The sequence below is a fragment of the Gammaproteobacteria bacterium genome, from assembly GCA_030680605.1.
Taxonomy (GTDB): domain Bacteria; phylum Pseudomonadota; class Gammaproteobacteria; order SURF-13; family SURF-13; genus JAQBXX01.
This window is the reverse complement of record JAUXUQ010000002.1, coordinates 286,227-385,765: the sequence shown is the minus strand read 5'-3', so window position 1 is coordinate 385,765 and position 99,539 is coordinate 286,227. Positions and strand designations below refer to the sequence as shown.

95 protein-coding genes and 5 tRNA genes (1 of these 100 only partly in view) are annotated in these 99,539 nt (G+C 59.6%); 43 read left to right on the top strand and 57 right to left on the bottom strand.

Annotated elements, in window-relative coordinates; translation table 11 throughout:
• From Q8L89_03365 to Q8L89_03350, 4 genes are all read right to left on the bottom strand, one after another.
• The coding region (locus Q8L89_03365; protein MDP1708087.1) for a GTP-binding protein at positions 1-140 on the bottom strand (140 nt) is incomplete at its 3' end.
• A gap of 70 nt (positions 141-210) precedes the next feature.
• Positions 211-286, bottom strand: a tRNA-Thr gene (locus Q8L89_03360).
• A gap of 97 nt (positions 287-383) precedes the next feature.
• Positions 384-457: transfer RNA gene (locus Q8L89_03355), tRNA-Gly, on the bottom strand.
• 121 nt (positions 458-578) lie between these two features.
• Positions 579-663 (bottom strand) — tRNA-Tyr (locus Q8L89_03350).
• Positions 664-897: 234 nt separating this feature from the next.
• Here Q8L89_03350 and Q8L89_03345 point away from each other — a divergent pair.
• Entirely contained in the window at positions 898-2,241 is a 1,344-nt protein-coding gene (locus Q8L89_03345) for a UDP-glucose/GDP-mannose dehydrogenase family protein (GenBank protein MDP1708086.1), read from the top strand.
• A complete protein-coding gene (locus Q8L89_03340; GenBank protein MDP1708085.1) occupies positions 2,238-3,245 on the top strand; it encodes an NAD-dependent epimerase in 1,008 nt (335 codons plus the stop codon). Before Q8L89_03345 ends, Q8L89_03340 begins: the two co-directional genes overlap by 4 nt.
• Here Q8L89_03340 and rlmJ read toward each other — a convergent pair.
• From rlmJ to Q8L89_03310, 6 genes are all read right to left on the bottom strand, one after another.
• Complete coding sequence (gene rlmJ, locus Q8L89_03335) at positions 3,233-4,066, bottom strand: 23S rRNA (adenine(2030)-N(6))-methyltransferase RlmJ (protein MDP1708084.1); 834 nt, start codon at positions 4,064-4,066, stop codon at positions 3,233-3,235. The genes Q8L89_03340 and rlmJ overlap by 13 nt on opposite strands.
• A 150-nt stretch (positions 4,067-4,216) precedes the next feature.
• A complete protein-coding gene (locus tag Q8L89_03330) occupies positions 4,217-4,516 on the bottom strand; it encodes a type II toxin-antitoxin system RelE/ParE family toxin (protein MDP1708083.1) in 300 nt (99 codons plus the stop codon).
• Positions 4,513-4,800: a YlcI/YnfO family protein gene (locus Q8L89_03325; protein MDP1708082.1), complete on the bottom strand. Its 288-nt coding sequence runs from the start codon at positions 4,798-4,800 to the stop codon at positions 4,513-4,515. The genes Q8L89_03330 and Q8L89_03325 overlap by 4 nt, the downstream gene beginning before the upstream one ends.
• Positions 4,801-5,361: 561 nt before the next feature.
• Positions 5,362-5,595 (bottom strand): DeoR family transcriptional regulator, encoded by a 234-nt coding sequence (locus Q8L89_03320; GenBank protein MDP1708081.1) that lies wholly within the window; start codon positions 5,593-5,595, stop codon positions 5,362-5,364.
• 33 nt (positions 5,596-5,628) lie between these two features.
• Positions 5,629-7,914, bottom strand: a complete 2,286-nt coding sequence (gene ptsP / locus Q8L89_03315) for a phosphoenolpyruvate--protein phosphotransferase (protein ID MDP1708080.1) — start codon at positions 7,912-7,914, stop codon at positions 5,629-5,631.
• Positions 7,915-7,918: 4 nt separating this feature from the next.
• Complete coding sequence (locus Q8L89_03310) at positions 7,919-8,425, bottom strand: RNA pyrophosphohydrolase (GenBank protein ID MDP1708079.1); 507 nt, start codon at positions 8,423-8,425, stop codon at positions 7,919-7,921.
• Between the two features lie 148 nt (positions 8,426-8,573).
• Here Q8L89_03310 and Q8L89_03305 point away from each other — a divergent pair, with 148 nt between their 5' ends.
• Positions 8,574-9,227, top strand: coding sequence for an HAD family hydrolase (locus Q8L89_03305; protein MDP1708078.1), 654 nt, complete (start codon positions 8,574-8,576; stop codon positions 9,225-9,227).
• Between the two features lie 253 nt (positions 9,228-9,480).
• Here the strand turns inward: Q8L89_03305 and metE are convergent, their stop codons facing one another.
• Positions 9,481-11,829, bottom strand: coding sequence for a 5-methyltetrahydropteroyltriglutamate--homocysteine S-methyltransferase (gene metE / locus Q8L89_03300; GenBank protein MDP1708077.1), 2,349 nt, complete (start codon positions 11,827-11,829; stop codon positions 9,481-9,483).
• Positions 11,830-11,949: 120 nt separating this feature from the next.
• Here metE and Q8L89_03295 point away from each other — a divergent pair, with 120 nt between their 5' ends.
• Positions 11,950-12,864, top strand: coding sequence for a LysR family transcriptional regulator (locus Q8L89_03295; GenBank protein MDP1708076.1), 915 nt, complete (start codon positions 11,950-11,952; stop codon positions 12,862-12,864).
• On the opposite strand, the gene Q8L89_03290 is transcribed toward Q8L89_03295, so the two are convergent.
• Together Q8L89_03290 and Q8L89_03285 are read right to left on the bottom strand one after the other, a co-directional pair.
• Positions 12,865-13,458: a DUF938 domain-containing protein gene (locus tag Q8L89_03290; GenBank protein ID MDP1708075.1), complete on the bottom strand. Its 594-nt coding sequence runs from the start codon at positions 13,456-13,458 to the stop codon at positions 12,865-12,867. It lies immediately after the preceding gene.
• Between the two features lie 11 nt (positions 13,459-13,469).
• Positions 13,470-13,543: transfer RNA gene (locus Q8L89_03285), tRNA-Arg, on the bottom strand.
• 273 nt (positions 13,544-13,816) lie between these two features.
• Here Q8L89_03285 and Q8L89_03280 point away from each other — a divergent pair.
• From Q8L89_03280 to Q8L89_03230, 11 genes are all read left to right on the top strand, one after another.
• The gene (locus tag Q8L89_03280; protein MDP1708074.1) at positions 13,817-16,528 is read left to right on the top strand and encodes a cation-transporting P-type ATPase; all 2,712 of its coding nucleotides are present in this window, start codon (positions 13,817-13,819) and stop codon (positions 16,526-16,528) included.
• 41 nt (positions 16,529-16,569) lie between these two features.
• Positions 16,570-18,228 carry a cation:proton antiporter gene (locus Q8L89_03275; GenBank protein ID MDP1708073.1) on the top strand — a complete coding sequence of 553 codons (1,659 nt, stop codon included), beginning with the start codon at positions 16,570-16,572 and terminating at the stop codon, positions 18,226-18,228.
• Positions 18,225-19,112: a universal stress protein gene (locus Q8L89_03270; protein MDP1708072.1), complete on the top strand. Its 888-nt coding sequence runs from the start codon at positions 18,225-18,227 to the stop codon at positions 19,110-19,112. Before Q8L89_03275 ends, Q8L89_03270 begins: the two co-directional genes overlap by 4 nt.
• A gap of 192 nt (positions 19,113-19,304) precedes the next feature.
• Positions 19,305-20,069: a transporter substrate-binding domain-containing protein gene (locus Q8L89_03265; protein ID MDP1708071.1), complete on the top strand. Its 765-nt coding sequence runs from the start codon at positions 19,305-19,307 to the stop codon at positions 20,067-20,069.
• Between the two features lie 14 nt (positions 20,070-20,083).
• Positions 20,084-20,737: an amino acid ABC transporter permease gene (locus Q8L89_03260; protein ID MDP1708070.1), complete on the top strand. Its 654-nt coding sequence runs from the start codon at positions 20,084-20,086 to the stop codon at positions 20,735-20,737.
• Positions 20,738-20,768: 31 nt separating this feature from the next.
• The gene (locus Q8L89_03255; GenBank protein ID MDP1708069.1) at positions 20,769-21,491 is read left to right on the top strand and encodes an amino acid ABC transporter ATP-binding protein; all 723 of its coding nucleotides are present in this window, start codon (positions 20,769-20,771) and stop codon (positions 21,489-21,491) included.
• Between the two features lie 11 nt (positions 21,492-21,502).
• Positions 21,503-22,177, top strand: coding sequence for an amino acid ABC transporter permease (locus Q8L89_03250; GenBank protein ID MDP1708068.1), 675 nt, complete (start codon positions 21,503-21,505; stop codon positions 22,175-22,177).
• 113 nt (positions 22,178-22,290) lie between these two features.
• A complete protein-coding gene (locus Q8L89_03245; GenBank protein ID MDP1708067.1) occupies positions 22,291-23,022 on the top strand; it encodes a TVP38/TMEM64 family protein in 732 nt (243 codons plus the stop codon).
• Complete coding sequence (locus tag Q8L89_03240; protein ID MDP1708066.1) at positions 23,010-25,262, top strand: hypothetical protein; 2,253 nt, start codon at positions 23,010-23,012, stop codon at positions 25,260-25,262. Before Q8L89_03245 ends, Q8L89_03240 begins: the two co-directional genes overlap by 13 nt.
• Positions 25,259-26,548 carry a glycosyltransferase gene (locus tag Q8L89_03235; protein ID MDP1708065.1) on the top strand — a complete coding sequence of 430 codons (1,290 nt, stop codon included), beginning with the start codon at positions 25,259-25,261 and terminating at the stop codon, positions 26,546-26,548. Before Q8L89_03240 ends, Q8L89_03235 begins: the two co-directional genes overlap by 4 nt.
• Positions 26,545-28,950 carry an endonuclease/exonuclease/phosphatase family protein gene (locus Q8L89_03230; protein MDP1708064.1) on the top strand — a complete coding sequence of 802 codons (2,406 nt, stop codon included), beginning with the start codon at positions 26,545-26,547 and terminating at the stop codon, positions 28,948-28,950. Before Q8L89_03235 ends, Q8L89_03230 begins: the two co-directional genes overlap by 4 nt.
• A 97-nt stretch (positions 28,951-29,047) precedes the next feature.
• On the opposite strand, the gene Q8L89_03225 is transcribed toward Q8L89_03230, so the two are convergent.
• Together Q8L89_03225 and Q8L89_03220 are read right to left on the bottom strand one after the other, a co-directional pair.
• Positions 29,048-30,013 carry a manganese-dependent inorganic pyrophosphatase gene (locus tag Q8L89_03225; protein MDP1708063.1) on the bottom strand — a complete coding sequence of 322 codons (966 nt, stop codon included), beginning with the start codon at positions 30,011-30,013 and terminating at the stop codon, positions 29,048-29,050.
• Between the two features lie 247 nt (positions 30,014-30,260).
• Positions 30,261-30,336: transfer RNA gene (locus Q8L89_03220), tRNA-Ala, on the bottom strand.
• Positions 30,337-30,429: 93 nt separating this feature from the next.
• Here Q8L89_03220 and Q8L89_03215 point away from each other — a divergent pair.
• The 4 genes from Q8L89_03215 to asd are packed head-to-tail and all read left to right on the top strand — an operon-like array spanning position 30,430 to position 33,150.
• Positions 30,430-31,110 carry a TIGR04283 family arsenosugar biosynthesis glycosyltransferase gene (locus Q8L89_03215; GenBank protein MDP1708062.1) on the top strand — a complete coding sequence of 227 codons (681 nt, stop codon included), beginning with the start codon at positions 30,430-30,432 and terminating at the stop codon, positions 31,108-31,110.
• Positions 31,111-31,115: 5 nt separating this feature from the next.
• Entirely contained in the window at positions 31,116-31,754 is a 639-nt protein-coding gene (locus Q8L89_03210) for a TIGR04282 family arsenosugar biosynthesis glycosyltransferase (GenBank protein ID MDP1708061.1), read from the top strand.
• Positions 31,751-32,287 carry a molybdopterin adenylyltransferase gene (mog, locus tag Q8L89_03205; protein ID MDP1708060.1) on the top strand — a complete coding sequence of 179 codons (537 nt, stop codon included), beginning with the start codon at positions 31,751-31,753 and terminating at the stop codon, positions 32,285-32,287. Before Q8L89_03210 ends, mog begins: the two co-directional genes overlap by 4 nt.
• 5 nt (positions 32,288-32,292) lie before the next feature.
• Entirely contained in the window at positions 32,293-33,150 is an 858-nt protein-coding gene (gene asd, locus Q8L89_03200) for an archaetidylserine decarboxylase (protein MDP1708059.1), read from the top strand.
• An 11-nt stretch (positions 33,151-33,161) separates the two neighbouring features.
• On the opposite strand, the gene Q8L89_03195 is transcribed toward asd, so the two are convergent.
• The 5 genes from Q8L89_03195 to rpoE all read right to left on the bottom strand — a co-directional run bounded on the left by Q8L89_03195 (position 33,162) and on the right by rpoE (position 37,271).
• The gene (locus Q8L89_03195) at positions 33,162-34,595 is read right to left on the bottom strand and encodes a DegQ family serine endoprotease (protein ID MDP1708058.1); all 1,434 of its coding nucleotides are present in this window, start codon (positions 34,593-34,595) and stop codon (positions 33,162-33,164) included.
• An 83-nt stretch (positions 34,596-34,678) separates the two neighbouring features.
• A complete protein-coding gene (locus Q8L89_03190; GenBank protein MDP1708057.1) occupies positions 34,679-35,134 on the bottom strand; it encodes a SoxR reducing system RseC family protein in 456 nt (151 codons plus the stop codon).
• Complete coding sequence (locus tag Q8L89_03185) at positions 35,131-36,111, bottom strand: MucB/RseB C-terminal domain-containing protein (GenBank protein ID MDP1708056.1); 981 nt, start codon at positions 36,109-36,111, stop codon at positions 35,131-35,133. Before Q8L89_03185 ends, Q8L89_03190 begins: the two co-directional genes overlap by 4 nt.
• Before the next feature lie 11 nt (positions 36,112-36,122).
• Entirely contained in the window at positions 36,123-36,674 is a 552-nt protein-coding gene (locus Q8L89_03180; protein ID MDP1708055.1) for a sigma-E factor negative regulatory protein, read from the bottom strand.
• Between the two features lie 18 nt (positions 36,675-36,692).
• Positions 36,693-37,271 carry an RNA polymerase sigma factor RpoE gene (gene rpoE, locus Q8L89_03175; protein ID MDP1708054.1) on the bottom strand — a complete coding sequence of 193 codons (579 nt, stop codon included), beginning with the start codon at positions 37,269-37,271 and terminating at the stop codon, positions 36,693-36,695.
• Between the two features lie 172 nt (positions 37,272-37,443).
• Here rpoE and nadB point away from each other — a divergent pair, with 172 nt between their 5' ends.
• Positions 37,444-39,087, top strand: a complete 1,644-nt coding sequence (gene nadB / locus Q8L89_03170) for an L-aspartate oxidase (GenBank protein MDP1708053.1) — start codon at positions 37,444-37,446, stop codon at positions 39,085-39,087.
• Here nadB and Q8L89_03165 read toward each other — a convergent pair.
• Positions 39,029-39,490, bottom strand: a complete 462-nt coding sequence (locus Q8L89_03165; GenBank protein MDP1708052.1) for a hypothetical protein — start codon at positions 39,488-39,490, stop codon at positions 39,029-39,031. The genes nadB and Q8L89_03165 overlap by 59 nt on opposite strands.
• Positions 39,491-39,504: 14 nt before the next feature.
• On the opposite strand from Q8L89_03165, the gene Q8L89_03160 reads away from it, so the two are divergent.
• Complete coding sequence (locus Q8L89_03160) at positions 39,505-40,515, top strand: folate-binding protein (GenBank protein MDP1708051.1); 1,011 nt, start codon at positions 39,505-39,507, stop codon at positions 40,513-40,515.
• A gap of 57 nt (positions 40,516-40,572) precedes the next feature.
• Positions 40,573-41,409: an HDOD domain-containing protein gene (locus tag Q8L89_03155; protein MDP1708050.1), complete on the top strand. Its 837-nt coding sequence runs from the start codon at positions 40,573-40,575 to the stop codon at positions 41,407-41,409.
• Positions 41,410-41,412: 3 nt separating this feature from the next.
• On the opposite strand, the gene lysS is transcribed toward Q8L89_03155, so the two are convergent.
• Positions 41,413-42,921, bottom strand: a complete 1,509-nt coding sequence (lysS, locus tag Q8L89_03150; protein ID MDP1708049.1) for a lysine--tRNA ligase — start codon at positions 42,919-42,921, stop codon at positions 41,413-41,415.
• A 96-nt stretch (positions 42,922-43,017) separates the two neighbouring features.
• Positions 43,018-44,116, bottom strand: a protein-coding gene (gene prfB, locus Q8L89_03145) for a peptide chain release factor 2 (GenBank protein MDP1708048.1) whose coding sequence is annotated in 2 segments (ribosomal slippage) — positions 43,018-44,040 and positions 44,042-44,116 — 1,098 coding nt in all. Because the reading frame shifts where the segments join, the coding sequence is not laid out codon by codon here.
• A 59-nt stretch (positions 44,117-44,175) separates the two neighbouring features.
• Here prfB and Q8L89_03140 point away from each other — a divergent pair.
• The gene (locus Q8L89_03140) at positions 44,176-44,967 is read left to right on the top strand and encodes a YdcF family protein (protein MDP1708047.1); all 792 of its coding nucleotides are present in this window, start codon (positions 44,176-44,178) and stop codon (positions 44,965-44,967) included.
• Positions 44,968-45,190: 223 nt separating this feature from the next.
• Here Q8L89_03140 and Q8L89_03135 read toward each other — a convergent pair whose 3' ends face one another.
• Together Q8L89_03135 and Q8L89_03130 are read right to left on the bottom strand one after the other, a co-directional pair.
• On the bottom strand, positions 45,191-45,853 hold the full coding sequence (locus Q8L89_03135; protein MDP1708046.1) for a nucleotidyltransferase family protein: 663 nt from the start codon (positions 45,851-45,853) through the stop codon (positions 45,191-45,193).
• Positions 45,850-46,851 carry a phosphotransferase gene (locus tag Q8L89_03130; protein ID MDP1708045.1) on the bottom strand — a complete coding sequence of 334 codons (1,002 nt, stop codon included), beginning with the start codon at positions 46,849-46,851 and terminating at the stop codon, positions 45,850-45,852. The genes Q8L89_03135 and Q8L89_03130 overlap by 4 nt, the downstream gene beginning before the upstream one ends.
• Positions 46,852-46,943: 92 nt before the next feature.
• On the opposite strand from Q8L89_03130, the gene Q8L89_03125 reads away from it, so the two are divergent.
• The 4 genes from Q8L89_03125 to rsmA all read left to right on the top strand — a co-directional run bounded on the left by Q8L89_03125 (position 46,944) and on the right by rsmA (position 52,405).
• Positions 46,944-49,190, top strand: a complete 2,247-nt coding sequence (locus Q8L89_03125; GenBank protein MDP1708044.1) for an LPS-assembly protein LptD — start codon at positions 46,944-46,946, stop codon at positions 49,188-49,190.
• Positions 49,191-49,203: 13 nt separating this feature from the next.
• Positions 49,204-50,502 carry a peptidylprolyl isomerase gene (locus Q8L89_03120; GenBank protein ID MDP1708043.1) on the top strand — a complete coding sequence of 433 codons (1,299 nt, stop codon included), beginning with the start codon at positions 49,204-49,206 and terminating at the stop codon, positions 50,500-50,502.
• 108 nt (positions 50,503-50,610) lie between these two features.
• The gene (gene pdxA / locus Q8L89_03115; GenBank protein ID MDP1708042.1) at positions 50,611-51,603 is read left to right on the top strand and encodes a 4-hydroxythreonine-4-phosphate dehydrogenase PdxA; all 993 of its coding nucleotides are present in this window, start codon (positions 50,611-50,613) and stop codon (positions 51,601-51,603) included.
• On the top strand, positions 51,596-52,405 hold the full coding sequence (rsmA, locus tag Q8L89_03110; protein ID MDP1708041.1) for a 16S rRNA (adenine(1518)-N(6)/adenine(1519)-N(6))-dimethyltransferase RsmA: 810 nt from the start codon (positions 51,596-51,598) through the stop codon (positions 52,403-52,405). The genes pdxA and rsmA overlap by 8 nt, the downstream gene beginning before the upstream one ends.
• 7 nt (positions 52,406-52,412) lie before the next feature.
• Here the strand turns inward: rsmA and Q8L89_03105 are convergent, their stop codons facing one another.
• Genes Q8L89_03105 through pgl form a run of 4 tightly spaced genes read right to left on the bottom strand, consistent with a single transcriptional unit; the run spans position 52,413 to position 55,248 of the window.
• Positions 52,413-53,018 carry a class I SAM-dependent methyltransferase gene (locus Q8L89_03105; protein MDP1708040.1) on the bottom strand — a complete coding sequence of 202 codons (606 nt, stop codon included), beginning with the start codon at positions 53,016-53,018 and terminating at the stop codon, positions 52,413-52,415.
• Positions 53,019-53,052: 34 nt separating this feature from the next.
• Positions 53,053-53,436: a Co2+/Mg2+ efflux protein ApaG gene (apaG, locus tag Q8L89_03100; protein ID MDP1708039.1), complete on the bottom strand. Its 384-nt coding sequence runs from the start codon at positions 53,434-53,436 to the stop codon at positions 53,053-53,055.
• Between the two features lie 46 nt (positions 53,437-53,482).
• On the bottom strand, positions 53,483-54,523 hold the full coding sequence (locus Q8L89_03095) for a glucokinase (protein ID MDP1708038.1): 1,041 nt from the start codon (positions 54,521-54,523) through the stop codon (positions 53,483-53,485).
• Entirely contained in the window at positions 54,475-55,248 is a 774-nt protein-coding gene (gene pgl, locus Q8L89_03090) for a 6-phosphogluconolactonase (GenBank protein MDP1708037.1), read from the bottom strand. The genes Q8L89_03095 and pgl overlap by 49 nt, the downstream gene beginning before the upstream one ends.
• Before the next feature lie 91 nt (positions 55,249-55,339).
• Between pgl and Q8L89_03085 the strand changes: the two genes are divergently transcribed.
• Positions 55,340-55,885 carry a redoxin domain-containing protein gene (locus Q8L89_03085; protein MDP1708036.1) on the top strand — a complete coding sequence of 182 codons (546 nt, stop codon included), beginning with the start codon at positions 55,340-55,342 and terminating at the stop codon, positions 55,883-55,885.
• Between the two features lie 7 nt (positions 55,886-55,892).
• Positions 55,893-56,645 carry a DUF3047 domain-containing protein gene (locus Q8L89_03080; protein MDP1708035.1) on the top strand — a complete coding sequence of 251 codons (753 nt, stop codon included), beginning with the start codon at positions 55,893-55,895 and terminating at the stop codon, positions 56,643-56,645.
• A 19-nt stretch (positions 56,646-56,664) separates the two neighbouring features.
• Here Q8L89_03080 and Q8L89_03075 read toward each other — a convergent pair whose 3' ends face one another.
• From Q8L89_03075 to Q8L89_03060, 4 genes are read right to left on the bottom strand one after another with little or no spacing between them, the layout of a single operon-like run.
• The gene (locus Q8L89_03075) at positions 56,665-57,786 is read right to left on the bottom strand and encodes a methyltransferase domain-containing protein (protein MDP1708034.1); all 1,122 of its coding nucleotides are present in this window, start codon (positions 57,784-57,786) and stop codon (positions 56,665-56,667) included.
• Positions 57,783-58,775 carry an arsenosugar biosynthesis radical SAM protein ArsS gene (gene arsS, locus Q8L89_03070; GenBank protein MDP1708033.1) on the bottom strand — a complete coding sequence of 331 codons (993 nt, stop codon included), beginning with the start codon at positions 58,773-58,775 and terminating at the stop codon, positions 57,783-57,785. Before arsS ends, Q8L89_03075 begins: the two co-directional genes overlap by 4 nt.
• A gap of 7 nt (positions 58,776-58,782) precedes the next feature.
• A complete protein-coding gene (locus tag Q8L89_03065; protein MDP1708032.1) occupies positions 58,783-59,865 on the bottom strand; it encodes an inorganic phosphate transporter in 1,083 nt (360 codons plus the stop codon).
• A 16-nt stretch (positions 59,866-59,881) separates the two neighbouring features.
• On the bottom strand, positions 59,882-60,616 hold the full coding sequence (locus Q8L89_03060) for a TVP38/TMEM64 family protein (protein ID MDP1708031.1): 735 nt from the start codon (positions 60,614-60,616) through the stop codon (positions 59,882-59,884).
• Between the two features lie 186 nt (positions 60,617-60,802).
• Here Q8L89_03060 and Q8L89_03055 point away from each other — a divergent pair, with 186 nt between their 5' ends.
• Genes Q8L89_03055 through Q8L89_03040 form a run of 4 tightly spaced genes read left to right on the top strand, consistent with a single transcriptional unit; the run spans position 60,803 to position 64,239 of the window.
• Positions 60,803-62,233: an FAD-dependent oxidoreductase gene (locus Q8L89_03055; protein ID MDP1708030.1), complete on the top strand. Its 1,431-nt coding sequence runs from the start codon at positions 60,803-60,805 to the stop codon at positions 62,231-62,233.
• Positions 62,234-62,289: 56 nt separating this feature from the next.
• On the top strand, positions 62,290-62,580 hold the full coding sequence (locus tag Q8L89_03050; GenBank protein MDP1708029.1) for a hypothetical protein: 291 nt from the start codon (positions 62,290-62,292) through the stop codon (positions 62,578-62,580).
• Position 62,581: 1 nt separating this feature from the next.
• Entirely contained in the window at positions 62,582-63,436 is an 855-nt protein-coding gene (locus tag Q8L89_03045) for a DUF692 domain-containing protein (protein ID MDP1708028.1), read from the top strand.
• 2 nt (positions 63,437-63,438) lie between these two features.
• Positions 63,439-64,239: a DNA-binding domain-containing protein gene (locus tag Q8L89_03040; GenBank protein MDP1708027.1), complete on the top strand. Its 801-nt coding sequence runs from the start codon at positions 63,439-63,441 to the stop codon at positions 64,237-64,239.
• A 58-nt stretch (positions 64,240-64,297) separates the two neighbouring features.
• Here Q8L89_03040 and Q8L89_03035 read toward each other — a convergent pair whose 3' ends face one another.
• The 4 genes from Q8L89_03035 to Q8L89_03020 form a co-directional block, all read right to left on the bottom strand.
• Positions 64,298-64,471 (bottom strand): rubredoxin, encoded by a 174-nt coding sequence (locus Q8L89_03035; GenBank protein MDP1708026.1) that lies wholly within the window; start codon positions 64,469-64,471, stop codon positions 64,298-64,300.
• Between the two features lie 24 nt (positions 64,472-64,495).
• On the bottom strand, positions 64,496-64,972 hold the full coding sequence (locus tag Q8L89_03030) for a rubrerythrin family protein (GenBank protein MDP1708025.1): 477 nt from the start codon (positions 64,970-64,972) through the stop codon (positions 64,496-64,498).
• 146 nt (positions 64,973-65,118) lie between these two features.
• On the bottom strand, positions 65,119-66,060 hold the full coding sequence (locus Q8L89_03025) for a hydrogen peroxide-inducible genes activator (GenBank protein ID MDP1708024.1): 942 nt from the start codon (positions 66,058-66,060) through the stop codon (positions 65,119-65,121).
• Positions 66,057-66,599 carry a C40 family peptidase gene (locus Q8L89_03020; GenBank protein MDP1708023.1) on the bottom strand — a complete coding sequence of 181 codons (543 nt, stop codon included), beginning with the start codon at positions 66,597-66,599 and terminating at the stop codon, positions 66,057-66,059. The genes Q8L89_03025 and Q8L89_03020 overlap by 4 nt, the downstream gene beginning before the upstream one ends.
• Before the next feature lie 212 nt (positions 66,600-66,811).
• On the opposite strand from Q8L89_03020, the gene mrcB reads away from it, so the two are divergent.
• Both mrcB and Q8L89_03010 read left to right on the top strand, forming a co-directional pair.
• Positions 66,812-69,061, top strand: coding sequence for a penicillin-binding protein 1B (gene mrcB, locus Q8L89_03015; GenBank protein ID MDP1708022.1), 2,250 nt, complete (start codon positions 66,812-66,814; stop codon positions 69,059-69,061).
• Positions 69,062-69,078: 17 nt separating this feature from the next.
• Positions 69,079-69,636: a tetratricopeptide repeat protein gene (locus tag Q8L89_03010; protein ID MDP1708021.1), complete on the top strand. Its 558-nt coding sequence runs from the start codon at positions 69,079-69,081 to the stop codon at positions 69,634-69,636.
• A gap of 1 nt (position 69,637) precedes the next feature.
• On the opposite strand, the gene pyrF is transcribed toward Q8L89_03010, so the two are convergent.
• The 14 genes from pyrF to mtnA all read right to left on the bottom strand — a co-directional run bounded on the left by pyrF (position 69,638) and on the right by mtnA (position 85,384).
• The gene (pyrF, locus tag Q8L89_03005) at positions 69,638-70,339 is read right to left on the bottom strand and encodes an orotidine-5'-phosphate decarboxylase (GenBank protein ID MDP1708020.1); all 702 of its coding nucleotides are present in this window, start codon (positions 70,337-70,339) and stop codon (positions 69,638-69,640) included.
• A gap of 2 nt (positions 70,340-70,341) precedes the next feature.
• Positions 70,342-71,496, bottom strand: a complete 1,155-nt coding sequence (gene lapB, locus Q8L89_03000) for a lipopolysaccharide assembly protein LapB (protein ID MDP1708019.1) — start codon at positions 71,494-71,496, stop codon at positions 70,342-70,344.
• Positions 71,496-71,789, bottom strand: coding sequence for a LapA family protein (locus Q8L89_02995; GenBank protein MDP1708018.1), 294 nt, complete (start codon positions 71,787-71,789; stop codon positions 71,496-71,498). The genes lapB and Q8L89_02995 overlap by 1 nt, the downstream gene beginning before the upstream one ends.
• 112 nt (positions 71,790-71,901) lie before the next feature.
• Positions 71,902-72,189 carry an integration host factor subunit beta gene (locus tag Q8L89_02990; GenBank protein MDP1708017.1) on the bottom strand — a complete coding sequence of 96 codons (288 nt, stop codon included), beginning with the start codon at positions 72,187-72,189 and terminating at the stop codon, positions 71,902-71,904.
• A gap of 25 nt (positions 72,190-72,214) precedes the next feature.
• Positions 72,215-73,891, bottom strand: a complete 1,677-nt coding sequence (rpsA, locus tag Q8L89_02985; protein MDP1708016.1) for a 30S ribosomal protein S1 — start codon at positions 73,889-73,891, stop codon at positions 72,215-72,217.
• Between the two features lie 143 nt (positions 73,892-74,034).
• Complete coding sequence (gene cmk, locus Q8L89_02980) at positions 74,035-74,721, bottom strand: (d)CMP kinase (protein ID MDP1708015.1); 687 nt, start codon at positions 74,719-74,721, stop codon at positions 74,035-74,037.
• Positions 74,718-76,040, bottom strand: coding sequence for a 3-phosphoshikimate 1-carboxyvinyltransferase (aroA, locus tag Q8L89_02975; GenBank protein MDP1708014.1), 1,323 nt, complete (start codon positions 76,038-76,040; stop codon positions 74,718-74,720). Before aroA ends, cmk begins: the two co-directional genes overlap by 4 nt.
• A gap of 4 nt (positions 76,041-76,044) precedes the next feature.
• On the bottom strand, positions 76,045-76,902 hold the full coding sequence (locus Q8L89_02970) for a prephenate dehydrogenase/arogenate dehydrogenase family protein (protein ID MDP1708013.1): 858 nt from the start codon (positions 76,900-76,902) through the stop codon (positions 76,045-76,047).
• A 97-nt stretch (positions 76,903-76,999) separates the two neighbouring features.
• Positions 77,000-78,124, bottom strand: a complete 1,125-nt coding sequence (hisC, locus tag Q8L89_02965) for a histidinol-phosphate transaminase (GenBank protein MDP1708012.1) — start codon at positions 78,122-78,124, stop codon at positions 77,000-77,002.
• A gap of 11 nt (positions 78,125-78,135) precedes the next feature.
• Positions 78,136-79,215: a prephenate dehydratase gene (pheA, locus tag Q8L89_02960; GenBank protein MDP1708011.1), complete on the bottom strand. Its 1,080-nt coding sequence runs from the start codon at positions 79,213-79,215 to the stop codon at positions 78,136-78,138.
• 105 nt (positions 79,216-79,320) lie between these two features.
• Positions 79,321-80,484 carry a phosphoglycerate dehydrogenase gene (locus tag Q8L89_02955; protein MDP1708010.1) on the bottom strand — a complete coding sequence of 388 codons (1,164 nt, stop codon included), beginning with the start codon at positions 80,482-80,484 and terminating at the stop codon, positions 79,321-79,323.
• 15 nt (positions 80,485-80,499) lie between these two features.
• The gene (gene serC, locus Q8L89_02950) at positions 80,500-81,582 is read right to left on the bottom strand and encodes a 3-phosphoserine/phosphohydroxythreonine transaminase (GenBank protein MDP1708009.1); all 1,083 of its coding nucleotides are present in this window, start codon (positions 81,580-81,582) and stop codon (positions 80,500-80,502) included.
• A gap of 24 nt (positions 81,583-81,606) precedes the next feature.
• The gene (gyrA, locus tag Q8L89_02945; GenBank protein MDP1708008.1) at positions 81,607-84,165 is read right to left on the bottom strand and encodes a DNA gyrase subunit A; all 2,559 of its coding nucleotides are present in this window, start codon (positions 84,163-84,165) and stop codon (positions 81,607-81,609) included.
• 127 nt (positions 84,166-84,292) lie between these two features.
• Positions 84,293-85,384: an S-methyl-5-thioribose-1-phosphate isomerase gene (gene mtnA / locus Q8L89_02940; GenBank protein MDP1708007.1), complete on the bottom strand. Its 1,092-nt coding sequence runs from the start codon at positions 85,382-85,384 to the stop codon at positions 84,293-84,295.
• A 311-nt stretch (positions 85,385-85,695) separates the two neighbouring features.
• On the opposite strand from mtnA, the gene Q8L89_02935 reads away from it, so the two are divergent.
• From Q8L89_02935 to Q8L89_02910, 6 genes are all read left to right on the top strand, one after another.
• Positions 85,696-86,358: an OmpA family protein gene (locus Q8L89_02935; protein ID MDP1708006.1), complete on the top strand. Its 663-nt coding sequence runs from the start codon at positions 85,696-85,698 to the stop codon at positions 86,356-86,358.
• Between the two features lie 85 nt (positions 86,359-86,443).
• Complete coding sequence (locus Q8L89_02930; GenBank protein ID MDP1708005.1) at positions 86,444-87,763, top strand: TRZ/ATZ family hydrolase; 1,320 nt, start codon at positions 86,444-86,446, stop codon at positions 87,761-87,763.
• 147 nt (positions 87,764-87,910) lie between these two features.
• Positions 87,911-88,624, top strand: a complete 714-nt coding sequence (ubiG, locus tag Q8L89_02925) for a bifunctional 2-polyprenyl-6-hydroxyphenol methylase/3-demethylubiquinol 3-O-methyltransferase UbiG (protein MDP1708004.1) — start codon at positions 87,911-87,913, stop codon at positions 88,622-88,624.
• Positions 88,584-89,285, top strand: a complete 702-nt coding sequence (gene gph / locus Q8L89_02920; GenBank protein MDP1708003.1) for a phosphoglycolate phosphatase — start codon at positions 88,584-88,586, stop codon at positions 89,283-89,285. Before ubiG ends, gph begins: the two co-directional genes overlap by 41 nt.
• Positions 89,278-90,570 (top strand): DNA recombination protein RmuC, encoded by a 1,293-nt coding sequence (gene rmuC / locus Q8L89_02915; protein ID MDP1708002.1) that lies wholly within the window; start codon positions 89,278-89,280, stop codon positions 90,568-90,570. The genes gph and rmuC overlap by 8 nt, the downstream gene beginning before the upstream one ends.
• A gap of 30 nt (positions 90,571-90,600) precedes the next feature.
• Positions 90,601-91,509, top strand: coding sequence for a restriction endonuclease (locus tag Q8L89_02910; GenBank protein ID MDP1708001.1), 909 nt, complete (start codon positions 90,601-90,603; stop codon positions 91,507-91,509).
• 142 nt (positions 91,510-91,651) lie between these two features.
• On the opposite strand, the gene Q8L89_02905 is transcribed toward Q8L89_02910, so the two are convergent.
• The 5 genes from Q8L89_02905 to Q8L89_02885 form a co-directional block, all read right to left on the bottom strand.
• Positions 91,652-93,205 (bottom strand): 2-isopropylmalate synthase, encoded by a 1,554-nt coding sequence (locus Q8L89_02905; protein MDP1708000.1) that lies wholly within the window; start codon positions 93,203-93,205, stop codon positions 91,652-91,654.
• Positions 93,206-93,504: 299 nt separating this feature from the next.
• Positions 93,505-94,341, bottom strand: a complete 837-nt coding sequence (pssA, locus tag Q8L89_02900) for a CDP-diacylglycerol--serine O-phosphatidyltransferase (GenBank protein MDP1707999.1) — start codon at positions 94,339-94,341, stop codon at positions 93,505-93,507.
• 16 nt (positions 94,342-94,357) lie between these two features.
• Positions 94,358-95,374, bottom strand: a complete 1,017-nt coding sequence (gene ilvC / locus Q8L89_02895) for a ketol-acid reductoisomerase (GenBank protein ID MDP1707998.1) — start codon at positions 95,372-95,374, stop codon at positions 94,358-94,360.
• 80 nt (positions 95,375-95,454) lie between these two features.
• The gene (gene ilvN / locus Q8L89_02890) at positions 95,455-95,946 is read right to left on the bottom strand and encodes an acetolactate synthase small subunit (protein MDP1707997.1); all 492 of its coding nucleotides are present in this window, start codon (positions 95,944-95,946) and stop codon (positions 95,455-95,457) included.
• 5 nt (positions 95,947-95,951) lie between these two features.
• Positions 95,952-97,664, bottom strand: a complete 1,713-nt coding sequence (locus Q8L89_02885) for an acetolactate synthase 3 large subunit (GenBank protein MDP1707996.1) — start codon at positions 97,662-97,664, stop codon at positions 95,952-95,954.
• A 170-nt stretch (positions 97,665-97,834) separates the two neighbouring features.
• On the opposite strand from Q8L89_02885, the gene Q8L89_02880 reads away from it, so the two are divergent.
• On the top strand, positions 97,835-98,179 hold the full coding sequence (locus Q8L89_02880) for a phenylpyruvate tautomerase MIF-related protein (GenBank protein ID MDP1707995.1): 345 nt from the start codon (positions 97,835-97,837) through the stop codon (positions 98,177-98,179).
• Positions 98,180-98,251: 72 nt separating this feature from the next.
• On the opposite strand, the gene fsa is transcribed toward Q8L89_02880, so the two are convergent.
• Positions 98,252-98,899: a fructose-6-phosphate aldolase gene (fsa, locus tag Q8L89_02875; GenBank protein ID MDP1707994.1), complete on the bottom strand. Its 648-nt coding sequence runs from the start codon at positions 98,897-98,899 to the stop codon at positions 98,252-98,254.
• Positions 98,900-99,020: 121 nt separating this feature from the next.
• On the opposite strand from fsa, the gene icd reads away from it, so the two are divergent.
• On the top strand, positions 99,021-99,539 hold the start of the coding sequence (icd, locus tag Q8L89_02870; GenBank protein ID MDP1707993.1) for an NADP-dependent isocitrate dehydrogenase. 738 nt of this gene lie beyond the right edge of the window; only the first 519 of its 1,257 coding nucleotides appear in the window; the start codon lies at positions 99,021-99,023; its stop codon lies off the right edge, out of view.

Below are 99,539 nucleotides of genomic sequence, written 5' to 3'. Positions count from 1 at the left end.
TAGCCCTTGAACTCGCCGCCAAACTTCTCCGCCATCACCTTGGTCAGCGCCGCCGTCAGCGTCGTCTTGCCATGGTCCACGTGACCGATCGTCCCAACATTCAAATGGGGCTTCGTACGCTCGAATTTTTCTTTGGACATGGTCCCCTCTCCTCAAACTATGCCGAACTCAATTCAAACCAACCGTTGCTTGCTATGCCACACCGCACTATGGAGCCCATAATCGGAATCGAACCGATGACCTCTTCCTTACCAAGGAAGTGCTCTACCGACTGAGCTATATGGGCAAATCAGTAGCCAGTCGCTAGTGGCGAGTCAAACCCATAACAGCCGCCATTCACCACCCTCGCCACTTGCCACTACCAACTCGCCACTGCCTCTGACTGGAGCGGGTGATGGGAATCGAACCCACGCTATCAGCTTGGAAGGCTGAAGTTCTACCATTGAACTACACCCGCCTAGTAGCACTTATCGGGCAGACAACGGGTACCCGCCATCCTTAACGCCCGCTCTTCCAGGTTAAGGTAATACTCCTCCCCACCTCGCCGACCTTACGCACTGTATAGTGGCCCCCGGTCTTGGTGGAGGGGGGAGGATTCGAACCTCCGAAGGCAGAGCCGTCAGATTTACAGTCTGATCCCTTTGACCGCTCGGGAACCCCTCCGCAAACGTAAGCCCGACATTGTGCTTAATATACAGCGCTGTGTCAACAGCTATGGCGGCTTACCCGCCTTGTGTTTCATAATATGAACAGGCACTTAAGGTAAAACCTGCCGACAGAGTGCCAGCACGGCACGCGCCACAGCGGGTACAAAAGCAGCGACAAAACCAGCGCAACTTGCTAAGGTTGGCGCGGCCTTGCGCTACAAAACGTCAGCTACCCAGGAATCCAGCCACAATGAACATCAGCATCTACGGTTGCGGCTATGTCGGCCTCGTCAGTGCTGCCTGTCTGGCAGAGGCAGGCAATGACGTCCTCTGCATGGACACCGACGAGCGCAAGATTGCAGCCTTGCAGCAAGGGGTGCTACCCATCTACGAGCTCGGGCTGGAGAGTCTGGCACATAAAAATATACGGGCCGGACGCCTTAGTTTTACTGTCGACGCCCAGGCCACCGTCACGCACGGACTGCTGCAATTCATCGCCGTGGGCACGCCGCCTGACGAGGACGGCTCGGCCGATCTGCGTCACGTACTTGCAGTCGCCCGCAGTATCGGCCAGCACATGAACGAGTCCCGCATCATTGTCGACAAGTCCACCGTACCGGTGGGCACTGCCGACCTGGTGCGCACGGAGATCCAGGCACAACTCCAGCAGCGTGGCATACGCATCGAGTTCGATGTGGTTTCAAACCCCGAGTTTCTCAAGGAAGGCGCGGCAATTGAAGACTTCATGAAGCCCGACCGCATCATCATCGGCGCTGATAATGCCCGTGCCGCCGACAGCTTACGCACGCTGTACGCACCCTTCAACCGCAACCACGAACGCGTCATGGTCATGGACGTACGTTCGGCAGAGTTGACCAAGTATGCCGCCAACGCCATGCTTGCCACCAAGATCAGCTTCATGAACGAGCTCGCCAATATCGCCGAACGTGTGGGCGCAGACATCGAGCAGGTGCGTCTCGGCATCGGCTCGGATCCGCGTATCGGCTACCACTTCATCTACCCCGGCTGCGGTTACGGCGGCTCGTGCTTTCCCAAGGACGTACAGGCGCTGGAACAGACGGCGAAACAGGCGGGCCACGAACCGCATCTGCTGCATGCCGTGGAGGCAGTCAACCGGCAGCAAAAACGGGTACTGTTTGGAAAAATCAGCAATCACTTCAAAGGTGACCTAAAAGACAAGACCTTTGCACTCTGGGGCCTCGCCTTCAAACCCAACACCGACGACATGCGCGATGCGCCGAGCCGCGCACTGATAGAGCAATTATGGAGCCAGGGTGCGCGGGTGCAGGCCTTCGACCCGGTGGCCATGCAGGAGGCGCGGCGCATTTATGGCGAACGACCGGATTTTGTGCTGTGCGACAGCGCGGAAGCGGCACTGCAAGGTGCGGACGCACTGGTGATCGTCACTGAGTGGCGCGAATTCCGCAGCCCGGATTTTGCAGACCTCAAGGCCACGCTCACCCAGCCGGTGATTTTCGATGGCCGCAACCTGTACGACCCCGCACAAATGCAGGCGGCGGGCATCCATTATTACGGTATCGGGCGCGGCTCCCACCACGCAGTCAGCGCATGAAGATACTGGTCACCGGCACGGCCGGCTTTATTGGCGCCGCCCTCACCCTGAGACTGCTTGAACGTGGTGACGAGGTGATCGGCGCAGATAACCTCAACGACTACTACGATGTTGCCCTGAAACGCGCCCGCCTCGCGCGCTTTGAGCAGCACCCGCGCTACACCCACGTCCTCGCCGACCTGCAGGATCGTACCGCAATCACACGCACGTTTGAGCAGCACCGGCCGCAACGCGTGGTACATCTCGCCGCACAGGCAGGCGTGCGCTACTCCCTGCAGAATCCACACGCCTATGTGGATTCCAATCTGGCAGGCACCCTGAATATTCTGGAAGGCTGCCGCCACCATGGCGTGGAACATCTGGTATACGCCTCCAGCAGCTCAGTGTACGGCTCCAACACCCGCATGCCGTTTTCGGTGCACGACAATGTCGATCATCCGCTGAGCCTGTATGGCGCCACCAAGAAGGCCAACGAGTTGATGGCGCACAGCTACAGCCACCTCTATCATCTCCCTGCCACCGGATTGCGCTTTTTCACTGTCTACGGCCCGTGGGGCAGACCTGACATGGCTCTGTTTATTTTTACTCGCAGAATTCTCGCCGGCGAACCCATCGACGTCTTCAACCAAGGCAAGCATCAGCGCGACTTCACCTATATCGACGACGCCGTTGAAGGCGTGGTGCGCACACTGGACAAAATCCCCACTGCCAATCCGGCGTGGAATGCCGACGCGCCAGACCCGGCCACCAGCGCTGCGCCCTACCGCTTGTACAACATCGGACACAACCAGCCGGTGGCGCTGATGCACTTCATTGAGGTGCTGGAGAAAAATCTGGGCAAAAAGGCCACGCTCAACCTGCTGCCGCTACAGGCAGGTGACGTGCCGGCCACCTATGCAGATGTCGATGACTTGATGCGCGATGTCGGCTACAAGGCCGCGACCTCCATCGAGACCGGCATCGCACGCTTTGTGGAGTGGTATAAAACGTATTACGCAGCATAATCCCCGCGCAGGTCAATATCTCGCACCTCCGGCCTCCCCTCTGCACCTGCCAGCCGCTCGGCCAATGGCGGCAGAATTTCACGCAGCGCATCCATAACGCCCCAGGGTGCGTTGACCAAAACCATCCCGCTGCCGTTCAGACGGTTCTCCACGTCATCGGGATGCAACATGAATTCCAGCGCCTGGGCCTCTATATCAAGCATGCGCAGTGCTTGATATAGTTTATTTGCCACCGTGCGTGACTTGACGGGATACCATGCCAGATAAATACCGTTACGCCAATGTCTGGCCCCGTGCCTGAGCGCCGCGACCACATTATCGAATTCATTCGCTGTTTCAAAAGGCGGATCAATCAACACCACCCCCCTGTTCTCCCTGGGCGGCACAAAAGCCTTGAGCGCACTCCATGCATCTGCGTGATGCACTCCGATATTGCTCGCGCCCGAAAAGTTCGTCTTGAGATTCAGGTATTCACCCGGCTGCTGCTCCATAAAGACAGCCCTATCCTGCGGGCGCAGATATTCCCGAATAATAAACGGTGAACCCGGATAGTATTTGATGCCGCCCTGGCCATTTATTTTTTCGACAACCGTGAAATAACCGGTCAAGACCGGCCACTGTTCCCGCTCTGCCCAAACCACGCCGATCCCAGCCTCAAACTCGCCCGGTCTTTCCAGCGTATAGGCGCCGCTACCGGCATGCGTATCCAACACGAAAAACGGCGTGTCTTTTTTGTGCAGCGCACGCAACACCAGCGTCAGCACGACATGCTTGAACACATCGGCGGCGTTGCCTGCGTGGTAATTATGGCGGTAGTTCAAAGCTTGTCTGGCGTCACTGAACTGGGAAATTTTTTATTATCGCATATCGAGACATCTATTCATCCCCACGCGCGTGGGGATGAATAGATGGGGAGCCTTTCCTTGATGGCGATGAATTTAAGCGGTGGCAGGAGATTGGCCATGGGAAGTTTAAAAGAAATCTTCTTCGCGCTGATGACGTATGGCCAGCACAGTCACAGTCTGGCTGTCCTCAATTTCAAACAACGCGACATAGCCATTTGCACCAAAGCTGATAATCAACTCACGCAACAGGGGATGCTCCGGCGATACCTTGCGGCAACTGAATGGAAAAGTGCGCAAGAATTCGATGCCCTTGGCAATGGCCGAGCGGGCGCGCCTGGCGGCTTTCACATCCCGCTCCGCGAGAAAATCGAACAAACGTTGCAAGTCCTTCGCGGCAGCAGGCGCAAACCGAACCGTGTAACTCACTTGCGTGCAGCCGCCTTGCGCGAACGCGCCAGTGTTTTATCGAGCCCCGCCAGCACCTCGTCTGCCGAAACATACCTGCCTGTCCGGCGCGCCCCATCCCGCGCCGCCAGCCCTCGCGCGACAAATTCCTGTTGCATTGTCCGCCGCTGGATATTGAATTGAATCGCCTCCAGCACAAAACCGGAAAGCGTCTCTCCTTCCATCAGTGCCGCCTCGGCAGCAGCGCGCACCTCCTCGTTCACCCGCAGCGGCGGAATAGTGGATGTTTTAGTCACGGTTTTCATCCTTCACTCCTTTCTGCATTACAGATGCAATACAGTATCGCCTGAGCCAGTTTTGAATGCAAATCGCTTCAATCCGCGCCCGCTCAATTGAGAGTGCAGTAGTGGGGTCAGCACAGTAGTGGCAGTAGTGGGGTCAGATACCGTCTTGAAAAGCAACCCTCGGCATAGCCACAGTCGCATCAAACGGCCTACACGATTTAATCACACCATAAATGAGGTGCGCCAGCTTACGCATTACCGCTCCTACCACGGCCTTGGGAGCCAACCCCGTTAGACTCAGCCGATCCCCGAATACTTTGAGCACCGGATTGTGCCGCCTGGCGACCAGGCCCGGCATGTATAACGCACGGCGTAAATCTGCATGCCCGGTGCTGCCCAAGTTTTTAGTGTAATACAACGTGTGCCCAGCCTCATGTGATGCGATGGCTGCCAAAGCATCCGTGACTTTCTCATCTGACGATGCCGACCAGCGCTTTGTGGCATGCGCAAAAAAAGATCACGCCTTGACATCACGGTTGCCGGCGGGGAAAGCGTTATGTCAAGACGTGACCCCTTGTCGCACTACAGCCCCGGCAGTTCGTGACGCGGGGCATGGGGATCGGCATCAGTGAAACGATAACCGTGTCTTGCCCTATCCCACACAATAGGTGCGTACAAACGCTCGCGCAGGTATTCGAGGTCGCGCTTGAAGGTGGCGAGACTGACACCGAGCGACTTGAGAAACTTTTGCACCGGAACGACGGGGTGTTCCTGGAGCATTTGCTCGATTTTGTAGAAACGTTCGCTACGGTCCAATTATCCTCCTCGATGGCCACCGGGCGCTGCATGCTACGGCTCAGTGTGGCGGTAATCCGGTACGGAGCCCGCCAGCACCCGCATGCCCATCTGCCCCAGCACATTGTGGATATGCGTGCGAATGCCGGAGGCGCTCTCCATTTCGAGCACTTGTTCCAGTACCTGTCGCGCGGCCGCGCGCGTGGTGTTCCGCACCACCCATTTGATGCGCAGCAGGCTGGCCTCGCTCATGCTCAGGCTGTCCATGCCCATGCCGATCAGCAGCAGGGCCGCCGCCGGATCGCCTGCCATTTCACCGCACACGCTTACGCGCCGGTTATGGCGGTGCGCGCCTTGCGTTATCTGCATCAGGGCACGCAGCACCGACGGGTGCAGCTCATCATACAGGCCGGCCACGCGGGCATTATTGCGGTCCACGGCCAGCAGGTATTGCGTCAGGTCGTTGCTGCCTACGGAAATAAAGTCCACCCGGGCCGCAATGCGCTCGGTTTCATATACCGCAGACGGAACTTCTATCATGACGCCGATTTTGGGGAAGGCGATGTCTGCACCACCCTCGACCAGCTCCGCATGGGCGCGCCTGATCAGGGTCAGCGCATCATCCACTTCGGCCAGCGTGCTTACCATGGGCAGCAGCAGATGAAGGTTGTTCAGGCCCTGGCTGGCACGCAGCATGGCACGCAACTGCACCAGAAATATTTCGGGATGATCCAGCGATATGCGGATGCCCCGCCAGCCCAGGAAGGGGTTGTCTTCCTCGATCGGAAAATACGGCAGCGCCTTGTCGCCGCCTACATCGAGTGTGCGCAGGATAACGGGGCGCGGCGCAAATGACTCCAGCACCCGGCGGTATATGAGGCGTTGCTCCTCCTCACCCGGAAAACGTTCCCGCATCATGAACGGATACTCGGTGCGGTAGAGACCCACACCCTCGGCAACACCGCCGTATACAGGTGCGTTGGCGTCTGCCAACAGGCCGGTGTTCATGTACAGCGGTATGTGGTGGCCGTCGAGTGTTTCAGCCGGCAAATCACGCAATTCCGCCAGCTCAACGGCAAGCTGCGACTCCTCAACCTCAAGCCGCAGAAATTCATCTCGCAGCGCCGGCGGCGGATCAAGGTATACCCGGCCATGGTGGCCATCGACTACGATCTCACGGCCGTCTATACGGCTGACTGCAAGATCACGCGCACCCATCACCGCCGGCACACCCAGGGCATGCGCCAGAATCGCCACGTGCGACGAACGCGAGCCGCGCACAGACACCACACCCGCAAGCTGCGAATGTGGCACTTCTGCAATCATGGCGGCGGAAACTTCTTCGCTTACGATAACCGTGCGCTCCGGGTACTCGCGCGGCTCCTGCATACCACTTTGCAGATAGCCGAGGATGCGCAACCCAAGATCGCGCACATCGCTGGCACGCTCGCTCAGGTAGACATCCCCCATCGCATTAAAGGCGCGCACATGCTCGTTGATAGTGTCGCGCAACGCACCGGCGGCCCAATTACCATGCTCAATGCGATCGACGGTCTTGCCCACCAGGCTTTCACCCGCGAGCATGTGCAGATAGACCTCGAACAGCGCAAGATCCTCCGTCGGCAGCGTTGCGCGCAGCCTTACGCTGAGCGCCTCAATGTCGGCAACCACCCGGGCGACCGCACTGCGAAACACGGCAACCTCTGCTGCAATATCCTCTACCTTGCGGTCAGGTATCGCGTCCAGATCGGCGGGGGGGTAAATCACCAGGGCACGTCCGACTGCAATTCCGGGCGCACCGGGGAGGCCTTCTATCTGGTGTATGCCCGGATGCCGCCCCTCAAGACCGTTGATGCCGCCACTCGCCTCGGCATGCGCGATGCCGCCCGCAAGCTGCGCCGCGATGGTCACGAGCAAGGTGACTTCGTTTTCGTCGAATTTGCGCGCCGCATGCTGGCGCACTACCAGCACGCCCAGCACCCGGCGATGATGGATGATCGGCACGCCCAGAAAACCGTGGTAGCGCTCTTCGCCGGTTTCGGCGATAAAGCGGTAACGCGGATGGTCGGGGGCATTGTCGAGATTGAGCGGTTCTTCCCGCGCGCTCACCACGCCGATCAGACCTTCCTCAAGCGCAAGCCGTACCGCGCCCACCGCTTCGGGGTTAAGGCCGTCGCTGGCCATCAGGACATGTTCCTTGCGGTGGAAATCGGTGAGGTACACCGAGCAGACGTCCGCGCCCATGGCCTGCTTTACACGGGTGACGATGATGGACAGCGCCTGCTCCAGATTCTTCGCCGCATTGACTTCCTGTACGATGCGCCGCAGGGTTTCGAGCATGGCGCTACCGTTGCGTGGAGACGGGTTGGAGGGTGTTGGGCTCCTGCAGTAAAAGCGGTTCCAGTTCGCGCAGCGCCTGGGTATAGACTTCGCGCTTGAACTGTATCACTTCCGTCAAAGGCGCCCAGTAATCCACCCAGCGCCAGTGGTCAAATTCCGGCTTGCGGGTCAAATCGAGGCGCACCCGTGTATCTTCCGTCAGCAGGCGCAACATGAACCATATCTGTTTCTGGCCTATGTAGAGCGGAGTACGCTCACGCCGCACAAGATGAGACGGCAGATCGTAGCGCAGCCAGCCGCGCGTGTTGCCGATGATGCGTACATCGTCTACGCCAAGCCCGACCTCTTCCTCAAGCTCGCGATACATGGCCTGCTCGGGCGTTTCGTCATGATGGATGCCGCCCTGCGGGAATTGCCAGGCGTTCTGGCCGATACGCCGCGCCCACAGCAGCCTGCTCTCGTGGTTGGTCAGAATGATCCCGACGTTGGGCCGATAGCCATCCGAATCCATAGCTTGCATGGCATCACCAAAAACGTGTCCAATTTGCATTGTTCCATAAATAGCACATTTAGCAAAAGGGTTCAGCGCATTTTTCCGACGGCGCCTGCGCACGGCAACCATATCGTGTAGCATGGCCGCAACTAAAGGAGGAAGTGTTTTGGGTCTCGCCATCTTTGATCTGGACAATACCTTGCTCGCAGGCGACAGCGACTACCTGTGGGGAGAGTTTCTGGTGGAACACGGCATTGTCGATGCCGAGCACTACCAGCGGGAAAACCTGCGCTACTACCGGGAGTATCAGGCCGGTACGCTCGACATCCTGGACTTTCTTGCATTTCAGCTGCACCCCCTCGCAACGCACGACATGGCGACGCTGCAGCGCTGGCGCGAGCAGTTCATGCACGAGAAAATTGAGCCCGTCATTCTGCCCGGGGCATGCGCGCTGATCGAGCATCACCGCCGCCAGAAGCACACCCTGCTGATCATCACGGCCACCAACAGCTTCATCACCGGCCCCATAGCCGCGCGGCTCGGCGTGGACACCCTGCTTGCAACCGAGCCCGAACTGAAACAGGGCCGCTATACCGGCGCAGTGGCAGGCGTGCCGTGCTTCCGTGAGGGCAAGGTGACCCGGCTTGAAGCGTGGCTGCGCGAACACAGCCTCACGCTGGAGGAAAGCTGGTTTTACAGCGACTCGCACAACGACATCCCGCTGCTGGAACGCGTAACCTACCCCACTGCGGTAGACCCCGACGCGCAACTCGCCGCGCATGCGCGGGCAAACGGCTGGCCTGCTATCAGCCTGCGTTAGCTGGCCTGCAAAAACAAAAAGGCCGCGCCTTGGCGGCACGGCCTGAAGAGCATAAAAAACCTCAGCAGCCGTAGGTCGAATCAAGCGTAGCGGATCCGACACGACCCTGTCGGCTCCGCCTGACGGCTTGAGCCGACCTACATACTACCTGCTTCCTCGCTGTCAGTGTTGCAACCGCTCATGATGCAGTACCCTTCGCTTCGCTCTTCCCTGTGCATCACCCTACGGGCCGCCTGACGGCGGTGCCGTTTGGCTATCCTGCCAAACGGTCGCGCAGGGTCTTCGCGGCCGACACCATGTTGGCCAGCGCCGTCTCCACTTCCGGCCAGTCGCGGGTCTTCAGGCCGCAGTCGGGGTTGATCCACAAGCGGTCTGCCGGCACTACCCTGGCGGCCTTTTCCATCAGCCGCACGATCTCGTCACTGGTCGGCACGCGTGGCGAGTGGATATCGTACACACCGGGGCCGATCTCGTTGGGATAAGAGAAATTCACAAAGGCATCGAGCAGTTCCATATCGGAGCGCGAGGTTTCGATGGTGATCACGTCGGCATCCAGCGCGGCAATGGAGTCGATGATGTCATTGAATTCCGCATAGCACATATGGGTATGGATCTGCGTGTCGTCCCGCACCGCACCCGCCGTCACGCGAAATGCGTGCGCGGCCCAGCGCAGGTACTCCGCCCAGTCGGCATGGCGCAAGGGCAAGCCTTCGCGCAGCGCGGGTTCGTCGATCTGCACCACCTTGATGCCGGCCTTTTCCAGATCCAGCACTTCGTCGCGCAGGGCAAAGGCGATTTGCAATGCTGTCGCACTGCGCGGCTGGTCGTCACGCACGAATGACCATTGCAGCATGGTGATGGGCCCGGACAGCATGCCCTTCATCGGTTTCGCGGTCAGCGACTGCGCGTAGGTCGTCCATTCCACCGTCATGGGCTGCGGGCGCGACACGTCACCGAAGATGATGGGCGGTTTCACGCAACGCGAGCCGTAGCTCTGCACCCAGCCGTTTTCGCTGAAGGCATAGCCGTCGAGCAATTCGCCGAAATACTCCACCATGTCATTACGCTCGGCCTCGCCATGCACCAAAACGTCAAGCCCGATCTCCTCCTGCTTGCGCACCGCAAGCGCGATCTCCTGCCGCATGCGTTCGTTATACTCGGCTTCACCGATACGCCCGGCCTTGAAGTCACGGCGCGCGATGCGAATTGCCTGGGTCTGCGGAAATGAACCGATGGTCGTGGTCGGCAGCAGCGGCAACTTCAGCTTTTCGCGTTGCTGACGCGCACGCTCAGCGTAGACTGCATGGCGCTGGTCTGCATTCGTGGCGAGCTCCGCAACGCGCTCCTTCACCGCAGGCCGGTGAATACGCTTGGAGGTGGCACGTGATTGCACGGCAGCCCGGCTCGCGTCCAGCAGCGTACCTATGCCTGAGCGCCCGTGATCAACGCCATCACGCACGGCCACCACCTCGGCGACTTTCTGGGTAGCGTAGGCCAGCCATGACTTGAACTCCTCATCCAGCTTGGTTTCCAGCGCCAGATCCACCGGGGTGTGCAGCAGCGAGCATGACGGCGCAATCCACAGCCGATCGCCCAAGCGCTCCTTCACGCCCTCCAGCATGACCAGCACCTTTTCAATGTCCGTGCGCCAGATGTTGCGCCCGTCTACCACACCGAGTGACAGTATCTTGGAGTCAGGGAGCTGATTTAACACCGCGCCAAGCTGCTGCGGAGCACGCACCAGATCAATATGCAGTCCGTCCACCGGCAAGCCACAGGCAACACCGGTATTGTCGGCCAGCGCACCGAAGTATGTCGCCAGCAGCAACTTGACCCCACTCCCCTGAAGCTGCTGGTAGGCCACGCCAAAGGCATCTTTCCACTCTTGCGGCAGATCAAGCACCAGAATCGGCTCGTCAATCTGCACCCACTCCACTCCCTCGGATTTAAGGCGGGCGAGAATCTCGCCATAGACCGGCAGCAACTTGTCTAGCAGGGCAAGCTTGTCAAACGCCGCGCCCCTGGTCTTGCCCAGCCAGAGATAGGTCAGTGGGCCCACCAGCACGGGCTTGGCGCATAGGCCCTGCGCCTTGGCCTCGGCCAGTTCGTCAAACAGCTTGCTGGAGGCCAGGCGAAACGCCTGGTCGGCGCTGAATTCAGGGACAATATAATGGTAATTGGTGTCAAACCACTTGGTCATTTCACAGGCGTAGGTGTCGGCACTGCCGGCCTTGTCACCCGGTGCGCGGCCGCGCGCCATGCGAAAATAGGTCTTGAGGTCCACCTCGCCTGTCACCGCGGTCGCTCCCGGCATCCTGCCTCCCGCGACACTAGTACTTCCATGTACGTCGCCGAAACGCTGCGGCACCACGCCCAGCAGTACCGACATGTCGAGCACATGGTCATACCAGGTGAAATCTCCCACCGGCACCAGATCCAGCCCGGCATCGACCTGTAACCGCCAATGCCGCGCGCGCAGTTCGCGACCTGTCGCCCGCAGGCCGGTCTCATCCAGGTCGCCCTTCCAATAACTCTCCACGGCACGCTTCATCTCGCGCCGGGCGCCGATACGGGGAAACCCCAGGTTGTGCGCAATACTCATTGACTGCTCCTTGAATTCTCTAACCTGCCTATTTGGATAACGCTAGTGTAGCGCTACTTCACATATGAATAAATTTAAATATTCTCAAATCAACATTGAAAATAATTTATGATAAGTGCCATGCTGGAATTGCGACACCTGCGTGCCCTTGTACTGCTCAACGAGTGTGGCACGCTGTCTGTCACCGCCGAGCGCCTGCACCTCACCCCGTCGGCCCTGTCGCATCAGCTCAAGGTCATGGAAACCCATTACGGCCCTATCTTCCTGCGTAAAAGCCGCCCACTCAGGTTTACCCCTGCCGGCGAACGTCTGTTGCATCTGGCCAGCCGGGTACTGGGCGAAGTCCGCCAGGCCGAGCATGACATTACTGCCCTCACCCATGGCAATACGGGCCGGCTCAACATCGCCATCGAGTGCCACAGTTGCTTCGAGTGGCTGATGCCCGGCATCAATGCCTTCCGCGAACAATGGCCGGCGGTTGAAATCGACCTTTCCGCCGGCTTCAACTTCGATTCCCTGCCTGCACTCGCGCGGGGAGATGTGGATCTCGTGATCACATCCGACGTCAAGAAAACCACCGGCGTCAGCTTTACCCCCCTGTTCCACTACCAGGCCCTGCTGGTGATGGCACCCGACCACCCCCTGATTAGCCGCGCATGGATCAGGCCAAGTGACCTGGCGGGCGAGACTCTCATTACCTATCCCGTGCCACGGCAGCGGCTCGATATTTTCAAACGCTTCCTGCATCCAGCCGGCATCAAACCTGCCGCACAACGTACTACCGAACTCACACTGATGATGGTGCAACTCGTCGCCAGCGGCCGTGGCGTGGCGGCTCTGCCGAACTGGGTAGCGGCAGACTACCTCAAACACCACTATGTGGCGGCCCGACCCTTGGGCCGCCAGGGCTTGTGGGGTACGTTGTACTGTGCCCTGCGTAGCGGGCAAAAGAGCATGCCTTATATGCAGGGCTTCATTGATACAGCACGCGAGGTCTCGTTTCGCACGCTGAACGGCATACAACAGGCGCGGTGATCAACCCTCCTTGCGCCACACCAGGGTACGGTTGTTTGCCGGCATTGGGTAATCCCTGAACAGTTGCAGCCTCTGCCTTTGCGCCAGCATATTCAGCATCTCAAAATCACGCACACCGCTTAACGGATCACGTGCCTTGAGCCACTGATCGAAGCGCGTATTGCTCTCGCTGGTATAATTACCGTTGTAGTTGAACGGGCCGTACAAAGCGAACACTCCACCCGGTTTCAAGATCGTGCCGATGCCCGCGAACATCCGCTCCACCTGCGGCCATGCCATGATGTGCGCCGTGTTGGCGCTGAAAACGGCATCCGTTTCCATGGCGGGCCAGTGCGCACTCGCCACATCGAGTTCCAGCGGCACCGGTGTGTTGTGCAGCGCCGCTTCCTCCAGCCACAGGCGCATCCCGGCCAGATGCTCTGCCCTATCGCTCGCCTGCCAGACAAGATGCGGCAACCGGTCTGCGAAAAACACCGCGTGCTGCCCGGTACCGCTGCCGATTTCCAGCACATGACCTGCCGCGGTGAACACCTCGCGCAACACGGCAAGAATGGGCTGCCTGTTCTCGTCACACGATGGCGAATAGGGTTTCATGTCAAGTAAAGTGCCCCGGAGACGATTTGAACGTCTGACCTTCCCCTTAGGAGGGGGATGCTCTATCCAGCTGAGCTACCGGGGCGGTGACGGGTGAATGGCCGGGCTCGGCCGCTGGAACCCGGCTTCATGTCGGCGGGTAATCTATTCTAGCAAGTAATCGCAGTCGCGGCCCAGCCTCCCGGCCAGCTACGCTGCCGCAATCTCCAGATGGCCTGGCCGACAGGCCCGCATTCGGTATTACACGCTTGATGATTTTGCCTATATCTGTCATGGTCTGAACATAACCGATCATCATGGCGGCACGGCTGGCCTGATCGCCGTACGGGCCTGATTACTGTGCAGCGGAGTTTCTGAAATGACCCCAGTGCAGCCCCCAGCGCCCGCGCATGCACCTGTCTGGCACTCCCAGCCCTTGGCCGAGGCCCTGTTGGCCCTGTCTACCCAAGCCAGCACCGGTCTCGGCTGGCAGGAGGCCGCCCGGCGGCTCGCCCAATACGGCCACAACAGCCTGCCTGCGCCAAAGCGACGCGGACCCTGGCTGCGTTTTGTTTTGCAGTTCCACAACCCCTTGATCTATGTACTGCTGGTTGCCGGCACCATCACCTTCGCGCTCAAAGACTATGTCGATGCGGGCGTGATTTTCGGCGTGGTACTCATTAACGCCGTCATCGGTTTTGTTCAGGAAGGCAAGGCGGAAAAGGCGCTGGAAGCAGTAGGCGCCATGCTCGCCCGCCACGCCACGGTGCTGCGCGAGGGTGAGCGGCACCAGATCGACGCCGCCCTGCTGGTGCCGGGCGATATCGTGCTGCTGGAATCCGGCGTCCGGGTGCCAGCCGACCTGCGCCTGGTGCGCGTGAAAAACCTGCGTGTCAACGAGGCCGCACTCACCGGTGAATCAGTACCGGTAGACAAGAGTACGGAACCGGTCGCCAACGATTCGTCTATCGGGGATCGCGCCTGCATGGCCTACTCCGGCACGGTGACCAGTTTTGGCCAGGCCCATGGCCTGGTGGTTGGCACCGGGCAGGCGACCGAGATCGGCCGTATCGGTACGCTGGTCGGCGAGGTGCGGACGCTGGCCACGCCGCTCACCCGCCGCCTCGACCAGTTCGCCCGCCAGATCACGCTGTTCATTCTGGCAGTGGGGTTGCTTACGTTTCTCTATGGGCATTTCGTGCGTGAGATGCCACTGCTGGAAATCTTTCTGGCGGTGGTGGGGCTGGCGGTGGCGGCCATCCCGGAGGGCTTGCCGGCGATCGTCACCATCGTGCTGGCCATCGGCACCCGGGTCATGGCCCACAACCACGCCATCGTGCGACGTCTGCCGGCCGTCGAAACCCTCGGCTCGGTCACAGTAATCTGTTCGGACAAGACCGGCACCCTGACCAGGAACGAGATGACCGCCGTGCGGGTCATGCTACCCACCCGCACCCTGGAAGTGAGCGGCACCGGCTATGCACCCGAAGGCGGCTTTCACTCCGATGGCCTGGCCACGGACGCCGCGCAGGATGACGCATTACAAGGGCTGGCGCGCTGCGCCCTGCTGTGCAACGACGCGCACCTCAAGCACGTGGCGGAAAGCGGCTGGCATCTGGTGGGCGATCCCACCGAAGGGGCTCTGCTGACGCTGGCCCGCAAGGCCGGGCTGGAGCCCCTGGCAGCTTCCGCCGCCACGCCACGGGTCGACGAGATTCCTTTCGAGTCGGAGCACCGATTCATGGCCACGCTGCATCACGACCATGCGGGTCACACCTTCGTGCTGCTCAAAGGAGCGCCCGAGCGCGTACTCGATTTGTGTCTTCAGGACGGCAGCGGCCAGCCGCTCGATCGCGCCGCCTGGGAAGCGCGCATGGAAGACGCCGCCGCCGCCGGACAGCGTGTGCTGGCGTTGGCATACTGCGATATGCCTGCCGGCACCACGGCGCTGTCGATGGCCGATATCACCCGGCGCTTCACCTTGCTGGGGCTGACCGGCCTCATCGATCCGCCGCGCGAGGAAGCCATCGCAGCAGTGGCTGAATGCCAGCGCGCCGGGCTGCGCGTGAAGATGATTACCGGTGATCACGCCGTCACCGCAGCGGCCATCGGCCGGCAACTGGGCCTGAACGCGGATCGAGCGCTCGCCGGCGATGCCGTGGCGGCGCTGGACGACGCGGCGCTGCGGCGCTGCGCCCTCGAGACCGACGTGTTCGCCCGCGCCAGCCCTGAGCACAAGCTGCGTCTGGTGGCCGCCCTGCAAGCCCAGGGCGAACTGGTCGCCATGACCGGTGACGGCGTCAACGATGCCCCGGCGCTCAAGGCCGCCGACATCGGCGTGGCCATGGGACACAAGGGCACCGATGCCGCGCGCGAGGCCGCCGATCTGGTGCTCACCGATGACAATTTCGCCACCATCGCGCGCGCCGTGCGCGAGGGCCGCGTGGTGTTCGACAATATCAAGAAATCGCTGCTCTTCATCCTGCCCACCAACGGCGGGCAGGCGGGCGTGATCCTGCTGGCGGTGTTCGCCGGTCTGGCGCTGCCGGTCACCGCGGGCCAGATTCTGTGGGTGAACATGGTCACGGCGGTGACACTGGCGCTGGCGCTGGCCTTCGAGCCAGGCGAGCCGGGCGTCATGCGCCGTCCGCCGCGCCGCCCCTCGGAACCCTTGATCACACGTCTGCTGGCAGCACGTATCGCCTATGTGAGCCTGCTGATGATCGCGGTGACCTTCACCGTGTTCGAATGGGAACTGGCACGCGGCAGCAGCCTGGAGGTGGCACGCACGGCAGCGGTAAACATGCTGGTGGTCGGCGAACTGGTATATCTGTTCAATGTGCGCCACTTCACCGCCACGGCCTTCACCCGGGACATCCTCACCGCCAACCCGGTGGCCTTCTGGATGAGCGTGCTGTTGATCGCGTTCCAGCTCCTGTTCACCTACACGCCGCCGATGCAGCAGGTGTTCCACACCGCAGCACTGGACACCACGTCCTGGCTGATCATCCTGGCGCTGGGACTGGGCAAGTTCCTCGCGGTTGAAGCGGAAAAGGCCGTGCTGCGGCGCTTGCGTGTTGAGCACATGTGAATGAATACATGTGAGTCTCGCTGCTCAAGTACACTCTGACCATGCACGAACCCTTTGCCGAGATGGCCCTGCTACTCCTTATCGCCGCCATCGCCGGCGCGCTGGCGGTGCGGCTGCGCCAGCCGGTGCTGATCGCCTACATCGTGGTGGGTATCGGCGTGGGTCCGGCCGGGCTGGAACTGGTGCAGGCCCACGATCAGATCAATCTGCTGGCCCAGATCGGCGTGGCCATATTGTTGTTCCTGGTGGGGCTCAAGCTCGATCTGCAGCACGTGCGCAACATCGGTCCGGTGGCACTCGCCACCGGACTGGGGCAGCTGGCCTTCACCATTTCCGTCGGCTTCGTGCTGGTGCTGGCGCTGGGCCGCGACTGGCTCACGGCACTTTACGTGGCGGTGGCGCTCACCTTCTCCAGCACCATCATCATCATCAAGCTGCTCTCCGACAAGCGGGAGCTGGATTCCCTGCATGGGCGCATCGCGGTGGGCTTCCTGATCGTGCAGGACATCGCCGTGGTGCTGGCGATGATGGCGATGAGTGCACTGCGGGCCGGCGGGGAATCCGAAGCCACATGGTTTACAGCGGCCCTGTCCATCGGCGCGCGTGTGCTGGCGGCTGCGCTACTGCTCTATGCGCTGATGCGCTATATACTGCCGCCGCTCACCCGCCTGATGGCGCGCTCGCAGGAACTCCTGCTCATCTTCGCCATCGCCTGGGGCACGGCGTTGGCCGCGCTGGGCGAATGGGCCGGGTTTTCCAAGGAGGCCGGCGCTTTTCTGGCGGGGTTCTCGCTGGCCTCAACCCATTTCCGTGATGCCGTGGGTGCACGGCTCACCGGCATCCGCGACTTCATGCTGCTGTTTTTTTTCATCGACCTGGGCACCAAACTGGACTTTACCACCCTCGGCGGCGAACTATGGCCAGCGGTGGTGCTGGCGCTGTTCGTGCTGGTCGGCAATCCGCTCATCGTCATGGCCATCATGGGCTACATGGGCTACCGCAAGCGCACCGGCTTCCTGGCCGGGCTGACGGTGGCGCAGATCAGCGAGTTTTCCATCATCTTTATCGCCATGGGCATCTCGCTCGGGCATGTGGGCATGGATGCGCTGGGGCTGACAACACTGGTGGGCGTAGTCACCATCGCCCTGTCGACGTACCTGATCCTCTATTCCCAGCCGCTCTATGAACGTCTCGGCCCGTGGCTCAACGTCTTCGAACGCCGCCGCCCGCACCGCGAGCTGGCCGTCGAGCGCCAGCCGCAATCCGAAGCGCCGCCGCGTGTTATCGTTTTCGGCCTCGGGCGTTACGGCGAGCATCTGCTCGCCCGGCTCACGCAACACGGCGTGGCAGCCATGGGTGTTGATTTCGACCCCGAAACCGTGCGGCGACTGCGCCAGCGCGGCTTTTCCGTGCGTTTTGGCGACGGCGAGGACGCGGCGTTTGTGGAGACACTGCCCCTGGCGGCAGCGGCGTGGATCGTCACCACCCTGCCGAGCTGGGACACCAACCGGGCCCTGCTGCACGCGCTGAAGGCGCTGGGGGTGGCCGGCTGCATCGCTGGCGTGGTGCGTGATGAAATCCATGGCCATGCGCTGCACGCTGCCGGCGTAGCCCAGGTCATCAACCCCTTCCTCGATGCTGCCGAGCACACCGCACGGATGATCACCGACACACTCAGCCCACCGGAGGTCACCCCATGAGCCGCCTGCACACCCTGCTTGCCGCCACCGACCTTTCCGCGCCATCGCGCCACGCCGCGCTGCGGGCGGCCCTGCTGGCCCGCGAGACCGGCGCCCGGCTTGAACTCCTGCACGTACTGGAAAGCAGCGCGCTCCATGAATTGCAACGGCTGTTCGGCGAGGGCGGCGCTGCGCTGCAGGAACGTCTGCGGACGCAGGCGCGCGAGGCGCTGGCACAACTGGCCGCCGATGTCGGTGAACCCCTGGGTCTGAGCGCTGGACAGCATCTGGTGGAAGGGGCGGTGCTGGAAAGCATCACCGCGCAGGCGAATCTCCTGGATGCGAGTCTCCTGATTCTGGGGGCGCACGGGGCAGGCTTCATGCGTCACTGGCTGCTGGGGGCAAACGCCGAGCGCTTGTTGCGCAAGACCCTGCGCCCCATCCTTGCAGTAAAGCAGCGACCTCACGAAGCTTATCGCAGCGTGCTGGTGCCGGTGGATTTCTCGCCCTGGTCGCAGGGCGCCATCCGTCTGGCGCAGGCGGTCGCTCCGCAGGCCGAACTCATCCTGCTGCACGCCTACGAGGTGCCCTTCGAGGGCCAGATGCGCTTTGCGAGCGTGGAGGAAACAGTGATCCAGCACCATCGCGTCACGATCCGCCAGCAAGCGCTCACCCGCCTCCATCAAACTGCGGCCGATACCCTGACCCCTGCTGACAACTGGTACTCCGTCGTGGTACACGGTGACGCCGCGCCCCGTATTCTGGAGCACGAAGAAGAAGTGGGCGCCGATCTCATCGTGCTCGGCAAGCATGGCGCCGGAATGATCGAGGAACTCCTGCTCGGCAGCGTGACCAAGCACGTGCTGGCCCAGGCGCGATGCGACGTACTGGTTGCCTGCCGCTGAATTTTCATTGATACCGAAACCACAGCATCATTATCACCGCCAGTAACCGCGCCTTACGGAATTCGATTAACTCGACAAGGGCACAACGAAACAAAAACTGATTTCCCGCAGAAATTAAATACCAGCCATAATAAAGTTCAGTTACAGCCCGGTTTTTATAATTGAAGAATCTTACTAAATTGGAATGATTATATGAATAAAAAACACCTGTTAAGTGGGCTAGTTTGCATATTTGGCCTTGCCATTTCTGGCTGCCCCAGCAAAGAAGCGCCCGAAGCATCTAATGTTGTGAATGTTGCCGTATCGCCATCATCTCCGCCCATGCTTTTTGATGACAATGGCAAACTTAGCGGAGCAGACTTGGAAATCTTCGAGGGATATTGCAAGGTAAAGGGTTGCACCCTAAAGATCACATCCTATGACTGGCAGGGTATGCTTGGGGCCGTTTCCAGTGGCCAGGCTGATGTAGCCTTCTCAGGCATCTCCATTACCGATAAACGCAAGCAGGCAATGGATTTCTCGCAACCTTACTATGACAACTCATGGCATTTGGTCAGCTTAAAAAGTCGCAATCTTAAGCTTGATGAACTAGATCAACTGAAGCAGTACTCACTTGGTTACCCGCGGGGGATGGCCTATAACGATCTTATAAAAAATGACCTTGAGCCCAGGGGCTATTATTCACTCAGCAAGGTCAAGCTCTATCCCTCGTACGGCGAGGTAATTACTGACTTGCAGAATGGCAATCTTGATATAGCTTTTATTGAGGAGCCTGTGCTCGCTAACTATCAATTCAAACTAAAATTGCCAATCGAGAGTATCTATATTTTTACGGGTTTTGATAAGCTGGGTTTTGCTTTTGCCAAAGGCTCTGCGATGCGTGACGATTTTGACAGGCACCTTACCAAACTTGGTCCTGACAAGCTCAAGGAAATACTTGATAAGTGGATGAAATAAGTGGCACAGCTTTCATGAGCCTCACGGAAATCGTCCTGCAGTTGGCGCAAGGGGCTGGTTACACCGTCATAGTCACGCTGGCATGCTGTGCCACTGGGATGGCTGTGGGGTTGACAGTTGCCGGTTTACGCAGGCTGAATTGGTTTGGACTGGCGCCACTTCTTGATGTCTTTACATATCTGTTCCGTGGCATTCCAGTGTTGGTGCTGCTTTTCATGGTGTATTTTGGCTTGCCTGGTATTGGCCTGAAGGTTCCGCCGTTATTGGCCATGATGCTCAGTTTGGGGTTGATAGCTGGAGCATATCTCGCTGAGGTCTTCAGGGGGGCGCTGGACTCAATTGATGCCTCAGAAATTCTTGCGGCTGAGGCTATGGGAATGAGTCGACTGCAGGTACTGGTCTATATCGAGCTGCCGCAAATGCTGCGCTTCTCAGTACCGGGTATGGTCAATGAATTTACCACGGTACTGAAGTACTCTCCGTTTGCCTATACGGTCGGAGTGCCCGAGATTACCAAACAGGCTATGACCCTGGCGGCAACCACCTTGAGAGGTGTTGAAGTTTATCTTGCGGTGGGATTACTGTACTTTGCCATCTACCGTATTTTTCTCGCTGGTGTTCAATTCATTGCGAGACGTTACCGCGTTCCAGGCATGGCGTTGAAATGAGCCGCCTTGAATCCAAGTGGACAATCCTCGCATGGCGTTGATTGAAATTCGCAATCTGGTAAAAGTGTTTGGTAGTCAACCAGTACTGTCTGGCGTTAACCTTGACGTATGCGAAGGTGACGTGAAGGTAATCATGGGGCCATCGGGCTGCGGCAAATCCACTTTACTGCGTTGCCTGAATCGGCTGGTTGACCCGACATCTGGCACGATACATTTTCGCGGCGAAGAAATTACTCAGCCTGGTGTTGATGTCCGCATGCTGCGGCAAAACATTGGCTTTGTCTTTCAGCAGTTTGCGCTCTATCGCCATCTCACAGTACTTGACAATGTCACACTTGGGTTGCGTAAGCTTCGCGGCATGTCTCGAGCCGACGCCGAATGCAAGGCACTATTCGAGCTGGATCGCCTGGACATGCATTCTCATCGCGATAAATATCCTGCGCAAATATCAGGTGGGCAGAAACAGCGTGCTGCTCTGGCAAGGGCCCTGGCAATGGATCCAGCCGTAGTTGTGCTCGATGAGCCCACCTCAGCACTTGATCCAATCATGCTGCGTGAGGTTGGAGATCTGATTAACAAACTTAACAGTGAAGGCGTAACCATGCTGTGTGTGACTCACGACCTCCAGCTTGCGCGCCATATTTCCAGCCGCGTTTCATTTCTTGACAGGGGTATTATTAGATCCGAGGAGACCATTGAACATCTTTCCAACGAACATCCCGACGCACAAATTCGCGAGTTTTTTGGTCTCTAGGTCATAACCCAATGGATGGATGGGCTGCATTTCAGAATGACCTGCTAGAGCAAATGCCGCTGATTCTTGCCGGCCTGGGCAAGACTCTAGCACTTACGGGCATTGTTAGCGTTACCGGCCTGTTACTTGGCATTGTGGTCTTCTATTTCACGTTGAGCAAAAACCCCCTTATCCGCCATTTAATCAATGGATATGTCTCATTTTTCATTGGAATTCCACTGATTGTACTGCTGTTCCTGATGTACTATGGCTTGCCACAGTGGGGGGTAACCATGTCTCCTTTTGTGGTGGCAATTATTGGGTTTTCACTCAATATCGCCGCCTATAATGCAGCTTATCTCACCACAGCATTTCATGGCCTCGATGCCAGCGAGCTCGAGGCCGCAAGAGCGCAGGGCTTTAATCCCCGCCAGATATTCGGGTTGATTACCTTGCCGCAAGTATTGCGACTATCGATACCTGCGTTAACCAATCAAGTCATTCGCAACCTGAAAGATAGCTCTGTAGCATTTCTTGTCCAGTACACCGAGTTTTTTGCCAGAATTCAAGAGCTCGCCTCAACCAACTTTCAGTTTTTCAAGGCCTACTTGTTTGCGGCTTTAATCTATCTCGCGCTGGTTTCAATAATCGTAGTAGCTGCACGCATTATTGAGAGGCGTGTAGTGATTCCAGGTACGTATCGTTAGTCCGGCAACCATAATCCGCACCCTGCACCTGGCCGTATGCCAAAACCGTCAACTAACTCAGGGAGTTGGCCAACCAGTTACAGCAGGCATGAGGTATTAGACTGAGGAATACCATGATCCGGGGAGCATCGCCAGTCTGGAGCATCGCCGTCAGCGTCCTGTTTGTGGCCGCTGTCGTCGGTGCGCTGATTTATTTCGACACCCATCAGCAGGTGCTCCAGTTGCTGGCATGGCTGGACGCGCAGGGCGCGTGGGCGCCGCTGCTGTTTATTCTCATCATGGCGCTGGTGGTGGTACTGCTGCTGCCGGGGGTGCTGTTCACCACCGGGGCCGGGTTCGTGTTCGGCGTGGTGGAAGGTACGGTGTACGTGGTGCTCGGCACCACCCTGGGCGCGACGCTCGCCTTCCTGATTGCGCGGCACCTGTTCGGTGAGCGTGCCACGGGGTTTATCCTGATGCACGCCAGGCTGCAACTGGTGAGCGAGGAACTGACGCCGCAGGGCTGGAAGATCATCCTGCTCACCCGGCTGGTGCCGTTCTTTCCCTTCAAGCTCTCCAATTACTTCTTCGGGCTGACGCGCTTTTCGCTGCGCGGTTTTACCTTCGGGACCTTCGCCGGTATCATCCCGTTCTCGCTGCACAATGTATATCTCGGCTCGATCGCCGCCGACATCGCCACCCTGGGCGCACGCAGCGCGGAACGCACGCCGCTGCAATGGACTCTCTACGGCGCCGGTTTTCTCGTGACCATCGCCCTGTTGATCTATATTAGCCGTCTGGCACGCCGGGCCTTGGCAAAATACACAGCGCAAGAGGAAACAGGAGACAGCTCATGCCGTGGCTGAAATGGCTGCCGTGGCGATTTTTGATTCGCCGATTGGCGCGCGCCCACGGCTTCCTCGACCCGATGAGCGTGCTCTCGCGTCTGCACCGCTTCGCCCAGCCGTCCGAGGTAGGCGAGCCGGTGGAACTGCTGCGTGCCGGAGTGGTGTTCCACGCCCGTGGCCTTATCAACAGCCGGGTGATTCAGCACAACCTGGACTGGGTGTGGCCCTACTGGGTCGAACGCCAGTTCGACCCCGGCGACGACGCCTTCATCCCGCGCGCGTTTTCCATCACCCATGTCAATCTCACCCACCGCAACTGGACCGCCGTCGGCTGGCCCGATTGCCCGGAGCTGCCCATTGTTGACCCGCGCGGTTTGCTCACGCCGCTGTTCGACGGCTGGTCGCTGGAAGGCTGGATCAAGACCGACGACGGGCGCTGGTTGTTGCCCTCGCGCACCAATGCCGAGCAGCGCCTCGACCTGCGCGACGGGGTGGTCGTCATCACGACAAGCCGCGAGATGGGGCTTGAGCTGACCAGCCGCGCTTCGGTCGAATTGGCATCCGGTCAGCCGGTCTGCCGGCTGGCACTGACTGCCAAGGCGGACAGCGCGGGCTGGCTGGTGCTGGCGCTGCGGCCCTATAACCCGGAAGGGATCAGCTTCATCCATGATGTGGCCCTGTCACCCGAACGCAGTGCCTGGAACATCGAGGGCCAGCGCGCCGTCGAGTTCGACGCCCCGGCGGAACGGCATCATGTCTCGGACTACCGGGCCGGCGATGTATACATCCATCTGCAGGATCTTGAGGATCAGCAGCGCGGCGCGTGCGAGGTGGGCATGTCCACGGCGGCGGCGCTGTTCAGGCTGGAACCCGGCCAGCCGCGCACCATCGGGGTCAGCGTGCCGCTGGGGGATGCCCACAAGACTGCGCAGGTTGCCGAGACTACCTGGGAGGAAAGCCTGCGCGGTCACTGCCAACTATCTGTTCCCGATGCGCATTTTCAGTGCCTGTACGATGCGGCATTGCGCACGCTGATTCTGCACTCGCCCGATGACGTGTATCCCGGCCCGTATACCTACAAGCGGTTCTGGTTCCGCGATGCCGCGTTCATCATTCATGGCCTGTTGTGCGCCGGTTTAAGCGGGCGTGCCGAGCGCGCGCTGGATCGCTTTCCGTCGCGCCAGACCGCGCGCGGCTATTTTCATTCCCAGGAGGGGGAGTGGGACGCCAACGGCGAGGCGCTGTGGATCATGCGCCGCTACTGCGAACTCACCGGTCGCGCACCCAAACCGGCGTGGCGGGAGGCCATCGTGCAGGGCGCGCACTGGATTCTGCGCAAGCGTCTGCCGGATGAGCCAGTCAGCCCCCACGCCGGTCTGTTGCCGGCGGGCTTTTCCGCCGAGCACCTCGGCCCCAATGACTATTATTACTGGGACGATTTCTGGAGCATCGCCGGACTGCATTCGGCGGCGGCGCTGTGCGGCCTCACGGACGAGGAGGCCTTGCGCGCGGAGTTTACGCATGCCGCCGGGGAATTTCAGCAGGCCGTCGAACGCAGTCTCGCCGGGGTAGCCAAGCGCCTCGGCCGGCCCGCCATGCCGGCCTCGCCCTACCGCAGGCTGGATGCCGGGGCCATCGGCTCGCTGGCCGTGGGCTACCCGGCGCAACTCTGTGCGCCGGATGACTCGCGCCTGCTCGATACGGTCGAGTTCCTGCTGGAGCACTGCCTGGTTGAGGGCGGGTTTTTCCAGGACATGATTCACTCCGGCATCAACCCTTACCTGACCCTGCACCTGGCTCAGGTGCTGCTGCGCGCAGGCGACCCCCGCTACCTGGCGCTGATGGACGCGGTCGCGGCGCTGGCCTCGCCCACCGGCCAGTGGCCCGAGGCGATACACCCGCGCACCCGCGGCGGCTGCATGGGTGACGGCCAGCATGTGTGGGCGGCGGCGGAGTGGGTGCTGATGCTGCGCCATTGTTTCGTGCGTGAGGAGGATGAAAGTCTGATCCTGTGCCAGGGCGTGCCGGCGCGCTGGCTCGCGGGCGCGGCGCTGCTGACGTTCGGCCCCGCGCCGACGGCCTTCGGCCCGGTCTCGATCAGCGTCGAGCGCAATGCAGACACCGGGCGCGTGACCGTCGCCTGGCACGGCGCCTGGCATGGCGCGGCGCCGGCCATCGAGGTGCGTCTGCCCGGCTTCCGGCCCGTCGCCGCCCAGCCGGGCGCGGCATCCGTGGAGCTGGTGCAGGAAAAGATATGAATATTGTCATGCTGACCAATACCTACACGCCGCACGTGGGCGGGGTGGCGCGCTCGGTGGAGGCTTTCACCGCCGAGTACCGGCGCTGCGGCCACCGCGTACTGGTGGTGGCGCCGGCGTTCGACGACATGCCGCGGGACGAAGCCGATGTGGTGCGCATCCCGGCCATCCAGAACTTCAACGGCAGCGACTTCTCCGCCGTGCTGCCGGTATCGGGCCTGCTCACCGAGGCCCTTGATGCCTTCCGGCCCGACATTGTGCATTCCCATCATCCTTATCTCCTCGGTATGACGGCGCTGCGCGTGGCACGCTACCGCGAGTTGCCGCTGGTCTTCACCCATCACACCCTGTACGAGCAGTACACCCACTACGTGCCGGGCGACTCGCCGGCCTTGCGGCGCTTCGTGATCGAGCTGGCCACCCGCTACGCCAACCTGTGCGACCAGGTGTTCGCCCCCAGCGAAAGCATTGCTACCTTGCTGCGCGAGCGCGGGGTCGAGGCGCCCATCGCGGTGGTGCCCACCGGCGTGAACCTGGAGCGTTTCGCGCAAGGGGATGCAGCGGGCTTCCGCAGGAGGATGGGCATTCCCGATGACGTCTTCGTGGTGGGACACCTGGGGCGGCTGGCGCCGGAGAAGAATCTGGTGTTTCTGGCCGAGGCGGTGGCCGCCTTTCTCAAGACGGAGCCCCGCGCCCATTTCCTGCTGGTGGGCAAGGGTCCGTCGGAGGCGGACATCCGGGCGATATTCGAGCGCGTGGGCCTGAGCGCGCGCCTGCACGTGGCGGGTATCCTCGATCCTGCGCAATTGGCCGCTGCCTACCACGCCATGGACGTCTTCGCCTTCGCCTCCAGGAGCGAGACCCAGGGCATGGTGCTGACCGAAGCCATGGCTGCGGGCATGCCGGTGGTGGGTCTGGATGCACCCGGCGTGCGGGAAGTGGTCAAGGACAGGCACAATGGACGGCTGCTCCATGAGGAAAGCATCGAAGCCTTCCGCGTGGCGCTGCAATGGGTCGCGCAACTGCCCGAGGAAGGACGCCGGCAACTCAAGCAGAGCGCCGTTGCGACCGCCGAAGACTTCTCCATGCCGCGCTCGGCGGCCACGGCCCTGGGCTGCTACGAGGCATTGCGCGCGCGGGTCCTGGTCGAGCGCACGGAAGAAGACGCGCAGTGGGAACACGTGCTGCATCTCATCGAGGCCGAATGGGCCATCCTCAAGGGGTTGGCGGGCGCCGCCGTCGCCGCATTCGGCGGGCCGGAAGCGCAGGATCAGGGCCTTAAGTGATCGGCCGTATCGAGGCCTTTGTGCGGCGCTTGCGCCGCGGGTTCAGCCGCAGTGAATGGCTGGCGCGCCTGCTGCGGCTGCCGCTGTCGAGGGGCACCGAGACCGCCCCCGGCCTGGTCATGCTGCAGATCGACGGACTTTCGCAGCGCGAGCTCGAGCGCGCGCTGGAACGGGGCGAGATGCCTTTTCTGCACCGGCTCATCAAGCGCGAACACTACCGGCTGCACCGCCAGTACGCAGGCGTGCCTGCCACGACGGCCGCCTTTCAGGGCGAGCTGTTTTACGGCGTCAAGGGCGCCGTGCCGGGCTTCAACTTCATGGAGCGCGCCTCGGGACGCTTGGTGCGCATGTTCGAACCGGCGGCCGCCGCGCGCGTCGAGCGCGAGCTTGAAACCAACGGCGGCGAGCCGTTGCTCCAGGGCGGGAGTTGCTACGTTGACAACTACACCGGCGGCGCGGCGGAAGCTCACTTCTGCCCGGCCGCCACCGGCTGGGGGCCGGCCCTGCGCGCGGCCAACCCGCTGGTGGTGGCTTTTCTCATTTTCAGCAACGCCTACAGTTTCCTGCGCGTCGCCGTGCTCCTGGTGCTGGAACTGGCGCTCGCGCTGCATGACTTCGTGCGCGGACTGATCGCCGGCCAGGATATTCTCAAGGAGCTGAAATTTGTCCCGACCCGGGTGGTGATCGCCATCCTGCTGCGCGAGCTCGCCACCATCGGGGCGAAGATGGATGTGGCGCGCGGGCTGCCGGTCATCCATTTGAATTTTCTCGGCTATGACGAACAGGCCCACCGGCGCGGGCCGTCCTCACGCTTCGCCCACTGGACCCTGAAGGGGATTGATGACGCCATCGCCCGCATCTGGCGCGCGGCGCACCGTTCAGCCCGCCGTCACTATGATGTCTGGGTCTACTCCGATCACGGACAGGAGCGCACGCAACCCTATGACAAGGCACATGGCCGGAGCTTCGCCGAGGCCGTAGCCGACGTCTTCGCCCGTCACCAAGGCGAGCCGATCCGCTACCGGTCCAGCGGGCAATGGGGGATGCAGTTGCAACGGGTGCGGCAACTCGGCGGCAAGCGCATCCAGCGGTTGTTGCCGGTGCACGCCAGCCGGGAGGAAGAACCGGAAATTCCGCAGTTGACCGTGGCGCCGCTGGGGCCGGTGGCGATGATTTATTATGAGCGGGAATTGGCGGCGGCGGAGCGCGCTCAGCTTGCCCGCGCGCTGGTGGAACAGGCCAAGGCGCCGCTGGTGCTGATCAAGAACGGTTCGGGGCGCGCCCGCGCCTGGAGCGACGCCGGGGAATTCGCCCTGCCGGAGGATGCTGCCGAGATCCTTGGAACCGGCCATCCGTTTCTCGATGAGGCAACGCAAGACCTCATCGCCCTGTGCCACCATCCCGACGCCGGTGATTTCATCGCCTGCGGCTGGCGTGCGGGGAGCCAAGCTTACAGCTTCGCCATCGAGAATGGCGCCCACGGCGGGGCGGGACCCGGTGAGACCAACGCCTTTGCGTTGCTGCCGCGGGACATCCCGCTAGCCTCGAACGGGCGTGATTATCTCAGGCCCTCCGATCTGCGCCGTGCGGCGTTGCAATTCCTCGGCCGGAGCGAGATCAAGTCCCCGAAGGCGCCGAGGCGGGACACCGCGCAGACCCTGCGCGTCATGACCTACAATGTCCACAGTTGCATCGGCATGGATGGCAAACTCGCGCCCGAGCGTATCGCGCGCGTGATTGCCCACTACGCGCCGGACATCGTGGCCTTGCAGGAGCTGGACGTGGGGCGGGCGCGCACCGAGGGCGCTGACCAGGCCCACCTGATCGCACGCTGCCTGGAGATGGATTTTCACTTCCACCCGGCGCTGCATCTCGAGGAGGAGCGCTACGGCGATGCCATTCTGACCCATCTACCCATGCGCCTGGTCAAGGCGGGTGCGCTGCCGGGGCTGCCCGGCCAGTTCTTTCTTGAACCGCGCGGGGCGTTGTGGGTGGCGATTGATGTACACGGGACGGAAATCCAGGTGCTGAACACTCACCTGGGTCTGCTGCCGCGCGAACGCAAGGCGCAGGTCGAGGTGCTGCTGGGCCCGGAATGGCTGGCGCATACGGAGTGCCGCGGGCCAGTGATCTTGTGCGGCGATTTCAATGCGCTGCCGACATCAAAGGTATGCCGTCGTTTTCGCAACCGACTCAACGACGCGCAGATCGAGCTTAAGCGCCACCGCCCCAGGGGCACGTTTTTTGGACGTTTCCCTGCCGCCCGCATTGATCACGTGTTCGTGGACGCCGGCTTCGAGGTGACCGACATCGAGGTCCCGGACTCGGAGCTGGCGCGCGTAGCCTCCGACCATCTGCCACTGATCGTCGAAATCAAGATCAATCGCACTACATCCTTGTAAACGAAGTGCACAAGCATCTCGCGCAGCACGACAGGATTGTCGATCGTCACGAACAACCCGCATCGATCCTTTGCGCTTCGGACACTCCTGTACAGAGTCAGCGCGGATTCGTATGCTGCTGGTGCAACTCCTCCTCGGCAGCGAACACCGCCTCGAGACGCGGAACAACCTGCTTCTTTCTCGACATGCAGCCGGGCAGGTGGATCATACCGTCCTCGGCAGTGCCAAATGCCTGCTCGAACAGATCGACGCGGTCGCCGACGACCCAAAGGTCACTCGCTTCCGCCTCCACGTCAGTGATCATCAGTATCACCTGTGCTAGTCCCTGCGTCTCGCGCACGGCGTGCATCTCACTCAGGATGTCTTGTATCCGGCCTGCAAACGCACCGGGGCGCAACACCTCCACCTGTGCGATCCCGACACGATGGCCACCGAACTGAAACTCCTTGAAGTCGTCTCTGACAATTTTGACGGGACTCTTGCCCTCGACGGCGGTGGTCTTGATCTGGCGCAGTTGCTGGCCGAACGAGTGCAGCTCGATGCCCGCGAACGGTTGCAGGCGTGAGGCCATCGCATGATCCTTATCGCTCGTCGTCGGCGAGCGGAATAATACGGTATCCGAGAGGATCGCGGCGATCATGACACCCGCCATCGCCCGCGTCGGCATGACGCCGTGAGCGAAATACTGTTCTCCGATGAGGGTCGCCGTCGCACCCACGGGCTCGCAGTGGAACACGATGGGCTTCGGCAATCGAAGGTCTCCGATGCGGTGGTGCTCCCATATCTCTAGAATGTTGGCCCGCTCGATGTTCGGGAGCGCCTGACCCGTCTCGTTGTGATCCACAAGGATGAGATCGAGCCCGGCTGCATCGATAACGAGCTCCGGTACGGGTACGTCGAAATATCTCAATACGAACGCCGTCTCCGCGTCGATCTCGCCCGCACGCGCAGGCCGTACCGCCAAGTGCCCGAGGCAGTTCCTAAGATGCGCGTAGGCAATCGCAGAGCAGATGCTATCAGCATCGGGGCTCCGATGACCGATCACGTAAGTGGATTTCTCCATGCCTTCCTTACCGTGAAACTCGTGAAGCGAAACCACATTCCCCTCTCTCTCGCAGGCGGGAGAGGTCAGCGCTGAGGTGACAGAATCATAAGGCACTACCGTTTCACCAAGCTGACCGGAGCGTAGATTCACGGCACTACCGAGGCCTGTTTGTTTCCCCCGCCTGGAAGTATATCTGCGCCATCCGTATTTGCATGCATAACCGTTCCGAAGTGGCACGGGTGCGCCTCGATAATCGGGCGCGGAATGGTGGAGCGGAGGAGGATCGAACTCCCGACCTCTGCATTGCGAACGCAGCGCTCTCCCAGCTGAGCTACCGCCCCATTGAAACGTGCGCATTGTACCATTGCCCACCCGGCTATTCCATCGTGCACCATTTCCTGGTATGCGCTGAAATCTTCAAGTACCCTAAACCCATGAGCGACATACGCCTCAGCATTATCGTACCCACGCTCAACGAAGCCGGTGGCATTGTTGCGACGTTACAGCCACTGCAACCGCTGCGCCGCCGTGGGCATGAAGTCATTCTGGCGGATGGCGGCAGCACCGATACTACCGTCCTGCTGGCCGAACCGTGGGTAGATCAGACAACGCACAGCCACTGCGGGCGCGCCCTGCAAATGAATACCGGGGCCCAGGCGGCGCACGGTCAAATACTGCTCTTCCTGCATGCCGACACGCAACTGCCGCCCGATGCAGACCGCTTGCTGCTTGAGGCCTTGCGAACACACCGCTGGGGGCGATTTGACGTGCGCCTCTCCGGCACCCGCATCGGACTGCGTATCATCGAGTGGCTGATGAACTGGCGCTCGCGCCTCAGCGGCATCGCGACCGGTGATCAGGCTATTTTCGTCCGCCGTGACGCATTTCAGCAGGTCGGAGGTTTTCCCGCTATCCCGCTGATGGAGGATATTGCCCTCTCGCGCGCCCTGAAAAAACTGGATCGCCCACGGTGTCTGCGTACCCGCGTGACCACCTCCAGCCGGCGCTGGGAACAACAAGGGTTGATACGCACCGTGCTGCTCATGTGGCGGCTGCGTCTTGCCTATTGGCTGGGGGCAGATCCGGCCCGGCTCGCCAAACAGTACCGCGCATAATCCACATGCAATTCCCTGAGGCCGTCATTCTGGTGTTTGCCAAGGCACCGATTGCGGGTGAGGTAAAGACTCGCCTGATTCCGGCCCTCGGTACAGCCGCTGCTACTGATTTGCATGCCCAACTGGTACGCCACACACTCACCACAGTGGTATACGCCGACATCTGCCCGGTACAGCTTTGGTGCGCCCCGGACACAACGCATCCGTTCTTTGCCGAATGTCAGCGCAATTTCGCTGTCACGCTACACACACAGCAAGGCAGCGATCTCGGCGCGCGCATGGTGCATGCCTTCGATGCCGCCTTGCAGGAGTACCGACGGGCCGTGATTATTGGCAGCGACTGCCCCCTGCTCACCGCACACGACATCACCACCACGCTGTCCGCTCTGCGCGACGGCTATAACGCCGTGCTTGGCCCGGCGCAGGACGGCGGCTATGTCCTGCTCGGGCTCAAACAGGCTCCGCCCGCATTGTTCGACAATATCCCCTGGGGCACAGCGAATGTACTTGTCCTTACACGTGAGCGTCTCCAGCAGTTACAATGGCGTGTTACTGAACTGGCGCCGCACTGGGATGTGGACAGGCCCGAGGATCTCGCCCATCCTTTTATGCAGAAACTGTTGCTTGAGATTAGCCCTGAATGACTACCACACCTGCACGGATAGGCATCATCACCGTCTCAGATCGTGCCAGCACCGGTATTTATGCCGATCGTAGCGGTCCCGCCATCCGCGCTGCGCTGGAAAAAATTATCGCTACGCCGTGGCAGGCCTATGCCTGCATTATTCCCGATGAACAGGACGTCGTCGAAGGAACACTGAAGGATTTATGTGATACCCAGGGTTGCTGCCTTGTCGTCACCACCGGCGGCACCGGCCCTGCGCCGCGCGACATCACACCCGAGGCCACGGCAGCCGTGTGCGACAAGATTCTTGATGGCTTCGGCGAGCAGATGCGTGCCGTGTCGCTCAAGGTCGTGCCGACCGCCATACTCTCACGCCAGATCGCAGGCATCCGCGGCAAGAGCCTCATTATCAATTTGCCCGGCAAGCCAGCCGCCATCGATGACTGTCTGCACGCCGTATTCCCCGCCGTACCTTACTGCATTGACTTGATTGGCGGGCCGTATCTGGAGACCCGCCCCGACGTGCTCACCGCCTTCCGCCCCAAGAAATAACGCCCATGACCCTGAGTGATTTCATCAAAACCCTGCCGCAATACCTGGCACCACAGCACCCGCTGTCGAAACTCATGCACTTTCTTACACGCGCACGCCTGCGGGCATGGAAAGAGTGGCAGATTCGCTGGTTCGTCCGGCGTTACGGCGTGGACATGAGCATCGCCGCGCAGCCTGACCCATTGGCCTACGCTGACTTCAACAGCTTCTTTACCCGCGCACTAAGGCCGGATGCACGCCCTGTCGCAAACGGTGCGGACGATATCGCCTGCCCGGTAGACGGCGTGGTGAGCCAGATCGGCAGCATTGAGGGCGGGCGTATTTTCCAGGCCAAGGGACACACGTTCGGGCTGCGGGATTTACTGGGCGGTTCCGACATACGCGCCGCACCGTTTCATAACGGACAATTCGCCACGCTCTACCTCTCACCCAAAGACTACCACCGCATACACATGCCACTCAGTGGGAAACTACGCGAGATGACCTATGTCCCCGGTCGATTGTTTAGCGTAAACACACGCACTACGTCTGTCGTCCCGGATTTATTTGCGCGTAACGAGCGTGTCATTGCGATCTTCGACACCGACGCCGGGCCGATGGCGCTGGTGTTGGTGGGTGCGCTGTTTGTCGCCAGCATTGAAACCGTGTGGTCGGGAGCCGTAACGCCGCCGTTCGGTAAAGCCATACAACAGTGGAATTACAAGGACATTCACCTCGCGCGTGGCGCGGAGATGGGACGCTTCAACATGGGCTCAACCGTGATCGTTCTGTTCGGCGCTGACAATGCTGTTTGGCGCCCCGGACTCGGCGCCGGGACACCGGTACAGATGGGGGAAGTGCTGGGCAATATCCAAAACCAGTAGCAGTGGGACGCTTACTTCTCTATCTTCAATGCCAGCCATAGCGTACTTTTATTACGCTGCACCAGCACACGTACCGCCTTGCCCTCCGGCAATGCGCGCACAATTTTATTAAAGCTTGCGGCATCTGCCACAGTTTCACTGTTGATCCGCAGGATTACATCCCCACGACGTACACCACCCTTGAGCGCGGGACCATCATCCACCTGCTGCACCAGTACGCCACCTTTGATTTCAAGCTGTTTGCGTTGCTCGGGGCTCATCTCAACAACCACCATACCTAGCTTGTTGTCAGTGATGGATTTTGGCTCGCGCATACCCAGCTTGAGATCTTCTTCCTGTGGCAGCTCACCCACCTTGATCTTGAGCATGACCTGCTTGCCGTTGCGCAACACCTTGGTATCGGCAGATTCGCCCACCCTGCTACGCCCCACCAGGCGAGGCAAATTGGAGGACTCTTCCACCACCTTACCACTGAACTCCAGCACGATGTCACCAACCTGCACACCTGCCTTCTCTGCCGGCCCACCCGGCAACACTTTCGCCACCAACGCGCCCTGCGGCTTGCTCATGCCAAACGACTCGGCGAGCTCCTGCGTAACATCCTGGATGATGACACCGAGCCAGCCCCGGGTAACCTGGCCCTTGGACTTGAGCTGCTCTGTCACCTCCATCGCCACGTCCATGGGAATGGCGAAAGACAGCCCCATGAAGCCTCCGGTGCGGCTGAAGATTTGCGAATTGATGCCTATGACCTCGCCATCCAGGTTGAACAGCGGACCACCTGAGTTACCAGGGTTGATTGCCACATCAGTCTGGATAAAGGGCACGTAGCTTTCAGACGGCAAATTACGCCCGACGGCGCTGATAATTCCGGCAGTAGCAGAGTGATCAAATCCGAATGGGGAGCCGATGGCAAACACCCACTCACCTACCTTCAGGTTATCGGAATCACCGATCTTGACTACCGGCAGGTTGTCTGCCTCGATCTTGAGCAACGCGATGTCGCTACGCTCATCGGTACCCACTACCTCGGCCGTGAGCTCACGCCTGTCGCTCAGCTTCACCACGATCTTATCAGCATTCTTGATCACATGATTATTGGTCAGCACATAGCCCTGCGGCGAGATAATAAAGCCCGAGCCCAGCGACTGGGAGTTGAATGCTTCCGGGCCGCCACCATCGCCATCCCCAAAGAAATGGCGGAAGAAATCATCAAACTGCGGTGAATCTGGGAAGGGATTTTCCATGCGCGGCGGCATCTTGCCGCGTGGGTGCTGTATCTTTTGTGTTGTACTGATGTTTACCACCGCCGGGCTGTTCCTTTCCACCAAGACGGTGAAATCAGGCAGGTCGCGCGCCTGTACAGCACCGAACGGGACGATCAACAGGGCGGCATAAAGGAGCGAGCATACGGCAATGTGTCTGACAGCGAAAAAGTGTTTCATGATATCTCCAGCAACCAGGATGTAATCTATGGGTATCCGTAAAGGGGGCTGTGAGGTCAGGCAGCCCGGAGGCTATACCAGCGTTACTGTGACCCTGTGCGGCGCAGTACTACCGGCTGATAGCGCACATCATCTCCGATGCGCCGGGCGAAGACCCTGACGCCAGCAAGCCCCGCAGCCAGGCCTGCAAGTGCGGGCAGTACAATCCATGTTTCATCCTGCTCTAAGCGCAGCAGGGCGCTTATATACTCGCCCGCGAATGCGCCCAGCAACAGTGCCAGCAGCGGCAACGCATACAGTACCAGCGAGCCCCTGATCAAGGCATCCTCTGCCAGCCCCAGTACCACTTCATCGCCTACTGTCACAGGCAGGGTATTCATGGCCTTGATCCGTGTGCGGCGCGATCCCAGTAGCCTGGCCAGTACGGCACTGCCGCAGCCCTTGCTCAATGAGCAGGCCCCACAGGTTGATTTGCGTTCGGTCTCCACCCAGACAAATCCGGGCTGCAGGGCGACCACACGTGCCTGCTCCTCCATCATGGCTGCGCCACTGGCACATACCTGATTGACTCGCCAATCAACTGTACGGTGGTACGTGGTACTTCACCCACAACGGTAATCTGATGGTTGTCCACTACCGTACCGTAGGCATTGACTGCGCCACGATGGGTAACACCTGAAAAACTGTCTGAGTCCGCCAGCTTTTCTATAAACACAGAAACCAGCGCCAGCCCATCACTGAATACCAAGTGCTCCACCGGCATGGGTCTGCCCGGCATAATCTGCTTCTCATGCTCGGCAAGCGTAAAACCTTCTGGCAACTGCGCAACACTCCAGCCCACGTCGACAGTCAGGTGAGGCGCCTTCTTGTGTGCGTCACTATGCCAGCCAGCGTGCTCAACATCACAGGGTTCCTGTAACTCAGCGGGCGGAGTGTCACTGATGCCGAGACTGGTAAACAGAATCTGCTCGACCAGTTTGCCGCGTTCGTTTACAAGATCTGACTTTAGCAACAGGCCTGTGGCACTATCCACGCCAAGGCGGTAACCATAGCGGTATTGGTCTTTAGGTATTACGGCAACCATATAAGCAGACCGATTGGCAATGCGATCTTCACCCGTAAGCGTAAAATCGTAATAGCTGGCAAGCCGATCAACGTCCATGGTGAGTGCGCCATTGAAAGGTCTGCGCGCGTGGGCATTGCCCACCACATTGCGGTTATCAGACAGGATGCAGACGTTCCCATGTTCACCGCGCATCACTTCACGCGCGGTACCGCTCAGGGAAATCAGGCGCTCGCGTTCGCCCTTGACGTCCGCACCATGCAGGATACGCAGCGTCATAAGACGCCCTTCGTGCATGTAAACAAAGGTGCCGTCGTAATTCAGGGTGCGGGTCGCCTGCACCATTTTCTCCAGCAGTGTGCGCGCCTCTTTCGCGCCATCTGCTGCCCAGAGCGGGCTCAACGGCATCAGTAATAACAGGCCCGCGCTACAAGTCCTGGCCAGTTGACGCATCAGCAACACGATCACTTGTCCGCGTCATACGCCACGATCCGCGCGTGGGGCAGCATACCTTGCAGGCCGGCGGACGTAGAGTATTCATTGTGATTGGTCAGATAGTGATTGAGCCGTGATTCAAATGCCGGCTGGGCTGACTCCCAGCGCGCGCCCTGCAGCGGGGTACCCACGGGCGAGGCGGCTATTGAGGGTGGTGACCAGGCTGCGAGTTGGGAGGTATCGGTACCGGGGGAGATAAATACAAATGTTTGTACACTGAAAATGGCCAGGGCGGCGACTGATGCGGCGAGGGCGAAGCCTGCGAGCGGTTTGATTATCCGCCGGGAGTGCCAGCCACGCATACTATGTGTCTTGTCTGACAGGGGCATGATACTGTCGTTCCGGCTGCGGTTGAGTTGAACAGCATGGTTGTGCAAGACATCGCTGATGAGGTGGTACCGCCCCCAGCAGCCTTTTAGTCCGGCGTCGCACTCAAGTTCGTCCAAAACTCTCTTCATGTCAGAGCCATGCAGCTCGCCATCTACCAACGCCGATATCTGTTCTGCTCTATCCGTTGTCATGACCTACCTTTCGCCATTTCAATGGCTCAATAAGGGTTTCAGTTTGCTGTCTATCGCCTCGCGCGCCCGAAAGATCCGGGAGCGTACGGTGCCTACCGGGCAGCCCATGGCCTGTGCAATATCTTCATAACTCAGACCCTCCAGCTCGCGCAGGGTGATCGCAGTACGCAGCTCTTCTGGCAACTGCTCAATGGCGCTGAACACTGTCTTTTCAATCTCGTCCCGCAATAACAGGTTCTCGGGAGTGGCTACTACAACCAATGCCGACTCCAACCCAGCCTGCTCCGCATCCTCCAGCTCGATACCGCTCCCGGAGGGTCTGCGTTTCTGGGCCATCAGATAATTCTTGGCCGTGTTATCAGCGATGCGGTAGAGCCAAGTATAGAATGCACTCTCCCCGCGAAAACCCGGCAATGCGCGATACGCCTTCAGAAACACCTCCTGCGCCACATCCTGCGCCTCACTGAGGTCACGGACGTAACGCGACACCTGGCGCACGATCTTGTGCTGGTACTTCAGCACCAGGATATCAAATGCCCCCTTGTCTCCTCTCTGAACGCGCTCAATCAGCTCCCGATCAATAGTATGCTCGCCCATCCGGGCCTTCCCCTTGCTTGGCTGCGCGGCACTCCCTTGCCATTTCAATAGACCCCATTGTTCATATATAGTTCGTAAGCCGCGACAGCGTTATGGATTACACTATGCGCCACGCCCTATTTCCGCATGACGTCGCGAATTATGACCTGAAAATGCCTGTGCGCCAACGACCATGACCGATCACACACACAGCGCAGACGTTCTCATCATCGGCAGCGGTATAGCTGGACTCAGTCTAGCTTTGCGTCTGGCACCTCACGCACGCGTCCATATCGTCACCAAAGGTCCGCTGACGGAGGGTGCCACCTACTACGCACAAGGCGGCATTTCGGCCGTGCTCGACAAGCGCGACTCCATCGCCTCGCACATCGAAGACACCCTGAGTACAGGCGTGGGGCTGTGCGACCCTGATATAGTCCGCTTCACGGTAGAGCGCGGCAGGTCCTGCATCCAGTGGCTGGTTGATCAGGGTGTGGCCTTCACCCGCGAGACACTGGTCGACGGCACACATGATTACCATCTCACCCGCGAAGGTGGTCACAGTCACCGCCGCATCATCCATGCCGCCGATGCCACCGGACGCGCCGTGGCATCTACACTGGAACAACTGGTACGCCAACACCCCAATATTTCCCTGTTTGAGCAACACATCGCCGTCGACCTGATCACGGCCGCCAAGCTGGGACGCACTCGCCAGCGCTGCCTGGGGGCCTATGTGCTCAATCGCGGAAGTGACCAGGTGGAAACGTTCCGCGCACGCTTTGTGGTACTCGCGACCGGCGGCGTAGGCAAGGTCTATCTCTATACCAGCAACCCGGATGTGGCCACTGGCGACGGCATTGCCATGGCTTGGCGCGCCGGGTGCCGTGTCGCCAATATGGAGTTCGTGCAGTTTCACCCCACCTGCCTCTACCACCCCAAGGCCAAGTCGTTCCTGATCACCGAGGCAGTGCGTGGCGAAGGCGGGCGGCTGTTGCTGCCGGATGGCACCCCCTTCATGACACAGTTCGACCCGCGCGCTGAGCTCGCACCGCGCGACATCGTGGCACGCGCCATCGACCACGAGATGAAACGCCTTGGCGCACCATGCGTCTACCTCGACATCAGCCACCAGCCTGCAGACTTCGTCCGTTCACACTTCCCGACAGTGTATGCACGCTGCCTGGAGTTTGGCTTCGACATGACCAAAGGGCCGGTACCGGTGGTGCCTGCCGCGCACTATACCTGTGGCGGTGTTGTCACGGATCAGGCGGGACAGAGCGATATCGCCGGTCTCTACGCCATCGGCGAAACTGCCCACACCGGCCTGCATGGCGCCAACCGCATGGCCAGCAACTCGCTGCTGGAGTGCATCGTATTTGCTGCGGCAGCCAGCGAACACATCCTGCAACAGCTGGCCCATGCGCCTCTGCCGGACGATCTCCCACCCTGGGATGAAAGCCGTGTCACAGACTCCGACGAAGAAGTGGTAGTAGCGCACAACTGGGAGGAGTTACGCCGCTTCATGTGGGATTATGTCGGCATTGTGCGCACCACCAAGCGCCTGCAACGCGCGCAACGCCGGGTCGATCTGCTGACCCGTGAAATATCCGAGTACTATGCCAACTTCCGGGTCAGCAATGACCTGATCGAGTTGCGTAACCTTACGCTGGTGGCCGACCTCATCATCCGCTCAGCACTGGCGCGCAAGGAGAGTCGTGGCCTGCACTACACACTGTCTCACCCCGAGTCTGACCAGACTCATCCACCCGCCAGCACTATTCTGGTGCCAGAGGGCTATGCGACGCGGCGAGCAGCCACACACGCAAGCGCCTGAAGCTGTCGGCATCGAGCATATCGGCCAGTATCACCACCCGGCGTCGACGCCAACGTTCTCCATTGCGGGCAAAATTCAGCACCACCAGTTGTGGGTGCAGGTAGCTACCCGGCAGCAGGCGCCCCATCATGGCATTGCCTGCGGCATCGCGTAACGCCCATTCCCCCTCTACCTCATGAATCAACTCCACGATTGCGCTCCGTCTCAAAAACGCAATGCTGATGCTCCATCCCAAGCTGACGAGCGTCGCCAGCCACAGCACCAGCATGGCTGGCCAAGGCAGCGGCAACATGAGTACCAGTACCAGTGCACCGGCATGGGCCAGCATCAGCAGTATCACCAAGCGACGCGACGGACGCAATGTGAACCTGAGCGCAGCAGATGCAGGGGCCATAGGTTTCATGCCAGAATGATAATATGACAGCTCTCGAAAATGACGAATTTCCTGTCGACCACGCACATACGCATCGTGCCATGCCGGAACACACGGTGTATGTCGACCTCACACACCTCGGATTGATTGCGGTGGAGGGAGTGGATGCCGCCCGCTTCTTGCAGGGCCAGTTGAGCAACGACATTGATGCTGTGACCGAGACACGCAGTCAGCTCAACGCCTGGTGTAATGCCAGGGGCCGTGTGCTGGCGTTGGTGCGTGTATATCTGCGCTCAACCACCTATTATCTGCAACTGCCACGTGATCATCTGGAAGCCACACTCGACCGCCTGCGCATGTATGTTCTGCGGTCACGGGTAACCCTCACCGACGCCAGTGACGTGCTGCTGCAAACCGGAATCGCTGGTGCCGATGCGCCAGCGCTGCTGGCACATTGGCTGGATATCTCCCTTCCTGCAAAGGCCAACGGCGTGGCCAGTACACAACTGGCAAACGCGGCCGTCAGCGTGCTCGCCTTACCCGGCACCCAACCCCGCTTTGTCATCATCGCCACTGCTGCCGCCACACGAGACCTGCGACACCAATGTGCCACTACGGCTACAGCGGCCAGTGCCGACACCTGGTCACTGCTCGACATCCGCGCCGGGCTACCCGCCATACATGGCGCCACGCAGGACATGTTCGTGCCACAGATGATCAACCTTGATCTCATAGATGCGCTAAGCTTTACCAAGGGCTGCTATCCAGGCCAGGAGATCGTCGCTCGCAGCCACCATCTGGGCGCGGTAAAGAGACGCATGCACTACGCCCGTGCGTCTGGCAATACCCCCCCTGTACCGGGCAGCGCGCTATACGCCATTGACAGCGGCGATAAAATCGGCCATGTCATTACCGCCGTCATCGGACCAGAGGGGGACACGGAGTTGCTCGCCGTGCTACCCACAACCGATACCGTCTGTCAGCGCGTCCGCCTTGATGGCGCGGATGGACCATTGCTGCACATTATGCAGTTGCCTTATTTGCTACCGGAGTAAGCACTCTTCAGGAAGACGCAGCCGTATTGTTAATCCACAACGAGGAGATAGGTCATTATGTTAGAAGAAAAATTCCTGTCCGAGTTGCTAGACGATATCTACCACAACCGGCTCATTCTGCCGACCCTCCCGGAGGTCGCGCTCAAGGTGCGAAAAGTGATAGATGACCCCAATGCCACTGCCGCGCAGATTGCCAAGGTTGTCGCCACAGACGTGGCGCTGTCGGTGCGCCTAATTCATGTAGCGAACAGCCCGCTGCTACGTGGGCGCACCGTGGTAGACAATCTGCAAACTGCCATAGCGCGCCTGGGTAATGTACTGGTACGTAATCTGGTAACCGGGCTGGTCATGGAGCAACTGCATCAGGCGCGCACACCGCTACTGAAGGCACGCCTCACTGTGTTGTGGCAGCATAGCACCCAGGTAGCGGCCATTAGCCACGTGCTCGCGACGCACTTCACCAAACTCAAACCCGACGAGGCCATGTTGGGAGGTCTGATACACGATATTGGTGCACTGCCCATACTCGCTCGCGCAGAAAAAGTACCTGAACTGATGGCCGACAAGGAAGCGCTTGACCGGATTATTGTCCACCTGCACACGCAGGTAGGCAAGGCGATACTGCAGGCATGGAATTTCCCGTCCGAGCTAGTCTCGGTAGTTGCCGAACATGAAGATACTGACCGCGATAAGGCACCCGAAGCCGATTATACCGACGTGGTACTAGTGGCAAACCTGCAAAGCTATATTAACAGCACGCATCCTCACAGCAATGCCGACTGGGAACACATCCCCGCACTTGCCAAGTTGGGCCTCAGCCCGGAGGTAAGCATTGTAACGATGGAAGAGACCGCAGAAGACGTGCAGGAGGTACAGCGGCTGCTGACGTCCTGACGATCATGCCTCCGGGCGCATGTGCGGAAACAACAGCACATCGCGGATGGAAAGCGAGTCGGTGAGCAGCATCACCAAGCGGTCGATACCAATACCCTCCCCCGCCGTGGGTGGCATGCCGTATTCGAGCGCGCGGATGTAATCGGCATCGTAGTGCATGGCCTCGTCGTCACCCGCGTCTTTCTCCGCCACTTGTTTGCGAAAGCGTTCGGCCTGGTCTTCTGCGTCATTCAACTCGGAAAAGCCATTGGCGATCTCACGCCCGCCTATAAACAGCTCGAAACGGTCGGTCACAAACGGGTCTGCGGTATTGCAACGCGCCAGCGGCGACACTTCGGTCGGGAATGCGGTGATGAAGGTGGGGTTCTGCAAGTGATGCTCCACGGTTTTTTCAAAGATTTCAAGTTGCACCTTACCCAGCCCGTAATTGTCCTTGAGCGGAATATGCAGTGTCGTGGCCACCAGGCGTGAGGCCTCAAGCGAATCCAGGTCTGCCTCACGCAAGTGGGGGTTGTAATGCAGAATGGCATCTTTCACCGTGCGGCGCGCAAATGGCTTGCTGAAATCGAAACCCTGCCCCTGGCAGGTAATGCTCATCGTGCCCAGCACATCATGCAGCAGCTTGCGCAACATGACCTCCGTGAGATCCATAAGGTCATTGTGATCCGCATAGGCCTGATAGAATTCCAGCATAGTGAATTCCGGGTTGTGACGCGTGGACAACCCCTCATTGCGGAAGCTGCGGTTGATCTCGAACACGCGCTCGAAACCACCCACCACCAGACGCTTCAGGTAAAGCTCAGGCGCGACACGCAGAAACATGTCCATACCGAGCGCGTTGTGGTGGGTCTTGAACGGACGTGCCGTCGCACCGCCCGGTATCACATGCATCATCGGCGTTTCTACTTCGAGAAAATTGTGTTCAGCGAGAAACCCCCGCATGAAATTAATGATGCGCGTGCGCATCACAAAAACCTTGCGCACCTCCTCATTCATGATCAGATCAAGATAGCGCTGACGGTAACGTATTTCGTGATCCACCAAGCCGTGGAATTTTTCCGGTAGCGGGCGCAGCGCCTTGGTAAGAAGACAGATGCCCTCCACACGCACCGACAGCTCGCCGGTCTTGGTCTTGAATAACGTTCCCTCAGCGCCGAGGATGTCGCCGATATCCCACTTCTTGAAGTCTTCTTCGTAGCGCTCGGCGGAAATGGCATCACGCTGCACAAACAACTGGATACGTCCCGACATATCCTGTATCTCGGCAAAGCTGGCCTTGCCCATGACGCGCTTGGCCATCATGCGTCCGGCCACTTTTACCCGTACCGGCTCACCCTCCAGCGCGGCATTGTCGAGCGCACCATACTTTTCATGCACTCCGGCGGCAAGACTGTCGCGCCGAAAGTTGTTGGGAAAGGGGTTGCCTTGCGCACGCAACACCACCAGCTTGGCGCGCCGCTGCGCGATCTGCGCATTTTCATCTGAAGCAATGTTGTTAGTTTCGTCGCTCATATTAAAGACAGATGCAAGAGAAAAGGTACAAGCTTGAGGGCAAAAGCACCTGTACTGTTTCTCTTGTATCTTTTGCCTTGTATCTTTCCCTGGATTTTACAACTTCTGCTTCAGGCTGGCCTCAATAAAGTCGTCCAGATCACCGTCCAGCACGGCTTGGGTATTGGCCTTCTCTATCCCCGTGCGCAGATCCTTGATGCGCGACTGATCCAGCACATAGGAACGTATCTGGCTACCCCATCCGATGTCTGACTTGGAGTCTTCCAGCACCTGCTTTTCCATATTGCGCTTCTGCATTTCGAGCTCATACAACTTTGCCTTCAGCTGGCTCATCGCAGTTGCGCGGTTTTTGTGCTGGGAGCGATCACTCTGGCACTGTACCACAGTGTTGGTCGGCAGGTGCGTGATGCGTATGGCGGATTCAGTGCGGTTCACATGTTGACCGCCTGCACCGCTGGCACGGTAGGTATCGACCTTGAGGTCGGCAGGATTGATGTCAATCTCAATGCTGTCATCCACCTCCGGCGTCACAAATACCGACGCAAATGAGGTATGACGGCGGTTACCCGAATCGAACGGTGACTTGCGTACCAGCCGGTGCACGCCGGTTTCGGTGCGCAGCCAGCCATAGGCGTATTCGCCCTCGACCCTGACGCTGGCGCCCTTGATACCAGCCACCTCGCCCGGCGCCAAGTCGATCACTTCGGTAGCAAAGCCGCGCTGCTCGGCCCAGCGCAGGTACATGCGCAACAACATATTGGCCCAGTCCTGCGCCTCGGTGCCCCCGGAGCCAGCCTGAATATCAAGAAAGGCGTTGTTGGGATCCATCGGGTGGGAGAACATGCGGCGGAACTCGAGTCGCGCCAGTTGCCGCTCTGATTTATCAAGATCGCTGATGACGGCATCGACCGTAGCCGCATCATTTTCTTCTTCCGCCATCTCCAGCAAGCCGCGCGCCTCGGACAGGCTGCTGCCCAGTGAGGACAACACACCCACCACCTGACTCAACTGCGCACGTTCGCGGCCCAGCTCCTGCGCGCGCTCGGCCTTGCTCCACACGGCAGGGTCGCCCAGCTCGCGTTCGACCTCGATCAGGCGTTCGCGTTTGTGGTCGAAGTCAAAGATACCCCCTCAGGGTCTGGTAGCGCCCTTGCAGTTCCTTGATACGGGTAAAAACGGGGTTAAGCTCAAGCATGACCTTGTCTGGGTTATCTGCCACAATGCGGCTGATTTTAACACACGCAGTGGGGTCGTATGGAGATACTGATCACCCGCAGCATTGAGAGCCTGATACTCCCACCCGGTGGCGTGGTTCTGCTGTTAGTCATCGGACTGCTGTTGATACGTCACCATTGGCACAGTGCGGCCACTGTGATCGGACTGGCGCTGCTGGCCTTGTATACACTGAGCCTGCCGGTCACCGCAGATAAGCTGCTGCGCTCACTGGAAGCCTATCCGGCATTGCAGCCGCAGGATACAAAGGGCAGCCCGGCGCAGGCCATTGTCGTGCTGGGTGCCGGACGCTATCCGGGCGCACCCGAATATGGCGGCGATACCGTCTCGGCCGGCGGGCTGGAGCGTCTGCGCTACGCTGCACACCTGCACAGGCTCACCAACCTGCCGCTGGTGGTCTCCGGCGGCTCCCCCCTGGGCGAAGCCCTCCCAGAAGCGGCCTTAATGCAACAGTCACTGGCCAATGATTTTCACATCACGGATGTGTGGGTCGAGGCCCAGGGTCGCACTACGGCAGAAAATGCCTTTTTTACCCAGGCCTTGCTGGATGAGAAAGGTATTCATCACGTGTATCTTGTCACCCACGCCTGGCACATGCCACGCGCCGCAGACATTTTCAGGCAGGCCGGATTGGCCATAACGCCAGCCCCTGCGATGTTTGCAACTACGCGCAGCCACGGCGCCTTGCTCCATTGGCTGCCCAGCGCCATCGCCCTGCAGGCCTCTAGCCTGGCACTGCGTGAAAAGCTGGGGCTGCTGTGGTATCGAATGCGTCACCGGGCCAGCACTGCGGCCAGCTCCACCGCAAGATAATCTGCCGCCTGCTATACCCTTGTGGCGTAACGGCAAAACGCAGCGGCACTTCCACACGACGTGCAGCGCGTCGAGAATGTCGCCGCAAAATGCATGGCGAGTGATTCAATGCTGATTGCATCGGGTTACATCACCCGCAACGCGTTCACCACTGGCGCGGTCTGTGCAGCATGGCTGAAGCCATGCGCTGCTAACAGCAAGCAGATGCGACATACGCCGGCAACTACTGCCGCAGCTGTTGATCCAGCAGGTGCAAGCGATCCGGCGTACCTATATCCAGCCAGCGACCAGGGTAATACTCACCGCTCACAGCATTGTCGCGCACCGCCTCACGCAACAAGGGCGCGAGCGGGAATGCGCCGGGTTCACAGCCTGCAAACAAACGCGGATGATAGACGCCTATACCGCTGTAAGTAAGCCTGGATCCGGCATCATCGATGACCCTGCCGTCACACAATGTGAAATCGCCTGCTGCATGGTGCGGCGGGTTATCCACCAGCACCAGATGCGCCAACCCTGTCAGTACATCAGGCAGACGTGTCAATGGGTAGTCGGTCCAGATGTCGGCATTCACCACCACAAAAGGTGCCTCGCCCAACAGTGGCAAGGCATGGTAGATGCCGCCGCCGGTTTCCAGCGGCTGTTCGCCCTCGGCTGAATAATGAATTAACGCGCCATAGCGGGCGCCATCACCCAGCGCCTGCTCAATACTGCGCCCAAAGCGGGCATGGTTGATCACCAGCTCACGTATACCTGCACCCACCAGCGCCTTGATGTGATATTCGATCAGCATCTGCCCCCCCGCCTGCAGCAACGGCTTGGGGGTGTGATCCGTGAGCGGGCGCATGCGTGTACCCTGACCCGCAGCCAGTATCATCGCCTTCATGGTGCCTGCTCATGTATGCGCGGCAACACCTGCTCGCACAACAGCGTGTGCAATGGGGCGAGCTCGGCGTAGCGCCCGCTCACCCCCACCATATAGCCCAGTGAGCGCGGAATATCCTTGAGGTAGCCCGGCTTGCCGTCGCGGATGTTGAGGCGGGCAAAGATACCGACCGCCTTTAGATGCCGCTGCACACCCATCCAGTCAAACCAGCGCAGAAAACGGGTCGCATCGACGCCTCGCAGCAACCCCGACGCCGTCAACCGGGCATGATAACCCAGCGCCCAGGCCTCTACCTGTGGTCGCGGCCACGCGATATAGCAGTCACGCAGAAGCGACACCAGATCATAGGTAATCGGCCCGTATACCGCATCCTGGAAGTCCAATATGCCGGGATTGTTGACTGCCGTCACCATCAGATTGCGCGAATGATAGTCGCGGTGGACACACACTTGCGGCTGCTCCAGCGCAGAGGCCACAAGCAACCCGCAGGTTTGCGCATGTAATGCCGCCTGGGATTGACTCAAGGTCAGCATCAGATGGCGATCCAGAAACCAGTCCCGGAACAAGGCCATCTCCCGCAACAGCAGCGCCTCATCGTACAGCGACAACTGCGCAGCCTCGTTGTCACAGTGCGACTGCAGTCGCCACAGGGCCTCCAGCGCATCGCCATACAGGCCATCCACACTATCGGCATTGAGCGCATCAAGATAGCAGCAAGTGCCCAGATCGCTGAGCAACAGAAAACCACGCTCCATGTCCTGCGCCAGGACTGCTGGCACATGCAGACCCAGCCCCAGAAAGCGGCGAGCTATAGCCACAAAAGGACGGCAGTCCTCGTGCCCTGGAGGTGCATCCATCACGATATATGTCTGCTCGCCTTGGCGCACGCGGAAGTAACGCCGGAAGCTGGCATCGCTGGAAGCAGGCGCAAGCTCATAGCGGGCGGGCCCCAGCGCACTGCCCAACCAGCGCGCCAGCTCATCAAGGCGCTCAGTCATGGGCGGATTGCGGATTGAACATAAGGATTGAACCAGGGGCCATTCTGTGCGATTTTAGGCAAAGTCATACTATAACCAACAAGAGTCGCCTTGTGTTGCGCAAGCTACTACCGCGCTTTCTCCAGTTACCCATACTGGCCAGCCTGCTCCTAGGCCTGCCGCTAACCACGCACGCAGGCAACGGCGCAGACTTTGACCTGTGCAGCGAGCCTGGGTTGGCACACAACTTGCGCGAGCCGCTTACACCGGCCGGTGACGACGCCACCTATCTGGATGCCGACACCTCCGAGGCACTGCAAAACGAAATCTTCAATTTCCGGGGAGACGTATTGGTGCGCCGCTCTGGCCGGGAACTGGCAGCCGACAACGTCATCTACAACCGCACCCAGGATAGTCTGCAGGCCTCGGGTAATATACGCCTGCGGCAAAACGGCCTGAGCCTGCTGGGCGATACTGCCCACTACAATCTCGGCAACGACACCGGCGAAATCAACACGGTGACTGATTTCTGGCTACCCGAGAGGCATGGTCGCGGCAGTGCCGACAGCGTTGTCTTTGAAAATCGCGACCATCAACGCATCAAGGGTGGCCTCTACACAACCTGCAATACCGGCAATGATGACTGGTACCTGCACTCCTCCGACATCAGGCTCGACCAGGCTGAGGGCGTAGGCACCGCGCGCAATGTATGGATTGAGTTCAAGGGCCTGCCGATATTCTATTCACCCTACCTCAGCTTCCCGCTGAACGACAGGCGCAAGTCGGGTTTTCTGGCACCCAGTTTCGGCAGCGCCACTGAGACCGGCACCGACATCCGCATTCCTTACTATTTCAATATTGCACCCAAGTACGATGCCACCCTGACGGCCCGGAGCATCAGCAAGCGCGGTCTGCATCTGCTGGGGGAGTTCCGTTACCTCACCCCCCAAAGCCACGGCCAGCTTGATCTGGGCTACCTGCCGGATGACAACCTTCAGAACCGCGACCGCATACTGCTTGGATATCGCCATAGCGGTAGCTTCGCTCCGCGCTGGAGCGCCGACGTCAACTTTAACTATGTGTCGGACGATAATTACTTTGAGCAATTAGGTGACACACTGAGCCTCGCCAGCACCACGCACCTTGAACGTCGCGCTGAAACCACCTACCGGGCAGATGACTGGAACGTGACTGGGCGGCTACAAGGCTATCAAACGGTCGACGAAACAATTCCGGCCGCCGAGCGCCCCTATCAGCGTCTGCCGCAACTGCTGTTCGGCTCGATATTGCCGCAACAACCTTGGGGCACGACTACCACATTCAATGGCGAGTACGTGCATTTCGACCGGGCAGACAGTCTCACAGCGCAGCGCATCGACCTGCAACCCACGGTAACGTTACCCCACGCATTTGATGCAGGGTACCTGCTGCCCACGTTCGGTCTGCGACATACCCAGTACCTGTTGAACAACAAGGCGCCCAGCACATCGTATGATACAAGCCGGACATTACCCTTCTTCAGCTTCGACAGCGGGGTATTTTTCGAGCGCGACGCGACCTTTGACGAACGCCGATTCACCCAAACCCTCGAGCCACGCCTGTACTATCTATATGTACCCTATCAGGATCAGTCCGACATCCCGGTTTTCGACAGTGGCGATACCAGCTTCACCTTCGCCAACCTGTTCCAGGCCAACCGCTTCAGCGGCGCCGACCGCGTGGGCGACGCCAACCAGGTTACGCTTGCGCTCAGCTCACGATTGCTGGATGCCGACAGCGGTCAGGAAAGACTGCGTGCAAGTTTGGGGCAAATTTACTATTTCAGCGATCGCAGAGTAACCCTGCTCCCGAGTGATCCCGCCGAGACTACGACAAACTCCGATATAGTCGCTGAACTCAGCAGCAGGGAATTTGTCAAAAACTGGAGTGCAACGGCCAACCTGCTCTGGAACCGGCAGCAGGGCGAGATCAGCACGGGAACCCTGGGTCTGCGCTACCGTTCGGATGATAAACACCTGATTAACCTGTCCTACCGCTATCAGCAGGAGTCACTGGAACAGACCGACGTTTCTGCGGTCTGGCCGATCAGCTGGAACCAGCAACGTCACTGGAACGCCGTGGCACGCTGGAACTACTCACTGTCAGACAGCCGCACGCTCGAATCACTCGCCGGCATTGAGTACGACACCTGCTGCTGGAGAGTGCGCGTCACTACACGCCGCTTCATCAACAACACCGCAGGCGACAGCAATACCGCATTGTTCCTTCAACTGGAACTGAAAGGATTGACCAGCTTTGGTGACCAGGAATACCGCAAGGGACTGGAAGGCTTGCTGGATTCCTCCACCTTCGCCCACTGACAACATAGCCACGATGAAACTACATTACTATTTTCTTGCCGCCCTGCTACTCCCATTTCCCGCATTGCAGGCTGCTGAGCGCGTTATCCCGCTGGACAGAATTCTTGTCGTGGTCAACAACAACGTCATCACCCAGAGCGAGCTCAACACTGAACTGCGTACCATCGTACAGCAGCTGCAGCAGAAGAATATCGATATTCCCCCACAGGATGTTCTGCAGAAACAGGTACTGGAGCGTCTTATCATCCGTCGCCTGCAACTGCAGCTTGCTGAAAGCACCGGCATTCGTGTTGATGATGACACGCTTACGCGCGCGCTTGACACCATAGCAAAACAGAACAATCTGTCGCTCAGCGAGTTTCGCAACATACTCACGCGTGATGGTTTCGATTTTGCCGTATTTCGGGAAAATATCCGTCACGAGATCATCATCAATCGCCTGCGTCAACGACAGGTGGACAGCCGCATCAACGTCACCGACCAGGAAATCAACGACCACATTGCGGCGCGCGGGGCACAGCAGACAGCCAGCGCCAGCAATGAATACCGCGTGAGCCAGATTCTCATCGCCCTGCCGGAAGCTGCTTCTCCAGAAACTGTAAAAGCGGCACAAACTCGTGCGCAGCTGGTACTGGATCGCTTGCGTGCAGGCGAGGACTTCGGCCAACTGGCCATTGCCAGTTCCGACGACCCGCAGGCGTTAGAGGGCGGCGACCTTGGCTGGCGTACCGCAGCACAACTACCCAGTCTGTTTGCAGATGTTGTACCACAGTTGAAGCCAGACGAAACCAGCAACCTCATACGCTCGGCCAGCGGGTTTCATATCGTGAAACTGCTGGAGGTGCGTGGAGAGACACAGCATGTGGTGCGCCAGACCCAGGCACGTCATATCCTGCTGCGCACCAACGAACTTACATCAGATCAGGATGCACAAAATCGACTGGAGCAGCTCCGCCAGCGCATTGTGGGTGGGGATGACTTTGGCGATCTGGCGCGTGCCAATTCGGATGACGCGACTACCGCAACCAATGGAGGGGCGTTAGGTTGGGCCAATCCGGGTGATTTTGACCCTCGCTTTGAAGAAGCCATGAATGCCCTGAAACCCGGCGAGACCAGCGCGCCCTTCCAAAGCTCCTTCGGCTGGCATATTGTGCAGGTCATGGAGCGTCGCGATCACGACAACACCCGGGAGTTCCAGCGCAACCAGGCGCGGGAAGCCATCCGTCAGCGCAAGATCGAAGAACAGACCCAAATATGGCTACGTGGACTGCGCGACGAAGCCTATGTTGAATACAAGGCCGAGGATCTGTAAATCAAGCAAGCGCATCGCCAACCAGCCTGATGCGGAAGCGAAACGCAGGACTGCTCTGGCGTCACTACCGACAACTACAGCAGCACCCCGAGTACATACCGGAGTTACATGATACCCCGCCTTGCCCTCACGCCCGGTGAGCCCGCCGGCATTGGACCCGACCTCTGTGTCCAGATCGCGCAGCGGGACTTCCCTGCCATGGTGGTTGCCGTGGCGGATCCCGTCTTGCTCACCGCGCGCGCTCAAGCCCTCGGCCTCCCACTCAGACTCGAAGTCTACGCGCCAACACAAGCGGCGCAACCGCACACAGCCGGCACGCTCAAGGTCATGTCTGTCCCGCTGGCCAAGCCGGTCCGCTGCGGGCAACTCGATCCGGCCAATGCCGGCTACGTGCTGGAGACATTGCATCATGCAGTCCAAGCCTGCCTCGCGGGAGAATTTGACGCATTAGTCACCGGACCAGTACACAAGGCCCTGATCAACGATGCCGGTATTTCTTTCGCCGGCCACACCGAATTTCTGGCCGAGCTGACCCAGAGCCCACAACCAGTAATGATGCTCGCGGTACCGGGGCTGCGTGTGGCACTGGCTACCACCCACCTGCCGCTGAGGGAGGTCAGCCGGGCACTTACGCAGCCACGCCTCGAAGCCGTGTTACGTGTACTGCATCACGACCTGAAGGCTCGTTTTGGCATTCTGCACCCGCATATTCTGGTATGCGGCCTCAACCCCCATGCCGGTGAAGCCGGACACCTGGGGCATGAAGAGATTGAGGTCATTGAGCCTGTCATTGCCAGGCTGCGCGCCGAAGGCATGCACTTGCGGGGACCGCTGCCCGCAGACACCGTGTTTGTACCTGCCACCCTGGCGCCTGCAGACGCCGTGCTGGCCATGTACCATGACCAGGGCCTGCCGGTACTCAAACATCTCGGTTTTGGCTCCGCCGTCAACATTACGCTGGGGCTACCTATCATCCGCACCTCAGTCGATCATGGCACGGCGCTGGAACTCGCAGGCAGCGGCAAGGCCGACAGTGGCAGCCTGCTGGCAGCGATACAGGCGGCCCTCGCACTTGCAGCGCGCAACGCCCGTCATGACTAGCATGGGATCGGGGGTTGCGCGCAAACGCTTTGGCCAGCACTTTCTGCACGACCGTACCGTCATCCAGCGCATAATTTCTGCCCTGCAGCCTCAGCCAGGTGAGGCGCTGGTCGAGATAGGCCCCGGGCGCGGGGCACTGACCCACGACTTGTTGCGCACTGTAGGCACGCTGGACGTCATTGAGCTTGACCGGGATCTGATCGCACCACTGCAACATGCGTGCGCGGAGATGGGAAATCTGCGCATTCATAACCAGGATGCCTTGCGCTTTGATTTTTGCAGCCTGATGCAGGGCAACTCACGGCTGCGCATCATTGGCAACCTGCCCTACAACATATCCACACCACTGCTGTTTCACCTGCTGGCGCAGGCGCATTGCATCCGCGACATGCACTTCATGTTGCAACATGAAGTAGTGGAGCGCATGATTGCCGCGCCAGGCGGGCGCACCTATGGGCGCCTGTCCGTCATGATTCAGTACCGCTGCACAGTACAGAAATTATTTCATGTCGGACCGGGTGCGTTTACCCCGCCCCCAAAGGTGGACTCCGCCGTCATCCGCATGGTGCCCCATCCCACACCGCCGGTCGCCGTCAGTGACGAGTCTATATTCGGGCAGGTGGTACGCGCCGCCTTCGGCCAGCGGCGCAAGACCCTGCGCAACACACTGAAGGAATTGCTGACCGCAGACGAAATTCAGGCGTTAGGCATTAATCCCGGCGTGCGCGCCGAGCAGCTTACCCTGCATGACTTCGCCGGGCTCGGCAATGCCGTTGCAGAAAAGCAGCGCGAGGCCGTATAGGTCCCGGTCATATTTTTTGCAGCTCTATGCGTCGGAACCAGCCACCGTTGAGCGCTACATCACACACAACCTGCAGTGACGGTACTGTAGCCAACACTTGTTCAAATACCACATCCATACGTGTTGCGATCCTGCCCAGCAGCGGGCTCAGCATGCGACGCAGCGGGGCACGCTGTCCGGGGCGCAGAAATTTATCGAGAATGAAAATTCTGCCACCCGGCTTGAGCACGCGTGCCGCCTCCCTTAATGCGCGCTCCGCATCCGGTACCACGGCCACAATCAGGTGCATGACAACCGCATCGAATGATGCGTCAGCATAAGGCAAGGCCATGACGTCTGCCTGTTGCAGCTCAATCTGTCTATCACACTGCTGTGCACGTGCCCGCGCACGCCTCAGCATCGCTGGAGTGATGTCCAGGCCCGCATAACTTCCACCCTGTGGCAGGTACGGAATATCCAGCCCACTGCCAATGCCCGCAATCAGTATTCGCTTGCCATGCACACCCGTCGGCATCGCTGCCAGTGCGGCCAGACTGTCCTGCCGCCAGTTCTGGCTGGCCGCCGCAACCACCCAATCATATATCGGGGCCAGCAAGGTATAAGCGTAGCGCAGCACGACGAGAGGGTGGTGTCTGAGACGAGAGATACTAATGCAAGGTATAGGGTACGGACAGGGTAAACGGCGGAATGGCCGCGTCGAATCGGGTACCGTCATCGGCCAGCATTTGATAGCTACCCTGCATACTGCCAAAGGACGTTTCAAGCAGTGTGCCGCTGGTATATTGAAAGCCCTCGCCCGGCAGCAGGTAAGGTTGCTCGCCCACCACGCCCTCGCCCCGCACCTCCTGCGTCTTGCCGTTGGCGTCGGTGATGACCCAGTGGCGGGTCAACAGCCTGGCAGCGATGCTGCCAAGATTCTGAATCGTGATGGTATAGGCAAACACAAACCGCTGCTTTTCAGGCATCGACTGTTCGCTGATGTAGGTTGTCTCTACATCAACCCTGATTTTGTGTTGGGCCACCTCTGTCATAATGGCATTTCACCGCAATCCACCGGTGCGCGCAAGCCCGCCCGCATCACAGTCGGCTACCTGCCAGAGTAGCGCCCATAAGACCTACTTTGGTATTGAGTACGACTTGCACCGGCATGGCAGCAACCACCGGCGTCATGACCCCCTTGTCGAGAAAGGCCTGCATAAAGCCTCCCGTGCGTATCCGCTCGATAATTCTGGGGGCGATACCGCCTGCGACATACACCCCGCCACGTGGCTGCGTAATCAGCGCCAGACTGCCCGTCCACGCACCGTACAGCGTGATAAAGAAATCCAGCGCCGCACTGGCCAGCGGATCGTCCTCCGCCAATGCCCTCCGTGTAATGCTTGCCGCCACATCTTCCTCATCGTGAATGGCTTGCTGCTGGGTGGCAGACACATTGCCTGACTGGCGGGTGGCAAGAAATTCGTAGCAGTTTACCAGGCCGTTGCCTGACAGCACCCGATCGTAAAATCCACGGCCACCCTGCTGCATCAGATATTGCGAGAATTCTGCCTGCAGCGCATCACTGGGGGCAAACTCGGCATGACCGGCCTCGGCCGGGAACACCGCGTAATGATCCTGTTGCCAGATCAACTGCGCCGTGCCAAACCCGGTGCCCGCGCCCACTACCAGACGCGGCGCATGCTGCTGCGGATCTCCCGGGTGCAACACTGCAACATCCGCTGCAGTCAGAGCCTCGATACCGTAACCTGCCGCCTGAAAATCATTGATCAGACTCACCTTTGGAATCCCCGACGCCTGTGCCAGTGCTGTCGAATCAAGCTGCCATGGCAAGTTGGTCACGCGCACGGTCTGGCGGGCGACATCGCCTTGTACCGGACCAGCCACACCAAAACAGGCGGCGTCTACCACTGGGATACCGGCACTCAGCAGGAATTCACGCACCATGGGCAACAGATCTGGATAGGCCGCACTGACAAAGCGTTGCTCCGCCAGCGTACGGGACGTTGCGCCAGAAAACTCCGTCACCTGCAACCAGGTCTTGGTGCCGCCGATGTCGCCTGCCAGCACTTTCATGGCGGTGCCGGCATCCTCGCCGCCGCGGCTTGGTCCAGATACCATTCCAGTTCGCCCTGCGACTGTATTCTCTGCACCGGCAGCGGTGCTACAGCTGGCGGATCGTCGCGCAACACACGCTGCAGAATTTCTGCCTTGTTCGAACCTGCCGCCAACAGCAGGATATGGCGCGCCTGGTTGATCACGGCCAAGGTGATGCTGATACGCCAGGCGTGCATGCTGTCAGCATACACAGCAGTTACTGGGCGCCGCTCGGAAAGCGCACTGCCTGTCGCGGGAAACAGGGAGGCAATGTGTCCATCCGGCCCGACACCCAGCAGCACCAGATCAAACTGTGGCACGTTGTTGCATACGGGCAGACTGGATGCCAGCACGGCCGCATAGGCCGCCGCGCACTGCCGCACATAGGCCAGATCGGCGCTGATGCGGTGAATCTGTGCTGGCGGAATCGGCACATGCATCAGCAACGCCGTATTGGCCATGCGGAAATTACTGTCAGGATGATCGGGCGGCACACAGCGCTCATCCCCAAAATAGACATGCACCCGTGACCAGTCAATGGTGGGTACATACGGCGCACGCGCCAGCCGCTCATACAGATGGCGTGGCGTGGCGCCACCGGACAGCGCAATATGGAATACTCCACGCTGGGCAATGGACTCTGCCGCAATCTCTGCAATGCGTCCGACCGCCGCGTCACTCAGAGCATCAAGATCAGCAAACAGGTGTATCGGAACATGCCTATCAGCGCAGGGGGTGTGTGCAGGCATGAGATGTGACCGGGATTTTATATTTTTGTGATTATATAGCGTGCTATCGCGTATAGAGTACATCAAGACTTGCCACTACTGTGAGGACTCTATGACACTGCTGCCGCGCTATCATCGATTACCGGCCTGCGTATTCACCACGCTGGCGTATGTCCTGCTGCTGCAAATACCCACTATCGCCCCTGCACAGGAGGCGTGGGCTGCACCGGAAATCAACAGCCCGACCTGGCTCAACAGCAAACCCCTGCGCCTGGCAGAACTGCGGGGCAAGGTGGTATTGGTGGAGTTCTGGACCTATGGCTGCTCCAACTGCCGCAATGTCGAACCCTACATCAAGCAATGGCATGAGCGGTATGCGCCCCAGGGTGCCGTTATCATCGGGGTACACACACCCGAGTTTGCGCATGAGGGAAAGATCGCGAATGTCACACGCTATGTCAACGAACATGAGATACGCCATGCCATTGCCATCGACAACGATTTCGCCATCTGGAAACGCTATCGTAACCGGTTCTGGCCCACGCTTTATCTGATCGACAAGCAGGGCGTGGTGCGCTATACCCATATCGGTGAGGGCAACTATGATAAAACGGAGCATCAGATTCGGGCGTTGCTTGCCGAACCCTGGGCTGGCTAGATACCTCATGCACACATGCCATAGCCCACGCTACCCCGTCTGGGGGCTGATACTGTCGGTGCTGCTGCTGGGCGCGGCAGGCCTTACCCAGGGCGGCGAGCCCATGACGGACGGGGCATTCTCTGCCGCCAGCCCCGGCGGGGCCATACCCCAGCCGTGGCAACCCCTGACATTTCCCAAAATCGACCGCCATACGCACTACCGGCTGGTAAATGATGGCGGTGTAACTGTGGTCGAGGCACAGAGCGAAGCTGCGGCCTCGGGCCTCACCCGTAGCGTTCAGATTGATCCCGCAAAATATCCTCTGCTGCGCTGGCGCTGGAAAATAGAACATGTGATTGAGGCCGGTGACGTCACTTCCAAACAGGGTGACGACTACGCCGCACGCATCTACGTCACCTTTGCCTACGAACCTGACAAGGTCAGCCTGGGTCGCAGACTCAAATATCAGGCTGCACGAATTTTATACGGCGATGTTCCCATAGGCGCCATCAATTACATCTGGGACAACAAGAGTCCGGTCGGGGCAATCCTCGACAACAGTTATACCGACTCCGTGAAGATGATTGTGGTGCAAAGCGGCAATGAGCAGTCCGGCCTATGGGTCACGGAGGAGCGCAACATCTACCAGGATTACAAACGTGCCTTCGGCGAAGAACCGCCCATGATTTCAGGCATTGCCATCATGACCGACACCGATAATACGGGCGCCAGTACCGCCGCCTTTTACGGCGATATCAGCTTTGCCGCACCCGAATAGCAACCTCTTGTAACCTGCATCAGCAGCAAGCCTGTGCCGACGGCTGCGTATGGCGCCCCTCCTTGGTAGCGGCCACCGGGCGGCGCGTACCGACAGGCGCACACCACGGTACGGGTTCGCTCGCCAGCTGTGGTGCAATACCGATAAAATGCTCCCGGTAAGGCCCCTCTGCCGTTAACAGCCTGTAGGTGCGCTCACATACCGCCATCCGCTCGCCGCGCAGGTAGATGTGGCCCTCATCATCGGTGACCGAGGCATAGGGCCCACGGTAAATCACAGCGTGCCCATAATCGAGACAGGCCGTACCCGCGCCTTTCACAGCGGTAAGCGTCACGGAACGGAATTCGATGCCATCAACAACCTGCCACGGGGCGGCATCCCATTTGTCATACTGCACGGCAAGAAACCCCGCCTCGACGAAGGCGTTGATAAACTCCTGCTCCTGAAATGCGCCGGAGATACAACCTGTCCACAACTCGGCATCGCTTTTCATATTTTCCGGCACGAATTCATCGCTGACGATATCCGAGATTGCCAACCGTCCGCCCGGCTTGAGCACCCGGAATATTTCGCGCACCAGTTGCGGCTTCCGGGCATCGTCCACTAGGTTGAGCACACAGTTTGAAATTACGACATCGACTGAACCATCGGCAATCAACGGGCGATCGCGGCGCTGTGTCTCCTGCCAGGCAGTGAACGCGGCAAACTCTGTTGCGGAACTCACTGGGTCCCCGGCAAGCTGGCGCTCCATGGCCTCCACATCCAGCGCCAGATCCTCAATCCTGCCCTTCAGAAACTGCACTGACGCCATACCCGGCTGTGCAGCCATGTCGGATTGATATTTGCGCGCCAGGGCCAGCATGTCGTCGTTCATGTCCACACCCAGTACGCGCCCGCCCGGACCTGCTACCTGCGCCGCCATATAGCACACCTTGCCACCGCCACTGCCGAGATCCAGCACCACGTCGCCTGCACGCACATAACGCGAAGGGTCACCGCAACCATAATCCTTCTCAATAATTTCCTGTGGCAGCAGCGCCAGCAGACCCGGGTCATAGCTCACCGGACAGCACAATGTTGCCTGTCTTTCCTTCGCGCCTTCGGAGTAACGCTCCAATACATTGTCAACGTGCGTGTTCATGAGGGTTCCTGTTTAAGTAATGCGCCACCACAGCTGCTGCCTTGCCCTGCCGTACAGCCATAACAATGTTCTTTCACAACGATCGGGCGGTTCTCAAGATTGATGCCTTGCAACTGGGATAGATGTACCCGTGGCTGGCCACTGACGTGCAGTGGCAGATTGAGCATCTGGTTGAAATCACAATCGTACACATAGCCCTGCCAGTCGACGCTGATCAGCGAGCGACACATGACAGTCTCAAGATTACTGTCCTGATGAGCATCCCGCAACAACTGCATATAATCTTCGAACTGACCCTTGGAAATCAGCATGCTGCCAAAGCGTTGTATCGGCATATTGGCCAGTGTATACAACTGGTTAAACACTACGCCGTGCTGCTCGCCCAGATACTTTTTGTAATCCCGCTCCAAGGGCGGCTGGGGCGGCGGCAGAACGGGCCCCTGGGGGTTGTACACCAGATTCAGCACCAACCCGCTGCCCTCATGGCCATAGCCCAGCGCATTCAGGTTACGCAGCACCCGCAGGCTGGTCTCGAAGACGCCCTTGCCACGCTGTGCGTCTACGTTGTCCTCCAGATAACACGGCAATGAAGCCGTAATCTCGACCTGCTGCGCGGCCAGAAACTCGGCCATGTCGGCATACCCCGGCTGCTCCAGAATGGTGAGATTGCAACGATCAATGACATGCACGTCCAGGCCACGCGCAGCCTGCACCAGATACCGGAAGTGCGGATTCATCTCCGGCGCGCCCCCCGTGAGATCCAGCACAGCAACCCCCTGCGGGCGGGCGATGGCCGCGCGCAAATAATCAATGATGCAGTCAATCGTTTCACGCTGCATGATTTCCGTGCGCCGTGGGCCTGCATTGACATGGCAGTGCACACACTGCTGATTACACAAATAGCCGAGGTTCACTTGCAGTGTTTGTAGCTGACCACGCCGCAGGGCGGGGAAGTGGGTGGTCTCCAGCAGGGGCAGTGTGGCATGCATAAGCGTCTTACTCCAGTCTCTGAAACAGCCACGCACACGAGGCCGCCATGCCGCCTGCCAGCGGAAATGTTACCAGCCAGCCATACAACACCAGCTTTAAGGCATCGTGCTGTGCCGGCTTGGCATCTTCGCTCCAGCGCACACCCATCAGTGCACCGGTACTGACATGCGTTGTCGAGACCGGCAAGCCCAGCGGAGTGGCGCTAAGCACCAGCAGCGACGTCCCCAGATTGGCGGCCAGGCCACGGGTAGAGTCGAGCGGCGAAACACGGTGTGCCAGCACATGCAATACGCGCATACCACCCCACCAGCCGCCCATACCCATCACCACGGCAACTGCCATGATCGGCCATACGGCATTGTCCGCACTGAGGGCCAGACCGGGTGAGAGTGCCAAGGTCAGTATCAGGAAAGCCGCGATCTTGGGCACATCGTTGAGGCCGCGGGCAAAACTGGTTGCGCCACTGGAAAACCAGTGCAGCACGGTCAGCACGCGTTGCGCGAGCGGTGGTGGAACGGGTGTCGCAGGTTCGGCACACACAAACGGATTACGCTGCCAGTCTGCCTGCTCACAGCACCCTGGCCTCCAGGACGGCACTTTTTTCTCGACATAGCGCGCCACCAGCAACAGGCCCCAGCACAACCCGATGGCCAGCAACGGACTCAGCAGCAATGGCAACAAGGCCTTGTTGGTCACTGCCGCAGTGCGCAGGCCCTCGGGGCCTCCCAGAACCAGCACGGCACCGACAATACCACCCAGCAAGGCATGCGTCGTAGACACCGGCAGACCCATGCGCGTGGCCAGCAATACCCAAACCGCAGCACCTGTCATGACTCCGCCCACAAAACCCAGCGTCACCGGAAAATCAGCGGCCAAAAATCCACTGCTGAAGGCATTGATCAATGCCGCACCCCACACCGCCGCCGCCAGTCCGCCCAACAGCGTACAAAACGTGCCCCATGCCAGCGCACGCGCTGCACTGGAGACACCGGAGCCCGATAATGTCGCCACACCTTTCGAGACGTCATTGGCGCCATTGGCCCAGGCCATGGCGAGAATAATAAAAATTACTATGATGCTTGTGGCCACTGAAGCCTCCATGCTGTCATCTGTCACTCACATGATTGGCCACGGGAGACGGTTGCCGCCGCTTTTTCACCAGCACCGGCAACAGCGCAAACAGCCCGAGCAGGGCAAAGGCACTCAGTATCTCCCATGACACAAGCTGTTGTGCCGAATCGATACGCCCCAACGATTGGCCGAGATGGGCAAATACAAAGCTGCCGGGGATAATGCCCAGCGCGGTAGCCGCCACATAAGTACGCGTCTTGACAGGCGTAAATGCTGGCGCCAGATTCACCAACCAGAATGGGAATAAGGGCACCAACCGCAGAAACAGCAGATAGTTAAACGCATTCTCATGAAAGCCCGCAATAAGCTTCTTGGCCATACCACCCGCACGCCGTTGCGCTGCTTCTGCAAACAAATAGCGTGCCGCCAGAAAAACCAGCGTCGCGCCTGTAGTCGCCGCGATCACGATCACCCCTGCACCTACCCAGCGTCCGAACAGCAAGCCCGCAGCCAGCGACAACACCGTCGCGCCCGGCACACTCAATGCGGTAGACGCCGCATAGACCACCATACCCCCGAACAACATCGCATAGTAGTGCTGCCCGGTAAATGTCAGCAACTGATCACGGTTCTGTTTCAGCGCCTCCAGGCTCACCCACTCACTGCCACCCGCAACAAAGAACAATACAAATCCGCCCACGAACAGCAATACGATGATCAGCTTGACCCATAGCCTTTGTGTCACTGCCTGCAGCTGTTCATCCGCCATGTTCGCCTCCCATTACCTGAGCCTGTATTGTGGCGTACAGCCACCCCCCGTTTTGTCACGAAAGTATAAAGTTTATCTTACGCCAGTCACAAATCGTGCACTCAGGCCCGTAAAGGGCTTGCTTGCCCAGGGGAATCAATTTAAGTTGTCCACACCCTCACTCACATACTACAGGGCACGCGATTCATGGCAAGAACAGAATACGACTTGTGCATCATCGGTGGCGGCGCGGCCGGTCTGGTCGCCGCCGCAGGCGCTGCCACCCTGGGCGCAAAAGTAGTACTGGTGGAAAAACACCGCTTGGGCGGTGATTGCCTGTATTACGGCTGCGTCCCCAGCAAGGCCTTGCTGCACAGCGCCCACGTTGCACACACCACACGCGAGGCCGCGCGCTTCGGCATCAACGCCGCACTGCAACCCATACAGCTGGCGGATGTCATGCAGCGCGTTAATACCGTCATCCGTGCGATTGAACCCAACGACAGTCCTGAACGCTTCCGTCAGCTGGGCGTCGAGGTCATCTTCGGTGCTGGACAATTCACTGCACCAGACAGCTTTGAGATGGATGGCCGTATCTTGCGCGCACGAAATTTCGTACTGGCCACCGGCTCGCGCCCGGCAATACCGTCCATTCCAGGCATCGACAGCATCCCCTATCTGACCAATGAAACCGTATTCACGCTGCAGGAGGCCGTGCCACAGATCATCATTCTCGGCGCCGGCCCGATTGGCATCGAGATGGCACAGGCATTTGCACGTCTGGGCAGTCACGTGCATGTCGTACAGCGCGGTGAGCGCATTCTGCCCAGAGAGGATGCGGACCTTGCCCACATAGTGACTGAAAAATTACGCACGGAGGGCGTAGAGTTTCACTTTGACAGCACACCTACGCGCGCAGAACGCAGCGTAAACGGTGTGCGCCTGCACATTACCCAGCCGTCGGGCACAACAACGCTGCTGGAGGCATCACACCTGCTGGTCGCCACCGGACGCCGACTCAATCTCGAAAATCTTGGCCTTGAGCGCGCAGACGTCACGCTTGAGCAGGGGCGACTGCTGCTCGATCAACGTCTGCGCACCACCAACAAGCATATCTACGCCTGCGGTGACATAGGCGGACCCTATCAGTTCACCCATATGGCCGAACATCAGGCCGGCGTGGTACTCCGCAATGCCTTATTCCATCTGCCCGCTAAAACGCAAACACGCAATATTCCCTGGTGCACCTTCACCGATCCCGAGTTGGCACGCGTCGGCCTGTCCGAAGATGAGGCCAAGGCGCAAGCCATCCCGTACCGTGCCTACACCTTTCCCTTCCATGACATTGATCGCGCCCAGGCCGACGGCACCACCGAGGGCAGCGCCAAGATCATCACACGCCCGAACGGGCGTCTGCTCGGGGCTGCGCTGGTCGGGCCCCGTGCCGGGGAGCTGATTCATGAGTATGTGCTGGCAATTGCCCGGAACATGAAGGCCAGTGATTTGTCCAAGGTCATACACATATACCCCACACTGGCCCAGATTAACCGACGCGTGGCTGATCAGCGCCTTAAGGATGGGCTGACACCGCGCACCAGAAAATGGATCAAGCGCCTCTTTCGGCTGCGCGGCGCATAAACATTCTACCTGCTTCAAGCAACCGGATTCCGCCCATCATGAAATGGAGAAACACCATGGCCACCACACTCCCGAAAAGCCTGCTGCTGGCGGGCGCGGCAGCAGCATTGCTGCTCAACCCCGGCTTCGCTGCCACCGTCGCTGACATGCAGCCCGCTGGCAAGGGCAAGGTACGCTGCGCTGGCGTTAACTCCTGCAAAGGCCAGGGCGACTGCGCCAGTGCCAACAACTGCAAAGGCAGCAACAACTGCAAGGGCCAGGGTTTTCTGCGCATGAGCAAGGCAGATTGCGAGACCGCACTACTCAAATTGCAGCAACAGGAAACAGATCCCTTATCCGTTGACTGATATGCCAGCCACTGCACTCACACGCCCTGCGCTCGGTTACGGCCTCGGCCTGCGCACCACCCATTACCAGGCGCTGCTCCGTGATCTGCCGCCGCTCGACTGGCTGGAGGTGCTGTCGGAAAACTATATGGTGGCGGGTGGCAAACCGCTGGATTACCTGGATCGCATCCGCGCCCACTATCCTGTCGTGATGCATGGTGTCTCGCTCTCCATAGGCTCCGGCGATCCACTCGACCAGAACTACCTGCGACAGCTCAAGACACTGGCGCAACGTATCGAACCCCACTGGATATCGGATCACCTGTGCTGGACCGGCGTCCAACACAAGAACATGCATGACCTGCTGCCACTGCCCTATACCGAAGAAGCACTGCAGCACGTCGTCACCCGCGTCAAACAAGTACAGGATTTCCTCGGCCAGCGTATTTTGCTGGAAAACGTCTCCAGCTACCTCACCTACACCGACTCCGCCATGAGCGAATGGGAGTTCCTGCGCGCCGTGTGTGAACAGGCCGACTGCCTGCTATTGCTCGACATCAACAATATCTATGTCAGCGCACGCAATCATGGCTTTGATCCGCTCACCTTTCTGGAGGCCATCCCGATTGATCGCCTGCAACAATTTCATCTGGCAGGACACAGCATGAATGGCGATATGATCATCGACACTCATGATGCGCCTGTTATTGACCCGGTGTGGGATTTGTATGCCCAAGCCGTGCGGCGTTTCGGTGCGGTGAGCACATTACTGGAGCGTGATGACAATATCCCGGAACTGCCTGAACTGATCGCTGAGCTGGCACACGCCCGGACCCTGGCGACCACTGTGCTGGCTGAAAAACCGGTGGCCGCCTAAACATGCCCCCACACGCACTGCCCCAGCTGCAAGACGCCTTTCAAGGCTTCCTCCTGCGCACGCAGGATATAAACACTATTGCCACTGCTGTTGTAAGTGACGCCAAGGGTTCCGCCTCCCGGCGACTCGACATCTACGCCTATGCCTATCGTGCACGCCTGAGTGAAGCGCTGGAACAGGACTTTGAAGCGCTGCACACCCTGCTGGGTGATGACCAGTTTCACAGCCTCTGTCACGCCTATGTGCAGTTGCACCCGTCGCAGCATTTTTCACTGCGCTACCTCGGCCAACACATGGCGGCCTTTCTCCGTGCGCATGACCTCTACCAGCAGCAGCCGGTGCTGGCGGAGCTGGCGGCATTCGAATGGGCCATGACAGAGGCCTTCGATGCCGCCGATACGTCAGTTATCCGGCTGGATGACCTCGCCGGACTCACGGCCGAACACTGGGGTGACCTGCGCTTTTCAATCCATCCCTCAGTGCAGCGGCTGGAACTGACCTGGAATGCACCGGCGATATGGAACGCTGTCCAGCAGGAACTTGCACCACCACCGCCCCAGGGCGCCGGCCAACCCGTAACCTGGCTGGTCTGGCGCCAGGAACTCAAGACCTGGTTCCGCTCCCTGCCCACTGACGAAGCCTGGGCCTGGCAGGCCGCCTACTCCGACCACAGTTTCGCTGAAATATGCGACGGGTTGTGTCGCTGGCTGGATGAAGACACTGTACCGGCCGCTGCCGCCTGCATGTTGCAGCGCTGGATCAATGACGGTCTGATCAGCAGCATTCGCTGCCCTGCCCGGTAGTTCAGGCAATAAAAAAGCGGATGAGGGCGTTGCCCTCATCCGCCGTGCTTCCCTGCTATTACGCCGCCTCGATCAACACCATCTCGAAATCGGCCTTGGCGACGCCGCATTCCGGGCAGGCCCAGTTCTCCGGGATATCTTCCCAGCGCGTACCGGGGGCAATCCCCTCCTTGAGCAGGCCCTCAGCCTCGTCATAGATAAAGCCGCATACCACACATTTCCATTTCTTCATGATTTCATCTCCTCCGTTATCCGATTAGGCAGCTGCGACCTTGGCAAGCGTCGCGCGGTAATTGTTGGCATGCCGCTCCTCCACCTTGGCAAGTGCCGCGAAGCGCTTGGCAGCCTTTTCCAGGGTGGCACGGAAGCGTTCAGCATGCTCCCTGGACTCGGCAATCTGCTCGTCGTATTCCGCCACGGCAGCACTGTTGCCTTCCTCGACCGCCATGTGCCGGAAGCTGGGATACATTTCGGTGTATTCATAAGTCTCACCGGCAATGGCCATCTCCAGACACTGCTTCACATCCATCTCGGTCTTCGGATAAAGCAGGTCCATGTGTCCGAAGGCGTGCTGAACTTCCTGCGCCGCAGTCTCCTCGAACACCTTGGCCGTATCCACATCGCCATGGGCACGGGCAATACCGGCAAAATACAGGTACTTGATATGAGCCATGGACTCGCCAGCGAAGGCGGCCTCAATATTTTTTACAGTCACTGATTCCTGCGTTTTCATCATCATCTCCTCTTGCTGTTACTGTCGTTTCGACCGCTGTCGTGCGACCTTGAAGAGAATGATAAGGGCGGGAGATCGATAAATCTAATTGATTATAAAGATGTTATTAATAGTTTTTTACTATTAATAACAAAACGCGGGTACTGCTATTTTCTGCGTGATGCCTTGTCCAGCATGGTAACGCAGCGTAGCGGCGAGCCATATATTGCGGCCCGCAACGTCTCAATCGCCTGCGGCCGCGGGAAGCTGCTGCGCCAAGCCAGCGCAATACGACGCTTGGGCACAGGCTCCGCGAAGGGCCGGGTTGCCAACATGTGCTCCTCCGCCTCATGGCCATGCACCGAGGTACAGGGCAATACGGTTATCCCGGCGCCCGAGGCCACCATATGGCGGATGGTCTCGAGTGACCCTCCCTCCAGGGTGCGCTGCAGGCTACCGCTGGCACTGGCGCGATTCAACTCAGGACAAGCCTTGAGCACCTGGTCACGAAAGCAGTGCCCGGCGCCGAGTAACAACAGATTTTCCTTCGCCAGCGACCGCGCCTTGATCTGTTTCTCTTTCTTCCACGGGTGCTGAGCCGGCAGTACCACCTTGAATGGCTCATCATAAACAGGTTGGGTGACGATACCTGCTTCTGCAAACGGTAATGAGATTACGATGACATCCAGGTCGCCGCGCCGCAGTTGTTCCGCCAGATGCGCCGTATACCCTTCCTCAAGCAGCAACTGCATCCGTGGTGCGCGCTGATGCAAACCCGGAATCAGGTGTGGCAGCAAATACGGGCCTACAGTGTAGATCACCCCCAACCGCAGCGGCCCCACCAATGGATCCCTGCCCTCCTGGGCAATGTGTTTGATCACCTCCGCCTGCTCCAATGCACGCTGGGCCTGCTCAACAATGCGCTGGCCCAGCGGCGTGATCGCAATGTCGGAGGCATTGCGCTCAAACAACATGACGCCCAGTTCGTCCTCAAGCTTGCGTACGGCCACACTCAATGTCGGTTGGCTGACATGACAGGCCACCGCTGCACGACCAAAATGGCGTTCGCGTGCGACCGCGACAATATAACGGAGTTCCGTCAGCGTCATGGTGATGCCAGGGCAATACGTCCGCCACGAACCCAGCGCTCACGCCAGTAACGATTATCCAGGCTGTCACTCATCACGCTTCTGCCCGTGGAAGGCGCATGAATAAATGAGCGCCCACCCTCGTAGATGCCTACGTGCGAGACACGGCTGCCGCCCAGGCGGAAAAATACCAGATCGCCTGGCTTGAGCTCATCCGCGCTGATTGGGGTTGTGTGGGAAAACTGTGCGAGTGCAGTGCGTGGCAGTATGATACCCGCTTGCAAATAGCCGTAATACACCAGCCCACTACAATCAAAGCTGTCTGGTCCCGCCCCACCATATTGATAGGGGCTATCGAGTTTTTCCCTGGCCACACTCAGCACCTTGATGCTCGACGCAGAGACGGAAGCTCCGGAGGAGTCTCCAGCCTGAACGTCCACGGGCGCTCGCATCCCGGACTGTGTCGTCACGCTGCCACAGGCCGCAAGCTCGAAGCTGAGCGTAACAACGAGGGCAGCAAGCCTCAACGTACAGGTGCCGGCGGGATTTCCAAAACTCACCCCATTACTCTCCTTAGCAATGAATCAGCCAGGCCAGCATGCCACTCCCCGGCAGGCTGTTGCGTGCGGCTAGACTACGTCGCGCCCATGCTGAAATCAAGCACTCCATGATGCCAAGTCCATGATAAAAACGTATACTTGCAGCGATGGCAGCCAGACCACCACGCAATAAATCCCACGCCTCACGAGCCCTTGGGCCATGGGCGCGGCTTATGCTTTACGCCATGTTCGGCATGCTGGTTATTGGCATACCCTATGTTGCCTATCTCGACTACACCGTCCGCACCCAGTTTGAAGGCAAGCGCTGGGCATTACCCGCGCGCGTCTATGCCCGGCCACTGGAACTGTTCCAGGGCGTCAACCTCACCGCCGAGCAGCTCAGCCAGGAGTTGGTCAATCTTGGCTATGTGAATACGGCGCGCCCGGAAACACCCGGAACGTTTGTACGCATGCCCAATGGCTTGCGTTTCGTGACCCGCTCCTTCCGCTTCTGGGATGGCACAGAGTCTTCCGTTTCAGTACAGGCAGAATTCGATGGCGGTACCGTGCGCATGCTACGCGACCCCATAAGCGGCACTGCCGTCGATCTGGTGCGTCTCGATCCATTGCTGATTGGCAGCATTTATCCCTCTCATCACGAAGACCGCGTGCTGGTGCAGATCAACGATGTCCCGCCGCTGCTGATCAAAATGCTGATCGCCATTGAGGATCGTCACTACTACGCGCACCACGGCATCGATCCGTTTTCTATTCTGCGGGCGGTATGGGCCAATCTGCGCGCAGGCAGCACAGTACAAGGCGGCAGTACGCTTACCCAGCAGCTGGTCAAGAATTTTTACCTCAGCGCGGAGAGGACACTATGGCGCAAGCTTAATGAAGCCCTCATGTCGCTGCTGCTTGAGGCACATTACTCCAAGGACGAGATTCTCGAGGCTTATCTCAATGAGATATTTCTCGGTCAGGATGGCAAACGCGCCATTCACGGCTTTGGGCTGGCCAGCCAGTTCTACTTCAACCGCCCCCTGACGGAGCTCAAGCCCGCACACCTTGCCCTGCTGGTCGGGCTGGTGCGCGGAGCATCCTTCTACGATCCGCGTCGTCACCCAGCACGTGCCCTGGCCTTGCGTAATAGTATCTTCGACACCCTCGCCAGCGAAGGTGTCCTTGGCATCCAGGAAGTGGCCAGTGCGAAGGCGACCACGCTGGGTGTCACCCAACGCCCCCCCAGCGGGATTTCACCCTACCCCGCCTTCATGGATCTGGTGCGACGCCAATTACAGCGCGATTACAAGGAAGAGGATCTGACCTCCGAGGGGCTTCAGATATTTACCACGCTCGATCCACGGATACAGGACAGTGTGGACAAGGCGCTGAGTACCCGTATCGCAAGCCTGGAAAAACAGTATCAACTCCCGGCCCGCAAGCTTGAGGGCGCAGCACTGGTAACACGCACAGAAAATGGCGAAGTATTGGCCGTGGTAGGGGGGCGCGATACTCGCTACTCCGGATTCAACCGCGCGCTGGACGCTCAGCGCCAGATCGGTTCTCTGGTAAAGCCGGCGGTGTATCTCACCGCCCTCATGCAGCCCCAGAAATACACTCTGGCGACACAGCTTGATGACAGCCCGCTCACAGTCAAGAACCCGGGGGGCAAGGTCTGGACACCCAGCAACTACGATCATGAATATCGCGGCCCAGTCGCTCTACACACAGCGCTCGCGCAATCACTCAATGTGGCGACTGCCCGACTCGGCATCGAGGTTGGGATACCCAATGTTGTGAACACACTCAAGAAGCTCGGAGTTGAGCGCACCATCCCTCCCTATCCGTCGATGCTACTCGGGGCCATGGAACTCGCTCCGATCGAAGTTGCACAGATGTACCAGACGCTCGCCAGCGGCGGCTTTCAAATGCCGCTACGCGCCATCCGCGAAGTGCTCACCGCAAAGGGCGAACCGCTGCAGCATTATGGCCTGTCGATCAGACAGGTATTTGAGCCAGCGCCTGTGTTTCTTGTCACCAGCGCCATGCAGGAAGTGACCAGCATGGGGACTGCGCGTTCGCTTTACACCCAGATTCCGGCCAGCCTCGCCATCGCCGGCAAGACCGGCACCACAGATGATCTGCGCGACAGCTGGTTTGCCGGCTTCAGTGGGCAGCACCTGATGGTGGCATGGTTGGGACGGGACGATAATCGCCCCATCGGATTGACGGGCGCGAGCGGCGCTCTGCGCGTCTGGGGTGATACCATAAGCCGTATCGGCACACAGCCGTTGCGCCCGGTACCGCCAACCGACATCGAAACCATAACACTGGACGCCGCCACCCATTTACGCGCCGGATCAGGATGTAGCGAAGTCGCACAGTTGCCGTTCATCGCCGGCTCGGCACCACAGGAATTTGCACCCTGCGCGCACGAGCAGGGCAATCCACTCTCCCGTTTCCTGAAAAACATTTTTTAGTGTAAGGCCAGAGAGGAATGATGACACCACCCACACTGAAACTGTCGCTGGCCTGTCTCGGCATGATCATGCTGGCGGGCTGCTCACTTGCGCCTATACGTGCGCCCGTGGAAAACCGCGCACTGGCCCCCCTGCCTCAGTCGGGCGCCGATACCCCCACGGCTGCTGTGTCGACAGAGGAGTCTGCTGTCGTTGTAACACCTTATCCTGCGGCCGGAGGTGCGACGGCGGCCACCCCCCTGCCCCAACCCGAGCCATCGCAATCGTTCGAGTCCTCCCCGCCCAGCACCGCTGTCATCGCCCTGCTCGACACTGCCTCCCAGCAGGCCCGCGCAGGCAGGCATGACACCGCAGCGGCTACACTGGAGCGCGCACTACGGCTCGAACCCCGCAACCCCGAGCTGTGGACCCGCCTCGCCGAGGTTCGCCTGCAACAGGGTGATTACGAGCAGGCTGCCAGTCTTGCCGCCAAATCCAACAACCTGGCGGGCAACAATACTGCCCTCATCAACCGTAATCAGGACATCATTGAGCAGGCGCGCAAGCGGAAAGGCGCCGTCAAAAAGCCGGGCTGACTCAACTCCGGGCCGTGATACTGGAGCTGATGTCGTGCAACGCCTGCATCGGATCCTGCGCCGCTGTAATGGGCCGTCCGATCACCAGATAGTCCGCACCATTGCGCAGGGCCTGTGCCGGGGTGGCGTACCGTTTCTGGTCTCCTGTCTCGCCCCCGGGAAGACGTATACCCGGCGTCACCAGACAAAATCCTGCCCCCAGCGACTGTCGCAGCGCAGGCGCCTCGAGCGGCGAACAGACTACTCCGTCCATGCCTGATTGTTGCGCGAGCGTCGCAAGGCGCAGTACGCTCTGCTCCACCGTACCCGCCACACCTGTCTCTGCCAACGCCTGCTCGTCCATGCTGGTCAGCACCGTTACTGCGATCAGGATCGGTGGTGTACGCGACGCGGTAATCGCATCGCGCGCAGCCAGCATCATTTTGCGCCCACCCAGGGCATGTACATTCAGCATCCATACACCCAGCTCTGCCGCTGCGGCACACGCCTTGGCAACGGTATTCGGGATGTCATGGAACTTGAGATCAAGAAACACCTCGAACCCGTCGTGCACGAGCCTCTCGATCAATGCAGGCCCGCCGCGCACAAACAACTCTTTCCCCACCTTGAGCCGACAGCTTGCTGGCTCAAGACGCCCCACCAGCCCCAGCGCCTCTGCGGGTGACGCGTAATCCAGCGCAACTATGATGCGTGAGCCACTCATCTTCAACCTTGCACCGGCTTGACCGTGTTCCATTGTTTGCAGCCGGGGCATTGCCAGTGCAACGCCTTTCCGGAAAATCCGCAGTGGACACAACTGTATGCCGGATGACCATTACGTAGTTGGCTGGTCAGCTCGTGCAGCAGCAGCATATCTTCGCGCGCCTCGCCTTGCACTGCAGCAAGCTTGAGCTCGATCAATTTCTCCAGTCCACGTACCGAAGGGCTGTTCCGCAACTGACGGGAGATGAAATCGATAGCCTCTTTGTTACCGTGCTGGGCGCTCATAAGTTCTGCCAGGGCGAGCATCAGCATAACCCCGCCATGACGCGCATGCACCTGCTTCAAATATTCAATGAGTTGCTCATGCTGGCCCAGCGCACGGTAGCAGGTCGTCAACGGTTCCAGTATCTCGGACAGGTATTCAGGATCCTGTTTCTCGACACGCTTGAGGGCCGTGATGGCGCCCGCATAGTCTCCTGCAGCGATCGACATATCTCCCTGAAGCAGGCTGGCGCGGGCACACTCTGCGTCTTCGCCCAGCGCGTGCTTGAGCATGAGCTCTGCGGTTGCACAGTCACCCCGCGTGGAGGCCAGTTCAGCAAGTTCGCAATGATACTGGGCCAGCACATGATTTTCAGTCTGCCCGGTTACCGCTGCAAGTTTCTGCGTAGTTGTAATGGCCTTGTCCCAGTCTTTCTCCTGCTGGTAGATGTCGATCAGTTGCCGTAGCGCTGGCAATATGTGTTCGTCGAGCTCTATCAGTTCATGAAACAGGCTCTCCGCACGATCGAGCAGACCGGCACGCATATAATCCTGGCCCAGCTCCAGCAATGCCTGGGTGCGTTGCACGCGGTTCAGGGTTGGGCGAGCAATCAGATTCTGGTGAATGCGGATGGCGCGATCCGTTTCCCCACGGCGGCGAAACAGGTTGCCCAGCGCAAGATGCGTCTCGACTGTTTCATTGTCCACCTCAAGCACACGGATAAATACTTCAATCGCCTTGTCAGGCTGCTCGTTGAGGAGATAGTTGAGGCCCTTGAGATAATGTGACGAGAGGGTGAGGTCGGTACGAGACTCATAGCGCCGTGAACTGCTGCGTCCCAGCCACCAGCCTGAGGCTGCGGCAACAGGCAACAGCAGTGCCAGCCACGTCCACACTACGTGATGTCTACCAGTGAGTCTTTCCGCGCGCTGGCTGCATCCTGCTCGCAGCGCTGGAGTGCCGCACGCAATCGTCTCTGCTCATACCTGGATTTTATCAGCCCCCCCAGACAGGCCAGTATGCCGAGCAGAGCGCCGAGCACCACTGCCAATGCGAGTGCCAATGCGAGCGGCCCCTGCCACAGGCCCAGATAGTAATTGATCGTGACCGGGCCCGTGTTCAGTGCGGCAAAAACCAGCCCGGATACGCCGATCACGAGTAACAGGATCAATCGGATAATGCGCAACATTTCTGATTTCCCTCGGGGCTATACCACCGTCTCCAACAAAAAAACGGCATGAGCCATGCAACCCATGCCGTTTGATACCTGGCGGAACAACGTCACGTGCTGCACGCTGGCGTTATTTTATCCCGTTGTTGACACGTTCGCGCAACTCCTTGCCTGGCTTGAAGTGCGGGGCGTACTTGCCGGACAACGGCACCTGCTCGCCAGTCTTCGGATTACGGCCCATACGAGGCGGGCGGTAATGCAGGGAGAAACTGCCAAACCCACGAATCTCAATACGCTCGCCGCTCGACAAGGCCTGCCCCATGTGATCCAGCATGGTCTTGACGGCAAGCTCGATATCCTTGTACGCGAGATGCGTCTGCTTGGCAGACAGTATGTCTATGAGTTCCGATTTCGTCATCCGTTTTTATTGCGCGGGTTAGCTGTCAACCCTCGCCCTTATTGCCCATATGCTCTTTCAGAATATCGCCCAGCGTTGAACCACCGCCACCACTACGGCTGTAGTCCTGCATCGCCTCGGCCTCTTCCTCGGTGTCCTTGGCCTTGATGGAGAGTGTGACGGCACGGCTTTTGCGCTCGACGCCCACAAACTTGGCCTCGACCTCGTCACCCACCTTGAGTACGGTGCGTGCATCCTCGATACGGTCACGCGACAGGTCAGAGGCACGCAGACTGCCCTCGACGCCATCACCCAGCTGTATCACAGCACCCTTGGCGTCCACTTCGCTGACTACGCCCTTCACGATGCTCCCCTTGGGATGTGCGGCGACAAAGTTGGAGAACGGGTCTTTATCCATCTGCTTGATGCCGAGCGAGATGCGTTCGCGCTCCGGATCGACGGCGAGTATGACCGCCTCGATGTCATCGCCTTTCTTGTAGTTGCGTACCGCCTCTTCGCCCGGCTGGCTCCAGGAGATGTCCGACAGGTGTACCAGGCCGTCAATGCTACCGTCCAGCCCAACGAAGATGCCGAAATCGGTAATGGACTTGATCTTGCCCGTGATTTTGTCGTTCTTGTTATGGGTGGCGGCAAACTCTTCCCAGGGATTGGTCTGGCATTGCTTGATACCGAGCGAAATGCGGCGACGCTCCTCGTCGATATCCAGCACCATGACCTCAACCTCGTCGCCCAACTGCACCAGCTTGGAGGGGTGTACGTTCTTGTTGGTCCAGTCCATCTCGGAAACGTGCACCAGACCTTCCACGCCATCTTCAATTTCTACAAAACAGCCATAATCGGCAATATTGGTGATCTTGCCAAACAGTCGCGCTCCTTGCGGATAACGGCGTGCGAGATCGACCCAGGGATCGTCTTCCATCTGCTTCAGGCCGAGCGAGACACGGTTGCGCTCCTTGTCGAACTTGAGCACCTTGACGTCGATCTCGTCGCCTACGCTGACGATGTCGCCCGGATGCTTGACGCGCTTCCAGGCCATGTCGGTGATGTGCAGCAGGCCATCGATGCCGCCCAGATCCACAAACGCACCATAGTCGGTCAGGTTCTTTACCACGCCCTTGACCATCTGCCCTTCCTGCAGACTGTCCAACAGCGCATCGCGCTCAGTACTGCCCTCGGATTCAACCACCGCGCGGCGCGATACCACCACGTTGTTGCGCTTGCGGTCGATCTTGATAATCTTGAAATCCAGCGTCTTGCCTTCCAGGTAGCCCGGATCGCGCACGGGCCGCACATCCACCAGCGAACCCGGCAGGAACGCATTCACATCGTTGATCTCGACGGTAAAGCCGCCCTTGACCCGGCCACTGATGAGGCCGCTCACGACATCGCCTGACTCAAAGGCCCGCTCCAGTCGTATCCAGGACTGGTCACGTTTGGCCTTTTCACGCGAAAGCTTGGTTTCGCCGAAGCCATCTTCGATGGCGTCGAGCGCCACATCGACCTGGTCACCGACCACGACCTCGATCTCGCCCTGTTCGTTGCGGAACTGCTCAACGGGGATTAAGGCTTCGGACTTGAGTCCGGCATCCACAATGACAACGTCATCCTGTATGCGCAGCACGGTACCGGTAACGATCGCGCCAGAACGCATGTACTTGTTGATCTGGCTGCCTTCGAACAACTGTGCAAAGCTTTCACTCATGGATCTTACAACCTCTCGCCGGAACGGGGACGCCCTGCCCGGACGGTTAAATTATCACCGGTTTGCGCTACTCATCCGGCGCAAACCACCCTTAAAAAAATTGTATATAAAACAAATACGTCTGATACTGCCTTGCGCCGTCCTTACAGCAGCTTCAATACCTGCTGCACCACAGCTTCGATGGTAAGCCCGGAGGTATCCAGCACGACGGCATCGGGCGCTGGCCTGAGGGGAGAGGCGCTACGCGCACTGTCACGCGCATCACGCTCGGTAATCTCGGCAACAAGATCAGGCATGGTAGCACTGCTCTGATTGGTGATCAACCCTTTTTCGATCAACTGCTTATAGCGGCGCTCGGCCCGGCACGCCGGGCTTGCCGTGAGAAAAATCTTGGGCCGGGCAGCGGGGAATACCACGCTGCCCATATCGCGCCCGTCCGCCACCAATCCCGGCGGCCGGCAAAAGGCCCGCTGCCGCTCCAGCAACGCCGCCCGCACGGCTGGCAAAGCAGCCAACCGGGAGGCAGCGTTACCGCACGCCTCCGTGCGCAGCACCTGCCCCACATCGCGGCCCTCCAGCAGCACCCGATCTGCCGCAGGGTCGTCGCCCTGCACCACAAAGTCTGCATTCAGCTGTAATGCCAAGGCCGCCAGCGCGGCCTCGTCATCCAGGGCCACGCCATGCCGCTCGGCCGCCAATGCCACCAGGCGGTACAGCGCCCCGCTGTCCAGCAGGTGCCAGCCCAGCCGCCCTGCCAGAATACGGCTCAGTGTGCCCTTGCCCGACCCGCTGGGGCCGTCTATGGTCAACACCGGAACCGCCTGGCTCACGCGCCGTCCGTGCTGCTGATCGCTAATCCCGCACGCTGCGCAAGGCCGACAAAGCCGGGGAACGAGGTATTCACATTGGCGCAGTCAGCAATGGAGATAGCGGTCTGCGCACACAGTGCTGCCATGGCAAAGGCCATGGCGATGCGGTGATCACCGTGGCTGTCGATCATCCCGCCGCCCAGCCTGCCGCCCTGGATCACCATTCCGTCAAGGGTGGGTCGCGCCTCAATCCCGAGTTGCGCCAACCCATCGGCCATCGCCTGGATGCGGTCGCTTTCCTTCACGCGCAGCTCATGTGCCCCGGTGAGTACCGTTTCGCCCGTGGCGCAGGCGGCAGCGATAAACAGTGCGGGAAATTCATCTATCGCCAGCGGCACCTGGTCTTCCGGAACACGCACACCATGCAGACTGGCAGCACGCACACGAATATCCGCCACCGGTTCGCCACCCACTGTACGCTCATTAAGCAGCGTGATGTCCGCACCCATGCGGCGCAGGATGTTGATCACGCCGATGCGGGTCGGATTAATACCCACATGCTCCAGCATCACATCTGATCCTGGCGCAATGCTGGCCCCCACCATGAAAAATGCAGCCGATGAAATATCCGCCGGGACATCAATCGACGTGGCGTGCAACTCACCACCACCGGCCAGGCACACTGTGGCACCCTCCTGTTCCACGACGTAACCGAAACCGCGCAGCATGCGCTCGGTATGATCCCGCGTCGGCGCTGGCTCTGTGACGCAGATGGAACCGCTCGCATAGAGCCCTGCGAGCAACAGCGCAGACTTCACCTGTGCACTCGCCACCGGCAACTGATAATCAATCCCGGTCAGCCCTTGCCCGCCCCGTATCAGCAGCGGCGCGGTGCCCTGCGCCGTGGCTTCAATGTGTGCGCCCATGCGCGCCAGCGGCTCAGTGACACGCCGCATGGGTCGACGTGACAGCGAGGCATCGCCCGTCAGCGTCACGTCAAACGGCAGGCCGCACAACAGGCCCGACAACAGACGCATCGATGTACCCGAATTGCCCAGGTCAAGCGCCGCCACGGGCGGCTTCAGGCCATGCAGCCCCACACCGTGAATCACGAGCTTGCCCGGAGCGGGATGCTCTATGGTCACGCCCAGGGCACGGAATGCCGCCAGCGTGCACAGGCAATCTTCTCCATCAAGAAACCCGCTCACCGCAGTCACGCCAGTGGCGACAGACCCCAGCATGATGGCACGATGTGAAATGGACTTGTCCCCTGGCACGCGCACGCGCCCGCGCAGTGCGCCACCCGGCGTTACGTGATATGTCAGCGCAGAAACCGTCATGCGATCAACCGTTGAACTGGTCACGCTCATGCTTGGCGCGGGCAAAGACATCGAGGATGCGTGCGCCGTCACCAGCATGGATGGCAGCGCGCAGTTGCCCCAGGTCAGCACTGAAACGCTCCAGCACGGTCAGTATTGCATCGCGGTTGGCAAGGCAGATGTCGCGCCACATGACGGGGTCGCTGGCAGCGATACGCGTGAAGTCACGAAAGCCGCCTGCTGCAAAGCGGAAGATGTCGTCATGACTTTCCGTGCGCGCAAGGCTATCGACCAGCGTATAGGCCAGCAGGTGCGGCAGATGGCTGGTGGCAGCGAGCAGTGCGTCGTGGCGGGCAGCGCCCATCTCCATCACCTCGGCCCCCGCCTGCTCCCACATGGCACGCACCTGTCGGATGGCGTCTGCATCGGTATGTGCAAGCGGCGTCAGCACCACACGGCGCTGCTGAAACAGTTCAGCAAACGAGGCCTCGACACCGCTCTGCTCCGTACCTGCGATCGGGTGCCCAGGCACAAAATTCGCAGGCACCTCACCAAATACTGTACGCGCAGCCTCAATCACGCTTGCCTTGGCGCTACCGGTATCGGTGATAACGGTGTGCGCTGCAAGCATGGGCTGGATCTGTTTCAATACCGCCTCTGTAGCACCGACAGGTACTGCCAGCACGACCAGGTCGGCATCCTGCACAGCGCCCGCCGGGTCTGTCTCGTAGCGGTCAATCACACCCAGCGTAACGGCCTTTTGCAGTTGTGCAGCGTTGCGCCCGCTGCCGACGATCTCCCGGCACGCGCCTGCCTGCCTGAGTGCGCGCGCGAGCGAGCCGCCGATCAATCCCACGCCGATAATAGTTAATTTATTTATCATTATTAAAACCCAACGCCAGGGTGCAAGGACGCAAAGTTCACAATAGCAGGCAAGGCGACAACTGGCATTAGCGTTCTTGCGTCATGGCGTCTTTGCGTTAAGTAGTTGGCTGATTCTTCGCCAACACCTTTTCCAAGGCTTTAATAAAACGTTCGTTTTCTTCAGGCAACCCGATCGTGACGCGCAGGTGTTGCGGCATGCCGTAATTCGCCACCGGGCGCACAATGACACCCTCGCGCAGGAGTGCGTCATAAACATCCAGCGCATCGCGTCCGGTATCTACGCACACAAAATTTCCCGCCGAAGGGATGAACGTCAACCCCATCAAGGCAAATGCCGAGGTTACCTGTGCCATGCCCTCACGATTACATGCCAGACTGCGCGCCAGGTGATCGGTGTCTTCGAGCGCCGCCAGCGCCGCCACTTGCCCCAGATTGTTCACATTGAAGGGTTGGCGCACACGGTTCAGCATATCCGCCACTTCCGGCTGCGACAGTGCATAGCCCACGCGCAGGCCTGCCAGGCCATACGCCTTGGAAAAGGTGCGTGTCACAATCAGGTTTGGAAACCGCGTGAGCCACTGGCTCGCGTCCGGATAGTCGGCAGCGGTATCCCGTGCATACTCAAAATACGCCTCGTCCACCACCACCAGAACAGCCGGTGGAATCGTCTGCAGGAAATCTTCCAGCGCAGATTCCGATAACCAGGTACCGGTAGGATTATTGGGGTTGGCTATAAACACTACACGGGTACGCTCATTGACCAGCGCGCCCATGGCGTCCAGATCATGGCCCCAGTTGTGTACTGCTGCGACACGCGCCGTCGCACCGACCGCCTGTGTCACAATGGGATATACGGCAAAGGCATGCTCTGAAAACACCACTTCATGCTGCGGCGTGACAAATGCGCGCGTAACCAGCTCCAGCAGGTCGTTCGAGCCATTGCCCAGCGTGATTTGGTCCAACTGCACGCCGTGTCTGCGTGCCAATGCGGCGCGCAACTCAAACCCCGCTCCGTCCGGATAACGCGCCAGCTGAGTCAGCGACTGTTGTATGGCACCCAGCACACGCGGACTCGGCCCCAGTGGATTCTCGTTTGAGGCCAGCTTGATGGCATCGCGCACACCGTATTCGCGCTCCAGTTCGGCAACCGGCTTGCCCGGCACATAGGGTTGCAGGTTGCGCACGCCCGACGTGGCCAATTCCATAAAAGAGAAACGCATGGCGCAGCCGGTTACAGCACGGCCTTGGGGTAGGAGCCCAGCACCTTCAGCAGCGCCGCATCGGACTGTATCTCCTTCAACGCTGCGGCAACAGCCGGCTCCTGCATGTGTCCCTCGATGTCGATGAAAAACACATACTCCCAGGCCGCCTGGCGGGAAGGACGCGACTCAATGCGCGTCATGCTGATTTCATGCTGCGCAAGCGGCTGCAGCAGGTGGTGCAGCGCACCGGACTGGTTGCGCGTCGACACCAGCAGTGATGTTTTGTCATGGCCGCTGGGCATCGTGTCCTGCTTCCCCAGCACCAGAAAGCGCGTGGTATTGTTGGATTCATCCTCTATATTCATCGCCAACGTCTGCAGCTGGTAAATCGACGCGGCAAGATCACTGGCAATGGCGGCGGCGCCCGTCTCCTGTGCAGCACGGCGGGCACCCTCGGCATTACTGCTCACAGGCAACAAATCCACCCCGGGCAAGTGGCTATCCAGCCAGACCCGGCACTGCGCCAGCGCCTGCGGATGGGCATACACGCGCTGTGCCCCGGCCAGCGTGCCGGATTTGCACAACAATTGGTGATGTACACGCAGCTCTACCTCACCGCAGATCCGGAGCGGCGACACCATAAGCATATCCAGTGTGTGACTGACGGATCCCTCGGTGGAGTTCTCGACCGGTACCACGCCGTAGTTGGCCGTGCCGGACTCTACAGTACGGAAGATATCATCGATATTCGCCACCGGCAGTGCTGTAACCGCATGCCCAAAATGCTTGAGGGCAGCCGCTTCGGAGTAGGTACCCTGAGGTCCCAGATAGGCAATGCTGAGCGGTTGCTCCAGCGCACGGCAGGTAGATATTATTTCACGGAACAGCCGCGCTATTTCCTCATTACTGAGCGGACCGTGATTGCGCTCCAGAACCTTGCGCAGCACCTCGGCCTCGCGTTCGGCGCGGTAACAATCATTGTGCTCGCCACTGACGCGTTTCACTTCTGCAACTTCCTGCGCACACGCAGCACGCTCGCTCACCAGCGCCTGGATTTTTTCATCCAGCGCATCAATGCGGGCACGCAGCGCTTGCAGTGTGTCGCTCATAAAATAGTGGCGTGTGGCGAGTGGCGAGTGGCCGGCGGAAACCAGTCTGTTGGGGAATTCTTCATATAGTTACTCGCCACTCGCAACTAGTCACTCGTCACTGGTTTACAACGTACGCACCGACAATACGCCGTCAATTTTTGCAATTTCCTGCACCACGCTGTCAGGAATTTTCCCTTCGGCATCGGCCAGCGTATAGGCATAATCGCCGCGCGACTTGTTGATCAGGTCAATGATATTGATCCCGGCCTTGGCCATCGCGGTGGAAATCTGTCCCACCATGTTGGGCACGTTGGCATTGGCAATGGCGATCCGCTGACCTTCGGTGCGTGGCATCATCACTTCGGGAAAATTCACCGCGTTGTGAATATTGCCGTTCTCGAGAAAATCACGCACCTGCTCCGCCACCATCACGGCGCAGTTATCCTCGGCCTCGCCGGTGGATGCGCCCAGATGTGGCAGCGCAATGACGCGCTTGCTACCCTTGAACAGATTGCTCGGAAAGTCGCATACATAGGCATACACCTGGCCACTGCCCAACGCCGCATTCAGTGCATCGACATCAATGATGCCTTCGCGCGCAAAGTTGAGCAAGACCACGCCTTTCTTCATAAGCTTCAGGCGCTGCGCATTAATGAGGTTACGCGTCGCATCGGAGAGTGGCACATGCAGCGAGATAAAGTCCGCCTTGGCCACCAGATCATCCACGCTGCCGGCCTGCTGCACGCTGGAAGACAGCTTCCATGCGCCCTGCACGGTGATACCCGGGTCGAAGCCGATTACTTTCATGCCGAGCGCGAGAGCGGCGTTTGCCACTTCACGCCCTATGGCGCCGAGCCCGATCACGCCCAGCGTGCGGCCGGGCAGCTCGAAGCCGACGAAATCCTTTTTGCCCTCTTCGACCAGTTTATTCAGCGTGGCGTCGTCGCCTTCAAGACGGCGTGCAAAATCCCAGCTCTGGCAGATGTTGCGGCATGCGAGCAGCATGCCTGCAATCACCAGCTCTTTTACCGCGTTGGCATTCGCGCCGGGGGCATTGAACACAGGAATGCCCCGGGCTGACAGCTTGTCGACGGGAATGTTGTTTACACCTGCGCCAGCACGCCCTACCGCCTTGAGCGACGCAGGTATTTCCATATCGTGCATCTTGAATGAGCGCAGCAGAATTGCATCCGGCTGGCGCATCTCTGACGCAATTTCATACGTATCGCGCGGCAGACGCTCCAGACCAATATCCGAGATGTTGTTTAACGTTTGAATTTTGAACATGAGAACCTCGCTGTCTCAGGCGTGACGCTGCTGAAATTCGCGCATGAACGCCACCAACGCATCCACACCTGACTCCGGCATGGCATTATAGATGCTCGCGCGCATCCCGCCCACCGATCGGTGACCGGCCAGTGTGAGCAACCCGGCCTTTTTGGCCTCGGACAGAAAGACGCTGTCGAGCTTTTCGTCGGGCAACGTGAACGGCACGTTCATCCACGAGCGGCAGGCAGGGTCAACCGGACTCTTGTAGTACCCGGAGCCGTCAATCGCGGCATAGAGCTTGTCTGCCTTGCGCTGATTACGTTCCGCCATGCCTTGCACCCCACCCTGGCGCTTGATCCAGTCGAACACCAGACCCGCAAAATACCAACCGTAAGTCGCCGGTGTGTTGTACATCGAGCCGTTGTCGGCGTGTATTTTGTAATCGAACATCACCGGCGTACCGGGGAGCGTCTGGCCTATCAGGTCGTCGCGCACGATCACCAGCGTCAGCCCTGCCGGGCCGATGTTCTTCTGCGCACCCGCATAGATAACGCCGAACTTTGACACGTCCACCGGCCGCGACAGAATGGTCGAGGACATATCCGCCACCAGCGGCACATCACCGGTCTCCGGCACCCAGTGGAATTCCACACCACCGATGGTCTCGTTCGGCGTGTAATGCACATAGGCCGCGCCAGGGTTGAGTCGCCATGTTTGCTGCGCGGGGACGTATGTGAAATCCCTGTCTTCCGCGCTCGCTGCCACATTCACCTGGCAGTAACGCTTGCCCTCGGCTATGGCCTTCTTCGACCATTCGCCGGTATGGATGTAGTCAGCCTCGGCTTTGCCGCGCAGCAAATTCATAGGCACCATGGAAAACTGGCTGCTGGCACCGCCCTGCAGGAACAGCACCCTGTAGTTGGCCGGGATTGCCATGATCTCGCGCAGGCTGGCTTCGGCACCTTCTGCAATCGACATGTATTCCTTGCCGCGGTGGCTCATTTCCATCACCGACATGCCACAGCCGTGCCAGTCCAGCATCTCGTCTGCCGCCTGACGTAAAACCTCTTCCGGCAATACCGCCGGCCCGGCGCTGAAATTATATGCGCGTGACATGACACCCCTCATTGCAATAAATATTCATTCCGGGGCAGGCCCTGCGTCCTGCTCTTCCCCGACATCGCCAATGCGCTCGATGCCTATTAACTTTTCATTTTCCGACGGGCTGATAAGCTTCACGCCCTGTGTGTTACGACCCACCTGGGACACTTCGCTGGCACGCGTCCGTACCAGCGTGCCGCCGTTGGTGATGAGCATGATTTCGTCGGCCTCCAGCACCCGCACCGCGCCGATCACTGCACCGTTACGATCGGTGGTCTGGATCGAAATAACGCCCTGACCGCCACGTCCATGCCTGGGATAATCCCCTATCGGCGTCCGCTTCCCGTAGCCACGCTCGGTAGCCGTCAGCACCGCACCTTCGTCGGCGATAATGAGTGAGATCACGCGCTGCCCTGCGCCCAGGCGGATACCACGCACACCACAGGCGGTACGGCCCATGGAGCGCACATCCTGCTCCTCGAAGCGAATCACCTTGCCGGTATCGGTAAAGAGCATGATGTCCTGCTTGCCATCGGTGAGCGCCACGCCGACCAACTGGTCGTCCGCGCGCAGATCGAGCGCAATGATGCCGCTCGGACGCGGGCGTGAAAACTCCACCAGCGGTGTCTTTTTCACGGTGCCCTGCGCCGTGGCCATGAAGACGTAATGGTCCGAGGTAAATTCGTGCACCGGCAGGATGGCGTTGATACGTTCGTCCGGCTCCAGCGGCAACAGATTGATGATCGGCTTGCCGCGCGCGATGCGCCCCGCCTGCGGCAATTCATACACCTTCATCCAGTACACCTTGCCGCGGCTGGAGAAGCACAGAATGGTGTCGTGCGTGCTGGCGACAAACAGCTTTTCGACAAAATCCTCGTCGCGTACGCTGGTCACCGCCTTGCCCCGACCACCGCGTTTCTGCGCACGATACAGTGACAGGGGTTGCGACTTCACATAGCCCGCATGCGACAGGGTCACCACCACATCCTCAACGTTAATCAGATCCTCAAGGGTGAGGTCCTGGTGGTCGAGAACAATCTCGGTGCGGCGCTTGTCGGCATACTGCTCACGTATTTGGGTCAGCTCGCCGTGAATCACCTGCATCAGCCGTTCATTGCTGGCCAGTATGCCCAGCAGGCGCGCGATGGTATCCAGCAGTTCACGATACTCACTGACAATCTTGTCCTGCTCCAGCCCGGTAAGCCGGTGCAGACGCAAATCAAGTATCGCCTGTGCCTGCACCTGCGTGAGGCGATAGCCCTCCGCATCCAGCCCGAATTCCGGCGCCAGATCGTCGGGGCGTGATGCGGCGGCGCCCGCGCGTGCCAACATGTCGCGCACCGCACCCGGCGCCCAGCGTTGCGCCAGCAGGCCTTCGCGCGCCTGCGCGGGGTCGGGTGCGGCCTTGATCAGCGCAATAACGGCATCAATATTGGCCAGTGCGATCGTCAGGCCTTCGAGGATATGGGCACGTTCACGCGCCTTGCGCAACTCATACACGGTACGCCGCGTCACCACCTCGCGCCGGTGGCGGATAAACAGTTCCAGCGCCTGCTTGAGATTCAGCAAGCGCGGCTGCCCATCCACCAGCGCCACCATATTGATGCCGAAAACGCTTTGCAGTTGCGTATGCAGGTACAGGTTGTTGAGCAGAACTTCCGCCACTTCGCCACGCTTGAGCGCAATGACCATGCGCATGCCGTCCTTGTCGGACTCGTCCCGCAGCTCGGAAATGCCCTCGAGCTTTTTCTCCTTGACCAGCTCGGCGATGCGCTCCAGCAGACGCGCCTTGTTCACCTGATAGGGCAGCTCGGTGACGATGATGGTTTGCCTGCCGCTGGTCTCGTCGGTCTCAATCTCGGTGCGTCCGCGCACGATCAGGCGTCCGCGACCACTGCGATAGGCCTCGTGAATACCGGCCACACCGCTGATGATGCCGGCAGTAGGGAAATCCGGGCCGGGGATGTACTTCATCAGCTCCGGCACACCCAGCGCCTGGTCTTCGATCAGTGCCAGGCAGGCGTCGACCACCTCACCCAGATTGTGCGGCGGGATATTGGTCGCCATGCCGACCGCGATGCCGCTGGAGCCATTGATCAGCAGGTTGGGGATGCGGGCCGGAAACACCACCGGCTCGCGTTCGGATTCGTCGTAGTTGGGGACAAAATCGACCGTTTCCTTGTCGAGATCGGCCAGCATCTCGTGCGCGATGCGCGACATGCGCACTTCGGTGTAACGCATCGCCGCAGGCGCGTCGCCATCGACCGAGCCGAAGTTGCCCTGCCCGTCGACCAGCATGTAGCGCAGTGAAAAGGGCTGCGCCATGCGCACGATGGTGTCATACACCGCCGTATCGCCGTGCGGGTGGTACTTACCGATGACATCACCGACCACGCGTGCCGACTTTTTGTAGGGCTTGTTCCAGTCGTTACCGAGCTCACTCATCGCGTACAACACGCGGCGGTGCACGGGTTTCAGGCCGTCACGCACATCCGGCAGGGCGCGGCCCACGATCACGCTCATCGCATAATCGAGGTACGACTGCTTCATCTCCTCTTCGATGTTGACGGGGAGGACTTCTTTGGCGAAATCAACCATCAGAGAGGTTCAGTAGGGCGTGTGTCAGAACTGGAAAAATCAAGGTATCAGGCACTGTTTTTGTGAGCGCCTAGGATAGCATAAACACCCCCTATCCGGCACCTAAAATGAGGCCGTGAACGCTGGCTCAGGCGCTCGCCAACGCCGCAATCTGGCGCCTGTCCGGCGCCAGCACCACGCCGCGCTCCGTCACCAGCACATCCACCAGTGCTGCTGGCGTAACATCAAACACCGGGTTCCATGCCTCGGCCCCGCTGGCCGCCACCGGCTGTCCCGCGAGCGTCAGCAGTTCCACCGCCGTACGCGTCTCAATGGGGATATCGGCACCGCTGTGCAGGCTCATGTCCAGGGTCGAGCAGGGCGCCACCACCATGAATCTCACACCGTGCTGACGTGCTGCCAGCGCGAGGCCGTAGGTGCCAATCTTGTTGGCCACATCACCATTGGCCGCAATGCGATCCGCACCTACCACCACCCAGCCCAGCCCTCCCTGGCGCATCAGCCATGCCGCTGCGCCGTCGGCAATCAGGGTCACCGGAATACCGTCCTGCACCAGCTCCCAAGCAGTGAGCCGCGCCCCCTGCAACCAGGGCCGGGTCTCGCCGGCATACACCTTGTCGATCTTGCCCGCCGCATAGGCCGCCCGGATCACGCCCAAGGCCGTGCCGTAACCGCCCGTGGCCAGCGAACCGGTATTACAGTGCGTCAACACCCCGCCCCCGGCCTCCATCAAGGCCGCACCCAGCTCGCCCATGCGGCGGTTGGCAGTGACATCCTCATCGTGGATGCGCCGCGCCTCGGCGAGCAGGATCGGACCCGGATCCCCCGCCACCTCCACCAGCGCTGTCTGCATGCGCTCCAGCGCCCAAAACAGATTGACCGCCGTCGGGCGCGAGCAGGCAAGCAGTTTGATATCCGGCTCCATAGCGACCCGCCAGCGGGCGGGTGAGTCGGCATAGCGCTGCTGCGCCGCCAGCGCTACGCCATACGCCGCTGCAATGCCAATGGCAGGCGCGCCGCGCACCGCCATGTCGGTAATGGCCTGGGCTACGCTTGCGGCATCGTGGCACACCAGATACGCTGTGGTCTGTGGCAGTGCCCGCTGATCCAGCAAACGCAATGCCCCTCCGCGCCACTCCACGGCGCGCACACTATCGCTGTCCGCCAGCGCAGTTATTGCATGCCTCGATCGGGCACCCGGGTTGTCGCTTGACACCATCATTTATCCTCGGATAACCTCTGTAGCTGGAACTGGATAGCCGCAATCAAAATGACCGCTCTATGTGCGGCAGCGCACAGATACGGCATTCGCGGGGATGTAGCCTTATTCCACACTGTCTAGATTATTATATCGTCACAAATATGCACATTTTTGACACTTATCCACAGAGCCAAAAGATCTTGTTGCCCCTTGTTGCTATAGAATAATATGCAGTATACTGCTAACTTACAGCTGATCAGTGATAACTATATCAACGAATCTGTAATAGCTTTCTAAAAATAGCTTTCATAGCGAAGGAGTCCCACCATATGAGAACAGCAACCAAGAATTTCTTAATAAGCAGTATTGTGGCCGTGATCTCTCTGGTGGCCACAAATGGTGTCTTGGCAGCAGGAGGCATCACCAACAATCACGCCTATGTCGTAGACGGCTCCGGCACCTTGGTACGTGATGGCTCCGGCAAGTGCATCCGCACCGGCTCGTGGAGTCAAGAGCATGCCCTGGTTGAGTGTGGCGACGCCGTAGCTGCAGCCCCGCCGATGGCAGAAAAAGCCCCGGAAGCACCTGTCGCAGCTGGCCCGAAACCGGCCGCCATCCGCGCCACCCTGCAGACCGATGCCTTCTTCGATTTCGACAAGGCCGTGGTGAAAGCGGAAGGCAAAGCCAAGCTGGACGATTTCGTTACCCAGATGAACCAGCATAAGGAAGTGGACGTACTGCTCGTCACTGGCCATACCGATCGCATCGGCACCAACAGCTACAACATGAAGCTCTCACAGCGCCGTGCCGACGCCGTCAAGAACTACCTGGTTGAGAAGGGTGTCAGCAGTAACCGCATTGAGACAGCCGCCAAAGGTGAAGAAGAGCCGGTCGTAAGCTGTGATGGCGTCAAGGGTCGCACTGCCCTCATCGACTGCCTGGCACCGAACCGTCGCGTTGTCGTTGAGACCAAGGTACAGCGCGAAAACTAAGCGCAACCTATTCAACAAAACCCCTTCAGCCCCGCCTCGTGCGGGGCTTTTTTTATACGGGGCGCACCCGTTATCATCGAACATTATGCTTGCCATTGACCTCTTGCTGCATGCGCGGTGGATCATTCCGGTAGAGCCGGCAGGCGCCGTTTACAGCGATCACTGCCTCGCTGTTCATGAAGGCCGCATTCTTGACCTGCTGCCCGCAAACGAGGCACAGCTTCGCTACTCTGCCGCCACCACACTGCGTCTCGACGAGCATGCACTGATCCCCGGCCTCATCAACGCCCACACCCATGCCGCCATGTCGCTGTTGCGCGGGCTGGCCGACGACCTGCCGCTCATGGAATGGCTGAACCAGCACATCTGGCCCGCCGAAAGCGCCTGGGTCAGCCCTCAATTCATACAGGATGGCACCCAGCTCGCCATTGCCGAAATGCTGCGCGGCGGCACCACCTGTTTCAACGACATGTACTTTTTCCCCGACCACACCGCACGTGTCACCGCTGCCTGCGGCATGCGCGCCAGCATTGGCCTGATACTGATCGACTTCCCCACCGCCTGGGCGGCCAACGCCGACGAATACCTGCACAAGGGGCTCGAAGTCCATGATGCCTACAAGGATCACCCCCTGATCACCACCACCCTCGCGCCGCATGCGCCTTACACGGTGTCGGATGCCCCGCTGGAAAAGATCGTGATGTACGCCGACGTGCTCGACCGGCAAATCCACATGCACGTACATGAAACGCGCGCTGAGATCGAACAAGGACTGGAAAAATCCGGCGAGCGTCCACTGGCCCGGCTGGCCCGGCTGGGCATATTGTCGCCTCGCCTGCAGGCGGTGCACATGACGCAGCTCACCGACGATGAAGTTGCTCAGGTCGCCGCCAGCCGCGCCCACGTCGTGCATTGCCCGGAGTCCAACCTCAAGCTCGCCAGCGGCTTCTGCCCGCTGGACAAGCTCATCAAGGCGGGCGTCAATGTCGCACTCGGTACCGATGGCGCTGCCAGCAACAACGACCTCGACATGTTCAGCGAAATGCGCAGCGCCGCCTTGCTCGCCAAGGGCGTGAGCGGCGATGCCACCAGCGTGCCCGCCGCCACCGCCTTGCGCATGGCCACACTCAATGGCGCGCGGGCGCTGGGGCTGGGTGACATCACCGGCTCGCTGCTGCCCGGCAAGGCCGCCGACATCACGGCGGTACATCTCGGCGACCTTGAAACGCAACCGCTCTACGACCCTGTGTCGCAACTCGTCTATGCCACCGGGCGCGACAAGGTCACCGACGTGTGGGTGGCGGGGCAGCATGTACTCAAGCAACGCCAGCTCACCACGCTGGATGAGGCCGAACTGGTGATCAAGGCGCGCGGCTGGGCGCAGAAAATCCGCCCCGCTGGCTGACCTGTTTTTTGTACCCCCTCTCCCTCAGGGAAGGGTTGGGGTTGGGGTGAGGGAGAAAGGGCGAGAAACAGCCTGAGCGCGCACTGCTTACCTCCTTCTCGACAACATCGTAACCGCCATCACATAATTCTGCGTTATTCTATGGGCATGACACAGCACACTCACAACGTAGACCCCGCCGAGGTCGACAAATTTCGCACCCTGGCCGCACGCTGGTGGGATCCGGACAGCGAACTCAAGACGCTGCACGACATCAATCCGTTGCGCATTGAGTACATCGACACCCGCGCCAGACTGGCCGGCAAGCGGGTGCTGGATGTCGGCTGCGGCGGCGGCATACTCGCCGAGGCCATGGCGCAACATGGCGCCGTCGTTACCGGCATCGACATGGCCGAAGACGCCCTCAATGTCGCCAAACTGCATCTGCTCGAGTCCGGCACCAAAGTGGATTATCTGCTCGGCACAGCAGAACAATTCGCCGCCGCGCATCCTGCCGCCTTCGATGTTGTCACCTGCATGGAACTGCTCGAACACGTGCCCGACCCCGCCTCCGTGGTGCGGGCCTGCGCCACGCTGGTCAAACCCGGCGGCCAGGTATTTCTGTCCACCCTCAACCGCACGCCCAAGGCCTATCTGCTGGCGGTGATCGGCGCGGAGTACGTACTCAACATGCTGCCGCGCGGCACGCATGATTACGCGCGCTTTATCCGCCCGTCCGAGATCGAGGCCTGGGCGCGGCACGCCGGGCTGGAACTGCGCGACCTGACCGGCATGACCTACAACCCGCTCACGCGCCGCTACCGTCTGGGACGCGATATTGATGTCAACTATCTTACCCAACTCAAGCGTGGCCGCGAATAATGGCCTGCGCACCGTCCTGTTTGATCTGGACGGCACGCTCGCCGACACCGCCCCCGACCTCGCCTTCGCGCTCAACGCCGTGTTGCAGGAGCAGGATCGCGCGCTGCTGCCGTTTGACACCATCCGCCCCATTGTCTCGCACGGCGCGACCGCGCTCATCCGCCTCGGTTTTGAAATCGAGCCCGGCACGGCCGCGTTCGAGTCGCTGCGCCTGCGCCTGCTCGACATCTACCGCAACCATCTGGCGCGACACACGCGCCTGTTCCCCGGCATCGAAGAACTGCTGGGCGCTATTGAGCAGCGCGGCATGAACTGGGGCATCGTCACCAACAAACCCGCCTGGCTCACCGACCCATTGCTGGAACAGATCGGATTATCAGCGCGCGCCGCGTGCGTAGTGAGCGGCGACACCGTGGCCGAACGCAAGCCGCATCCCGCGCCCATGCTGCACGCCTGCCACCTTGCGGGGAGCGATGCGCATCAGTGTTTATACGTCGGCGACGCCGCACGCGACATCGAGGCCGGCAGGCGCGCGGGCATGAAAACGCTGGTGGCGCTGTTCGGTTACATCGGCGAAGATGAACAACCCGATAGCTGGGGCGCGGACGGCATGATCGCGCACCCGGCTGAGTTACTCGATTGGATTACGGCGCATGACTGAACCAGTCTCCACGCTCGCGTTGATTGTCATCGCACTGCTCGGCATAGCGGGCGGTGCCGTGACGGTTTATCTCCTGATGCAGCGCCGGCTTGGCGCATTGAACCGGGACAACGCCACCCTGAGCGCGCAACTCGAGGCCGAGCAGCGCAGCGGCGCGGAAAAAATCGCCGCACTCGAAGCCGCCCGCGCGCAACTCACTCACACCTTCACCGCGCTCGCGAGCGATGCACTGCGCAGCAACAACGAAGAATTTCTCAAGCTGGCGCAGGAAAACCTCAAGCAGTTTCACATCAAGGCGCAAGGCGATCTGGAGCAAAAGGAAAAATCCATCGAGCAACTGGTGAAACCCATCAAGGAAGCGCTGGAGAAAAACGAGCAACAGATTCGCCAGATCGAGCTTGAGCGCAAGGAATCCTTCGGCTCGCTCAGCAAACACCTCGAAACCATGGCGATCAACCAGCAGTCGCTGCAAAGCGAAACCCGCAATCTGGTGCAGGCCTTGCGCCGCCCGGAAGTGCGCGGACAGTGGGGCGAACTCACCCTCAAGCGTCTCGCCGAGCTGGCCGGCATGGTGGAGTATTGCGACTTTTTCGAGCAGGAGCACACGGCCACAGCGGATGGCGGCATGCGCCCCGACATGATAGTGCGCATGCCCGACGGGCGCGAAATCATCGTCGATGTAAAAACCCCGCTCGATGCCTATTTAAGCGCCATTGAAGCCCCCGACGATGCCACGCGCGCCGTCCATCTCGAAAGCCACGCACGCAACGTCGTCAAACGCGTGCGCGAACTCGCCGCCAAATCCTATTGGGAGCAGTTCAAGAACGCGCCCGACTTTATCGTGCTGTTCATCCCCGGCGACCAGTTCCTCAACGCCGCACTCGACATCCAGCGCGACCTGATCGAAACCGCATTGCGCCAGAAGGTAATACTCGCCACCCCCACCAGCTTTGTCGCCCTGTTGCGCGCCGTCGCCTACGGCTGGCGCCAACAAACGCTGGCGGCCAACGCCGAACGCATCCGCGATGTCGGCGAGGAATTATACAAACGCCTCGGCGTGTTCGCCGATCATCTGGCGAAGGTCGGCAAGAGCCTCAACAGCAGCGTTGACAACTACAACGCCGCCGTCGGATCCTTCGAGCGCCAGCTCATCCCCGGCGCACGCAAATTCGCAGAAATGGGCGTGGAAACCGGCAAGCTGATTGAAGCACCCGAGCCGCTCGAAAAACAGCCGCGCAGGATGACTATCACGACCAAAAAGGGTAGTGTAAACGATCCTAATTGATGTTAGCCGTCAACAATAGAAGAACCACTCATGGCGATACCTGATTACCAGTCAATTATGCTTCCCTTGCTTCGTTTCGCTACGGACGGAAACGAACATCCCCTGCGGGAAGCAATCGAGGGCTTGTCCAAACAGTTCGGGCTTACGGACGCAGAAAAGAATGAGCTGTTGCCGAGCGGACAACAGCCAAGATTCAACAACCGTGTTGCATGGGCGCGATCTTATATGAGTAAGGCGGCTCTGCTGGAGTCAACGCGACGCGGGCACTTTAGCATCACCCAACGTGGTCGGGAAGTCCTATCCAAGAATCCGCCCGAAATCAATGTGAAATTCTTAGAGCAATTTCCCGAGTTTGTAGAGTTCCGGTCGAAACACCGAGAACCTGTAGAAACTACAGAGTCGACTGAAACCGAAACCCTCCAAACACCAGGCGAGCTTCTGGAAACGGCATACCAGAAACTTCGCGAAGATTTGTCCGCTGAACTTCTAAAAACCGTAACAGAATGCTCCCCGTCTTTTTTCGAGCGCCTCGTCATCGATGTTCTCGTAAACATGGGCTATGGCGGTTCTCGAAAGGAAGCTGGAAAGGCCATTGGCCGCAGCGGCGACGAGGGCATTGACGGCATCATTAACGAAGATCGTCTCGGCCTCGATGTCATCTACATTCAAGCCAAACGGTGGCAGGCTACGATCGGGCGCCCTGAAATACAGAAGTTTGCGGGTGCCCTGCAAGGGCACCGCGCAAAGAAAGGAATCTTTATCACCACTTCCGACTTCAGCCGCGAAGCTGTGGATTATGTGGCGAAAATCGATTCTAAGATCGTGCTTATAGACGGCGAGCAGTTATCCCAACTCATGATCGACCACAATGTTGGAGTTACTCCTGTCACGTCGTATGAAACGAAGAAAATTGACAGCGATTACTTTATTGAGGGTTAAAACGGTTAACAAGGCGCTCCAGCGCGTAGTAGGGCGCAATAACAAAATGGCATTGCGCCGCATACGTCTTGGCAACCATCCGGTGCAATGCGCTACGCTTCGCACCCTACAGGCTCACCCTGCCCACTCAACCATTTCACGCTTAGATCGGCTGCCCGGCCTGCGGGTGCTCGCGCTCTGAGGTTTGCAGAATTTTATTCATCGCGTTGAGGTAGGCCTTGGCCGATGCAATCACAATGTCGGTATCCGCGCCCTGCCCGTTCACAATCCGCCCGCCCTTCTCCACCCGCACCGTCACCTCACCCTGCGAATCGGTGCCGCTGGTGATGTTATTCACCGAGTAAAGCTGTAGCGTCGTGCCGCTTTGCACGATGCTCTCGATGGCCTTGAAGGCGGCGTCCACCGGCCCGCCGCCCGGTGCGCTGGCGTGCTGCTCGACACCGTCCACTGACAATGTCACAGCGGCATTGGGTATCTCGCCGGTTTCGGAACAGGCCTTGAGCGCGACCAGCTTGATGCGCTCGTTTTCAGCGTTGAGGTTGGCCTCGGTAATCAGCGCCTGCAAATCCTCGTCGAAGATGTCGTGCTTCTTGTCGGCCAGTTCCTTGAAGCGGACAAAGGTTTCATTCAAGGCCTCTTCCGTGGCAAAGCTGGCGCCCAACTCCTGCAGGCGCGCGCGGAAAGCATTGCGTCCGGAGTGCTTGCCTAACACCATGCGGTTGGTGACCCAACCCACGTCTTCGGCCCGCATGATTTCGTAGGTCGTGCGGTGCTTGAGCACGCCATCTTGATGGATGCCGGACTCATGGGCGAAGGCATTTGCGCCGACGATGGCTTTGTTCGGCTGTACCGGAAAGCCGGTGATGCCGGAGACCAAACGGCTCGCAGGTACGATCTGGGTGGCGTCGATGCCGGTATCGCAGGTGAAGATGTCGCGCCGCGTGCGCACCGCCATCACGATCTCTTCCAGCGCCGCATTACCCGCGCGCTCGCCGAGGCCATTGATGGTGCACTCCACCTGACGCGCGCCGTTCAACACCGCCGACAGCGAGTTGGCCACGGCCAACCCCAAATCGTTGTGGCAGTGGGTGGACCAGATGGCCTTGTCGGCGTTGGGCACCCGCTCTATGAGGGTTTTGATGCGTTCGCCCCACGCATGGGGAATGCTGTAGCCCACGGTGTCGGGCACGTTGACGGTGCGCGCGCCTGCATCGATCGCCGCCTCATACACGCGGCAGAGGAAATCCATCTCCGAGCGCACGGCGTCTTCGGCTGAAAATTCCACGTCATCGGTATACTGCCGCGCGCGCTTGACCATCTGCACGGTGCGCTCCAGCACCTCGTCCGGTGTCATGCGCAACTTGTGCTGCATGTGGATCGGGCTGGTGGCTATAAAGGTGTGAATGCGGCCACGCCTGGCGGGCTTGATGGCCTCGGCGGCACGGTCGATGTCTTTTTCCAGCGCGCGCGCCAGGGCGCACACGGTGCTTTCGGTAATGACCTCGGACACCGCCTTTACCGATTCGAAATCGCCGATGCTGGCGATTGGGAACCCGGCCTCGATCACATCAACGCGCATGCGCTCCAGCGCCTTCGCGATGCGTATCTTTTCCTCGCGCGTCATTGATGCGCCGGGGCTTTGCTCGCCGTCGCGCATGGTGGTATCGAATATGATTAACTTGTCGCTCATCTGCATTCTCCGCTGCTGCTATGGGCGCATTTTTAGAGGTGCCCATATGCTACACGACGCGCTGGTAATCGTCGCGTGGCTTGTTTATCAGGATTGGTTCGCGTGGGTATTCCCTCGCCAGGGAGTTCGACGGTATCTGCCCTAGGGCAGCAGTCGCAGGAGCGGCAGGAGATTAAGTGCAGTGGCCACGCGCAACACGGCCTGCCGACGGGCGGCGGCATGGGCGGCAACAGCTGTGTGGTTGGCGTGTGTCATGGGTAATTTCTAAATCCGCAGGCTAACTATACGGCTGCTACGGCGATTTTTCAAGGTTCGTCCTTGCGTACATCTTCGGGCCGCGTGTCTCCGGCCTCCGTGGTTTCACCACCCCCAGCCTGGATTTTGCGTGCCAGCCGCTTGCTGCGCAACTGCATCAGGGTCAGTATCGGGCCGGAGATACCGTAGAGCAGAAACACGGCCAGCAGGATGCGCGGCGGGTCGCTGGAAATCAGAACAATCACGGACACCAGCCCCAGCAGCGCCAGAAACGGCACTTTGTTCTTGAGGTTGAAGTCCTTGAAGCTGTAATAACGCATCTTGCTCACCATGAGCACACTCACCAGCACGGTAATCAGCAGCGCCACGACCATGATGGCCGTGCCCTCCAACTCGAAGTCATGGGCGCTCCAGACCATGCCGGCGATGATTCCTGCCGCCGCCGGGCTGGCCAGCCCCTGAAAGTAGCGCTTGTCGATGATGCCGATCTGGGTATTGAAGCGGGCCAGCCGCAGTGCGGCACAGGCGGCGTAGACAAAGGCCGCCAGCCAGCCGAACTTGCCGAGAAAATGCAGCCCCCAGGAATACACCACCAGCGCCGGGGCAAGACCAAAGGAGACCATGTCGGCGAGGCTGTCGTACTCCGCGCCGAAGTCGCTCTGGGTATTGGTGAGGCGGGCAATGCGGCCGTCGATGCCGTCCATTACCATGGCGACAAAGATGGCGACGGCGGCGGCCTCAAAGCGCCCGTTCATGCCGGCCACGATGGCGTAGAACCCTGCGAACAGTCCGGCGGTGGTAAACAGGTTGGGCAGCAGGTAAATGCCGCGCCGACGGCGCAGTATACGCCTGTCTGTGGGGTGCTCTTCGTTCGCGTTATCCGGCACGGGGCAGCCAGCGGCCTCAGTTGTGGTCTTTGTCGACCAGGCGGTTGGCCTTGATCCAGGGCATCATGCTGCGCAGTTTCTCGCCCACCACCTCGATCTGGTGCTCGCGCGCCAGCCGGCGCTTGGCCTTCATCACTGCCGCACCGCCCTGATTTTCGAGTATGAACTCGCGCGCGAACTCGCCGTTCTGGATCTCGCTCAGGATTTTCTTCATCTCGCGCTTGGTGTCTTCGGTGACAATGCGCGGGCCGCGCGTCATGTCGCCGTACTCGGCGGTATTGGAAATCGAGTAGCGCATGTTGGCGATGCCGCCTTCGTACATAAGGTCGACGATCAGCTTCAACTCGTGCAGGCACTCGAAGTAGGCCATCTCCGGCGCATAACCGGCCTCGACCAGGGTCTCAAAGCCAGCCTGCACCAGCGCAGTTGCACCGCCGCACAGCACGGCCTGTTCGCCGAACAGGTCGGTCTCGGTCTCTTCACGGAAGTTGGTTTCGATGACGCCGGCGCGGCCGCCGCCGTTGGCGCTGGCATAGGACAGTGCGATGGCCTTGGCCTTGCCGCTGGCGTCCTGATGCACTGCAATCAGGCTCGGCACACCGCCGCCCTGCTTGTAGGTGGAGCGCACCAGATGGCCCGGCCCTTTGGGCGCGATCATGATGACGTCGAGGTCGGCGCGCGGCTCGATCTGGCCGAAGTGAATGTTGAAGCCGTGGGCGAAGGCCAGCGCGGCGCCCTTCTTTATGTTGGGCTCGACCGTGTCACGGTACAGCCTGGCCTGATGCTCGTCCGGGGCGAGAATCATGACGACATCGGCACCCTTCACCGCCTCGGCCACATCTTTCACCTTGAGCTTGGCCTGCTTGGCCTTGGCTTCGGAAGTGGAGCCTGGACGCAGGCCGACCACTACGTCTACGCCGGACTCCTGCAGGTTATTGGCGTGCGCGTGACCCTGTGAACCGTAACCGATAATGGCGACCTTCTTGCCCTTGATGATGGAAAGGTCGGCGTCTTTGTCGTAATAAATATTCATTTCTATCCTCTATATATAAATACAGTAGCGAGTGGCGAGCAAAGGCTTTTGTTTTTCCTGGCTACTCGTTACTGTTGTTATTAAACCTTCAAACTCTTCGCGCCGCGCGCAATGCCCGAGGCACCGGAACGCACGACCTCGATAATGGACTTGCCGTCGAGCGCCTGGATAAACCCGTCGAGTTTCTCGCCGGTGCCGGTCAACTCGATGACATAACTGGCATCCGTGACGTCAATGATGTGGCCACGGAAGATGTCCGCCAGACGCTTGATCTCCTCGCGCGCCGCACCCGTTGCCTTGACCTTGATCAGCATCATCTCGCGCTCGATGTGCGCGCCTTCGGTAAGATCGAGCAGCTTCACCACGTCCACCAGCTTGTTGAGCTGCTTGGTAATCTGCTCGATGATGTTGTCGGTGCCACTGGTCACCAGCGTCATGCGTGACAGCGACGGGTCTTCGGTCGGTGCCACAGTGAGTGACTCGATGTTGTAGCCGCGCGCGGAGAACAGCCCAGCGACCCGCGATAGTGCGCCGGATTCGTTTTCCATCAAAATTGAAATGATGTGTCGCATATCGTTCACGCCAGTTCCCGCTCGGGTGAAAGATGCATCTCATGATGCCCCTTGCCCGCCTCAATCATCGGATACACATTCTCGGTCTGATCGGTGATGAAGTCCATGAATACCAGCCGGTCTTTCAGCTTCAGCGCCTCTTTCAGAGCAGGCTCGACGTCACCGGGCTTCTCGATCTTCATGCCCACGTGGCCAAAGCTTTCCGCCAGCTGCACGAAATCAGGCAGCGCGTCCATGTAGGAGTGCGAATAGCGGCCCTTGTAGAAGAACTCCTGCCACTGCCGCACCATGCCCATATAACGGTTGTTGAGGTTGATGATCTTGATCGGCAGGCCATACTGCTTGCAGGTGGACAGCTCCTGTATGCACATCATGATGCTGGCCTCGCCCGTGACACAGGCCACCGTAGCCTTGGGGTGGGCCAACTGCACGCCCATCGCCGCCGGCAGGCCGAAACCCATGGTGCCGAGCCCACCGGAGTTGATCCAGCGGCGCGGCTTGTCGAACCGGTAAAACTGCGCCGCCCACATCTGGTGCTGGCCCACGTCGGAGGTGACAAAGGCATCGCCCTTGGTCAACTGGTACAGCTTCTCCAGCACCGCCTGCGGCTTGATGAGCTTGCTCTTGTGGTCGTAACGCAGGCAGTCCTTGGCGCGCCATTGGTTGATCTGCTTCCACCACGCCGCCAGCGCCGTCTTGTCGGGCTGTTTCCTGGCCGCCTTGATGAGCTTGAGCATTTCAGCCAGCACATTGCCCACCGAACCCACGATAGGCACGTCCACGCGCACGCTCTTCGAGATCGACGATGGGTCGATGTCGATGTGTATCTTCTTCGAGCCGGGCGAGAACAACTCCACCTTTCCCACCACGCGGTCATCAAAACGCGCACCGATGGCAATCAGCACATCACACTCGTGCATCGCCATGTTGGCTTCGTAGGTCCCGTGCATACCCAGCATGCCGACAAACTGCTTGTCGTTGGAGGGATAGGCGCCGAGACCCATCAACGTGTTGGTGATGGGGCAACCCAGTAGACGCGTAAACTCGGTAAGGATTTTGGATGCCTCACCCAGAATCACGCCGCCGCCACTGTAAATCATCGGGCGTTTGGCAGCGAGCAGCAGCTCCACCGCCTTCTTGATCTGGCCCGGATGTCCTTCAACCACGGGCTTGTAGGAGCGCAATGCCACCTTTTTGGGGTAGGCGTACTCCGTTATCTGGGCGGTGACATCCTTGGGCACGTCCACCACCACCGGGCCGGGGCGACCCGTGGTGGCGATGTAAAAGGCCTTCTTGATCGTGGTCGCGAGGTCTTTCACGTCCTTGACCAGAAAATTGTGCTTCACGCACGGGCGCGTAATGCCCACGGAGTCCACTTCCTGAAAGGCGTCGCTGCCGATGGCCCAGGTGTGCACCTGCCCGGTGATCACCACCAGCGGGATGGAGTCCATGTAGGCGGTGGCGATGCCGGTCACGGCATTGGTCGCACCCGGCCCCGAAGTCACCAGCACCACGCCGGGCCTGCCGGTGGAGCGTGCGTAGCCGTCGGCGGCATGGGTTGCGCCCTGCTCGTGGCGCACCAGGATGTGCTTCACATCCTCCTGCCGGTAAAGCGCATCATAGATGTGCAACACCGCGCCGCCGGGATAGCCAAAGACATACTCCACGCCCTCGTCCTTGAGCGACCGCACCAGTATCTCTGCGCCTGTTAATTCCACTGCCACCACTCCTGAACCAAGAAAACCCGCAAACCGACGCCTGCCATGACGCCAACTTTTGTAATAAGCTCGTAAACCAGTAAGAATAAACGATAAAGTCGCGGGATGGAACTGAACTATCCGCAAACCCAGTAAATTTCCGTTTGGCCACACCCACAACAGGAGCTGCGATGCCCTACCTCAAAATACAAACCAACACCCCGCTTGCACCGGATACCGCCAAGGCACTGCTGGCACAGGCCTCGCGCACGGTGGCCAGTGAACTCGGCAAGCCGGAGAGCTATGTGATGGTGGCGCTGGAGCCGCCCCTGTCCATGCTGTTTGCGGGCACGGACGCGCCGCTCGCCTATCTCGAACTCAAAAGCATCGGTCTGCCGGAGAGCAAGACCGCAGCGCTCTCGAAGGCCTTGTGTGATCTGATGGCAGAGCAGACGGATATTCCACAGGAACGGGTATATATCGAGTTTGCCAACGCCAAGGGCGCGCTCTGGGGCTGGAATGGCGACACGTTTTAATTAGAAGCAGCAGTAATAACTGGATACGAGGGCAACAGGGCGCTGCCCTGATTTGCCCCTTGTGCCTTAGTTTTACAGCCCGCTCTTCTTCCAGTCGGCCATGAACTGATCGATTCCCATGGTCGTCAGCGGGTGCTTGTACATCTGCTCCAGCACCTTGAATGGCAGAGTCACTACATCAGCGCCGATGCGCGCGGCCTCCAGCACGTGCGTGGGATGGCGCACCGAGGCCACCAGCACCTCTGTCGGCCAGTCGTAGTTGTTGTAGATGTCCACAATCTCGGCAATCAGACTCATGCCGTGTTCGCCCACATCGTCCAGTCGCCCAACAAAGGGCGAGACAAAGCTCGCGCCGGCCTTGGCCGCGAGTATCGCCTGCGCCGCTGAAAAGCACAGCGTCACATTGACCTGGGTGCCTTCATCCGCGAGATCGCGGCAGGCGCGCAGGCCGTCGGGCGTGAGTGGCAGCTTTACCGTGACGTTGGGCGCGATACTGGCCAGCTCACGGCCCTGCCTGAGCATCTCGGCATAGTCGAGCGAGGTCACCTCAGCGCTTACCGGGCCACTGACCAAGGCGCATATGGTGGCAATCTGCTTGTGAAAGCTGATCCCGGTTTCCTTGGCCATGAGGCTGGGATTGGTGGTCACGCCGTCCGCCATGCCGAGTTCTACTGCCTTGCGTACGTCATCCAGATTTGCACTGTCGATAAAAAATTTCATGTCAGCCTCCTGTCCCGTGTGTGGGCACTGCTGAAGGTATAGGTGATACAAATCTTATGCCACTCCAGCCGTTAATGCTAAAATTCAGCCGTTCTTTACCTTAAATTGACCGGAAATCCCCATGGCTGACACGCATATCATTGTCCCTTCCGAAGGTGAGCGCATCCACGTCAACGCTGACTACAGCCTGCAAACGCCTGAGCGTCCGATCATTCCGTTCATTGAGGGCGATGGCATCGGAATGGATATCACCCCCGTAATGCGCCACGTGGTCGATGCCGCCGTGACCAAGGTCTATGCCAACCGCCGCCGCATCGTCTGGATGGAGGTATATGCGGGTGAAAAGGCGGTAAAGCTGTACGGTGGTGACACCTGGCTACCCGAGGAAACGCTACGCGCGCTACGCGACTATGTGGTCTCCATCAAGGGGCCGCTCACGACACCCGTCGGCGGCGGCATGCGTTCGCTCAACGTCACGTTGCGTCAGGAACTGGACTTGTATGTTTGCCTGCGCCCGGTGCGCTACTACACCGGCACACCCAGCCCGCTGAAACAGCCGGAGAAAACAGACATGGTGATCTTCCGCGAAAATTCGGAAGACATCTACGCCGGTATCGAATGGGCGGCGGGCACGCCGGAG

Bases quoted from the DNA above. Each gene is read 5' to 3' on its own strand.
- Q8L89_03245 (MDP1708067.1), top strand. From the start codon at position 22,291: ATGATCCGGGGAGCATCGCCAGTCTGGAGCATCGCCGTCAGCGTCCTG.
- ubiG (MDP1708004.1), top strand. From the start codon at position 87,911: ATGACACAGCACACTCACAACGTAGACCCCGCCGAGGTCGACAAATTT.
- Q8L89_03010 (MDP1708021.1), top strand. From the start codon at position 69,079: ATGATGACACCACCCACACTGAAACTGTCGCTGGCCTGTCTCGGCATG.
- Q8L89_03250 (MDP1708068.1), top strand. From the start codon at position 21,503: ATGGATGGATGGGCTGCATTTCAGAATGACCTGCTAGAGCAAATGCCG.
- Q8L89_02880 (MDP1707995.1), top strand. From the start codon at position 97,835: ATGCCCTACCTCAAAATACAAACCAACACCCCGCTTGCACCGGATACC.
- Q8L89_03155 (MDP1708050.1), top strand. From the start codon at position 40,573: ATGTTAGAAGAAAAATTCCTGTCCGAGTTGCTAGACGATATCTACCAC.
- Q8L89_03195 (MDP1708058.1), bottom strand. From the start codon at position 34,595: ATGAAACACTTTTTCGCTGTCAGACACATTGCCGTATGCTCGCTCCTT.
- Q8L89_03340 (MDP1708085.1), top strand. From the start codon at position 2,238: ATGAAGATACTGGTCACCGGCACGGCCGGCTTTATTGGCGCCGCCCTC.
- Q8L89_03280 (MDP1708074.1), top strand. From the start codon at position 13,817: ATGACCCCAGTGCAGCCCCCAGCGCCCGCGCATGCACCTGTCTGGCAC.
- ptsP (MDP1708080.1), bottom strand. From the start codon at position 7,914: ATGCTCGAAACCCTGCGGCGCATCGTACAGGAAGTCAATGCGGCGAAG.
- Q8L89_02990 (MDP1708017.1), bottom strand. From the start codon at position 72,189: ATGACGAAATCGGAACTCATAGACATACTGTCTGCCAAGCAGACGCAT.
- Q8L89_03210 (MDP1708061.1), top strand. From the start codon at position 31,116: ATGCAATTCCCTGAGGCCGTCATTCTGGTGTTTGCCAAGGCACCGATT.
- Q8L89_02935 (MDP1708006.1), top strand. From the start codon at position 85,696: ATGAGAACAGCAACCAAGAATTTCTTAATAAGCAGTATTGTGGCCGTG.
- Q8L89_03215 (MDP1708062.1), top strand. From the start codon at position 30,430: ATGAGCGACATACGCCTCAGCATTATCGTACCCACGCTCAACGAAGCC.
- Q8L89_02905 (MDP1708000.1), bottom strand. From the start codon at position 93,205: ATGCAGATGAGCGACAAGTTAATCATATTCGATACCACCATGCGCGAC.
- Q8L89_03235 (MDP1708065.1), top strand. From the start codon at position 25,259: ATGAATATTGTCATGCTGACCAATACCTACACGCCGCACGTGGGCGGG.
- Q8L89_03095 (MDP1708038.1), bottom strand. From the start codon at position 54,523: ATGGTATCTGGACCAAGCCGCGGCGGCGAGGATGCCGGCACCGCCATG.
- Q8L89_03265 (MDP1708071.1), top strand. From the start codon at position 19,305: ATGAATAAAAAACACCTGTTAAGTGGGCTAGTTTGCATATTTGGCCTT.
- Q8L89_03255 (MDP1708069.1), top strand. From the start codon at position 20,769: ATGGCGTTGATTGAAATTCGCAATCTGGTAAAAGTGTTTGGTAGTCAA.
- rpsA (MDP1708016.1), bottom strand. From the start codon at position 73,891: ATGAGTGAAAGCTTTGCACAGTTGTTCGAAGGCAGCCAGATCAACAAG.
- Q8L89_03075 (MDP1708034.1), bottom strand. From the start codon at position 57,786: ATGAACACGCACGTTGACAATGTATTGGAGCGTTACTCCGAAGGCGCG.
- Q8L89_03270 (MDP1708072.1), top strand. From the start codon at position 18,225: ATGAGCCGCCTGCACACCCTGCTTGCCGCCACCGACCTTTCCGCGCCA.
- pheA (MDP1708011.1), bottom strand. From the start codon at position 79,215: ATGAGCGACACACTGCAAGCGCTGCGTGCCCGCATTGATGCGCTGGAT.
- lysS (MDP1708049.1), bottom strand. From the start codon at position 42,921: ATGAGCGACGAAACTAACAACATTGCTTCAGATGAAAATGCGCAGATC.
- Q8L89_03345 (MDP1708086.1), top strand. From the start codon at position 898: ATGAACATCAGCATCTACGGTTGCGGCTATGTCGGCCTCGTCAGTGCT.
- Q8L89_02970 (MDP1708013.1), bottom strand. From the start codon at position 76,902: ATGATAAATAAATTAACTATTATCGGCGTGGGATTGATCGGCGGCTCG.
- Q8L89_03050 (MDP1708029.1), top strand. From the start codon at position 62,290: ATGGCCACCACACTCCCGAAAAGCCTGCTGCTGGCGGGCGCGGCAGCA.
- Q8L89_03275 (MDP1708073.1), top strand. From the start codon at position 16,570: ATGCACGAACCCTTTGCCGAGATGGCCCTGCTACTCCTTATCGCCGCC.
- rsmA (MDP1708041.1), top strand. From the start codon at position 51,596: ATGACTAGCATGGGATCGGGGGTTGCGCGCAAACGCTTTGGCCAGCAC.
- Q8L89_03055 (MDP1708030.1), top strand. From the start codon at position 60,803: ATGGCAAGAACAGAATACGACTTGTGCATCATCGGTGGCGGCGCGGCC.
- Q8L89_02995 (MDP1708018.1), bottom strand. From the start codon at position 71,789: ATGTTGCGCATTATCCGATTGATCCTGTTACTCGTGATCGGCGTATCC.
- ilvN (MDP1707997.1), bottom strand. From the start codon at position 95,946: ATGCGACACATCATTTCAATTTTGATGGAAAACGAATCCGGCGCACTA.
- Q8L89_03080 (MDP1708035.1), top strand. From the start codon at position 55,893: ATGCACACATGCCATAGCCCACGCTACCCCGTCTGGGGGCTGATACTG.
- rpoE (MDP1708054.1), bottom strand. From the start codon at position 37,271: ATGGGCGAGCATACTATTGATCGGGAGCTGATTGAGCGCGTTCAGAGA.
- fsa (MDP1707994.1), bottom strand. From the start codon at position 98,899: ATGAAATTTTTTATCGACAGTGCAAATCTGGATGACGTACGCAAGGCA.
- Q8L89_03180 (MDP1708055.1), bottom strand. From the start codon at position 36,674: ATGACAACGGATAGAGCAGAACAGATATCGGCGTTGGTAGATGGCGAG.
- Q8L89_03190 (MDP1708057.1), bottom strand. From the start codon at position 35,134: ATGATGGAGGAGCAGGCACGTGTGGTCGCCCTGCAGCCCGGATTTGTC.
- metE (MDP1708077.1), bottom strand. From the start codon at position 11,829: ATGAGTATTGCGCACAACCTGGGGTTTCCCCGTATCGGCGCCCGGCGC.
- Q8L89_03085 (MDP1708036.1), top strand. From the start codon at position 55,340: ATGACACTGCTGCCGCGCTATCATCGATTACCGGCCTGCGTATTCACC.
- Q8L89_03295 (MDP1708076.1), top strand. From the start codon at position 11,950: ATGCTGGAATTGCGACACCTGCGTGCCCTTGTACTGCTCAACGAGTGT.
- Q8L89_03325 (MDP1708082.1), bottom strand. From the start codon at position 4,800: ATGAAAACCGTGACTAAAACATCCACTATTCCGCCGCTGCGGGTGAAC.
- Q8L89_03140 (MDP1708047.1), top strand. From the start codon at position 44,176: ATGGAGATACTGATCACCCGCAGCATTGAGAGCCTGATACTCCCACCC.
- pgl (MDP1708037.1), bottom strand. From the start codon at position 55,248: ATGCCTGCACACACCCCCTGCGCTGATAGGCATGTTCCGATACACCTG.
- Q8L89_03040 (MDP1708027.1), top strand. From the start codon at position 63,439: ATGCCCCCACACGCACTGCCCCAGCTGCAAGACGCCTTTCAAGGCTTC.
- pdxA (MDP1708042.1), top strand. From the start codon at position 50,611: ATGATACCCCGCCTTGCCCTCACGCCCGGTGAGCCCGCCGGCATTGGA.
- Q8L89_03240 (MDP1708066.1), top strand. From the start codon at position 23,010: ATGCCGTGGCTGAAATGGCTGCCGTGGCGATTTTTGATTCGCCGATTG.
- pyrF (MDP1708020.1), bottom strand. From the start codon at position 70,339: ATGAGTGGCTCACGCATCATAGTTGCGCTGGATTACGCGTCACCCGCA.
- Q8L89_03135 (MDP1708046.1), bottom strand. From the start codon at position 45,853: ATGAAGGCGATGATACTGGCTGCGGGTCAGGGTACACGCATGCGCCCG.
- Q8L89_03120 (MDP1708043.1), top strand. From the start codon at position 49,204: ATGAAACTACATTACTATTTTCTTGCCGCCCTGCTACTCCCATTTCCC.
- rmuC (MDP1708002.1), top strand. From the start codon at position 89,278: ATGACTGAACCAGTCTCCACGCTCGCGTTGATTGTCATCGCACTGCTC.
- nadB (MDP1708053.1), top strand. From the start codon at position 37,444: ATGACCGATCACACACACAGCGCAGACGTTCTCATCATCGGCAGCGGT.
- Q8L89_02930 (MDP1708005.1), top strand. From the start codon at position 86,444: ATGCTTGCCATTGACCTCTTGCTGCATGCGCGGTGGATCATTCCGGTA.
- Q8L89_03165 (MDP1708052.1), bottom strand. From the start codon at position 39,490: ATGAAACCTATGGCCCCTGCATCTGCTGCGCTCAGGTTCACATTGCGT.
- Q8L89_03025 (MDP1708024.1), bottom strand. From the start codon at position 66,060: ATGACGCTGACGGAACTCCGTTATATTGTCGCGGTCGCACGCGAACGC.
- Q8L89_02910 (MDP1708001.1), top strand. From the start codon at position 90,601: ATGGCGATACCTGATTACCAGTCAATTATGCTTCCCTTGCTTCGTTTC.
- mrcB (MDP1708022.1), top strand. From the start codon at position 66,812: ATGCTTTACGCCATGTTCGGCATGCTGGTTATTGGCATACCCTATGTT.
- mtnA (MDP1708007.1), bottom strand. From the start codon at position 85,384: ATGGTGTCAAGCGACAACCCGGGTGCCCGATCGAGGCATGCAATAACT.
- Q8L89_03185 (MDP1708056.1), bottom strand. From the start codon at position 36,111: ATGCGTCAACTGGCCAGGACTTGTAGCGCGGGCCTGTTATTACTGATG.
- Q8L89_03130 (MDP1708045.1), bottom strand. From the start codon at position 46,851: ATGACTGAGCGCCTTGATGAGCTGGCGCGCTGGTTGGGCAGTGCGCTG.
- Q8L89_03160 (MDP1708051.1), top strand. From the start codon at position 39,505: ATGACAGCTCTCGAAAATGACGAATTTCCTGTCGACCACGCACATACG.
- mog (MDP1708060.1), top strand. From the start codon at position 31,751: ATGACTACCACACCTGCACGGATAGGCATCATCACCGTCTCAGATCGT.
- arsS (MDP1708033.1), bottom strand. From the start codon at position 58,775: ATGCATGCCACACTGCCCCTGCTGGAGACCACCCACTTCCCCGCCCTG.
- Q8L89_03035 (MDP1708026.1), bottom strand. From the start codon at position 64,471: ATGAAGAAATGGAAATGTGTGGTATGCGGCTTTATCTATGACGAGGCT.
- aroA (MDP1708014.1), bottom strand. From the start codon at position 76,040: ATGACGGTTTCTGCGCTGACATATCACGTAACGCCGGGTGGCGCACTG.
- Q8L89_03310 (MDP1708079.1), bottom strand. From the start codon at position 8,425: ATGGATTCGGATGGCTATCGGCCCAACGTCGGGATCATTCTGACCAAC.
- ilvC (MDP1707998.1), bottom strand. From the start codon at position 95,374: ATGAATATTTATTACGACAAAGACGCCGACCTTTCCATCATCAAGGGC.
- Q8L89_03225 (MDP1708063.1), bottom strand. From the start codon at position 30,013: ATGGAGAAATCCACTTACGTGATCGGTCATCGGAGCCCCGATGCTGAT.
- hisC (MDP1708012.1), bottom strand. From the start codon at position 78,124: ATGCGTTTCTCTTTTATGGAATTGGCCACGTCGGGCGTGCGCAACCTG.
- Q8L89_03260 (MDP1708070.1), top strand. From the start codon at position 20,084: ATGAGCCTCACGGAAATCGTCCTGCAGTTGGCGCAAGGGGCTGGTTAC.
- Q8L89_02955 (MDP1708010.1), bottom strand. From the start codon at position 80,484: ATGTTCAAAATTCAAACGTTAAACAACATCTCGGATATTGGTCTGGAG.
- Q8L89_03030 (MDP1708025.1), bottom strand. From the start codon at position 64,972: ATGAAAACGCAGGAATCAGTGACTGTAAAAAATATTGAGGCCGCCTTC.
- gyrA (MDP1708008.1), bottom strand. From the start codon at position 84,165: ATGGTTGATTTCGCCAAAGAAGTCCTCCCCGTCAACATCGAAGAGGAG.
- Q8L89_03290 (MDP1708075.1), bottom strand. From the start codon at position 13,458: ATGAAACCCTATTCGCCATCGTGTGACGAGAACAGGCAGCCCATTCTT.
- gph (MDP1708003.1), top strand. From the start codon at position 88,584: ATGTCAACTATCTTACCCAACTCAAGCGTGGCCGCGAATAATGGCCTG.
- Q8L89_03060 (MDP1708031.1), bottom strand. From the start codon at position 60,616: ATGGCGGATGAACAGCTGCAGGCAGTGACACAAAGGCTATGGGTCAAG.
- apaG (MDP1708039.1), bottom strand. From the start codon at position 53,436: ATGACAGAGGTGGCCCAACACAAAATCAGGGTTGATGTAGAGACAACC.
- asd (MDP1708059.1), top strand. From the start codon at position 32,293: ATGACCCTGAGTGATTTCATCAAAACCCTGCCGCAATACCTGGCACCA.
- Q8L89_03045 (MDP1708028.1), top strand. From the start codon at position 62,582: ATGCCAGCCACTGCACTCACACGCCCTGCGCTCGGTTACGGCCTCGGC.
- serC (MDP1708009.1), bottom strand. From the start codon at position 81,582: ATGTCACGCGCATATAATTTCAGCGCCGGGCCGGCGGTATTGCCGGAA.